Consider the following 115343-nt stretch of genomic DNA (forward strand, 5'->3'; position numbering starts at 1 on the left):
GAGCGGGTCAACGGCATCTTGAAAACGGAACTCTTGCTCCACCGGCCGACCGACCTGAAGCAAGCGGAGCAGATGGTGCGGGAAGCGGTCTTGATCTACAACCAAGAGCGCCCGCACCTGTCCTTAACATACAAAACGCCCGATGCAGTGCATCGGGCGTTAGGGTGAGATAGGTGTAAACCTATTTCAGGACTAGACATGTGATTTGGCCTTACGAGACGCACGCGGCCCCTAGGCAGAGTTTCCGCAGGCTGCGATCTTTTGATCTTCAATAACAGCCGCCACTGCACCGATCACCAGAATGGCAGGGCTCTTGAGTTCAAACCTGCAAGCATCGTCACTCATTGACGTCAGATTGCTCCGGCATTCGCGCTGCTCCGGCAACGACGCATTTTCGATCATTGCCACCGGCGTATCCGCCGCCATCCCGCCTGCCAACAGTTGATCGCGGATCTCGACTAGCTTGGCCACCCCCATGTAGATCACCAGGGTTGTGCCGCCCTGCGCCAGCGCCTGCCAGTTCAATTGGCTGTCGTCCTGAGTGTGTGCGGTCACCAGCGTCACACCGCGAGCGACACCCCGCAATGTGAGAGGAATATCACACTGCGTCGCTCCGGCCAGCCCGGCAGTGATGCCGTTGACCCACTCGACTTCGACGCCACGCTCGCGCAACCACAGCGCTTCTTCGCCGCCACGCCCGAAAATGCACGGATCACCGCCCTTGAGCCGCACGACGCATTTACCGTGGCGGGCATAGCGCAGCATCAACCGATGGATGAACGCCTGCGGTGTCGAGCGGCACCCACCGCGTTTTCCCACCGCAATAATCCGCGCGGTGGGGCAGTGTTCCAGCACTGCGTCGTTGACCAGATCATCGATCAGCACCACATCGGCTTCGCGCAAGGCGCGTACCGCTTTGAGGGTCAGCAGTTCCGGGTCGCCGGGGCCCGCGCCCACCAGCCAGACTTTTGCATTCATGGTGTTTTCCTCATCCGATGGTCGCGACTGGCTGCACATCGGCGGCCAGCAAGCGTTTTATTTCCGCAACGCAGGAGCCGCATTGCGTGCCGCAGCCCAGTTGGTTTTTCAGCCCTTGCAGATCCAGACCCTGACGAATGCCGGCGCAGACTGCGTTGAGGCTGACGTTTTCGCAGTTGCACAAGGTTTTATCCGGGGCGATTTGCGCTTCGGCGCTACCGGGTGGTGCGCTCATTGGCGCCAGTAGCCAGCGACGCAGTTGTTCGTCCGCGCGGCCTTCCAGCCATAGGCCCTGCAGCCAATGCTGCGCGAGGGTCTCACCGGCCAGCCGAATCGCAGTGATTCGGCCGTTTTCGATTCGCACGCGTTTGCCGATGGCGCGACGTGGGTCGTCGTAGGCCAGTACGGGCCCGTCGATAAGCGACAGGCATTGGTCAATCTCACGCAGTAATTGCGGATCTGGCGCCTCGCTGCTGGCGGCGCGTATCAGCAATGCCGATCGTTCACGTCCGACAAGGCTGAGACTTACGTAGGAAAATGCCTCGCAGAGTGGTCTTAGGGTCTCGAAATGCCGTTGTACATCGCCCTCAATGAGGGCGAATAGCCGCCATGGCAAGTTCACCGATTCCACGCGCACTCCGCTGTGTTTGAGTTCCGGCTGCCTGGACAGGGGGTCGAAGGCGCTCAGTGTCAGCGTGTTCACGCCACCCTTGAGAAAGCGATCGCCCCAATGCATCGGCAAAAATGCCTGACCTGGACGCACACTGTCATCGCTGCTTAGCGCGACGATCACAGCCCCTCGACGACTCTTCAGGTTGACCAGATCCCCGGGCTGCAAGCGATGCCGGCGCAACTCGTCGGGGTGCAGACTCAATACCGCTTCGCTGACATGGCCGAACAATTGCGCCGCGGTGCCGGTGCGGCTCATGCCGTGCCATTGATCGCGCAGGCGACCGGTGATCAGCGTCAGTGGAAAACGTGCATCGCGCGGTTCCTTGGCGGCGCGATAGGGGTCGGCAATGAACTGCGCACGCCCGTTTGCCGTAGGAAAAATACCGTCGCCGTACAAGCGTGGGGTGCCTTGCCTGGCTCCGGAGGGGAAGGGCCACTGCTGGGGGCCTATCTCGTCGATCAAGGCATGGCTGATCCCCGACAAATCCAGGTCACGCCCGCGCGTCAGCAGTTTGTATTCATCGAACAACTGCGCGGGTTGATCGAAGGCAAACAGACTTGGCTGATCAAGACGCAGACGTTTCTCCAGACGCTGTGCGAAGTCCACCGTGATCGCCCAGTCTGGACGCGCTTCGCCCGGTGCGACTACCGCTTGGCGAACGTGGGAAATTCGCCGCTCGGAATTGGTGACCGACCCTTCCTTTTCGCCCCAACTGGCGGCGGGCAACAGCAAGTCAGCAAACGCAGCGGTTTCGGTGGTGCGAAAGGCTTCCTGCAACACCACGAACGGACAGGCTTGCAGTGCTGCACGCACGGCACTTTGATCCGGCATCGATTGCGCAGGGTTGGTGCAGGCAATCCACAACGCCTTGATCTTGCCGCTGCGTACTTGCTCGAACAGTTCGATGGCGCTCAGTCCAGTGGTTTCGGGCAACCGTTCCACCCCCCAATAAGCCGCTACCTCGGCGCGATGCTCCGGATTGCCCGCGTCACGATGGCCGGGCAATAGGTTGGACAGACTGCCGGTTTCCCGCCCACCCATGGCATTCGGCTGACCGGTAAGGGAGAAAGGTCCTGCGCCGGGACGGCCGATTTGTCCGGTAGCCAGATGCAGATTAATCAGTGCACTGTTCTTGGCGCTGCCGGCGGTGGACTGGTTCAAACCCATGCACCACAACGACAGGAAGCTCGGCGAAGTGCCCACCCATTCAGCACATTGCTGCAACTGCTCGACACTGATCCCGCACAACTGCGACACCATCGGCGGGGTGTAATCGCGCACCAGGCTTTTCAGCGCCGTCAGGCCCTCGGTGTGGGCGTTGATGAAGTCACGGTCGATCCAGTCTTCCCACAACAACAGATGCAAAATCCCATGGAACAAAGCGACATCGGTGCCGGGCAAAATTGCCAGATGCAGATCTGCCAGATCGCAGGTATCGGTGCGGCGAGGATCAATCACGATGACTTTCATCGATGGGCGGCGGGATTTGGCTTCTTCCAGTCGCCGGAAAAGTACCGGATGGGCGTAGGCCATGTTACTGCCGACGATCATCACGCAATCGCTGAGTTCCAGATCCTCGTAGCTGCACGGCGGTGCATCGGCACCGAGACTGCGTTTGTAGCCGACCACTGCCGACGACATGCACAGTCGAGAATTGCTGTCGATGTTGTTGGTGCCGACCAGCGCCCGCGCCAGTTTGTTGAAGGCGTAATAATCCTCGGTCAGCAGTTGCCCGGAAATATAGAACGCCACGCTGTCCGGGCCATGCTCGGTGATGGTATCGGCGAACACGTTGGCGGCGTGTTCCAGCGCCGTATCCCAATCAGTGCGGCTGCGGGCCAAACCTTTGGCCAGGCGCAGTTCCGGGTACAGGGCTCGGGCTGCGAGGTCGCCGGTCAGGTGCAAGGTCGAGCCTTTGCTGCACAGTTTGCCGAAGTTGGCTGGGTGCGCCGGATCGCCGCTGACGCCGAGAATGCGCTCGCCGTCATGCTCGATCAGCACGCCGCAGCCGACTCCGCAATAACAGCAGGTCGAGGCGCTCGTCTGGCGATTCATCAGACGGCGTCCCGCAGGGCCAGTTGCACGCGACCATTTTCGATCCGCGCCGGGTGATGGTGGGCGCAGCCGACGTCCGGGGCTTGTGCCTCGCCCGTTTGCAAGTCGATTTGCCAGTTGTGCAGCGGGCAGGCCACGCGTTTGCCGTAGATCAAACCCTGGGACAACGGCCCGCCCTTGTGCGGGCAGCGGTCGTCGAGGGCGAAAACCTCATCGTCACTTGTACGAAAAATCGCAATGTCGCCTTTAGGCCCGGTAATGATCCGTGAACCGAGGGCGTTGATCTCATCGAGGGCGCAGATATCGAGCCAGTTCATGCCGGCACCTCCAGGTTTTTCACGGGGATCACATCGAATTCTTTTTTCAGTTGCGGCTGCGCCAGGCGCTCTTTCCACGGGTCCTGTTCGAATGACAGGGAGAATTGCAGGCGTTCGTTCAGCGCTTTACGACGCTCGGGATCTTCCAGTACGGCTTTCTTGATGTGCTCCATGCCGACCCGTTGCAGGTAGTGCACGGTGCGTTCCAGATAGAACGCTTCTTCGCGATAGAGCTGCAGGAATGCGCCGTTGTATTCGCGGACTTCTTCAGCGGTTTTGAGCTTGACGAAGAACTCGGCGACTTCGGTTTTGATCCCGCCGTTGCCACCGATGTACATCTCCCAGCCGGAATCGACGCCGATGATTCCTACGTCCTTGATCCCCGCTTCCGAGCAGTTGCGTGGGCATCCGGAGACGGCCAGTTTCACTTTGTGCGGTGACCACATGTTGAACAGGTCGTGTTCCAGCTCAATGCCCAGTTGTGTCGAGTTTTGCGTGCCGAACCGACAGAACTCGCTACCGACGCAAGTTTTTACCGTGCGGATGGATTTGCCGTAGGCGTGGCCGGACGGCATGTCGAGGTCTTTCCAGACGCCCGGCAGATCCTGCTTTTTGATGCCCAGCAAGTCGATGCGCTGGCCGCCGGTCACTTTGACCATCGGCACGTTGTACTTGTCGGCGACATCGGCAATTCGTCGCAACTCCGACGGGTTGGTCACGCCGCCCCACATCCGTGGCACCACCGAATAGGTGCCGTCCTTTTGAATGTTGGCGTGGGCGCGTTCGTTGATCAGGCGCGATTGCGGGTCGTCCTTGGCTTCGCCGGGCCAGGTGGAAATCAGGTAATAGTTCAGCGCCGGACGGCAGGTGGCGCAGCCATTCGGGGTGCGCCAGTTGAGGTAGCTCATGGTGCCGGCGATGGTCAGCAGATGTTGTTCGCGGATCGCCTGACGAATCTGCCCGTGGTTGAGGTCGCTGCAACCGCAGATGGCTTTCTCGCTTTTCGGTTTGACGTCCGCCGCGCCGCCGACGGTGTTGATCAGGATCTGCTCGACCAGCCCGGCGCAGGAGCCGCAGGAACTCGCGGCTTTGGTGTGCTTCTTCACTTCATCGACGCTGAACAGGCCGTGTTCCTGAATCGCCTTGACGATGGTGCCTTTGCATACGCCGTTGCAGCCGCAGACTTCGGCGGTGTCGGCCATGGACATGGCTTTGTCCTGGCCCTGATGTCCTACATCGCCCAAGGCGTTTTCACCGAACATCAGGTGATCGCGGATCTCGCCGATGGCGTGATTCTCACGAATCTGTCGGAAATACCAACCGCCATCTGCCGTGTCGCCGTACAGACAGGCGCCGACCAGCACGTCATCCTTGATCACCAGTTTCTTGTACACCCCGCCGATCGGGTCGGAGAGGGTGATGGTTTCGGTGCCTTCGCCGCCCATGAAGTCGCCGGCGGAAAACAGGTCGATGCCGGTGACTTTGAGTTTGGTCGACGTCACCGACCCTTGATAGCGCGCGAAGCCCAGTTGCGCGAGGTGGTTGGCGCAAACCTTGGCTTGCTCGAAAAGCGGCGCGACCAGGCCATAAGCAATGCCGCGATGGCTGGCGCACTCGCCGATGGCGTAGATGCGCGGGTCATAGGTTTGCAGGGTGTCGTTGACCACAATTCCGCGGTTGCATGGGATGCCGGCCTTTTCCGCCAGTTCTGTATTGGGGCGGATGCCGGCGGCCATGACCACCAGATCGGCGGGGATGATGTCGCCGTTCTTGAACTGCACCGAGCCGACGCGGCCATTGCCGGCGTCGTGCAGGGCCTGGGTCTGTTCGCACAGGCGGAAATGCAGGCCACGGGATTCGAGGGCGGTTTGCAGCAGTTGGCCGCTGGTTTTGTCCAGTTGCCGCTCCAGCAGCCATTCGCCGATGTGCACCACGGTGACGTGCATGCCACGCAGCATCAGGCCGTTGGCGGCTTCGAGGCCCAGCAGGCCACCGCCGATGACGACGGCGTGTTTGTGGGTTTTCGCGGTGTCGATCATCGCCTGGGTGTCGGCGATGTCGCGGTAACCGATCACACCCTGCAAGTTGTTGCCGGGAATCGGCAGGATGAACGGCGTCGAGCCGGTGGCAATCAGCAGGCGATCGTATTCGGCTTCGGTGCCGTCCTCGGCGATCACCCGGCGTTTGACCCGGTCGATCTCCACCACTTTGCGGTTGAGCAATAACTTGATGTTGTTTTCCAGGTACCAGTCGAGGTCATTGAGCACGATCTCTTCGAACGTTTGCTCGCCGGCCAGCACCGGGGACAGCAGGATGCGGTTGTAGTTGGTGTGCGGCTCGGCGCCGAAGACCGTGATGTCGTACAGCTCGTTGCTCAGTTTGAGCAGTTCTTCCAGGGTGCGGACGCCGGCCATGCCATTGCCGATCATCACCAGTTTGAGTTTTTTCATCAGGTTCTCCGGGGAGCTTCGGCTGGCCTCTTGTGGGCAGTCAGGCGTTGCTCGACAAATTTTGCGCAAACAAAAAAAGGCGTCCCGCTAGTTGCCTAGCGAGGACGCCTTTGTCCTGGTCCCGTTCTCTCGGGAAGCCGGGCCTTCGTCGTTGAAGGTTGGGCTTTATGTGTGGTGAACGGAGCAATGCAGTGGTTGTGCCAAGTGATGCATTGCCGGGTTTATTGGGGGAAACCGTATGTTACTGCCGGTTTTTTGCACCGAATCGAGGCGGGTTGCTCGTTCGTGGAGCGTTTGGCTGATGAATTTGCGCTGGCCTGGCCGACGCTTTCGCGGTCTCAACTGTGAAACAACAAAACCAGCAGCACCAGATTCCCCAACAAGGCCAGCAACGCCATCGTCCGCCAGACCTTCAAAGGCTCACGCTCCAATAAAGGCCTGGGCCGCACGCTGAGGCTGCGTCGTTCCCCTTGTTCCAACACCAATAACCATTCTTGCGCTGTTTCAAATCGTTGTTGCGGGTCGCCAGCCACACCGCGCTCCAGGCTTTGTGCGACCCATTCCGGTACGTCCGGGCGGTAGCGACCGGCACTCACCGGCACGCCGAATCGTGGCCGCTGGAAGGCTTCGACCTCGCCATAGGGAAAGTGCCCCGTCAGCAGAAAATAGAGCGTCACGCCTACCGCGTACAGATCCTGTTGCGCACTCGGTGGGTCGCCGCGAAAGGCTTCCGGGGCGAGGTAGCTCGGTGTGCCGGGCAATGTGGCAGGCGTGTCCTGCGAAAGCCCCGGACAATACGCCAGACCGAAATCCAGCAGCCGCAACTCCCCGTCGTCGCCCAGATGCAGATTCTCCGGCTTGATGTCGCGGTGCAGGATCTGCCGCCGATGCAGCAGCCCCACCGTCCGCAACAAGCGCTCGGCAATGTCTTGCCATTGCGCCAGGGGCAGTGGAGCGTTTTGTTGAAACAACTGCGCCAGCGTCGTCCCGGCATATTCCCGCATCACGTAGTACAAATGCTGACGCTGATGGCCAGCATGGATTTCGGGAAAATGTCTGCCGGCGACACGTTTGAGGAACCATTCTTCCGAGAGCAAGGCCTGCCCGGCCTGGGGATCATCGGCCAGACGCGTCGGCAGGGTTTTCAGCAACCAGCGCCGACCTTGCCCATCAATGACTCGATAGAGCAGCGATTGCTGGCTCTTGCCGACAACGCCTTGCACCTGCCAGCCTTCGAACATCTGCCCGTTTTTCAACGGCGGCGGCAGTGGCCATTGCTGCAAATGAATCAATGCGTCACCGATGCTCGCTTCACCGACGGCATCGACCCGCACCAGCAAAGCACTGGCGTTGTCCTGACTGCCCGCCAGGTGCGCGGCGTTGACCAGCGTCTGTACGGCGCTGTCGAGATCCGGCTGGTCGCGCAGAATGGCCGCAATCGCGGTATCGCTCAGGGTCGACCACACGCCATCGCTGAGCAGCACGAAACACTCGCCCGCGCGCAGCTCACCATCAAGGAAATCCAGCACCAGATGCTGATCCAGCCCCAGCGCACGCTTGAGTACGTGTTGCATGCCCGGCTGCTCCCAGACGTGATCCTGGGAGATGCGCTGCAAGCGGTCGGCCTGCCAGCGATAGACCCGGCAATCGCCGACATGGGCGAGGGTAAAGCGCTGGCCACGCATGACCAAAGCGCTGACTGTGGTGAGCAGCGGTTGCCCACCGCCGTTGGCTTGCAACCAACGATTCTGCGCAATCAGCAAGCGCTCAAGTGCCTGCGCCACGCCCCAGGTTTGCGGTGTGGCGTAATAGTCGAGCGCCAGGGCCTGCAAGGTCGAGCGTGCAGCGAGTCCGCCATCGGCGCATTGGCTGACACCGTCGGCGATGGCGAACAGATAACCTTTGCTCGCTGCCAGCGCCGGAGCGGGCGTGACCAGACGCAAGGCGTCCTGATTCTCCGCGCGCGGGCCGGTGGCACTGGCCTGGGCAAAACTCAGTTGCAGGGCCATGGACTCTTCAGACCCGCGCCGCCGTCACCGCCGCCGACCCCCAGGTGGTTCTCCAGCGACGCTTGACCCCGTGCAGACCAAACCACGCCAGCACGCCAAGACTGGCGAACAACCACAGCGCCAATTGATAGCTGCCGGTGCTCTGTTTGATCGCACCCATGCCCGCCGCCAACGCAAAACCGCCGATACCGCCGGCCATGCCGATCAGCCCGGTCATGACGCCGATTTCCAGACGAAAACGCTGGGGGACCAGTTGGAAAACCGCACCATTGCCTGCCCCTAAACCGAGCATGGTGCAGACGAAAAGCGCCAGCGCCGCGTAGGAACTTGGCAGGTTGAAACCAACAACCGCGATGCAAATAGCCGCGACGGTGTACATCGCCAGCAAGGTGCGGATGCCGCCGAAACGATCAGCCAGGGCGCCGCCCAGTGGCCGCATCAAACTGCCACCGAACACACAGGCCGCGGTGTAGTAACCGGCGGTCACCGGGCTCAAACCGTACTGATCGTTGAAGTAGCCGGGCAGGGCGCTCGCCAGGCCGATGAAACCACCGAAGGTGACGCTGTAGAAAAACATGAACCACCAACTGTCACGGTCGCCAAGGGCTTTGAAGTAGTCAGCCATGGCTTTGGGTTTTGGCCGCTGGGGGGCGTTTTTCGCCAGCAAGGTGAACAGCACCAGTGTCAGGATCAACGGAATAAGGGCGAAACCGAAGACGTTGCTCCAGCCGAAGGATGCAGCCAGTACCGGGGCGATCAGTGCCGCGAACACGGTGCCGGAGTTACCCGCACCGGCAATGCCCATGGCTTTGCCCTGATGCTGCGGCGGATACCACTGCGACGCCAATGGCAGGGCCACGGCAAACGACGCGCCGGCCATACCGAGGAACAGGCCCAGTATCAACGCCTGTTCGTAGCTATGAATGCCAAGTTTCCAGGCGCCGAACAGTGCACAGATCACGATGACCTGGCCGATCATTCCGGCAGTTTTTGGTGACAGGCGATCGGCGAGCATGCCCATCACAAAGCGCAGTACGGCGCCAGCGAGGATCGGTGTGGCGACGACGAGGCCGCGTTGTTGAGTGGTCAGGTGCAGGTCGCCGGCGATCTGCACCGCCAACGGGCCGAGCAGGTACCAGACCATGAAGCTCAGGTCGAAATAGAGGAAGGCTGCGAACAGGGTCGGGGTATGGCCGGATTTCCAGAAGCTTGAATTCATCGCGCACCTCAGCTGAAAAGAGTCTCGAAAGGAGTCATGCACAGCAGGTGGGGCGCCGCCACGGCCGCACCACCGACCCCGGTCTGTGGGGCCAAAACGAAAAAACGCCGCTACCTGACTCGCCGGGAGGGGCGAACGGGTGAGCGACGTCTTTGTCGAGGGTGGGGCAACCGCCGTTGGTTACCTGTGTTGAATGCCTAGCCAGATTTGTGCCAACAGGTTGAGATCAAGGTACGCACGCTCGCGATATCGGTTTCAGCCCAGCAACTCACTCATGGCAATGATCTGCTCCGCCACCTGAATCAGCTTCTGCTGGCGGCTCATGGCCTGGCGGCGCATCAGGGTGTAGGCCTCTTCCTCGTTGCAGTCCTTCATCTTCATCAACAAACCCTTGGCCAGTTCGATGCGCTTGCGTTCTGCCAGTTGCTGGTCGCGGGCCTGAAGTTGCGCGCGCAAGGCCTGATCGCTCTCGAAGCGGGCCATGGCCACATCAAGAATCGGCTGCAACCGTTGTGCGTGAATACCTTCGACGATGTAGGCACTGACCCCGGACTTGATCGCCTGACGCATCACGCTGGGGTCATGTTCGTCGGTGAACATCACAATCGGCCTTGGCTGGTCGCGGCTGACCAGTACCACTTGCTCCATGACATCGCGACTGGGTGACTCGGTATCGATCAGAATCACGTCCGGGCGCACTGTTTCGACGCGCGCGGGCAGATCGATGGTCAGGCCGGACTCGTCGATTACCTCGAAACCCGCCTCGGTCAGCGCGGTCTTCAGACGTCCGACTTTTTTCGCCGTGTCGTTGATCAGCAGAATACGCAACATGTTCACGGTCTCCTGTCAGCGTCGGGCGAGAAGGGGAGCGTCGTCGCCCAGGGCGTGCAGCTTGAAACTGCGGGCGTAACCGGCCGGGTCGCTGCCGTCCCAGACTTTGCCGTCGAGCAACTCGCTGCTGCGCATGTCCGTAGCCCACGCGGCAACGCCCACGGCGGTCGCGGCTTCACGGTAGATGTCGAGTTGTTGAACCTGGCGGGCGACGGCGAGGTAATCCGGATCTTCGCGCAGCAACCCCCAGCGGCGGAACTGAGTCATGAACCACATGCCGTCGGACAGGTACGGCAAATTGACTTCGCCCTTGCCGTGAAAGCGCAAGCCGTGAGGATCTTGCCAGCGATTGCCCAAGCCGTCGGCATAGTCACCGAGAAAGCGCGGTTCGATACACGACGTCGGCGCGTCCAGGTATTGCGGCGCGCTGAGCAACTGCGCAGTGCTGCGGCGATTCTGCGGGCTTTGTTCGATAAAACGACTGGCTTCAAGGATCGCCATCACCAACGCCCGCGCGGTGTTGGGGTATTGCTCGACAAAGGCACGGGTGCAGCCGAGAACCTTCTCCGGGTGATCGGGCCAGATGGTCTGGCTGGTGGCCAATGTAAAACCAAGATCCTGCTGTACCGCGCTGGCTGCCCACGGCTCCCCGACGCAAAAACCATCGATGCGCCCGGCTTGCAGGTGCGCGACCATTTGCGGTGGCGGCACCACCACGCTCTCAACATCCTGCAACGGATGAATGCCCTGGCTCGCCAGCCAGTAATAAAGCCACATCGCGTGAGTGCCGGTGGGGAACGTCTGGGCGAAGGTCAGTTTTGCGCGGCTTTGGTGCGCATGACGATCCAGTGCTTCAGGACTGGTCACGCCGAGGTTTTGCAGACCGTGGGACAGGTTGAGACTTTGGCCGTTCTGATTCAGGCCCATCAGCACTGCCATGTCGGTCGAAGCAACACCGCCGATGCCCAGGTGCACCGCGTAAATCAGCCCGTAGAGGCTGTGGGCGGCGTCGAGTTCGCCGCTGACCAGTTTGTCGCGCAAATTGGCCCACGACGTCTGGCGTTTCAGGTTCAGGGTCAGCCCATAAGGTTGGGCAAAGCCCTGAGTGGCGGCGACGACCACGGAGGCGCAATCGCTCAGGGCCATGAAACCCAGGTTGATTGCGCTTTTTTCCGGGGCATCACTGCCGTTGACCCAGGCCAGCGGCCCGACGGAGGGTTCATTCATCGAGTGCACCTGCAAAAGCCGCCTTCAAAAAAAACGCCGTCCCAGGCTTTGCGCAGGCAAAACCCGAGGACGACGCCATTGTCATTGCCCGCACGCCGCCGTTGGCCTGTGAGCTGATGACGATGAAAGTGCAAGGCATATGCCAGTCGCCACGATTTGCGTGTGCGCCTCGCACGGCAGGTCGATGCACGGCTATAATCGCCGCCTCTTTTCGCCGCCCGAGTCATCGCCGCCCATGTATTCCCTGGCCCGTCAGCTGTTGTTCAAACTTTCCCCGGAAACCTCCCACGATCTGTCGCTGGATCTGATCGGCGCGGGTGGGCGTTTGGGCCTCAATGGCTTGCTGTGCAAGGCACCGGCGAAGATGCCGGTGACGGTCATGGGGCTGGAGTTCCCGAACCCGGTGGGTCTGGCGGCCGGTCTGGACAAGAACGGCGCGGCCATCGACGGCTTCGCGCAACTGGGTTTCGGTTTTGTCGAAATCGGCACCGTGACTCCACGCCCACAGCCAGGCAACCCGAAACCACGGATTTTCCGCCTGCCGGAAGCCGAGGCGATCATCAATCGCATGGGTTTCAACAACCTCGGTGTCGATAACCTGCTGGCGCGCGTCGCAGCGGCCAAATACAAAGGCGTGCTGGGCATCAACATTGGCAAGAACTTCGACACCCCGGTCGAGCGTGCCGTGGACGATTATCTGATCTGCCTGGACAAAGTCTACGCCCACGCCAGTTACATCACGGTCAACGTCAGCTCGCCGAACACCCCGGGTCTGCGCAGTTTGCAGTTCGGTGATTCGCTCAAACAGTTGCTGGCTGACCTGGCCACGCGCCGCGCCGAACTGGCGTTGCGTCATGGCAAACATGTGCCGCTGGCGATCAAGATCGCTCCGGACATGACTGACGAAGAAACTGCGCAGGTCGCGCAAGCGTTGATCGAAACCGGGATGGACGCGGTGATTGCGACCAATACCACCCTGAGCCGTGTGGGTGTTGAAGGCATGGAGCATGGTGATGAGGCGGGTGGTCTGTCGGGCGCGCCGGTGCGAGACAAGAGCACGCACACGGTGAAGGTGCTGGCGGGTGAGTTGGGTGGTCGTTTGCCGATCATTGCCGCTGGCGGTATCACGCAAGGCAAACATGCGGCTGAGAAGATCACGGCCGGTGCGAGCCTGGTGCAGATTTATTCTGGCTTCATCTATAAAGGCCCGGCGTTGATTCGTGAGTCGGTCGACGCCATCGCTGCCCTGCGCTGATTTCGCAGGTTATGTGATCCAGCACAAAAAATGATCATTCAGGCATAAAAAAGGGCTCCTCGAAGGAGCCCCTGGGCCGCAGCCCGCCGTCCGGGAAGGACGTGCGTGGTTAATGCGTTAAACATTCAGATTGTCGTGTCGGAGTAAATGCCCTGTGTCAGCCGACGGCGTGAAGTTCGTTGAGTCTGTGGATTCCCGCAGTGCCGGTCATACCGTCCCAGTTGTCGCCGCGTCCTTCTCGCCAGCCGTTGATCCAGGCTTGGCGTACCGACGGTAGAGTAAATGGGCAAAGCTCACGGGATTTTCCACCAACGCCATATTGATATCCGCGCAAAAATGCTCTTTCCAACGGATCACGCTTAAGTCTTCTCATAGGGTGTTTCCCTCACTTGTTGACTGTTCTTGACGCGTTGACCTCAATCGAGGTCTGGCAGAAATCTCCTGCCGTTGGCGGCTCGCTGCCGGCGTGGCGAGCCAAGGTGTTGACGCCGTTTCAACGTCAACCTGTGCTCAGTTCTAACCAATGAGTCACACCGATGGAATGATCGTTTTGTCATAAGCACGTAACAAAAATAGTGCTATTGCCATAAGTACCGACGGGTTTCATGGGTGTTCTTTAGGCAAACCCCGGTATGATCGGCTCCGCGCTGGATGATGGGGTTAATTCTTTAGTGAGAATGACCCACGTTTAGCGTCAGGTACTATTCGACGAAGGGTCGTTTTACGGCAATTTGTTTCACCACGTTTTTATCTGTCCTTGCATCTAAGCTCTTTTAACCCGAGCAGCGGGGATGGAATGGCACACCTTCGTGCCACGCGGGCGTTCTTTTAGAAAAGCGCCTGATTGAAAACCGGATCGGCAATGCGTTGCCGATTCACTAGCCAAAGGCTCTGGAAAAACCATGTCCGATCGTTTCGAACTCTTCCTCACTTGCCCCAAAGGCCTTGAAGGCCTGCTCATCGAGGAAGCCGTCGGGCTTGGCCTTGAAGACGCCCGCGAGCACACGTCCGCCGTGCGTGGCATGGCGACCATGGAAACCGCTTATCGCCTGTGCCTCTGGTCGCGTCTGGCTAACCGTGTGCTGCTGGTGCTCAAGCGTTTTCCGATGAAAGACGCTGAAGACCTGTACCACGGCGTGCTCGACGTCGAGTGGCAGGACCACATGCTCAGCGACGGCACCCTGGCCGTTGAATTCAGTGGACACGGCTCGGGTATCGACAACACCCACTTCGGCGCCTTGAAAGTCAAAGACGCCATTGTCGACAAACTGCGTACCCCGCAGGGCGATCGCCCGAGCATCGACAAGCTGAACCCGGATCTGCGCATTCACCTGCGTCTGGATCGCGGCGAAGCCATTCTGTCCCTCGACCTTTCCGGCCACAGCCTGCACCAGCGCGGCTATCGCTTGCAGCAGGGCGCGGCACCGTTGAAGGAAAACCTCGCGGCGGCGATTCTGATCCGTTCCGGTTGGCCGCGCATTGCGGCTGAAGGCGGCGCGCTGGCTGACCCGATGTGCGGTGTCGGTACGTTCCTCGTCGAAGCCGGCATGATCGCCGCCGATATGGCGCCGAACCTGCGTCGTGAACAGTGGGGCTTCACCGCTTGGCTCGGTCACGTCCCGGCGCTGTGGAAGAAACTCCACGAAGAAGCTTCCCAGCGTGCCGCTGCCGGTCTGGCCAAGACGCCGCTGTGGATTCGCGGTTACGAAGCGGACCCGCGCCTGATTCAACCGGGCCGCAACAACGTTGAACGTGCGGGTTTAAGCGAGTGGATCAAGATCTACCAGGGCGAAGTCGCGACGTTCGAGCCGCGTCCGGATCAGAACCAGAAAGGTCTGGTGATCTGCAACCCGCCGTACGGCGAGCGTCTGGGTGACGAAGCCAGCCTGCTTTACCTCTACCAGAACCTCGGCGAGCGCCTGCGTCAGGCCTGCCTGAACTGGGAAGCGGCGGTGTTCACCGGCGCGCCGGATCTGGGCAAGCGCATGGGCATTCGCAGCCACAAGCAGTATTCGTTCTGGAACGGTGCGCTGCCGTGCAAGCTGCTGTTGATCAAAGTGCTGCCGGATCAGTTTGTCACCGGTGAGCGTCGCACACCGGAACAGCGTCAGGCCGAGCGTGAGCAAGCCGCTTACGATCAAACCCCGGACGAGCCACAAGAGCGCAAATTCAACAAGAACGGCAATCCGATCAAACCGACGCCAGCCCCTGCGCCAGTGATCGAGCAGCCGCGCTTGAGCGAAGGCGGGCAGATGTTTGCCAACCGTCTGCAAAAAAACCTCAAGGCCATGAGCAAGTGGGTCAAGCGCGAAGGCATTGATTGCTACCGCGTCTACGATGCCGACATGCCTGAGTATTCGATGGCCATCGACCTGTACCACGATTGGGTGCATGTCCAGGAATACGCGGCGCCGAAGTCCATCGACCCGGAAAAGGCCTCGGCCCGCATGTTCGATGCCCTGGCGGCGATTCCGCAGGCGCTGAACGTCGACAAGAACCGCGTGGTGGTCAAGCGCCGCGAACGCCAGAGCGGCACCAAGCAGTACGAGCGCCAGAGCGCACAGGGCAAGTTCAACGAAGTCAGCGAGGGCGGCGTGAAGTTGCTGGTCAACCTCACCGACTACCTCGACACCGGCCTGTTCCTCGACCACCGGCCGATCCGCATGCGCATTCAGAAAGAGGCTGCCGGCAAGCGCTTCCTCAATCTGTTCTGCTACACCGCGACGGCCAGCGTCCACGCGGCCAAGGGCGGTGCTCGCAGCACCACCAGCGTTGACCTGTCGAAGACTTACCTCGATTGGGCGCGCCGTAACCTGTCGCTGAACGGCTACTCGGACAAGAACCGTCTGGAGCAGGGCGATGTGATGGCGTGGCTGGAGAACTGCCGGGACGAGTACGACCTGATCTTCATCGATCCACCGACTTTCTCCAACTCCAAGCGCATGGAAGGGATTTTCGACGTGCAGCGTGATCAGGTGCAGTTGATCGACCTGGCCATGGCTCGCCTGGCGCCGGGGGGCGTGCTGTACTTCTCCAACAACTTCCGCAAGTTCGAGTTGGAGGAGAATTTGACCGAGCGTTATGCGGTCGAGGAAATCAGCGCGCAGACCCTTGATCCGGATTTCGCCCGTAACACCAAGATTCACCGCGCCTGGAAAATCACGGCTCGTTGACGCTTGGAAAGATTGGATCCACAGAGCCTTGATTTTTAAAGGCTCTTGGATTCTCTCAGTGCTAGCCAAATTAGTGGCTAATAGCTATAACTCACTCATGGCCAATGGCGTTTTCCGCAATAGTGGCGTAGTGAGTGGCCCTTATGTCGTTGCACCCCGTGCGCCCGAAGATTCTGGGTTTTATCAGCGAAGACGTCTCGGCCTGGCTGGTCGCGATGCTGGTATTGCTCGCCGGCGGGATTCTCACGGGGCTGCTCGCCTGGGCGACCCTCAATCAGTTGCAGCAACAATTGCATCAGCGTTTTCAACTGCTGGCCAATGAACGCTACAGCCGCATCGAAGAGCGCTTTCAGGATCAGGAACAGCGCCTGGACGGCTTGCGCCGCTTCTTCGTCAACTCCCAATCGGTGTCCCGCGCCGAGTTCGATGGTTATGCCAAACCCCTGCTGTTGCGTACTCAAGCCTATTCCTACGCCCCTCGCGTGCCGCGTGCACAGCGACTTGCGCTGGAGCAGGCGGTCCGTGACGAGGGCTTGAGCACCTTTACCTTTCGCGAACTGAGCGCCGACGGCCAGTTGCAAGTGGCGGGGGATCGCGCCGAGTACGTGCCGGTGCTCTACACCCAGACCCAGAGTCGCTTGCCGGCCCCGTTGGGTTATGACCTGCTGGCGCAGCCGCTGCGCCGTGCAACGCTGGAGCGCGCCGATCACACCGGCCGTATGGCCGTCTCGCAACCGTTGCATCTGGTCAGCATCGAGCCGGCCTATGCGCGGGGAGTATTGCTGCTGGCGCCGGTCAACCGCGCAGGCGCGCCGGGCGCAATGCCGCAAGGCTACGTCATGGCGGTGATCAGCATGCGTCAGTTGCTCGCGGACGGGTTGCCTGAAGAAAACCATGATTTCCTGACGGTGCGCATTCTCGACCTCTCCACCGCCGAGCAACACGAGGTGCTGTACGAATCGGCGAACAAACCCGGGGCGAGCGATCTGGAATCGACCCGGCTGTTGCGCCTGGCTGACCACGACTATCAGGTTGAAATGCAGCCCAGCGAAGCGTTCCTGCAGGCCAATCTCTCCTCCATCAGCAGCCTGGTGGTACTGGGGGCGATGCTCAGTCTTTTGCTCAGTGCCTTGCTCTACGTACTGGTCAGTCAGCGTCAACGAGCCCTGCGCCTGGTCGAGCAACGCACCCGGGAACTGCATGCCCGCGAGCAGGAGCTGCGCGGCGCCCACGGCCAGTTGCGTGGCGTGCTGAATGCCGCCACGCAAGTAGCGATTATCGCCACTGATTTGCGCGGCGTGATCAACACTTTCAACCCGGGTGCGGAACAGATGCTGGGCTACAGCAGCGCCGATGTCGTCGGCCACATGACCCTGGAAAACCTGCACCTTACGCGTGAGTTGACGGCGCGCTCTGCCGAGTTGAGCGCGCGCTATGGCAAGACCATTCCGACCTGTCAGGCGATGTTGGTCGAGGGGGGAGAAGTGGGCGGTCACGAAGCGCGTGAATGGACGCTGGTACGCCACGACGGCAGTCATTTGCCGGTGAACATGCTCGCAACACCGGTTCTCGATGAGCAAGGCCTTTGGGTCGGGCATCTGGCGATCTGCATCGACATCACCGAACGCAAGCGGGTGCACGAGGCACTGGCGGCGCGGGACGTGTTGTTAAAGAAGCTCAGTGCCCATGTCCCGGGCGGCATCTATCAATTCAAAATGGAGTTCGGTGGGCGTTTCAGCGTGATCTACGCCAGCGACGGCATCCGGGAAATCTACGAACTTGAGCCGGACGTGCTGTTGCTCGACGCCGAGGTGGTCTTTTCTCGCATTCACCCGCAGGACATCACCCGCGTGCGCAAATCGATTCGTGCGTCGGCTGAAAACCTCAGCCCATGGCGCGAGGAGTACCGCGTGCAGTTACCCGAGCGCGGCGTGCGCTGGGTTCGCGGTGAAGCGACGCCCGAAGAGCTGCCGGGCGGGGGCGTGCTGTGGCACGGCTACATTTCAGACATTTCCGACCTCAAGCGAGTGCAGGAGGAACTGCGAGCACTGTCGGTGACAGATTCGTTGACCGGCATTCACAACCGTCGCTACTTCCAGGAACGACTGACCAGCGAAATGGCTCGGGTTGAGCGGGGTGGTGGCGAGCTGTCGGTGATCATGCTCGACATCGATCATTTCAAGCGCATCAACGACCAGTATGGTCACGCGGTGGGTGATCGGGTGCTTCAAGCCGTGTGCGAGCGTATTGGCCACCGGTTGCGGCGTACGGATGTGTTTTGCCGCTTGGGTGGTGAGGAGTTCATGGTGCTGTGTCCGGACATCGACGGTGAACACGCGTACAGGTTGGCCGTGAAGTTGTGGCAGGGCCTTCGCAGCGCGCCGGTGGATGTGGTTGGCGTGGTCACCGCGAGTTTCGGTATCGCCAGTTGGCGACCGGGAGAGGGGGCTGATTCGCTATTGCTGCGCGCGGATTCAGGGGTTTACGCGGCGAAGCAGGGCGGACGGGATCGTGTCGAGCGGCAGATGAATTAAACCTGTGGGCGCTAATCCCCAGCGGGAGCGGGCTTGCTCGTGAAGGCGCAATGTCAGCCAATAGCGTTCTGGCTGAACTGACGTCTTCGCGGGCAAGCCTGCGCCCACAGGTTCGGCAGTGTGCTTACAGCACGGAAGCGGTCTGCGCCGTTTTCGGCTGGCGATACAGATCCAGCAGCACCTGATCCAGCACCGACGACGCACCAAACGGCGCTTTGTCGTTGAGGATCGCCACCACCGCCCAGGTGTTGCCGTTGACGTCGCGGCTGAAGCCGGCAATCGCCCGCACAGTGTTCAGAGTGCCGGTCTTGATGTGGGCTTCGCCGCGCATGGCGGTGGTCTTCAGACGTTTACGCATGGTGCCGTCGGTACCGGCGATCGGCAGCGAGCTGATGTACTCGGCGGCGTACGGGCTATGCCAGGCCGCTTGTAGCATGTTCGCCATTTCACGGGCGCTGACCCGTTCGGCACGGGACAGACCAGAGCCGTTCTCCATCACCAGGTGCGGCGCGGTAATGCCTTTCTTTGCCAGCCACTGACGCACCACGCGCTGAGCTGCTTTGGCATCGTCACCGTCGGCGTCGTTACGGTACTTCTGGCCCAAGCTTAGGAACAGTTGCTGGGCCATGGTGTTGTTACTGTATTTATTGATGTCGCGGATGATTTCCGCCAGGTCCGGCGAATAAGCGCGGGCCAGCAGTTTGGCGTTGCTTGGGGTGGACGCCAGGCGATTCTTGCCCTGAATGCTGCCACCCAGTTCTTTCCAGATCGCCCGAACGGCGCCGGCGGTGTAAGTCGCATGGTCGAGCAGCGACAGGTAAGTCTGCGAGCTGCAACCGTCACCCAATTGGCCGGCGACGGTCACGGTCACGCTGCCATCAGCCTGCGGCACCGGGTTGTAACGCACACCGCCGGTGCATTGCTTGGAATTGAGGGCTTTGACGGTGTTTTCGATGTGGATGCTGGCAATCGGCGGTTCCACCGAGATCAGCACCCGGCCACCGTCATTGCGCGCCACGAAGCGCAAGGCCTTGAGGTTGACCAGCAGCGAATCGGGCTTGACCAGAAACGGCTTGTTCTGATCGTTGCCGTCATCGTTGAATTCCGGCAGTTGCGGCTGCACGAAGAAGTTGCGGTCCAGCACCAGATCACCAGTGATCTGGGTCACGCCGTTGGCGCGCAAGTCGCGCATCAGCAGCCAGAGTTTTTCCATGTTCAGCTTGGGATCGCCGCCGCCCTTGAGGTACAGGTTGCCATTGAGGATGCCGCCGCTCAGGTCGCCGTCGGTGTAGAACTCGGTTTTCCATTGATGGTTGGGGCCGAGCATTTCCAGCGCCGCGTAAGTCGTGACCAGCTTCATGGTCGAGGCCGGGTTGACCGATACGTCAGCGTTGAACACGGTCGGGGTACCCGGGCCGTCGAGCGGCACCATCACCAGCGACAAAGCGCTGGGCTGCAACTTGCTGGCCTTGAGCGCTTTTTCGACGTTGGGGGTGAGGGCGGTATTGATCGTGGCAGCAGAAACAGGCAGGGCCAATGGCAGAAGAAGGCCGGCGAGAAATAGAGGACGCAACGATTTGATCATATGAAATAAAACCCTGCAGAAGAGGGGAAAAAAGGCGAGGACATGGATGAAAAAGCCCTCAGTGGTCATGAAAGTGTCGGCATTATGCCCCAAGGTGTTACCGCTTGTGCCGTGCTGGAGGCGGCCAACGGCTTATTTTTTTACAGGCGGTCGGGCGCTGTGTCCACAGAGGCGGGCAATTGACGTTTTAAACTGGTAAAGTGCCGGCCGTTATTACTTAAGAGGATTGTTCCAATGGCGACTAACCGTTCCCAGCGTCTGCGCAAAAAACTGTGCGTTGATGAATTTCAAGAGCTGGGTTTCGAACTGAACCTGGACTTCAAAGAAGACTTGTCCGAAGAAGCCATTGACGCGTTCCTAGAAGCCTTCATCAAAGAAGCCATGGAAGCCAACGGTCTGGGTTATGTTGGCGGCGACGACTTCGGTCTGGTATGCCTGCAGAAGCGTGGCTCGGTCAACGAAGAGCAGCGCGCTGCTGTTGAAGCCTGGCTGAAAAACCGTAGCGAACTGACCGGTATGACCGTCAGCCCGCTGCTGGACGTTTGGTATCCGGAAAAGCCGATCAACGCGGCTAAGTGATACTGAAAAAAACGGCGACCTTCGGGTCGCCGTTTTTTTATGCCTGGGTTTTGCGCCCGTTGAGGATCAGCAAGGTCACCACCCCCGCCACAATCCCCCAAAACGCCGAACCGATGGAAAACAGCGTCAGCCCCGACGCCGTGACCATAAAGGTGATCAGCGCCGCTTCACGTTCCTTCACTTCGCTCATGGCGATGCTCAGCCCGTTGATGATCGAGCCAAACAGTGCCAGCGCAGCAATCGACAGCACCAATTCTTTGGGTAGTGCCGCAAACAACGCCGCCAATGTGGCGCCGAATACGCCGGCAATCCCGTAGAAAATTCCGCACCAGACTGCGGCGGTATAACGCTTGTTGCGATCCTCATGGGCGTGCGGCCCGGTGCAGATCGCCGCGCTGATGGCCGCGAGGTTGATGCCGTGGGAACCGAACGGCGCCAGCAGCAGCGAGGCGATGCCGGTGGTGGTGATCAGTGGCGAGGCCGGGACGGTGTAGCCGTCGGCGCGTAGCACGGCGATGCCGGGCATGTTCTGCGAGGTCATCGCCACCACGAACAGCGGGATGCCGATGCTGATGGTCGCCGCGAGCGAGAAGTGCGGCGTGGTCCACACCGGCGTCGCCACTTCCAGATGGAAACCGCTGAAATCCAGCAGGCCCATGAAGCCCGACAGCGCGGTGCCGATCAGCAGCGCGGCGAGCACCGCGTAACGTGGCGACAGGCGCTTGACCACTAGATAGGTGAAGAACATCCCCAGCACCAGCCCGGTGCGGTGTTGCGCGGCGACGAAGATTTCGCTGCCGATCTTGAACAGAATCCCCGCCAGCAACGCCGCCGCCAGTGATGCCGGGATCTTTTTCACCAGGCGTTCGAAGCTGCCGGTCAGGCCGCAAATCGTCACCAGCACCGCGCAGGTGATGTAGGCGCCAATGGCCTCGCCATAGGTGACACCGCCAAGGCTGGTGATCAGCAGCGCCGCACCGGGCGTCGACCAGGCGATGGTGATGGGCGTGCGATAGCGCAGCGACAGACCGATCGAGCACACCGCCATGCCGATCGAAATCGCCCAGATCCACGAGGAAATCTGCCCGCTGCTCAAACCCGCCGCTTGCCCGGCCTGGAACATCAGCACCAGTGAACTGGTGTAGCCGGTCATCATCGCGATAAAACCGGCGACGATAGCCGATGGCGAAGTATCGGCGAGAGGGCGCAGCCGGGTGTAGGTGGCGTCGTTCATGACGGCGGTGTTCCTTATACAGATGAAGATGTGCGCAATTACCCTGAACCCCTGTGGGAGTTGTGTTCTGGCTGCGGATTCTGCGAACAAGCCTAAACTCAAACGTAACGGATCGTTGCAATACAGCCGAGGTCACAAACAGCCATACAGTCGTGTTGCCACCATCCATTGTGTACAATCGCGCTGTTTTTTACGCGATACTTGCCAGCGACCTACTGTGCCGTATTACAGTCACGGTCTATTCGCCGCAGTTCTCCCGACTCGAGTGCCCATGAACGAACAGTTGCAACCCCTCAAGAAACAACCGCGAGCAGGCAAAGCCGGCCGCAGCGGCACCCAGGACGATATTGTCTACGCGCATATCTTCGAGGCCATCCTCGAACAGCGTCTGGCGCCCGGCACCAAGTTGAGCGAAGAAGCGCTGGGGGAGATCTTCGGGGTCAGCCGCACCATCATTCGCCGCGCGCTGTCGCGTCTGGCCCATGAAGGCGTGGTGCTGTTGCGACCCAACCGTGGCGCCGTGGTTGCCAGCCCGAGCGTTGAAGAAGCCCGCCAGGTGTTCATGGCACGGCGTCTGGTCGAGCGTGCGATCACTGAACTGGCGGTGCAACACGCCACCGCCGAGCAGATCGCAGAACTTCGTCAGATGGTCAATGACGAGCGCGACAGCTTCTCCCGTGGTGATCGCGGCGCCGGTATTCGTCTTTCGGGTGAATTCCACCTGAAGCTCGCCGAAGCGGCAAAGAATGCTCCGCTGATCAGTTTTCAGCGCAGCCTGGTTTCGCAGACTTCGCTGATCATTGCCCAGTACGAAAGCGGCAACCGCTCGCATTGCTCCTACGACGAGCACACCCAGTTGATCGACGCCATCGAAGCGCGCAACGTTGAGCTGGCGGTGGACTTGATGATGCACCACATGGACCACATCGACAGCAAGCTCAACCTCGATGAGGAGAGTGCGTCGGATGACCTGCATGCGGTGTTCTCGCATTTGTTGCAGACCAAGAAGCCGGGGCGTCCTGCGGCCAAGCTCTAAAGTAGACCGAGTCACTCCCTTCGCGAGCAGGCTCCCACAGGGGAATGCATTTCAAATGTGGGAGCGGGCTTGCTCGCGAAGGTGTACTGACAGGCAATAAAAATCCCCCGGGGTGAGCACCTCCGGGGGATTTTTTATGCCTGAAAGACTTAGCGCTGATGCACCAAAGCACCCGCCGCATACGTCTGCTGCACCGTCCGGTCGTCGCCCAGCGTCATCAACACAAACAACGTCTCGGCAATGTTGTTGGCCTGCTTCAAGCGATAGCTGAGCAACGGCGTGGCGTTGTAGTCCAGTACCAGGAAGTCGGCATCACTGCCCGGTTTCAGATTGCCGATCTTGTCTTCCAGGCGCAGTGCCCGCGCGCCGCCCAGGGTCGCCAGGTACAGCGACTTGAACGGACTCAAGCGCGCACCTTGCAGTTGCATCACTTTGTAGGCTTCGTTCAGGGTTTGCAGCAGCGAGAAACTGGTGCCGCCGCCGACGTCAGTACCGAGGCCGACGTTCAGCTTGTGCTTCTCGGCCATCGGCAGGTTGAACAAGCCGCTGCCGAGGAAGAAGTTCGAGGTCGGGCAGAACGAGATCGCCGACCCGGTTTGCGCCAGCCGTGCGCATTCGTCGTCACACAGGTGCACGCCATGAGCGAATACCGAGCGCTCGCCGAGCAAGTTGTAGTGATCGTAAACGTCCAGGTAGCCCTTGCGCTCCGGGAACAGTTCCTTGACCCACTCGATTTCCTTGAGGTTCTCGCTGATGTGGGTCTGCATGTACAGCTCGGGGTATTCGGTCAGCAGTTGCCCCGCCAGCCCAAGCTGTTCCGGGGTACTGGTCGGGGCGAAACGCGGCGTGACCGCATAGTGCAGACGACCCTTGCCGTGCCAGCGCTCGATCAGTGCCTTGCTTTCGACGTAGCTCGATTCGGCGGTGTCGGTCAGGTAGTCCGGCGCATTGCGATCCATCATCACTTTGCCGGCGATCATGCGCAGGTCAAGCTTCTCGGCCGCCTCGAAGAAAGAGTTCACTGACTGCGGGTGCACGCTGCCGAACACCAGCGCGGTGGTGGTGCCGTTGCGCAGCAGTTCCTTGATGAAGATATCGGCCACATCATCGGCGTGAGCTTTGTCACCGAACTGGCTTTCGCACGGGAAGGTGTAAGTGTTGAGCCAGTCCAGCAGTTGCTCGCCGTAGGCACCGACCATGCCGGTCTGCGGCAGGTGGATGTGAGTGTCGATGAAGCCCGAAGTGATCAGCGCGTCCTGATACTGGGTGATCTCGATGTCTGCCGGCAGGGTCGGCAGCAGTTCGCTGGCGTGGCCGAGGGCGCTGATCTTGCCGCCATCGACCACCAGCAGGCCGTCCTCGAAATATTCGTAGGAGGCTTCGATCCCGACTTCGGCGGGGTCGGCGATGCTGTGCAGGATGGCGGCGCGGTAGGCTTTGCGAGTCAGAGGCATGAGGGTTCTCTAATCAGTTTGAGGCTTTGAGTTTGGTGGCCTGACTGCGGCGCGATACGGGCAGCAGTTTGGCAATCGGCTCGGCGCTGGCGCTGTGCTGGCCGAAATTGGCGTTATAGGTGGCGATGATTTCGCCGGCGATGGAGATGGCGATTTCCACAGGCAGTTTGCCTTTGACTTCGCCGATGCCCATCGGGCAGCGCATGCGTTGCACGACGCTGGGGTCGAAACCGCGATCACGCAGGCGATGTTCGAACTTGACCCGTTTGGTCTTCGAACCGATCAGGCCGAACCAGGTGAAGTCGTTGCGCTTGAGGATTGCGGCGGTCAGCTCCAGATCAAGCTGATGGTTGTGGGTCATGACGATGCAGTAGCTGCCGGCGGGCAGGTCATCGATTTCATCCACGGGCTCTTCGGCGACGATTTTACGCACGCCGTGGGGAATCTGTTCGGGGAACTCCGCCTCCCGCGAGTCGATCCAGCGCACCCGGCACGGCAGGCTGGCGAGCAACGGCACCAAAGCACGGCCAACGTGGCCGGCGCCGAACACCGCGATCTGCGCCTGTACCTGGCCCATCGGTTCGAACAGCAACACGGTGGCGCCGCCGCAGCACTGGCCGAGGCTAGCGCCGAGGCTGAAGCGCTCCAGATGAGTGTCTTGCTTGCCGCTGGCGAGCATGTCGCGGGCGATCTGCATGGCTTTGTATTCCAGATGCCCGCCACCGATGGTGTCGAAGCTCTGGTTCGCGCTGATCACCATCTTCGAGCCGGCATTGCGTGGCGTCGAGCCGAGTTCTTCGATGATCGTCACCAGAACGCAGGGTTCGCCCTGGTTCTGCAGGTCGGCGAGGGCGTCGATCCAGTTGTACATAGTCACCTCGACATCTGTGTTGTCTGTTCAGTCGTCTTCGCGAGCAAGCCCGCTCTCACATTTGGAATGCATTTTCCTGTGGGAGCGGGCTTGCTCGCGAATGGCGCGCCTCGGTCTAGAGCGAAGCCAGCTCGGTCTCTGTTTCTACCGCTTTCACAGTCTTGAGCTGGCGCATCTGCTCGCACCCCCACAGCACCCGCTCAGGGGTCGCCGGTGCATCGACTTTCGGTTGATGCTTGTAGTCACCGAGGCTCGCCACGGCGTCCTTGATCGCGCACCACGCGGCAATCCCGAGCATGAACGGCGGCTCGCCCACAGCCTTGGAGTGGAACACGGTGTCTTCCGGGTTCTTGCGGTTTTCCACCAGTTTCACCCGCAGGTCCAGCGGCATGTCCGCCACGGCCGGGATCTTGTAGCTGGCGGGGCCGTTGGTCATCAGCTTGCCTTTGTTGTTCCAGACCAGTTCTTCCATGGTCAGCCAGCCCATGCCCTGGACGAAACCGCCTTCCACCTGACCTATGTCGATGGACGGGTTCAGCGAGGCGCCGACGTCGTGGAGGATGTCGGTGCGCAGCATCTTGTACTCGCCGGTCAGGGTGTCAACGATCACTTCGCAGCACGCCGCGCCGAAGGCGAAGTAGTAGAACGGGCGGCCACGGGCCTGGCTGCGGTCATAATAGATTTTCGGGGTCTTGTAGAACCCGGTGCTCGACAGCGAGACCTGATTGAAATACGCCTGCTGGATCAGCGCTTCGAAGGTCAGGATGTGGTCGCGCACACGCACATGGCCATTGTGGAATTCGACGTCTTCTTCGCTGACCTTGTATTGGCGTGCGGCGAATTCGATCAGGCGTCGCTTGATGATCTCGGCGGCGTTCTGCGCGGCCTTGCCGTTGAGGTCGGCACCGCTGGAGGCAGCGGTCGGCGAGGTGTTCGGCACCTTGTCGGTGTTGGTTGCGGTGATCTGCACGCGATCGATTTCGACCTGGAATACTTCGGCCACGACCTGCGCGACTTTGGTGTTCAAACCCTGACCCATTTCCGTGCCGCCGTGGTTCAGGTGGATGCTGCCGTCGGTGTAGATGTGGATCAGCGCACCGGCCTGGTTCAGGAAGCTGGCGGTGAAGGAAATACCGAATTTCACCGGGGTCAGCGCCAGGCCTTTTTTCAGGATCGGGCTGTTGGCGTTGTAGCGACGGATCGCTTCGCGGCGCTCGTGATACTGGCTGCTTTCTTCCAGTTCAGCGGTCATTTCTTCGAGCATGTTGTGCTCGACGGTCTGGTAGTAGTGCGTGACGTTGCGTTCGGTCTTGCCGTAGTAGTTGGCCTTGCGCACGGCCAGCGGATCGAGGTTCAAGTGACGGGCAATCGCATCCATCACTTCTTCGATGGCAACCATGCCTTGCGGGCCACCGAAACCCCGGTACGCGGTGTTCGACGCGGTGTTGGTCTTGCAGCGATGACCGTTGATGGTCGCGTCGCCCAGGTAGTAGGAGTTGTCCGAGTGGAACATCGCCCGGTCAACAATCGAGGCAGACAGGTCCGGTGAGCAGCCGCAGTTGCCGGCCAGGTCCATGTTGATCCCGTGCAGGCGCCCGGTGCTGTCGAAGCCGACGTCGTACTCGACGTAGAACGGGTGACGCTTGCCGGTCATCAGCATGTCTTCAACGCGCGGCAGACGCATCTTTGTCGGCTGGCCGGTGAGGTGCGCGACCACCGCGCACAGGCATGCCGGGCTCGCGGCTTGCGTTTCCTTGCCACCGAAACCTCCGCCCATGCGACGCATGTCGACGACGATTTTGTTCATCGACACGTCGAGCACTTCGGCGACCAGTTTCTGCACTTCGGTGGGGTTCTGCGTCGAGCAGTAGACGATCATGCCGCCGTCTTCGGTCGGCATTACCGAGGAGATCTGCGTCTCCAGGTAAAAGTGTTCCTGGCCGCCGATGTGCAGCGTGCCTTGAATGCGGTGTTCGGCAGTGGCCAAAGCACCGGCCGAATCGCCGCGCTGGTGGGTGTGGCTGTCGAGCACGAAGTGGCGTTTGCGCAGGGCTTCGACCACATCCAGCACCGGCTCCAGGTCTTCGTATTCGATGATCGCGGCCATTGCCGCTTTGCGCGCGGTTTCCAGATCTTTCGCGGCGACGGCCAGCACCGGTTGACCGACGAACTGCACATCATCGATGGCCAACAACGGATCGCCCGGCATCAGCGGGCCGATGTCTTTCAGGCCCGGCACGTCCTGGTGGGTGATGGCGATGCGTACGCCTTCGAATTCATAGCAAGGCTTGGTGTCGATGCTGATGATTTTCGCGTGGGCGCGGTCCGACAGGCGTGCGTACAGGTGCAACTGGTTGGGGAATTCCAGGCGATCATCGATGTACTGCGCTTCACCGGACACATGCTTGGCGGCGCTGTCGTGTTTCACGCTACGGCCGACACCGGTGGTCAGGTCTTTGGCGAACAGTTCAGCCAGTTCAGCTTGGGTCTTCTCTACGGCGTGATGGTTAGACATAAGCGGTCACCCGAGTCTCGATGTGCGGTGTTTGCAGTTCGATGAAGTATTTGCGCAGCAGGTTCTGCGCGCTGAGCAGGCGATATTCCTTGCTGGCGCGGAAATCCGAGAGCGGTGTGAAGTCCTCGGCCAGCGCGGCGCAGGCGCGTTCGACCACGGCGTTGTTGAACGGCTGGCCGAGCAACACGGCTTCGCAATGGGCGGCGCGTTTCGGGATCGCCGCCATGCCGCCGAAGGCGACGCGGGCGTCAGTGATCACGCCGTTTTCGACGCGCAGGTTGAACGCGGCGCAGACGGCAGAGATGTCGTCGTCCAGACGTTTCGACACTTTGTAGGCGCGGAACAGCTGCTCGGCGCTGGCACGCGGGACGATGATCTTCTCGATGAACTCGCTTTCCTGACGCGCCGTGACGCGGTAATCGATGAAGTAGTCCTCAAGATTCAACGTGCGCCGGGTGTCACCTTTGCACAGCACGATCTGCGCACCGAGGGCGATCAGCAGGGGCGGTGAGTCACCGATGGGCGAGGCGTTGCCGATGTTGCCGCCGAGGGTGCCCTGATTGCGGATTTGCAGAGAGGCGAAGCGGTGCAGCAGTTCGCCGAAGTCCGGGTACTCGGCGTTCAGTGCTTCATAGCAGTCGGAGAGGGCGGTGGCGGCGCCGATTTCGATGCGGTCGTCGAAGGTTTCGATGCGCTTCATTTCTGCGACATTGCCGACATAAATCATCACCGGCAGGGTGCGGTGGAACTGCGTGACTTCCAGCGCCAGATCGGTGCCGCCGGCCAGCAGTCGGGCTTGCGGGTAGGCGTCGTAGAGGTCGGCCAGATCGGACACGGTCAGCGGCACCAGGCAGCGCTTGTCGCCGCTGTTGAGTTCGCCGATATCGGTGGGGGCAATGGCTTTGAGGCGGGCGATGGTTTCGGCTTCGCGGGCGTCGAACTGGTCCGGTTGCTTGCCACAGCACGATTGTTCGGCAGCGGCGAGGATCGGCCGGTAGCCGGTGCAACGGCAGAGGTTGCCGGCCAGTGCTTCGTGGGCTTTGGCATGATCCGGTGCATTGCTGTTCTTTTGCAGGGCGAACAACGACATGACGAAACCGGGGGTGCAGAAACCGCACTGCGAGCCGTGGCACTCGACCATGGCTTTCTGCACGCTGTGCAGTTCGCCTTGGTGCTTGAGGTCTTCGACGCTGATCAGTTGCTTGCCGTGCAGCGACGACACGAACGTCAGGCACGAGTTGAGGCTGCGATAACGAATGTGTTCGCGGCCAGCGTCATCCGTTTGCAACTCGCCGACCACCACGGTGCAAGCGCCGCAATCACCGCTGGCGCATCCTTCTTTGGTGCCGGATTTGCCGACGTGCTCACGCAGGTAATTGAGCACGGTCAGATTCGGGTCCAGGGCGTGCTCGCTACGGAGTTCCTGGTTAAGTAAAAACTGGATCACGGAAGGCCTCGCAGACTCATTATTGTTGTTAACCGACGTGAACCGAATTTAGCAGGTCTGACTTTTCGGTCAATGGTTTTCTGACTTAAAGGTCAGGAAAATGCGTTTCGTCGATCAGCAACGTGTCTATTCAGTATTGACCCTCATTGGATCCCCTGCTTTTTTGCGGGATTCGTGCCAAAAACCGCTGAGTGGGCACTCCGCCATGACCGTGCATTTGCGCTACACTGCGCCGCTTGTGCAGATCGATAGAGTTTGAAGGACAACCATGACGTTCAAGGCGCCGGACAGCCTCGCCGAGCAAATTGCTCACCACCTCGCCGAACGCATCATTCGTGGCGAAATGAAGCCGGGAGAGCGCATCCAGGAACAGAAGGTCACGCTGGCACTCAATGTCAGCCGCGGATCCGTTCGCGAAGCCTTGTTGATCCTCGAACGCCGCCACCTGATCGCGATCCTGCCGCGCCGTGGCGCGCACGTCACCGAGTTGACGGCGCACAAGGTGCAGAGCCTGTGCACGCTGATGAGCGAACTGTACATCCTGCTCGGCAACTCGGTGGCCAACGGCTGGCAAGACCAGGCCGACATGGCGCCGTTCGTGCAGATCCAGCAGCGCCTGACCGCCAGCTACGAGCGTCAGGACATCCGAACCTTCGTCGATGACAGTTTCGCCGTGATGCGCGCGGCCTATCCGTTTGCCAACAACCCGTACCTGCAAGAGACCGTCGAGAACCTGCAACCGGCGATGAGCCGCGCGTACTTCCTCGCCCTCGAGCAGCGCAAGGCTGAGATGAGCGAGTTCCTCGAACTGTTCGAGCGCTTGCTGGCCGCCGTGCTTGCCCGTGATCTGCCGCAGATCCGCATCGTGCTGACGGCTTACGCCCAGCGCAGTTGCGATCTGGTGGTGTCCGCCCTGACGGTCGCCTAAGCGTGCGGCTCAAGTGCATCAAACTGGCGGGATTCAAATCCTTCGTCGACCCGACCACGGTGAACTTCCCCAGTAACATGGCGGCGGTCGTCGGGCCGAACGGTTGCGGCAAGTCGAACATCATCGACGCCGTACGCTGGGTGATGGGCGAAAGTTCGGCGAAGAACCTGCGTGGCGAGTCGATGACCGACGTCATCTTCAACGGCTCGACCAGCCGTAAACCGGTGAGTCAGGCGAGCATCGAGTTGGTGTTCGACAACTCCGACGGCACGCTGCTGGGCGAATACGCCGCTTACGCGGAGATTTCCATTCGTCGCAAAGTGACCCGCGACAGCCAGACGACTTATTACCTCAACGGCACCAAATGCCGTCGTCGCGACATCACCGACATCTTCCTCGGCACCGGCCTCGGCCCGCGCAGCTACTCGATCATCGAGCAGGGGATGATCTCCAAGCTGATCGAGTCCAAGCCTGAAGATCTGCGCAACTTCATCGAAGAAGCGGCCGGCATTTCCAAGTACAAGGAGCGTCGGCGCGAGACCGAAAACCGCATCCGCCGCACCCACGAAAACCTTGCCCGCCTGACCGACCTGCGCGAAGAACTCGAGCGTCAGCTCGAGCGCTTGCACCGCCAGGCCGAGGCCGCCAAGAAGTATCAGGAATTCAAAGCCGAGGAGCGTCAGCTCAAGGCGCAACTGTCGGCCCTGCGCTGGCAGGATCTGAACGATCAGGTTGGCCAGCGCGAGTCGATCATCGGCACCCAGGAAATCAGTTTCGAAGCGCTGGTCGCCGAGCAACGTAACGCCGACGCCGCTATCGAGCGCCTGCGCGACGGGCATCATGACCTGTCCGAACGCTTCAATCTGGTGCAGGGACGCTTCTATTCGGTCGGCGGCGACATCGCCCGGGTCGAGCAGAGCATCCAGCACGGCCAGCAACGTTTGCGTCAATTGCAGGACGACTTGAAAGAAGCCGAGCGCGCGCGTCTGGAAACCGAATCGCACCTGGGCCACGACCGCACGTTGCTGCTGACCCTCGGTGAAGAGCTGGACATGCTCACCCCCGAGCAGGAAGTCACCAGCGCCGCCGCCGAAGAGGCTGCCGCCGCGCTGGAAGATTCCGAAACCGTCATGCACGGCTGGCAGGAGCAGTGGGACACCTTCAACCTGACCGCCGCCGAACCGCGCCGTCAGGCTGAAGTCCAGCAGTCGCGCATCCAGCAGCTGGAAACCAGCATGGAGCGTCTGGCCGATCGGCAAAAGCGCCTCGGCGAAGAGCGTGCATTGCTGTCGGCCGATCCGGAAGACGCGGCGATCATTGCGCTCAACGAACAACTCGCCGAGTCCGAAGCGACGCTTGAAGATTTGCAGACCAGCGAAGAGGCTCAGGTCGAAAAGCTTGAGCAACTGCGCCAGGAGTTGCAGCAAGCGTTGACCGCGCAGCAACAGGCGCAGGGCGATTTGCAGCGTTTGAATGGCCGGTTGGCCTCGCTGGAAGCCTTGCAGCAAGCCGCGCTCGATCCGGGCACCGGCACGGCTGAATGGCTGAAGGAGCACAACCTGGCCGAACGACCGCGTCTGGCCGAAGGCCTGAAGGTCGAGGCCGGTTGGGAGTTGGCGGTGGAAACCGTGCTCGGCGCCGACCTGCAAGCGGTGCTGGTGGATGATTTCAACGGTTTTGATTTGTCCGGCTTCACTCAGGGCGATTTGCGCCTGCTCAGCCCCGGCACCGATGGCGTGCGAGTGGCGGGCAGCTTGCTGGACAAGGTCGAGGCGCAGATTGACCTGTCGCCATGGCTCAGTCAGGTCAAACCGGTCGATAGTCTGGAGCAGGCCTTGGCCTTGCGCGGTCAGCTGAGCGCCGGGCAGAGCCTGATCAGTCGTGATGGATACTGGGTCGGTCGGCATTTCCTGCGCGTGCGCCGTGCCAGCGAAGCCGAAAGCGGCATGCTTGCCCGTGGCCAGGAAATCGAGACGCTGCATCTCGAACGTGAAGAGCGTGAAGCCACGGTCGAGGCGATGGAAACCCGTTTGCAAACCCTGCGCGCGCAACAGCGTCAGCAGGAAAACGGTCGCGAACATTTACGTCGCTTGCTGCAAGACGAAGCCCGTCAGCAAGGTGAATTGAAAGCCCAGTTGTCCGCCGGCAAAGCCAAGGCCGAACAACTCACGCTGCGCCGTACCCGTCTCGATGAAGAGCTGATCGAGCTCGGCGAACAGCGTGAGCTCGAGCATGAGCAAATAGGCGAAGCGCGCATGCAATTGCAGGACGCCCTCGACGCCATGGCGCTGGACACCGAGCAACGCGAGTTGCTGCTGGCCCAGCGCGACAGCTTGCGCGAGCGCCTCGACCGCGTGCGTCAGGAAGCGCGGCAGCACAAGGACCATGCGCATCAATTGGCCGTGCGGCTCGGCTCGTTGCGCGCGCAGCATGACTCCACGCGCCAGGCGCTGGAGCGTCTGGAAATGCAGGCCGAGCGTCTGACCGAAAAGCGCGAACAGTTGAGTCTGAATCTGGAGGAGGGCGAGGCCCCTCTGGAAGAACTGCGCCTGAAGCTTGAAGAGTTGCTCGACAAGCGCATGACCGTCGACGAAGAACTCAAGACTGCGCAAATCGCCCTGGAAGATGCCGACCGTGAATTGCGCGAAGCGGAAAAACGCCGGACGCAAGCCGAGCAGCAATCGCAGTTGATCCGTGGCCAGCTCGAACAGCAGCGCATGGAATGGCAAGCCCTGACCGTGCGCCGCAAGGCTCTGCAGGATCAACTGCTCGAAGATGGCTACGATCTCAATGGCGTGCTCGCGACATTAACGGCACAAGCCAGTGAACGCGAAGCCGAAGAGGAACTCGAACGGATCAATGCCCGGATTCAGCGTCTGGGTGCCATCAACCTCGCGGCCATCGACGAATACACGCAACAATCCGAGCGTAAACGTTATCTGGATGCTCAGGATGCCGATCTGGTCGAGGCACTGGAGACGCTGGAAAACGTTATTCGCAAGATCGACAAGGAAACCCGCAACCGTTTCAAAGATACCTTTGATCAGATCAATGGCGGTTTACAGGCGCTTTTTCCAAAAGTTTTCGGTGGCGGGCGCGCGTATTTGGAACTGACGGGCGAAGATCTACTCGATACAGGGGTAACGATCATGGCGCAGCCGCCTGGAAAGAAGAACAGCACCATCCATTTGCTCTCCGGCGGGGAAAAAGCCCTGACCGCGCTGGCACTGGTTTTTGCGATCTTCAAGTTGAACCCGGCGCCGTTCTGCATGCTCGATGAAGTTGACGCGCCACTGGATGACGCTAACGTTGGACGCTACGCACGATTGGTTAAGGAGATGTCTCAGACGGTGCAGTTCATCTATATCACTCACAACAAGATCGCCATGGAAATGGCCGAGCAGTTGATGGGTGTGACGATGCATGAACCGGGTTGTTCGCGACTGGTAGCTGTAGATGTCGAGGAGGCGATGGCGATGGTGGACGCCTAGCGGCGCAGCGGCGAGTTGCAAGCTTCAAGCGGCAAGTGAAGCGGCTTGCAGCCTGGAGCTTAAAGCTTGTAGCTGCGAAGCCTTTGATCGTGCTAGTTTAATGTCAATTTTTCGTATACGTGGGCAAAACACCTGTCAGAACATAGAGTTGGCGCCACGTTTTAAAGCGGTTTGCACAGTGTAAACCCCTTATTTTTCAGCATTTTTTATAGAGGCACGGGATTACATGGAAATCGGTCTGCGCGAGTGGCTGATCGTCATCGGCATCATTGTGATAGCCGGTATTCTTTTCGATGGCTGGCGCCGGATGCGCGGCGGCAAGGGAAAACTGAAATTCCGTCTTGATCGAAGTCTGTCGAATCTGCCGGACGAGGACACCAGCGCCGAGCTGTTGGGCCCGGCCCGCGTTCTGGACACCCATAAAGAGCCACAACTGGACGAGCACGATCTGCCGTCGGTGAGCATGCCGGCCCGCGAAGCACGCGAGCCTCGCGAATCCGGCTCCAAGCGTGGCAAGCGTGGCAGCAACGGTCCGGCCCAGGGCGACCTGAACCTTGACCTGGATCTGGACGGCGGCCCGAGCTTCAGCAGTCGTGAAGACTTCGCCAATGATGCCAAGGCTGCACCGGTGGTCAGTGACAAGGATCAACCGCAAGCCGAAGAGGTTCTGGTGATCAGCGTGATCTGCCGCGACGCTGCCGGTTTCAGAGGCCCAGCGCTGTTGCAGAATATTCTGGAAAGCGGTCTGCGTTTTGGTGAGATGGATATTTTCCACCGTCACGAAAGCATGGCTGGCAACGGTGAGGTGCTGTTCTCCATGGCCAATGCGGTCAAGCCGGGCATCTTTGATCTGGACGACATCGATCATTTCAGCACCCCGGCGGTGAGCTTTTTCCTCGGTCTGCCTGGCCCGCGTCATCCGAAGCAGGCCTTCGACGTGATGGTGGCCGCTGCCCGCAAGCTGTCCCAGGAACTGAACGGTGAACTCAAGGATGACCAACGCAGCGTCCTGACCGCGCAGACCATCGAGCATTACCGTCAGCGCATCGTCGAGTTCGAGCGCCGCGCCCTGACCCATAAGCGTTGATTGAAAAGATTGCCTCGTTATAAAGAGGCAATCGGCAAAATAGATTGAGCAGCCTCGGCTGCTCTTTTGCTTTATGAGAGAACACCCATGACCGCCGCCCAAAACCGCATTCTAGCGCTGCGCGCTGAGCTGGATCAGCACAACTACCGTTACCACGTCCTCGACGAGCCGAGCATTCCGGATGCCGAGTACGACCGGTTGTTCCACGAGCTCAAGGCTCTGGAAGCAGCCAACCCGCAGTTGATCACCCGTGACTCGCCGACCCAGCGTGTCGGCAGTGTGGCGCTGACGGCGTTCACTCAGGTGCGCCACGAAGTACCGATGCTCAGCCTCGGCAACGCCTTCGAAGAAACCGATATGCGCGAGTTTGATCGCCGCGTCACTGAAGGTCTGGATCTGCCGGCTGGCGATCTGTTCGGCGGTGGCTCGGCGGTGGAGTACAGCTGCGAGCCGAAGCTCGATGGCCTGGCGGTCAGTCTGCTGTATCAGGACGGCCTGCTGGTTCGTGGCGCCACACGCGGTGACGGCACCACCGGCGAAGACATCAGCGTCAACGTGCGCACCGTGCGCAACATTCCCCTGAAGCTGCACGGCGAAGGCTGGCCGGCGACCCTGGAAGTGCGCGGTGAGGTGTTCATGTCCAAGGCCGGTTTCGAGCGCCTCAACGCCTCGCAACTGGACATCGGTGGCAAGACCTTCGCCAACCCGCGCAACGCCGCTGCCGGCAGCCTGCGTCAGCTGGATTCGAAGATCACCGCCAACCGTCCGTTGGAGTTCTGCTGCTACGGCATCGGTCAGGTCTCCCACGATATTTCCGACACCCACATCGGCAACCTCAAGCAATTGCAAAAGTGGGGCATGCCGATCAGCCACGAGCTGAAACTGGCCAAAGGCATCGGTGAGTGCCTGGATTACTACCGCGACATCGGTGAGCGACGCAGCTCGCTGACTTACGAAATCGACGGTGTGGTGTTCAAGGTCAACAGCATTGCCGATCAGCGTGAACTGGGCTTCCGCGCCCGCGAACCGCGTTGGGCGATCGCGCATAAATTCCCGGCGATGGAAGAGCTCACCGAGTTGCTCGATGTGGAATTCCAGGTTGGCCGTACCGGCGCCGTCACTCCGGTGGCGCGCCTGAAACCGGTCAAGGTCGCGGGCGTCACCGTGGCCAATGCCACGCTGCACAACATGGACGAAGTCGCGCGGCTGGGCCTGATGATCGGCGACACCGTGATCATCCGTCGTGCCGGTGATGTGATTCCACAAGTGGTGCAAGTGGTCACCGAACGCCGTCCGGACAATGCACGACCTGTGGCGATTCCGGAGAGCTGTCCGGTGTGCGGCTCCCACGTTGAGCGCACGCAACTGATCAAGCGCAGCAAGGGCAAGGAAACCGTCAGCGAAGGCGCGGTGTATCGCTGCGTGGGGCGCCTGGCCTGTGGCGCGCAATTGAAGCAGGCGATCATTCACTTCGTCTCGCGTCGTGCGATGGACATTGAAGGCCTCGGCGACAAGAGCGTCGAGCAATTGGTCGATGAAGGCCTGGTCAGTTCGCCGGCCGATTTATACGCGCTGAAGTTTGATGACATCGTCGATCTGGAAGGCTTTGCCGAGGTGTCCGGCAACAAACTGCTCGCGGCCATTGAAGACAGCAAGAAGCCGGGGCTGGCGCGTTTCATCTATGCCCTGGGCATTCCCGATGTTGGTGAAGAAACGGCCAAGGTACTGGCGCGTTCGCTGGGTTCGCTGGAGCGCGTACAACAGGCGTTGCCGCAGGTGCTGACCTATCTGCCGGATGTCGGCCTGGAAGTGGCACACGAGATTCACAGCTTCTTTGAAGATGCGCACAACCAGCAGGTGATCGGCGAATTGCTCGGGCATGGTTTGCAGATTCAGGATCAGGGCGAACTGGGGGCCGAGTTTGCCGCCAGCACTACGCTGGGCGGCTTCCTCGACAAGCTGTACATTCCTTCGGTCGGCCCAGGCGGGGCGCAGAAGCTGGCAGACAGGTTTGGCTCGCTCGACGCGGTAATGAGCGCCGACTGGCTGGACATGCGTCAGGCATTGCCGGAGAAACAGGCCAATTCGGTACGTGAGTTTTTTGCGCTGCCGCAGCATCGCCAACTGGCCGAAGAGGCCGAGAAGCAACTGCGTGATTTCGGCATGCACTGGCACAGCGAGAAGAAGGTCGTCGAAGGTTTGCCGCTGTCCGGGCAGACTTGGGTGCTGACGGGCAAGGTCGAGTTGATGAGCCGCGATGTCGCCAAGGAACATCTGGAAAGCCTTGGGGCGAAGGTGGCCGGTTCGGTGTCGGCGAAGACGCATTGCGTGGTGGCCGGCCCAGGCGCTGGCTCCAAGCTGACCAAGGCCAATGAGCTTGGGGTGAAGGTGATGGATGAGGAGGCATTTATCGCGTTCCTGAAGGGCTGTGGCCTCTCCGTCTGACCTCTCGTTCCCACGCATTGCGTCACTAGTGTCCGGTAAAAACTGAAGGGGGAGCTTGCTCCCCCTTGCTGTGCCTGCTTCCTGAGCAATAATCAGGTTTTTCAGGCTCGATTTTCGCCTATGTTCAGCAGCACCCGATTTGCACAGATGCTTCAAGTTCTCCGAAAATGCCGTTCGTCTTCAGATATACAGCGCTTTGATCACGTACCTCTTGCTGCACCTTTAGCAGCGCCGGTCAGGTGGCTCTGGGCTATTTCCAGCTTCGTCATTCGGCTAGCCCACACGTTGTTCGAACGGCCATCAAGCATCGAACATCTTGAACATCGAAGGCAGAAGCGAACGGAGCAGAAGGCAGCTCAAGGCTGCCTTCTGCTATGAAACAGGTTTTACCGGACACTAGTGACGCTCTGCGTGGGAACGATCTTTGGGCGGGAATGATCTAGTCTTGGCAAGCCCCAAGGAGAGATCGCCATGTACCGCTTTTTCGAGCAACTCAGTTCTCGCATCGTCGCGCCGTTCATGGGCGAATCTTCACGCAACAGCAAAGTCTGGCCGTGTCGCTGCGGTCAGTCACTGTTCTTTCGCAACAGTCAGTGCCTGGCTTGCAGCGCATTGCTCGGTTATCAGTCTGAACAAAGTCGCCTGACCTCGCTGCAACCGGGGCCGCAGGAAGGCTCCTGGACGCTGGATGCCGATCCCGAGGCGGGACTGTTCCGTCGTTGCGCCAATCTCGATACGCCTGCGGCGTGCAACTGGTTGCTGCCGGACAACGGTCGCGACGTCCTGTGTGTTGCCTGCAGCCTCAATCGCACGATTCCCGATCTTTCGGTTTCTGAAAACCCCGAACTGTGGCGCAAGGTGGAAACGGCCAAGCGCCGCCTGGTGGCACAACTGATCACCCTCGGCTTGCAGGTCATCCCGAAAACGGTGAGTGAAGAAACCGGACTGGCCTTCGATTTCATCGGCGTCGACCTCGAAGGCAATTCACCAATGACCGGCCACGCGAGCGGCCTGATCACCCTCGACATCAAAGAAGCCGACGACGCCCATCGCGAGCGGGTGAGGGCGCAAATGCATGAGCCCTATCGCACGCTGCTGGGGCATTTTCGCCACGAGGTTGGACACTACTACTGGGATCGGCTGATCGCTAACGGTCCATGGCTCCAATCATTCCGCAACCTGTTTGGCGACGAGCGCGCCAGCTATGCCGAGGCACTTGACCACCACTATCAACAAGGCGCCCCACTGGACTGGCCGCAGCATTACGTCAGTGCCTACGCGACCATGCACCCTTGGGAAGACTGGGCGGAAACCTGGGCGCATTACCTGCACATGATGGACGCAGTGGACACTGCGCTGGGTTTTGGCATGAGTGCGCGGGAAATGGACTTCGACTACCAGCCATTTGCGCCAAGCACTCTGTTCGAGCCTGAGCATCCTGGCGGCGGGGCGTTTCTGTCGTTCGTCAACGCCTGGATCGAACTGGCCGGCATGCTCAACGAATTGTCACGCAGCATGGGTCAGCCGGACTTCTACCCGTTCGTGTTGCCGGCGGCGGCGATTGCCAAGCTGCACTTCATTCACCTGGTGATCCAGCAAGAGGGCGGCAGGGCGGATGAGGTGTTGCAAGCGCAATAGCAAGTGCTTGAACCTCTTCATGTTTTTTATCTGAAACCAACGGTTGTAACTTCGTCTCAGATAGGTACAATGGCGCGGCTCGCCGACAGGTGAGTGTCGTTATGGTGACCCCATCGGTCCCCCCGCAACGATTACCCGTGAACCTGGTCAGATCCGGAAGGAAGCAGCCACAGCGGGAACATTGTGTGCCGGGGTGTGGCTGGTGGGGTTACCACCTTAACGAACATCGAACGATTCAACAGAACTGCATGGGTATCGCCCAATGCGGTTTTTTTTTGCCTGTGATTTATGCATTCGTCATGCATCACCCCTGTGCGCGGGCAAGCCCGTCCCTACAGGGATTTCAGTGTTCTTCATGGATAACTCGCCGCGATAGATGCAGCCACGGGTGCAGGTTTCGTGGATGCGGATCCAGCCCGTGTGCGGATCGAGGTCGCCGCTTAGGTGAATCGCCACTTTGGGGACTTCGCTGAGGGGGGGGGGATCGTTGCCGGCATCGCTCTGCGCCATAGGGCGTTCCTTGCTGGAATGAGAGAGAGGCGGGGAAGGTTGCAGAGTTCGAACCAAGTTTGAATAGCTATTTCCAATGCTTGAGAACTATATGAATTGATAGTTGTTGGATTAACAACTATTGGGGTGAGCTGTCATCTTGACGTTTTGTTCTGTCAATTTCTTGTATGAAAGAACTTAATATTTTGAATTGAGTCTGGATTGTTCCTATGGCCCCACTGGAATAGTCCTACAGGATATTAGTCCTGTTCCTGCTTCGAATTTATTGACCGTAAAGGTTTGATCCAATATATCTATAGCTCCAAATGATTCTCAATTTTTCAAAGCATTCTAATGGCAATACAAGGACGTAAGATGAGTAATCGTAGTGTCGATATTGAATCTATTAAAAATGTTATTCGGGCGGATGGCGTCATGATGAGTGCTGCCTTCGTAAAAATGTATGTAGATCCACTTCTTTTGCAAATTGAAAATACTCCCCCTGGAATGGAGCTTACAAGACCTGTACACACGGGGCCGGCGACAAGTAACTGTACTCAATGCTTCAGCAGGTGTTGCTATGCTTCCTACTCGCCAAAATCAATAAAAAGCGGGACGTGTTATGGGCTGGTGCCAAGTGCCAATGTAGTTGTCTTTAACTAGTCGCAAACCGCCGAAAGGCGGTATTTTATTTGACATAAGGAAATGTTGATGAGTGGTTTTTCAAAAGTTGAATCCATGTCGACTTATTTCGGAGCGCATAGAGTTTTAGTAAATGATTATCTGAATGAACTGTATAAGAGTAAGGAGTTCGATCTTGCTTCTTTGTTCGATAAAAAACTGGCTAATGCGTTTGCTATACATGTTGCGAACAAGGTGGAAAGTTATGTTCGGCAAACCATTGAGGCAGAAGTTTCGCATGTCAATGAAGATCTCGGCGTCAGTATGACGTACGAGGATTTTTTAGAGAAGGATGAGTTGTATCTAGAATTTTTGAGTAAATATGAATCACTGCAGTACTTGCTGGATAAACTTTTTGCGGATGAGTTGGAAAACTTTTCCTTAGTAAAGGGGGCTTTTGTTCAGTCGCTTCCGGAATTGCTACGGACTGGTTTTCTGGCGGACGCTCATGAAGTGAGTGATGTGTTTTTGCTCGGGGATGAAAGTCACGATGGAAATAAAAATGTCGCTCTATTTTACGTACGGGGATGCCCCGCCTTTGCCTTGAAATTGCGCGACCTGGAACTGGAAAGGAAAACAAGCGAGTTTCTTGGGGATTTCTTTAAGGATCAATGTGATATCCAAGGCTGGGAGTTTCCTGAATATATATCGGGGCAGGATTTCGGATGGGTGAAGTGGTGTGATCAGGTTCCTTTGAAGAGCCAAGCGGAGGTAGAGAACTATTATAAGTTAGCAGGCTATTTGATTGCCGCAGTTGCTTCGTTAGGGGTTACCGATCTTCATTATGAAAATATAGTAACTCATCATGGAAATCCTGTGCCGGTTGACTTGGAAGCAGTATTTCATCATGTCTATGTTGACGCGTCTCGTTCGGCAATAGCTAGAACTGGGCTTGTGCCGAATGTTATTAAATACACAGATGGACTTGCCGACACCGAGCACGCGGGGATAGGAAATATATTTCGGAAAGAAATCATTAGAAAAGCATCTTTGAACAAAAATCCGAACGCAGTAGTGTTTGATGGTTGTGTACAGAATCCGATGGACTATATTGATTGTATGGTTGCTGGCTGTGTGGAGTGCTATAAAATTATAACTGCTGAGTATCAGCGGTTTGTGAGGTTTTTTAATCAAGCTTCTAATCTTAAAAATAGAATGATATTGAGAGACACGGCTAATTATTGCTTGGTGATTGAGGCGTCTTTTCATCCGCTACTTCTAAAGAGTAATGAAGGGCGAAAAAACTATATCGAGTCCTGCCTCGGATCAATCGAAGATTATCGGGCTGAGCCCGCTCTCTTAAAGGCTGAGGTTGAAGCCTGTTTTCTTGGGGATGTCCCAAGGTTTACGTCTAGTGCAAAGGCTCTTTTCGTTTGTTCAGTTCATGCTGTGAAAAGTATTAAACTGATTAACTATGTGAGTGGGTACGATAGTGTAAGGAGTGATTTGCATCGTATAGTAAGTGATGGGTATGGTCACGAGATTGAATTTTTAAAGTGCGTGTATAAAGAGGCTGGAAAAGTAGTCGATATGAACTTTAGGTTTAATAGGGTTGGCTTCTTTGATGATGGAGAAGTCTCTAATTGTTTTTCTTTAGACACGACTTCCGCTTCAGTAAAGAGAACTGCTAAGCACATGCTTTATAAAAAATCTCCCCCGTTACTGTTTACCAGTAGAAGTGAGAGCTATCTTGAGCTAACTTCGGTAGGGTTCGATTTGTTTTCGGGTTCGGGAGGGCTTGGGTATCTCGCCTCTACTGGGGGGTTATTCGAGTCAGAGTCTGAGAATAAGGAGTTTCTCTCCGCGTATTATGAAATGGTGGTGGGTAGTGAGTTTCTCTCCTCGTCCCCAATAGGTGGAGCATATGTCGGTGGGTTGAGTTCGATAGCTCCGATTTTTATAGATGGAAACCTGACCTCTATTTCCGCTGCAACCGATAAAATTGTCACGTCTATTTATGCATGTGAATATAAGAAAATGGGTTCGGGATTGGTTTATGGTCTTGCCGGGGCTCTAGTGATTGCAAGTTGTTACTTTGAACTATCACGGATGGAGGTTTGGCGAGATGTTGCTAGGTCGCTATTCGATGTTTTAGTAGCGCGATCCGAACTCGATGGTGAGCAGATAATATTTTCTGCCAATATCTCAAGGCACGCAAAGAAGATATTATCTGGGCTTTCGCATGGTCAAGCAGGAGTCGCTTATTCGATCGCGGTATATGCACTTGTTTTTGATATTCCTGATGGGGCGATCCTGCCATTGATAAAAGGCGTGATCATGTCGGAAATCAATTGCTTCGACCCTCAGCGTGGTAATTGGCCTGATTTGAGAAGTAAACCTCGAAATATAGAACTTCAAGATGAGTTTGGGTGGGCTTATGGGGGGGCAGGGATTATTTATGTATTAGATTTTTTAAAAAGACATTTTAATATCTGCATGATCAATGAGTTCCTACAGAAATACAATGTTCGTGCATTATTTGAGGCGAGTGTTTTAGAACCTGGCAAAAAAGAAAGTTTCTCAGTTTCCAACGGAGCCTTGGGCGTAGAGTTGATTTATCGGCGACTATTCAAGAAAGCTTTGAATAGTGATTTGGAAAGTAAGTATTGGTCGATTCATGGTTCGGCCACTTTAGGTTGTGGTCTGATGAAAGGAAGTGCCGGAGAATGCCTAGCCCTGAAATCCCTGATGACAGGTGATCGATCCTTTCCCCTGTTACCTCATGAATTGTTCAAGCTTAACTTTCAGGAAGTATTCGAATGAAGGCGAAAGGGTTTGTCGATGCTTATAAGCTATTAAAGTTGTCCATGAAATCAAAGGATGCAGGTCGTTTGGCCTTTTTGGTGACGCTGGTTTTTCTTACCTCGATAGGGTTTGGGTTGTTGCCCATGTTTTTTCAACGGATGCTTGCGGTCGCTTCAAGTGATCATGAACAGTTCTTGAACTTTCTGGTTTTGGTGATTGGTGTTGTTTTTATATCTCAGGTGTTATCTCATTCGTCTGATGTGTTGACAATGATGTTTATTCAGAGGGTTAATATAAATCTTGGTGAGATGTTTATTAAGAAATCAATTGGTTTATCTGCGAATGAGAGTCTTGTACAAGGGCCGGCACACCTTGCGCAGTGTTGCAATGTGCTTCTGCGAGTATGGATAATACTGTGCGCTCTTTATTGGTTGGTGTGCTGCCGTCCTTGGTTCAGATATTAGTATCGTTTGTAGTGTTGCTGTTTTTTGAAGATTTTTTCGTAATGTTTATGATTTTTTTATATGTTTTTGTATATGCCATTCTTAGCGCTTCAGTGATAGGTCGTTTGTCAGAGCTATTCAAAGCTGTGATATTGAAGGAAATGGGATGTTCTAAAACTGTCCATGGCATTGTTTCGAATATTGAGACGATACGTATTTATTTAGCTGAGGAGTTTCTACTGCGGTTTTTTCGCGAAGATCAAGAAGGGGTTTACCAGTCTTGGTTGGATTTCTATAGGAAAAGTACTTCTCTGGAGGTGGTCAGGATAGTTATTTTTTCATTGGTTTTTTTTGTGGTTATTTATGAGTCCTCGTTAAGGTTGCTTTCCGGTGAGATAGGTGTTGGTCATTTAGTAATGGTTGCAGCCTATATGTTTCAGGTTTGTCAGCCGTACGACGCTCTTTTAAAGAGTGTTGGAAGCATGATCGAGTCACTAGGTGGGTTTGCACCATTACTAAAGCATTTTGACGCTTGCGAAATTCGGCGTGTTGATAAAAATAATAAACTTCCGAACGTTGGTCATGGTCTGGAGTTTTGTAATGTTGGGTTCTCTTACCCTAACCGACCTGTAGAAAAGGTGCTGTGTGATTTGTCAATTCGATTTGCTCCGGGTGAAGTCGTCGCGATCACTGGCCCGTCTGGCGTGGGTAAGTCAACTATTGTCAAATTGCTGATGCGACTCTACGTGCCATCGTCAGGTTTAATTAAATATGGTGGTGTTGCGATAGGCGATTTGTCTGATCACGATTTTTATTCCAGGTTTTCTTTCGTGTCCCAAGAGGTTGGTTTGTTCAACGGTACGCTGAGATTTAATCTAAAAGTTGCCGATCAGAATGCACCGGATGAGAAACTGGAAGCTGTTCTAAAGCTCGCTAATCTTGAGGTATTCCTGAAAGGATTACCGTCCGGACTGGACACGGAAATTGGAGACAGAGGTCTAATGTTGTCGGGAGGAGAGCGCCAACGTCTTGCGCTGGCAAGAAGTTTTTTGCGGGATCATAAGGTGGTTGTTTTTGATGAGAGTACCGCGTTTCTTGATGAGGCGGCAGAGCGTACAGTCATATCAAATATAAAGAAATATAATGCGTCTAACATTGTGATCATTGTTGCTCATCGCGAGTCAATATTAAAGCTGGCTGATCGAGTAGTCTCGTTTAATGGCGAATATTGTGTGGAGCTTTAGTAGTGAGAATTTTGTCTGTTTCAGTTAAAGGGTATCGCTCTATTGATGATGTGTTTATTAATCTTGACGGATTGAACATTTTTCATGGCGCTAATGGAGTTGGGAAGACCAATTTGTATAATGCACTAAAGCTCGTGCAGGCCGCCGCGACGGGGGAGTTCTCAAAGTTTATCGTTAGGGAAGGTGGCATGCAGTCGATCCTTTCGGAAAGTTCAAAGCGCAGTGCCGAACGCTCAAAAATTATTCTTGAAGTGCGTTTTTCAACTTTTCCAGATGATGGCTATTACAGTTATAGAATTACAGCAGGCTTGGTGCCGCAAAAAAATGTTTTTGGAGAGAAAATTGTATTGGGCGATGGCTTTGAGTTTGAACCGCAAATTAAAAATGAAAAGTTATCGTTTTATGATGGGCGAAAAACTCATATTCTGATGGTCAGAGAGAATAGTTTCTTGAAAGTCATGGGTCGAGAAATGGCCATGCTGGACATGACTAATTCTATTCGACTATTTCCCTCGGCAACGGCATTAAACTCTCTCACAGATGCGGAGCGTTTTCCCGAGGTGTTGCGTATCAAACATGAAATAATGGGGTGGCGTTTTTATCATGGTTTCAGGACTGATATTGAGTCACCCATCCGTAAGCCTTGCTACGCTGTTAGTGGTACCGTGCTTGATTCCTGTGGAACAAATCTCGCTGCTGTTTTGGCGACGCAAAAATATATAGTTCAGGATCTTGATGTTATTGAAAAACTGATTGCGGATACATTCGGTGGAGCAACTTTGGATATTTCAAAGCCCGAGCGTACCGTTTCGTTTGGTTTGCGTTTCGCTCACAGTAATCGGACAAGTAATGCGTGGGAGTTGTCTGACGGTACGTTGCAGTATATTTGCCTGGTCGTTGCGCTGACATCCGGTTCTTTGCCTCCTTTTATTGTTTTGAACGAGCCTGATAACAGCCTTCATCCTGATATGCTCAGATCGTTGGCTGGTTTGATTAGCTCTGCCAGTAAGCGATCGCAGATTTGGGTTGTTACGCATTCACCGATATTGAAAGATATTCTAGAGGAGTCAGGGGCGTTCAAATCACGGCATGTTATCAAGCGGGGGCTTCATACATGGATTGAAGGACTGACTCTTAATGGTGATGTCGATGCTTTGTGAGTCAACCGCACGCTATGCCCGTTGAAGTCGAAGACTTGATCCAGCAGCCAGTCCGTCATGGTCCTGTCCTCTTGGCAGGGTGGGAGCCAAAAAAGCATAGGCATAAAAAAACAGCCGCGAAGGCTGTTCTCTATATCCTTGATGAACACCGATCCCCTGAAGCGGCTTCTGGCAACGCCTACAAGGGGATGTGTATTGAATTACTCGCCGCGATAGATGCAGCCACTGGTGCAGGTTTCGTGGATGCGGATCGCGCTCAGTTCCGGCAGCAGTGGTTTCAATTCATTCCAGATGAATTTGGCCAGGACTTCGCTGGTCGGGTTTTCCAGGCCGGGAATGTCGTTCAGGTAGTTGTGATCCAGGCGCTCGTAGAGCGGCTTGAAAATCGCTTTGATCTCGGAGAAGTCGCGGATCCAGCCTGTGTGCGGATCGAGGTCGCCGCTCAGGTGAATCGCCACTTTGAACGAGTGGCCGTGAAGGCGCCCGCACTTGTGGCCGTCCGGTACGTGCGGCAGGCGATGGGCGGATTCGAATGTAAATTCCTTGAAGATTTCCACAGTAGTTTCGGCTCTGTTCAGATGGCGTTCGCCGCAGCGATTCGGGCAGGCGGCGAGTTTATCAGCTTGTGTTTGGCCTTGCTGACTAAAGGGTCAGCAAGCGCTCGGCGAGGCGACCATTGGCAGCCAGTTCGAGGAATTCGTCCCCCAGGCGCCGGCTCTCGTCCATCGCCGCGTGCCAGTATTTTTGCCGGCTCGGCGCATCGCCCATGAAGCGCTTGAAGTCGTTGCGGTCGGGCAGTTTGCCGTAGGGCAGGCGTGCCAGATATTCCTTTGACGGCGCGAGCAACAACACGTCTTGCAAGCGCTCCACCGAGGCCCGGCGCCATGGCAGGGTCTTGTCGAACCAGCCCGGAATCACACGGTCGGTGAAGTGCGGATAGAGCACGATGCCGTCGCCGCTGTAGGGCAGGTCAAGGTGATAGTCGAGCAGACCGCCGTCGCGGAAAGTCCCTGCACCGGCGCCGGGCAGGTCGCGCACGCCTTCCATGATCATCGGAATCGAACCCGAGGCCAGCAGCGCCTGACGCAGATTGGCAGCATTGAGCGCGACGAAGCGCGACGGGAAATCGTTGAGCGCATGCACCGGCGGTGCCAGGCGCGGATCGTGGATGATCAGCCGTTCAAAATGTCGCGACAGCCGCGCGCGACCGCGCAGGTTGTCGGCAATCACCGAGCCCAGTGCCAGCCCGAGTCGAGCGCGATGGTCGTCCGCCAGACGGCCCTGGCTTTTGACCACCATGATGTTCAAGCGGTAATCGGCGTTATTGAGAATGCTGTCGTCGCGGCCATCGAGCAGGTCATTGAGCATGCGCTGCGAGCTCTGACTGATCTGGGCCATGGTCACGCCTTTGTTGAAATTCTGCTCGGCGTACAGGTGGCCGAGGCGACGAATGCCTGCGGCGGCGTCCGGCAGGCAGGCGCTGGCGAAGCGCCAGGAACCCACTGACGCACCGATCAGCGAACGTTCGCGCGGCGCACTCGGCAGCCACTCACCGAACAAGGCCAGATCCAGCCCCTGAATCCCCAAGGCCTTTGGCCCACCGGCCGCGCCGGGCAGGGTGCCGACATCAGCAGCGTTGAGGCCTTGGGCGCGGATGCGCGCCATGGCCCGGGGGCCGGCCTTGAGGGTGAGGGACGGAAACTTGATGTGGATGGCTGTCATACCGGTCTCGATCGTTAGCAAGCGAAGGATTATAGAACCACGGCGGCCCTCTGTGGGAGCGAGGAAACAATGATGGCAATTCAGTTTCAGTTAAGTTCATCCCGCTAAGGTGCCCTGCGTTGCAACACATAAAAATATGGAGTCACCCATGAAAACCCTGACTGCCCTGTCCATCGCCTCGCTTTTCGGCTTGACCGCCAGCATCGCCCACGCCCGCGACCTTGGCCCCGATGAAGCCCTGCGTCTGCACGACGCTGGTACTATCGTCTCCTTCGAGAAGCTCAATACCACGGCGCTGGCCAGACATCCGGGTTCCGAGATCACCGACACCGAGCTGGAAGAGCAGTACGGCAAGTACATCTACCAGATTGAAATGCGTGATCCGCAGGGGCAGGAATGGGATCTGGAATTGAACGCGGTGACGGGGCAGGTTCTCAGGGATCATCAGGATAAGTAATGAAGGTTAATGTTCGCGCCACCCGTTGCACGGCGTTGGCGCTCGTGATTTTTTGTTCGACGGCGATGGCTCGCGACCTCGATCAGGACGAAGCGCTGCGCCTGGTTCGCGCGGGTGTGATTTTGCCGCTGGAGCAAGTGCTGCATCAGGCAATGGCGCGTTACCCCGGCGCGAAGCTTTTGGAGGTCGAGCTGGAAGAGAAGCACGACGTCTACATGTATGAAGTCGAGTTGCTGACCGTCGAGGGTGTGGCGCGTGAGCTGCACCTGAAGGCTGATACCGGTGAACTTGTGAAAGACGAGGAAGATTGATCGATGCGTTTGCTTTTGGTGGAAGACCACGTACCGCTGGCCGACGAGTTGCTCGCCGGCCTGCAACGCCAAGGTTACGCAGTGGATTGGCTGGCAGATGGTCGTGATGCGGTGTATCAGGGCCGCAGCGAACCCTATGACCTGATCATCCTCGACCTCGGCTTGCCTGGCGTGCCGGGGCTAGAGGTGCTGGCGCAATGGCGTGCCGGGGGCCTGGCGGTGCCGGTGCTGATCCTCACGGCACGCGATTCCTGGGCCGAGCGCATCGAAGGCCTGAAGGCCGGTGCCGACGATTACCTGACCAAACCGTTTCATCCCGAAGAGCTTTATTTGCGCATTCAGTCGTTGTTGCGCCGCTCCAAAGGCCAGGCCAACCAGCCGACGCTAAAGGCAGCCGGCCTGCATCTGGATGAGGGCCGCCAATGTGTCGTTCGCGACGGCGCCGACATTCAACTGACCGCCGCCGAATTTCGCTTGCTGCGCTATTTCATGCTGCACCCCGAGCAAATCCTCTCCAAAAGCCACCTCGCCGAACACCTCTACGACGGTGAGACCGAGCGTGATTCCAACGTTCTTGAAGTCCACGTCAATCACCTGCGCCGCAAGCTCGGCAAAAGCGTGATCGAAACCCGTCGCGGCCAGGGTTACCTGTTCGGCGGGCAAGCGTCGTGAGGTCAATCCAGCGCCGCTTGAGCCTGGGGTTGATCAGCGTGCTGGTGGTGGTCGGCGTGGTGCTGGCGCAAACCAGTCTGTGGCTGTTCGAGGTGGGATTGCAGCGCTATCTCGAGGCCGGTTTGCGCAACGACAGCGAAAGCCTGCTGGTGGCGCTGGTGCGTGGCCCGCAAGGCTTGCAGCTGGATGAGCGGCACCTGTCGCCGGCCTATCAGCGACCGTTCTCCGGGCACTATTTCCGCATTGATTTTGCCGACAGTCACTGGCGTTCCCGTTCGTTGTGGGATCAGGACCTGCCGCAGCTCGAACACCAAGGCCTGCACAGCAATCTGCAGTTGGGCCCGGACGGGCAGCAGTTGCTGGTGTTGCGTTCGGACTATCGACGGCTGGGCCAGTCGATCTCGATCAGCGTCGCCCAGGATTACACCCCGGTGCGCGAAAGCTTTCAGCGCATGCGCCAGATCGGACTGGGTTTGGGCGTGCTCGGGCTGTTGCTGATTCTGTTTTTGCAACGGCTCACCGTGCGCCGTGCCTTGCGACCGCTGGAAAAGGCGCGTGAACAGATCGCCCAATTGCAGCAGGGCCAGCGTTCGCAACTCGATGATCAGGTGCCGGTTGAACTCGAACCGTTGGTGGCGCAGATCAACCATTTGCTCGCCCATACCGAAGACAGCCTGAAACGCTCGCGCAATGCACTGGGCAACTTGGGGCATGCCCTGAAAACGCCATTGGCGGTGCTGTTGAGTCTGGCGGCGAGCGAAAAATTCGATGGCCATCCCGAATTACGCAAGATCCTCAAGGAACAACTGGAGCAAGTGCAGCAGCGGCTCAATCGCGAGCTCAACCGTGCGCGATTGTCCGGTGATGCGCTGCCGGGGTCGTTGTTTGACTGTGACGCAGAACTGCCGGGACTGTTGGCGACCCTGAACATGATCCACGGCGAGCATCTGGCGTTGAGTTACGTAGCGCCACCGGGGCTGCAATTACCGTGGGATCGGGAAGACCTGCTGGAGCTGCTCGGCAACCTCTTGGACAACGCTTGTAAATGGGCGGATGCCGAGGTTCGTCTCCATGTTATCAAGCGTACTGATGGCTTTGCCCTGAGCGTGGAGGATGACGGGCCGGGCATACCCCAAGCGCAACGGGGTCAAGTGTTCAGCCGTGGGACGCGGCTTGATGAGCAGACGCAGGGGCATGGTCTGGGGCTGGGCATCGTGCGGGATATCGTCGATACGTGGGGTGGGTTGTTGGTGCTGGGCGAAAGCGAGTGGGGCGGGTTGAAGGTGGTGATCGAGTTGCCCCGGCGCTGAACCGCAGGTCGCTATAAAACCACTGTGGGAGCGGGCTTGCTCGCGAAGGCGGCGGATCAGTCAATCAAGATGTCGACTGAACTACCGCTTTCGCGAGCGAGCCCGCTTCCACATTGCGTTGTGCAGTGAGCCTTAGACCCGGAACTGATCCATCAAACCCTGCTGCTGATTGGCCAGGCTATTGAGTGACTGGCTCACCCGCGCCGATTCATTCGCCTGCCCGGACAGCGACTCGGTCACATCACGAATCGTCGCCACGTTGTTGTTGATTTCCTCAGCCACGGCGCTCTGTTCTTCCGCCGCACTGGCGATCTGCAGGTTCATGTCGCTGATCACCGTCACCGCATCGCCAATCTGGCGCAACGCTGTCACCGCTTGCCCCACCTGCTCGACACTGCCCTGTGCCTGACGATGGCTGTTGCCCATCGAACCCACCACATCCTGTGTGCCGTTCTGCAACTGCTCGATGACCTGACGGGTTTCCTCGACCGACTCTTGCGTGCGGCGGGCGAGGTTGCGTACTTCGTCAGCGACCACGGCGAAACCGCGTCCGGCTTCACCGGCGCGGGCGGCTTCGATGGCCGCGTTGAGTGCCAACAGGTTGGTCTGTTCGGCGATGGCGCGGATGGTTTCCAGTACCGTGCCGATTTTCTCGCTGTTGGCGGCCAGGCCTTCGACCTGGACCATCGCAGCGCTCATGTCACTGGCGAGTGTGTCGATGCTCGCCGTGGTGCGGTCGATCACCGTCAGGCCCTCACGGGTCGCGCGATCGGCATCCTTGGCGGCTTCAGCGGCCTGGGCGGCGCTGCGGGCGACGTCCTGGGCGGTGGCGCTCATTTCATGGGACGCGGTGGCGACCTGATCGACCTGGCGGTACTGCTGCTCCATACCCGCACTGGTCTGGGAGGCGATGGCCGAGGACTGGTCGGCGGTGTTGCGCGCGTCCTGAACCGAGCGTTTCACTTCGGCGATGATCGGCTGCAACTTGTCGAGGAAGCGGTTGAACCAACCGGCCAGTTGACCGAGTTCGTCCTTCTTGTCGTAGGCCAGGCGCCGGGTCAGATCACCTTCGCCGCTGGCGATGTCTTCCAGCATGTGCGCCACGCCGAGGATCGGTTTGGTCACGCTGCGCGCCATCAGCCACACCAACAACAGGCCGACCAGCGCGGCCAGCACGCCGAGGCTCAGTTCGATCAGCGTGCCCGAGGTGTTGCTCGCATCCAGTTGTTGTTTGAGTGCTTCGGCGCGGCTGACCAGGACTTTCTCCGGCACATCGAGCAATACACCCCACGACGGCCCGCCCGGGATCGGCTGGAACGGCGACAGCACTTTCAACAGGCCCTTGCTGTGCAGGCTGCTGACGCTGCTGCTGGAGGCGAGCAGGCGCAGCAGTTCGGCGCCGCTGGTGGTATCGACGGCGTCCAGGCGCTGGCTGAGTTTGCCGGCGTCCGGACTGTAACCGGCGAGGAGGCCGGCGGGGCTGATGATGCTCACGGCGGTCTGGCCGTCATAGAGCTTTTTGCTCGCGCCCTGACTGATCGCTTGCAGGCTGTTGAGGTTGATGTCCACCGACAGCGAAGCGATGACCTTGCCGTTGACCATCAGCGGGAAGACGATGCTGGTCATCAGCACCTTCTGGCCGTCGATCACGTAGAAGTACGGTTCGATCACGCAGGGCTTGAGGGTCGTGCGCGGGCAGGTGAACCACGCGTTGGCCGCTTGGCCACTGGGGCCGGTGCTGGTATCGGCCATGTCGCTTTCCGGCAACGCCATCGACGTGACTTTGCCAGGTACGGGCTGCGACCAGTACAGGGCGAAGCGGCCCTTGTCGTTGCTGCCCAGTTCCGCTTGCCCGGCGAACAGTTCGTCCTTGCCGTCCAGCCCATTGGCTTCGAACACCAGCGACAGGCCAAGCAGATCCGGATTGGCTTGCAGCGCGGACTTGACCTGACGGGTCATGTCTTCGCGCAGGTCGAAGGCATCGAGAAAGCGCTTTTCTGCCTGTTCACGCAGGAACAACACCTGTCGCGAGAAACCGTGGCCGTATTGATAGGCGTCCATGAACTGCTGGCGAATGCCCGCCGCCTGCACTTCTCCCTGGGATTCGATGCGCGCCTGAGCCGACTCGGTGAGCATCTCCATACTTGAAGCCTTCACCAGTTCGGAACTGTGCTCCATGCGGTACAGCGAAAGACCGACCAACAGGGTCACGATACCGGCCAGGCAAAGCCCGGCGAGCAGGGTGATTTTCCATTGGATGGAAAGTTGTCTGAGCGACATGGAGACGTCCTTATTCGATAAATATCTGAGACTTTGCACTGTAGCGGCCGCGAATCGGCTTTCTTTATCCTTAAAACACAATAGGGCGGATTGTCACAGCCATTGGCGGGTTTGGAGGCTTTGACACCGCTGCCACTCTGCGGCAAAGTGCGCGCCCTTCTAATAAGACCCTCTTTGCAAATCCGCCGGTGCTCCGTGGGCGGGCTCATCCTGTCTGGCGGTGGCTGTTGCACCGCAGTGATTTTGAGGTAGTGAAATGAATGCAGTGATTGCAGCAGTCGGCGTGATGCTGATCCTGAGTCTGTCCCGCGTGCACGTAGTGATCGCTCTGATCGTCGGTGCGCTGGTCGGCGGTCTGACCGGCGGTCTGGGCATTGATGCCACGCTCAAGGCGTTCAATAGCGGTCTGGGCGGCGGGGCGACGGTGGCGTTGTCCTACGCGTTGCTCGGCGCTTTCGCGGTGGCGATTGCCAAGTCCGGCTTGGCCCACGCGCTGGCCGACAAGGTTCTGGTAATGGTTGACCGCCAGCATTCGACCGACGGCGGCAACGTCAAATGGCTGCTGATCGGCATGCTGTGGATGGTCGCGATAGCCTCGCAGAACATCCTGCCCATCCATATCGCGTTTATTCCGCTGCTGGTACCGCCACTGCTCTATGTACTGAGCAAGTTGCAACTGGATCGCCGATTGATTGCCTGCGTGATGACGTTCGGTCTGATCACCCCGTACATGTTTCTGCCGGTGGGCTTCGGCAACATCTTCCTTAATGAAATCCTGCTGGCCAACGTTGCCCGCAGCGGTGTCGACATCAGCGGCATCAATGTCACCCACGCCATGGGTATTCCGGCATTGGGCATGGTGTTCGGCCTGGCGATGGCTTTCGTCAGCTACCGCAAGAAGCGCGTTTACAACCTGGCGAAAATCGAGCAGGTCGAGCAAGTGGCGGTGCAGTACAACCCGCTGAGTCTGATGATGGCCGGTGTGGCGATTGCGGCGGCATTCGTCGTTCAGTTGTTGCTGGACTCGATGATTATCGGGGCGCTGGCCGGTTTTCTGATTTTCTCGGCCTCGGGTATCGTCAAGTGGCGCGAGACCGATGACCTGTTCACTCAAGGCATGAAGATGATGGCGATGATCGGGTTCATCATGATCGCCGCCTCCGGGTTTGCCGAAGTGATGAAGGCCACCGGGCAGGTGCAGACACTGGTCGAATCGTCGGCGACATGGATCAACCACAGCAAGGGCGTGGGTGTGTTGCTGATGCTGCTGGTGGGTTTGTTGGTGACCATGGGCATCGGCTCGTCGTTCTCCACCGTGCCGATTCTGGCGGCGATTTTCGTGCCGCTGTGTGTGCAATTGGGTTTCAGCCCTCTGGCGACCGTGTGCATTGTCGGCACCGCCGGTGCACTGGGCGACGCAGGTTCACCGGCCTCGGACTCGACGCTGGGCCCGACCTCCGGCCTGAACATCGACGGCCAGCATCACCATATCTGGGACACCGTGGTGCCAACGTTCCTGCACTACAACCTGCCACTGCTGACGTTCGGTTGGGTCGGGGCGATGGTTCTGTAACACCACAAATCCCCCTGTGGGAGCGAGCAGACCCGCTCCCACAGGGGGGATTGAATCGTTTGCTCAACTTTTGATCTGGCGTGCCGTTAAAGCCTTTAACCACGCCAATAAAACCAAGAGAGTGAGCCCCCCATGCGCCTGAGTCTCAAGGCTAAAGTCCTTTCCCTTGCCGTTCTTCCGGTGTTGCTATTTGCGCTGGTGATCAGCCTGACCACGCTGTTCATCCTTCAGGATCAGGCCAGCAAGGAAGTCGAAGAAACCCGCCAGCGTCTGCTCAGCGACGCCAAAGCCACGCTGCAAAGTTACGTCGCCGTGGCCATGACCGCGATCAAGCCTTTATACGACACCTCCGCTCCCGGCGATGAAGCGGCGCGTGCGCAAGCGATCAAACTGTTGTCGGGTATTCGCTACGGCAAGGATGGCTACTTCTTCGGTTACGACTCCCAGACCGTGCGCCTGTTCAAGGCCAATGATCCCGAAGGCGTAGGCAAAAGCTTCAAGGACAACCGCGATCCAAACGGCGTCTACGTCAACCGCGGTCTGGTGAGTGTGGCGAAGGACGGCACCCACTATCTGCAATACAGCTCACCGCTGCCAGGCAATGCCAAGGTGCTGGTGCCGAAACTCGGCTACACCGAATACCTGGCGAAGTGGGACATGGCCGTCGGTTCTTCGGTCAACCTTGACGGCATCGAGGCGCAGGTGGAGGTGGTCGAAGCCAAGGTGCAGGAACGTATGCAAGGCGTGGTGCTGAGCATCGTGGGTGTGGCTGTGGTGATGCTGTTGCTCATCGCCGTGGCGGGGATGTTGCTGGCCAACACCATTCTGCGTCCCCTGAACTTGATGAAAGCCAACCTCGATGACATCGCGGCGGGCGAGGGCGACCTGACTCGCCGACTGACCATCACCAGCCAGGATGAACTCGGCGAACTGGCCGGCTCGTTCAACCGTTTCGTCGACAAGATTCATGGTCTGGTGCGCCAGATCACCGAGATGACCACGCAACTGACCGGGTTGGTGACGCAGGTGTCCGATCAGGCGCAGCGCTCGGATCAAGCGATGGAGCGTCAGCGCCACGAGACCGATCAGGTCGCCACGGCGATCAACGAAATGTCCGCTGCCGCGCAGGAAGTCGCCAAGAGTGCGCAAAACGCTGCCGTCGCTGCCCAGCAGACCGACGAGGAAGGCCAGAGCGCCAAGCGCGTGGTGGCCGGCAGCATCAAGCAGATTCATGCGCTGGTGGACGACATTCGCAGCAGTGGCGTGTCGCTGGACAGCCTGCAACAGGACGTGTCGTCGATTGTCGGCGTGCTGGGGGTGATCCGCTCGATTGCCGAACAAACCAACCTGCTGGCACTGAACGCGGCGATTGAAGCGGCGCGGGCCGGTGAGGCCGGACGCGGTTTTGCGGTGGTGGCCGATGAAGTGCGGGCGCTGGCCAGTCGTACGCAGATCAGTACGCAGGAAATCCAGGGGATGATCGATCGCCTGCAGGCCGGGACGCAGTCGGCGGTCGAGGCCATGCGCCGTTCCAGTGAGGCAGGTGATGGCACCTCGGTGCAGGCCAATCAGGCCGGGGCTTCGCTGGATGCGATGGCTGAGTTGATTGCGACAATCAACTCGATGAACGCGCAGATTGCCAGCGCTGCCGAAGAGCAAACGGCGGTGGCCGAAGAGATCAACCGCAGCGTGCATCAGATTGCGGTGGCGGTGGATAACGTGGCGGATGAAACGCAGTTGGGGGCGCAGACTTCACGCAGCCTGGCGGATCTGGGCCAGCGACTGGGCAAACTGGTCGGGCAGTTCCGTATCTAGAACGCTACACATAACCTGTGGGAGCGGGCTTGCTCGCGAAGGCGTCGTGACATTCAGTATTTGTGTCTCTGACACACCGTCTTCGCGAGCAAGCCCGCTCCCACATTGGGTTTTGTGCAGGGCTTAAGGTCTGTCCCAATAGGGGATTTCGCCGAAGCATTCGATGAAGAAGTCGATGACTGTGCGCACCTTCACCGACAGCCGACGGCTCCCCGGCCACAGCACTGCAATCTGCTGCGGCTCTAGGCTGTTGGAGACCTGATATTGCCTCAGTACCGGTACCAGCGTGCCTTCGCGCACCGCCTCACCAATCAGCCATGACGGAAACATCACCAGCCCCAACCCTTGCTCGGCGGCTTGCGTGAGGGTGTCGGCGTGGTTGCCGGTGATCGGGCCTTTGACCGAATACGGCGTCCAGTCTTGCCCCTCACGGCGAAAAAACCAGCGCTGTTGGCCGGTCGCGCCTTTGTAGGCCAGGCACTGATGCTGCGCCAGATCATCCGGATGTTGCGGGATGCCGTGGCGTTTGAGGTAAGCGGGGCTGGCGGCGACCTGGAATCGATGCGGCGCCAGAATCCGCGCTTGCATGCTGGAATCGTGCAAAGGGCCGATGCGAAACAGCAAATCGGCGCCTTCCTGCAGCGGATCGACGTAATGGTCAGTCTGTTGAATATCCAGTTGCAGCTTCGGATAGCGCGCGCATAACTGACCGAGCCACGGCGTCAGATGGCGTTGGCCGAACACCACGGGGGCATTGATTCGCACCAGGCCCGTGGGTTCGCTTTGCTGTTCCTGCAACGCCTGCTCGGCTTCTTCCAGTTGCACCAGCACCAGCCGCGCATGATGGCCGAGCATGCGTCCGGCTTCGGTTGGCGTAACCGCCCGGGTGTGGCGGTAGAGCAATTGCTGGTTGAGCGCCTGCTCCATCAACTGGACCTGCCGAGAGATCGATGAGGGCGCCACGCCTTCGCGGCGGGCGACTTCGGAAAAACTGCCTTGGTCGAGTACGGCCACAAATAGCCTTAGCGCTTTGAATCCCAGTTCGTTAAGCCCGTGCATGCGGTGCCCTGCTGTGCGTATTGCGCAAAAGTGTTGTCCGGATGCTCCCATTTATCGCACAGCGGCGCCAGCCGATAATCCGCGCCATCGTTTATTGGCCTGGATGTTTGTGATGCAGACGTTGGATGAAGTGAGTGTTGCGCCGCCGGCGGTCAGACCGGGGTTGCGCTTGTTGTTGCTGCCGCTGGTGATTTTGGCGGGGATGGGGTTGTCGGTAGAGGCCGGGTTGCTCGGGCCGTTGGGTGTGCAGGTGGGGCATTTGTGGGCGACGTTGAGCATTTTCGGCGTGGGCTCGGCGATTCTGTTTTTGCTCCTGTTGTTCAGCGGCCAGCAACAAGGGCCGGCGTTGAACACATTGCCGCGCTGGCAGTTGATCGGAGGTGTTCTCGGACCGGTCTATGTGGTGGTGCTGACGCTGGCGACCCCGCACATCGGCATCGCCATGACCATGATCGCGATTCTCTCCGGGCAGGTTGGCAAGAGTGTGTTGATCGACCACTTTGGCTGGTTCGGCGCGGTTCGTAAAAAGGTCAACGGTGAACGTTGGCTGGCGCTGCTGCTGATTGTCGCGGCACTTGTCTTGATTGCTCGGGGTTGATGATGAATCTGATTATTTTGTTGGCCGTGGTGGTTGCAGCGGGCGCGGTGTTGAGTGTTCAGGCTGCGATCAATGGGCGTCTGGGTGAAACCGTTGGGGTGTTGCGCAGTAGTTTGCTGACGTTTGCCGTGGGTGCGCTGGTTACCGGGTTGCTGATTGTGTTCTTCGAACCGGCCCACGCGGTGAGTTTGCTCGACGTGCCGAAATGGCAGCTCAGCGGTGCGTTGTTTGGCGTGGTGTACATGATCGTGATGGTCGGTGCAGTGCCTCGGGTGGGTACCGCGGTGGCGACCGTGGCGGTAATTGTCGGGCAGCTCGGAATGGGGATGTTGATCGATAACTTTGGCTGGCTTGGTAACCCGGCTATCGATTTGTCCGCTAACCGGATGTTGGCGATGGTTTGTTTGGGGTTGGCTTTGGTGTTTATGTATCGCAGCAGTGTTCGGGGTTCTGACTGATTGGGAGTGTCTACTGCCTCAAGCCCGCAGACCTGGCGACCCTGCCAAGCTCGCCCAGGTTTCGCCCCGTCTATCTCGTCGCCCCCACGCTGGATGACGAACCCCCGCGCGTCGAGGCCTGCGAGTCGCTTTCAAACGCCCATGCCATGGCCGGTAATATCGCCAGCTCGGTGGGCGGCCCGGAGCGCAAACCGCTACTGGCGCTGCAACAGGTGATCATGCTGAACGAACTGTCGGTCAATCGGCTATTGGATAAACTCCGTTTGCCGTCATAGCGGCGAAGATGATGAGTGGGGCGCTTGCCCCGCTCATCGGGCATAAACCGTAATGTCTGATGCTGATTTATTGATCGGTTCTTGTCAGTTTGAAAGTGCCGTCCGGCTTTAAGCGATACCCAGCGGATTTGAATGTTGCGGTGAAATTGCCGGTGACCGTGCCTGTTTTCCGATCCAGTCTGATCGTGAGCTCCGCATCATCGGCATCGACAGTTGCGAATCCGGTGAAACCCGGTGGGGCCGGTATCGAATGGATATGGGAAACATGCAACCCTTGGCCGTCATTCAGTTTGTAGGTGTACTCCATCAAGTCTTCGTCCAGGTAAGGCACGCTCAAAAGCAAGGCGAAATAGTTTTCCTCCTCCCCCGTCCCGGTCGAACCGCTAAACACCCAACTTTCTTTGCCGGTCGGCGGGAAGACGCTGTAGTGAAACGAGCTGTCTTGAGCGTAGATTGGGCCCGCGTTGAAACTCCAGTGAAAATCATGGGTGGCGGGCTGAACACTGTTTTGCTTCGGGATGAAAATGCACTTGGCGCTCATGATGAAATCCTTCTTGGGGAATGAACAAAGACCGGCGAAAACACCTGAGTGCCCATTGATGGTGATTTTATGGACGCGTGTCTACTGTAAAACCTGACAGCTGGACGACCTCGCGTAAGTGTGGGCGCTGAGTACAAATGTCCAGGTCGCGAGATACACGGTCCAGGATCGTTTGACCAGACCCCCTTGGGGGAGAGGGTTGGGGTAGGTCTCACCACAATAAAAAACCCGGAAGCTTTCGCTGTCCGGGTTTTTTAATGAAGCAAGATCAAAAATCCGCAGCCTTCGGCAGCTCCAGAGATCGGTGTAGAGGCTGCTGCGATCTTTTGATTGTCAGCGGTTAAACCGCTCCACCAACGAATACTGCGTATTGGCAGTCTTGGTCAGCTCTTCACTCAGCAGCGCCGAGTTATGCGCCTGTTCCGAGGTCTGATCCGCCAGTTCCGAGATATTGCTGATGTTGCGGCTGATTTCTTCAGCCACCGCACTTTGCTCTTCGGTCGCGGCGGCGATCTGCGTGGTCATGTCGGTGATGTTGGCCACCGCCTCGCTGATGCCCACCAGAGCCTGATCCGCTTCCAGCACCCGTGCCACGCCTTCTTCGGCCTGGCGATGCCCGGCTTCCATGGTCTGCACGGCGCTGCTGGCGGTCTGTTGCAATTTGGCGATCAGGGTGTGGATCTGCCCGGTGGATTCGCTGGTGCGTTGCGCCAGTTGGCGCACTTCGTCAGCCACGACGGCAAAACCACGGCCCATTTCGCCGGCACGGGCCGCTTCGATGGCGGCGTTGAGCGCCAGCAGGTTGGTCTGGTCGGCGATGCCTTTGATCACGTCGACCACGCCGCCGATTTCGTCGCTGTCCTTGGCCAGTTGGGTCACGGTCAGACCGGTTTCCCCGACGACAACGGACAGGCGCTGAATGGCTTCGCGGGTTTCACCGGCGATGTCACGACCGCGACCGGTCAGGCGATTGGCTTCCTGGGTAGCGTCGGCGGTGCGCTGCACATGGCTGGCCACTTCCTGCGTGGTCGCGGCCATCTGGTTGACGGCGGTGGCGACCTGTTCGGTTTCCACGCGCTGACGTTCCAGGCCGCTGGAGCTGTTGTGCGCCAAAGCGTCGGACTGCTTGGCCTGATCGGTCAGGTGTTCGGCGGTGTCCTGCAGTCGGGTCAGGCAGGTTTTCAGGCGTGCTTCCTGGCTGAGGATCGACATTTCCAGACGCGCTTGGGCGCCACGGCTGTCGGTGTACATCTGTGCGATCAATGGGTCGGAGGTGGTCTGCTCGGCCAGGCGCAACAGGCGTTTGAGCCCGCGTTGCTGCCATTGCAGGCCCATCAGGCCCAACGGCACCGACAAACCGGCCGCCAGGGCAAAGCCCCAGTGCGAGTTCAGGGTCGCGCCGATCACGAAGCTCAGTTGGCTGACCAGAATGAACGGCAGCCAGTCTTGCAGCACGGGTAGCCATTTATCGCTGGAAGGGATCGCCGACTTGCCCTGGTTGATGCGTTGGTAGAGCGCTTCGGCACGGCGGATCTGTTCGGCAGTGGGTTTGATCCGCACCGACTCGTAACCGATCACTTGACTGCCATCGAACACCGGCGTCACGTAGGCGTTAACCCAGTAGTGGTCGCCCGTCTTGCAGCGATTCTTGACAATGCCCATCCATGGCAAGCCTTGTTTCAGTGTGCCCCACATGTGCGAAAACACCGCCGCCGGCACGTCGGGGTGACGGACCAGGTTATGCGGCGCACGGATCAATTCTTCACGCGAAAACCCGCTGATCTCGACGAAAGCGTCGTTGCAGTAGGTGATCATGCCTTTGGCGTCGGTTGTGGAAATCAACCGTTGCTGAGCCGGAAAGGTCCGTTCGCGTTGTGTAATGGGCTGGTTGTTACGCATGTTTTTCAATCCGCAAGGCTTTGAAAGGTTGTCGGCGCTGTCAGCTTTTTATTGAAGTTTTTTTTCAGTTTTAAGTACGGCGTCGCAAAACGGCTCTTGCTTCAGCCAGCGAGCATCGGATAAGTGAACAAGCCGAAATGGAGCAGGTTCAGTCCGAAGTGTGTGGCGATCGCCGCACCGAGTCCGCCAAATCGGTAGGCCAGACCATAGCCGACACCTGCCAAACCCGCCAGCAACACCCATGTCCAGCCTGCGCCGATATGCGCCAGTGCAAACAGTGATGAAGCCACTAGCAGGGCAAGGTTTTCGCCATAAGGCAGGTGTTTGAAGTGTCGGCTCAGACCGCCCTGTATATAGCCACGAAACAACGCTTCCTCGACCAGTGTCACCAACAGAAGATTGTTCAACACCCACAGCCACGCCGGATCCGGCCATTTCGGCGCCCAGGCGATCACGCCGAGCAACATCGCGCCGCCCAAAGCCAGAATGACGCTCAAGGTCAGGGCCAAAACAGTGGCGTAGACCGTCAGGCGCAACGACCGCCGCGCGACAATCCACGGGCACACCAGCAACAGCCAGAAACCGATCAGCGGTTTGTCGAGATTGAGGTACATCGAAAACGGCACGGCGTTGTCGGTGAAGCGTTGCGGGGCGATGGCCCGGCCGTTATAGAAGCCGGGCAGCCAGTGCAGGGCCAGCGCCACGGCCAAAACAATGAACAGACCATGCCCCAGATAACGTCCGACCGGCACCTGCTGCTGGCGTACGGCGAAGCCTGCGAATAACAGAAGCGCGATCGAGATCAATGCCAGCCAGCCGAGTTGGCCGAGGCTCAGCGCCAATCCGTAGCCGAGGCCGAGCAGTGCCAGATAGAACCATGGCAGAGACTTCATGGAGGGTCCTTGTGCAGAGGGTGTGGAGGGGCTTTCTACACGGACGGGCGGCGGGGGACAAGTGAAGGTGAAGTGAGAAACCGGGACAGCACCAAAGCCATTGGCCAAACACAAATCCCAATGTGGGAGCGGGCTTGCTCGCGAAGGCGGTGGGTCAGGCAATGAATGTGTCGACTGATACACCGTTTCCGCGAGCAAGCCCGCTCCCACCGGGGATTTGTATTCCACCGGGGGGCAGAGGGATTAGCGCAGGTTGAGTTTTGCCGCTGCGCGTTCGGTAATTTCTGTGCGCAGCTTCAACGATGGCGCGGCGAGCAGACGGGCCTGGTCGACAATTGCGCTCGGTGCGGTGTCAGGAGAGCCGGAGCTGAACGGCGGTGCGGGGGCGTATTCGAGTTGCAGTTGCACCCGTTGTGCCGTTTCGGCATCGACCAGTTCAGCCGCCAGCACCAGCGCAAAGTCGATCCCGGCCGTAATTCCGCCCCCGGTGATCAGATTGCCGTCACGCACCACCCGTTCCTTCACCGCAATCGCGCCCAAGGTTGGCAGCAACTCGTGGTACGCCCAGTGCGTGGTGGCGCGCTTGCCTTGCAGCAGACCGGCGGCGCCGAGTACCAGCGAGCCGGTGCACACCGAGGTCACGTAACGCGCTTGGGCGGCCTGGCGTTGAATGAACGCGAGGGTCTGCTCGTCTTCCATCAATGGCCCGACGCCGCCACCGCCCGGCACACAGATCACATCCAGATCCGGGCAGTCTTCGAACGTCGTGGTCGGTTTGAGCAGCAGACCGGTGCTGGCGGTGATGGGCATCAGATCCTTCCAGATCAGGTGCACCTGCACATCCGGCAGCGAAGCGAGCACGTCATACGGGCCCGTCAGGTCGAGTTGCTGAACCTGCGGGAACAATAGAAAACCGATCTGCAACGTCATGGTGTTTTTCTCCATTGAAGGGGTGGACGGCTTTACTGTAGGCGCGTAGGTTCTGGCGTATACGCCAATTACCCCACGAATTACGCCAAATGCCCAAAGCCATTCACGTACTCGCGTTTGCCAACATGCAGATCCTCGACGTCACAGGGCCTTTGCAGGTATTCGCCTCGGCCAACGACATTGCCCGCCAGCGCGGTTTGCCGATTCCGTATGCGCCGACGGTGATTGCCCGCGAGGGCGGGGCGGTGATGTCGTCGGCAGGCTTGGCGATATTGGCCGAACCGCTACCGCAAGAGCCCAGCGACACGCTGATCATTGCGGGCGGCTGGGGCATTTATCCGGCGGCTGAAGATGTGCCGCTGGTGGATTGGGTGCGCGAACACGCGGCGAAATGTCGGCGCGTGGCTTCGGTGTGCACCGGGGCTTTCTTGCTCGCAGCCAGTGGCTGGCTCGACGGTCGTCGCGTCGTCACCCACTGGACCCGTTGCGAACAACTGGCGCAGCAGCACCCGAAACTGCAGGTCGAGGCCAATCCGATTTTCATCAACGACGGCCCGGTCTGGACCTCGGCGGGCGTCACCGCCGGCATCGATCTGGCACTGGCAATGGTCGAGCAAGACCTCGGTCGCGAGATTGCGCTGGACGTCGCCCGGCATCTGGTGGTGTTCCTCAAACGCCCGGGCGGGCAGTCACAGTTCAGCGTGACGCTTGCGTTGCAAAATCAGGGCAATCGCTTTGATGACTTGCATGCCTGGATCGCCGAGAACCTGACCTGCGATTTAGGCGTGCCGACCCTGGCCGAGCAGGCGGGCATGAGCGAGCGCAGCTTCGTGCGCCACTACCGCGCCGACACCGGCCAGACCCCGGCGCGGGCGATTGAGCTGATTCGCGTCGAAACGGCGAGGCGGTTACTCAGTGATACGGGCTTGCCGGTCAAACGCATCGCCGCCCACTGCGGGTTTGGCAGTGAAGAGACGCTGCGCCGCAGTTTTCTGCGGGCGATTGGCGTGACGCCGCAGGCTTATCGGGAGCGCTTTTCGGTCAGTGCTGCAAAAGATCCAGCACTGCCCTGAGCGTTGGCCCGGTCAGGCTTCAGCTTCCGCCACCTGATTGAAATACTTGCTCCGATCCGGGGTAAACGTGACCCGCATCTTTGTCCGCGAACAGGTCAGCGAGCGTTCTTCACTCAAGTGAATATCCAGGTCTTCCCCGCGCAACCCCTGCCACTGGGCGAGGTATTTGAGCGAGCCGTACTTCTCGCTTTTCTTCAAGCTACGGCTGACGCCGCCTTTCCAGCCGAGTACCGGCAATTCGTCGGCGAGGCACTGTTGGGCGAGTTCGGGGAAACGGATGGCGCGCTGGCGGCCGATTTCCCAGCATTTGATCAGGCCTTTGTCGTCGGCCTCCCACAGTTGAGTGCGGGTCAGGCCGGTGCGCAGGGGCGAGTCGATGGTGCGCTGGACGTGGTGGGTCATTCTGGTTCCTTGAATCGGGTTTTGTTGGACAGCTCCGCTGTGCCCGTTGCGGTGGATGGTAGGGGCGGATTAAACAGCTGGCAACAAGGTATTTCGGGGTGTAAGTGCAAGTTGCAGGGGGAGGATGGATCAAGTGCTGTTGAGTATTTGTAGTCCCTCGCCGCAGGGACAGGACTTTCCTGCATCAGTGGCGGGTTTTAGTCCTACAGCGAGGGTTATTTGAGTGAAATTTCCGACAGCCTCTGACGACATTACGGCTGCCAAGCATTCTTTTCTCCGCTCAAACGACGATCCAGAAAACTTGCCGCGCTGATCAACGCCAGGTGTGTCAGCGCCTGTGGCGTGTTGCCCAAGTGGCGTCCATGGGTGTCGAACTCCTCGGCATACAGCCCCAGCGGGTTGGCGTAGCGCAGCAATTGTTCGAATTGCAGGTGCGCTTTGTCCACTTGCCCGGCGCGCGCCAGGCATTCGACGTACCAGAATGAGCAGGCGGCGAACGCGCCTTCGGTGCCGGGCAGGCCATCAATGCCGTTGTCGTCGTTGCGATAGCGATAGACCATGCCTTCGCGCACCAGGCTTTTCTCGATGGCTTGCAGCGTTGCCAGCCAGCGCGGGTCCTTGGCACTGACGAAGCGCATCAACGGCATCAGCAGCATCGAGCCGTCCAGCGCGGTGCCGCCCTGGTACTGAACAAAATGCCCATGTTCTTCGTTCCAGAAGTTTTCCCAAATGTCGCTATAAACGGCCTGTCGGGTTTGATCCCATCGCGCAAATGGCGCGGGCAGCGAGCGTTTGTAAGCCAGGCGAATCGCGCGATCCAGCGCTACCCAGCACATCAGCCGTGAGTGCAGAAAATGATGCTGCTCACCGCGCATTTCCCAAATTCCTACATCTTTGTTCTGCCAAGTCTCACAGACGCGGTCGACTATTTGCCGGACATGATTCCAGCCCTCGTGAGAAATCGCATCGCCGTACTTGTTGACCAGGTACACCGCGTCCATTAACTCGCCAAAAATGTCGAGCTGGATTTGGTCGTAGGCTTCGTTGCCGATCCGCACGGGTTGGGCGCCGCCGTGACCTGACAGGTGAGTCAGCTCGGTTTCCGGCAACCGCTGGCGCCCGTCGATACCGTAAAGAATATTCAGTTTCATCGATTTGCCGTGGCCATCGCTGACCCGGCCACGCAGCCAGCGCATGTAGTCGTTGGCTTCCCCGACAAAGCCAAGACGCATGAACGCATATACCGTGAATGAGGCGTCGCGGATCCAGGTGTAGCGATAGTCCCAATTGCGCGACCCCCCCGGCGTTTCCGGCAGGCCGAACGTGGCGGCGGCGAGGATGGCGCCGTGTCTGCGTGAGGTCAGCAGCTTGAGTGCCAGCGCCGAGCGGTTGACCATCTCGCGCCAGCGTCCGCGATAGCTGGACTGGCTGATCCAGTCGCGCCAGTACTTCAGGGTGCGCGCCATGCACAGGTTGCCGGCCCCTTCGGCAAAGCGAGGATCCTGGCTTTCACCGAGCATGAATGAGGCTTGCTGATCCTGCTGCAAGGTGAACGTTGCGACAGCCGCGCCTGCGTCAATGTTCAGCGCCTGGTCGGCAGCCAGCCGCAGGGTTGGATAACCGCTGGCACTGAATAACACGTCTTGCCTGTCCATCCGGGCGCTCGTTTCGGCGCGGGCGTAGTCATGCTTGACGGCGCAGCGCATATGAAACGTCGCCTGACCGCTGGCCACCCGAACCCGCCGCATGAGTACCGGCATGTCATCTTCGTTGTCGCCGATGGGAAGCAGGTCGGTGACTTCGACCACCGCGTGCTCACTGAGCCAACGGGTCTGCAAGACGTTGGTGCCCGGCAGGTAAATCTGTTCGCGCCGTGCATCGGGCAAGTCCGGTGCCAGTTGAAAAATCCCTGCTTCAGGGGTATCCAGCAGCGAACAGAAAATCGACGGGCTGTCGAACTCCGGCCAGCAGAAAAAATCCACGCTGCCCTTGTCGTTGACCAGTGCCGCACTGCGCATGTCGCCGATGATGCCGTGGGCGTCGATCGGGCTTTGTCGTTCTTGATGATGTTCAGCCATTGCCGCGAAACTCCGGATAGAGGCTCATGCCGCCGTCGATGAACAGGGTCGTACCGACGATGTAGTCGGACGCGTCAGAGGCGAGGAAGACCAGGGCGTTGGCGACGTCTTCAGCTTCGCCGATACGTCCGTAGGGAATCAGCTCGAGCAGTTTTTCGCCGGCATCCCCTTCAGTGGCCGCGGTATTGATCGCCGTGCGAATCGCTCCCGGCGCAATGCCGTTGATGCGAATGCGCTGATGGCTGACTTCCTGAGCGAGGGTCTGCATCAACTGATCGACGCCTCCCTTGGAGGCCGCGTAGTTGACGTGCCCGGCCCATGGGATGCGCTGGTGCACCGAACTCATGTGAATGATCTTGCCAGCGGCCCGGGAGACGCCTTCGCGAATACCTTGGCGCTGGAAAATCCGCAGCGCGGCGCGAGCGCAGAGGAACTGGCCGGTGAGGTTGACGCCGATCACCGTGTTCCAGTCGTCCAGCGACATGTCCACGGCGGCGGCGTCTTTTTGCAGGCCGGAATTGGCCACCAGAATATCCAGTGAGCCAAAGGCTTCCAGGGTGTCAGTGAACATCCGATCGACCTCATCCTCTTTTGACACATCGGCGCCAATGGCGAGGGCTTGACCACCGTCGGCGATGATCTGCCGGACCAGCGCGTGGGCGGGTTCGGCATGACGATTGTAGTTGATGACGACCGCAGCGCCGGCAGCGGCGAGGGCTTTGGCAGCCGCATGACCGATGCCGGAACTGGCACCGGTGATGAGTGCCACTTGATGGGCGAGGGAAATCTGCATGCGAAGTCGCGCCTGGATTGAGGGCTTATTTAGCTGACTGATGGCCGGCGGCCAGAGTTCATCGACGAACATGAAATAAACGATAGGAAGGCCTTCACACTCCACCAACAATTCCCCGCTTCCACGCTCATCAGCCTTTATGGCAACTTGGCCGCCCCTGATGAGGCTGCAACCGATGGCAAACCCTTACCGCGAATTGTTCAATGCCCCCGGCGCCCGAAATTTTGTGCTGGCGGGGATGATTGCGCGTATGCCGATTTCCATGACGGGCATCGGCGTGATCACCATGCTGTCGCAGTTGAAGGGCGGGTATGCGCTGGCGGGTGCGGTGGCGGCGACGTTTGCCTTGGCCACCGCGTTTTGTGCGCCGCAGGTGTCGCGGCTGGTCGATCGGTTTGGTCAGGGGCGCGTTTTGCCGCTGTCGGCATTGATCGGTGGCGGGGCGTTGTTGATGTTGTTGCTGTGTACGCGGTTGCAGGCGCCGACCTGGACGCTGTTCATCTTCGCCGCGTTGGCCGGTTGCATGCCGAGCATGTCGGCGATGGTGCGGGCGCGCTGGACGCAAATCTATCGCGGCCAGCCACAACTGCAGACCGCGTATGCGCTGGAGTCTGTGCTCGATGAAGTCTGCTTTATCGTCGGCCCGCCGCTGTCGGTGGGATTGTGCGTGGCGGTGTTTCCCGAAGCCGGGCCGCTGGCGGCGTTGTTGATGTTGGCGATCGGCGTAACGGCGTTCGTGGCCCAGCGCAGCACCGAGCCGGCGGTGCATCCCCACGCATCCCATCACCAAGGCTCGATCATTCGCTCGACGGACGTTCAATGGTTGCTGCTGTTGATGACCGCCATGGGCATCATCGTCGGCGTGATCGATGTGGTCAGCGTCGCGTTCGCCCAGCATCAAGGGCAGCCGGCCGCGGCGAGCATTGTGCTGTCGGTGTACGCCATCGGCTCGTGCCTGGCCGGGATCGCGTTTGGTGCGATGCGTTCGAAACTGCCGTTGCCGCGATTGTTTTTGTATGGCGGTATGGCGACGGCGGTGACAACCTTGCCGTTGCTGCTGGCGAGCAATATTTTCGGGTTGTCGGTGGCGGTGTTTATCGCCGGGCTATTCTTCTCGCCGACGCTGATTGTGGCGATGGCGTTGATTGAGCGTATTGTGCCGCCGGCCAAACTGACTGAAGGGCTGACCTGGCTGGTGACCGGTCTGAGCATCGGCGTCGCTATCGGTGCTGCCGGGTCCGGGGCGCTGGTGGATGCCTTTGGCGCGCGTAGCGGTTTCTGGCTGGCGATTGCGGCCGGAGCGGTGGTGCTGGTTTCGGCGGTGCAGAGCTTCCGACATTTGAAATGAGCTCGTCCTTGTGGGCGCGGTCACCAACCGCGCCCCGAGTTGACCCAGAAGTTCACCGACAGCGACGTCGACACCGACACCACTTGATGGAACCAGCCCTCCGGCAAGAACAGCAGGTCCCCTGCCTCCAGCGTCACCCGCAGGAATGTCACATCCCGCGCCGCCGGGAAGCGTTCGTAGTCCGGCGCATCCGGGTTGAAGTCACAGCCATCCAGACCGCCCTTGGGCGCCGTCGACCAGGTGCCCAGCGCTTCACGGTGATGAGGCGCGGCGAGGGTGAACGTCTTCTGCCCCCAGACCTGAGCAAACAGATTGTCGGTGTCGTCGCGATGCAACGGCGTCAGCGTGCCTTTGGGGCCGATCCAGATTCGTGGCGGGATGAACAGCGTGGCATCGAAGTAGGGCGGGTATTGGATCTGCTGCATCAATTGCGTCGGCAGAATGTTGTTGCCCATGTACGCCGGCGGTTCACCGTCTGCACTTTTGGCCGCTGGCGTGTCCAGCGAGGCGATGAAGTCGGCCATCGATGTCGAACGGAAATCACGTTCGGTAGAGAAGGTTTTCTTCACGTAATCGCCATGGCGAGTGATGCCTTGCAGTTCGGCGAAATGCACCAGCGATTCTTCGCGGCTGAGTTTGAACAACGGCCAGTCGTGCAGCGCGTTGCTGATCACCACGGGAATACCGTTAGGCAAGTACTTGCTTTTGAATTCGCTGACCGACAACTCGTTGCGCGCGCGTCGCTCGATGCTGATCTGTGTCGGCAGGCTGGCGGTGAGTTTTTCACTGAAGCGCGGCGGGGTCGGATAGCGCTTGTTCATGTCGACCTTTTCCGTCACGGGGCCACCGTGCATCGCATGCTCGATGATCTGCGGCAGCAGCGTCGCCAGGCCCATGTTGCCGCCGATCCTCAGGCGACCGCTGGCGAACAGTTCTTCGACGTTGGCCATGCCGCCCATGATCCCGAGAAAATCACACTCGGCGACTTCGATGGTCACATCGGGGCTGGCATGTCGGCCCGGCACAGTGCGGCTGCTGGCCTTGACCTCGGACCAGTAGGCCTGCTGCGGGCCAAACACGAATTGGAAAACGCCTTCGATGCCGACGGCACCGGCATTGGCGAACAACTTGCCCAGAATGCGCTGCAGGTCCACGGTGAATCCTCATTATTGGTTTTGGTCTGAACAGTTAACGAGCGCCTGTATGCAGGATTTACTGGCTGGCGACTAATTTGTTCAGGGCGCAATCCGTTTCTCACTACGGATAGTTTTTTTGAGGAGCGCATGGTGACCAAGCTGACCCTGCTGTGCCTGCCGTACTCTGGCGCCAGTGCCATGGTGTACAGCCGCTGGCGGCCGAAGATGCCGCAATGGCTGCACTTGCAACCTGTAGAGCTGCCGGGGCGCGGCGCACGTTTCGGTGAGCCATTGCACACCGACATGCGTGCACTGGCGAGGCAACTGGCTAAAGAGTTGTGCCCGACACTCAAGACGCCTTACGCGTTGTTCGGCCATAGCCTTGGCGCGTTGCTGGCCTGCGAAATGGCGCACGCCTTGCGTGCCCTCGGTTGCCCGGAACCGGTTGCACTGTTCGCCTCGGGCACGGCAGCGCCGACGATGCGCGCCGATTACGATCGCGGGTTTGCCGAGCCGAAAACCGACGCCGAGCTGATCGATCAATTGCGCACACTCAATGGCACCAGCGAAGAAGTGTTGGCCAACGCGGAGTTGATGAGCCTGACGCTGCCGATCCTGCGCGCGGACTTCCAGCTCTGCGGCAGATTCGAGCCGTTACGGCGACCACTGCTCAATTGCCCGGTGCATGTGTTCGGCGGCAAGGCTGACCGCGCCACCGCCGAGCAGTTGATCGGCTGGAGCAAGGAAACCCGTGGCAGCTTCTCGGTGGACATGCTCGCCGGTGGGCACTTTTTCATTCATGAACATGAGGCCAAGGTGCTGAAGGTGATCAAGGATCAACTCGACCTGCATCATCGCCGGCATGCCAGCGCCGCAACCGCATGATCACGGCAATACCTGCGGGGGCGGGCTTGCTCGCGAATGCGGTGTTTCGGTTGATGTATTGCTGACTGATAAGCGCATTCGCGAGCAAGCCCCTCCCACATTTGATTTGTATTAACTGAAAAATCCCCGTTCTGCTTCCCGCCTGACAGTTGTTCTCATTCGCTAATTTTTCCGGTCTGCATTCGTTTTATAGGGACGACGTGCCTTTGTGCTGCCTGCCTACTGATCCGGATGCTGAGAAATGAATGCTGAAGACTCCTTGAAACTTGCTCGCCGGTTTATCGGACTGCCGCTGGAAAAGCGCCAGATGTTCCTTGCGGCTTTGCAAAAGGAGGGCGTGGATTTCGCCCGGTTTCCGATCCCCGCCGGCATCGAGGCCGAGGATCGTCAGGCGTTGTCCTACGCGCAGCGGCGCATGTGGTTTCTCTGGCAACTCGATCCGCAAAGTGGCGCCTACAACTTGCCGGGCGCAGTGCGTCTGAGTGGGCGCTTGAATGTGGCGGCGCTGGAGCAAGCCTTCGCCTGTCTGGTGGAGCGTCACGAAACCCTGCGCACGGTGTTCCAGCGCCAGGCCGATGACCGCCTGCTGCAAGTGCCGGCCAGCGCACCGCTGGTGATTGCCCGTGAAGATTTCAGCGCTCTGCCGCAGGCCGAACGCGAGCAGGCTGTGGTTCACGCCGCCGAGCAACAATCGGTGCTGCCGTTCGATCTGGCAGTCGGCCCGCTGCTGCGGGTCAATGTGCTCAAACTCGCGGAGCAGGAACACGTCCTGTTGCTGACCTTGCACCACATCGTCTCCGATGGCTGGTCGATGAACGTGCTGATTGATGAATTCATCCGCTGCTACGACGCGTTCGATGGCGATCAGCCGCCGCTACTGGCGCCGCTGCCGATTCAGTACAGCGACTATGCCCTGTGGCAACGGCGCTGGCTGGAGGCGGGCGAGCAGGCACGCCAACTCGACTACTGGCAGGCGCAACTGGGCGACGAACATCCGGTACTGGAATTGCCGCTGGATCATTCGCGCCCGACGGTGCCGAGCTATCGCGGTACCCGCTACGAATTTGCCGTCGACGCTCAGTTGGCCGAGCAACTGCGCAACACCGCGCAGCAGCATCAGGTCACCTTGTTCATGTTTTTGCTCGGCGCCTTTAACGCGCTGCTGCACCGGTATACCGGTCAGACGGATATCCGTGTCGGCGTACCGATTGCCAACCGCAACCGTGGGGACATCGAAGGGCTGATCGGCTTCTTCGTCAACACCCAGGTGCTGCGCACGCAACTGGACGGCCAGACCCGCGTCGATGATCTGCTGCGCGCGATCAAGGAAACCGCGCTCGGCGCCCAGGCTCATCAGGATCTGCCGTTCGAGCAACTGGTCGAAGCGCTGAAACTGGAACGCAGCCTCAGCCACACGCCACTGTTCCAGGTGATGTACAACCACCAGCCGCAAGTGGCCGACGTCGCCGCGCTGAGCACCGCGTCGGGTCTGGCGCTGAGCAGTCTCGACTGGCAGAGTCGTACCACGCAGTTCGACCTGACCCTGGATACCTGCGAGAAGGGTGGCAAGCTGCACGCCGCATTGACCTACGCCAGCGACCTGTTCGACGCCGCGACCATCGCACGCATGGCACGTCACTGGCTGCGCTTGCTGGCAGCGATGGTCGCTGATCCGTCGCAGCGGGTTGGCGAGTTGCCACTGCTGGAGGTCGATGAACATCACGCGCTGGTGCACGCCTGGAACGATACGCCGGCGCTTTACCCGACCGAGCAGTCGATTCATCAACTGATCGAAGCGCAGGTTGCCCGTACGCCGAATGCGCCAGCGCTGGTGTTTGGTGAGCAGACCTTGAGCTACGTCGAGCTGGATGCCCGGGCCAATCAACTGGCGCAGCTGCTGCGTGAGCAAGGCGTACAGGCCGACAGTCTGGTCGGCATCTGCGCCCAGCGCTCTCTGGAGATGGTCGTCGGCCTGCTGGCCATCCTCAAGGCGGGTGGCGCCTATGTGCCGCTGGACCCGGAGTATCCGCAGGAACGTCTGGCCTACATGATCGAGGACAGCGCCATCACCTTGCTGTTGACCCAAGCGGCGCTGCTGACATCCCTGCCGACTGACGGCGTCAAGGTCATTGCGCTGGATCAGCCGGGCCTGCTCGACGGCTACAGTGAAAGCCGTGCGGATGTACCGGTTGATCCGTTGAATCTTGCGTACGTGATTTACACCTCCGGTTCCACCGGCAAGCCCAAGGGGGCCGGCAACAGTCACGCCGCGCTGGTCAACCGCTTGTGCTGGATGCAGGACGCTTACGCTCTGGACGCCAGTGATTCGGTGCTGCAGAAAACCCCTTTCAGCTTCGACGTATCGGTCTGGGAGTTCTTCTGGCCGCTGCTCAGCGGTGCGCGTCTGGTCGTCGCTGCGCCTGGGGCGCACCGTGATCCGCGGCAGATGATCGACACCATTAACCGCCACCGCATTACTACGCTGCATTTTGTGCCATCGATGTTGCAGGCGTTTATTCACGAGCCGGGCGTCGAAACGTGCGCCGGCCTCAAACGCATCGTGTGCAGCGGTGAAGCATTACCACTGGATGCGCAACTGCAAGTCTTCGCCAAACTGCCGAATGCCGGCCTCTACAACCTCTACGGCCCGACTGAAGCGGCCATCGACGTCACCCACTGGACTTGCGTCGACGAAGGCGCCGACAGCGTGCCGATCGGTCGTCCGATCGCCAACCTGCGCACCCATGTGCTCGACGCCGAACTGTTGCCGGTGCCAACTGGCGTGGCCGGCGAACTGTACCTGGGCGGAGCGGGGCTGGCGCGCAGTTATCACCAGCGTCCGGCACTGACCGCCGAACGTTTTGTGCCGTGCCCGTTCCATGAGGGCGCGCGCCTGTACCGTACCGGTGACCGTGTGCGTCAGCGAACTGACGGCGTGATCGAGTACCTGGGCCGTCTCGACCATCAGGTGAAACTGCGCGGTTTGCGCATTGAACTCGGTGAAATCGAAACCCGCCTGATGCAGCACTCGCGGGTGCGTGAGGCCGTGGTGCTGGTGCAGGGCGGCAAGCATCTGGTGGCTTATCTGGTGCTGGAAAATACTCAGCCGCACGAGCAATGGCAGCAGGACGTCAAGGCCTGGCTGCTCGGCAGTCTGCCGGAATTCATGGTGCCGACCTACCTGATGACCCTGGCCACACTGCCGGTCACCGCCAACGGCAAACTGGATCGCAAGGCTCTGCCGCAACCTGACGCCGCGCCGCAGCAAGCCTTCGTTGCGCCGCAGGACACGATGCAAAAAGCCCTGGCGGCGATCTGGGCCGACGTGCTCGGTCTTGAGCGCGTCGGCCTCGAAGACAACTTCTTCGAGCTGGGCGGCGACTCGATCATCTCCATTCAAGTGGTCAGCCGGGCGCGACAGGTCGGGATTCGCGTCAGTGCGCGTGATCTGTTCCAGTACCAGACCGTGCGCAGCCTCGCACGGGTCGCCACGCTGGACAGCCAGACGTCGGTGGATCAAGGGCCAGTGACCGGCGACGCCGTACTCGGGCCGATCCAGCAACACTTCTTCAGCCATGCGATGCCGGTGCGTGAGCACTGGAACCAGTCGCTGCTGCTGACCCCGCGCGCCACTTTGAACGCTCAGTGGCTCGATACCGCGCTGGCGCACGTCATCAACCACCACGATGCCCTGCGCCTGCGCTTCGTCGAAAACGCCGAAGGCTGGCAGCAAAGCCACGGCCCACGGGTTGAAAACGCTGGGCTGTGGCAGCGCGACGCCGACTCTGTCGAGCAGTTGAACGCCTTATGCAACGAGGCCCAGCGCAGTCTTGATCTGCGCAACGGCCCGCTGGTGCGCGCGTTGCTGGTCACGCTGGCCGATGGCAGCCAGCGTCTGGCGCTGATCATTCATCACTTGGTGGTGGATGGGGTTTCCTGGCGAGTGCTGCTGGAAGATGTGCAGCAGGCCTATGAGCAACTGGCAGCGGGCGGCGGCATTCAATTGCCGGCAAAAACCACAGCCTTCCAGAGCTGGACAGCACGCCTCGAAAGCGCAGCGTCGCGTTTCGACGACCAACTGAGCTATTGGAAAGCCCAGCATCAGGATGCCCGGGATCTGCCGTGCGAGCGTCCGGATGGCAGCCTGCAGAACCGGCATGGCGAGAAAATCCAATGGCGCCTCGACGCCGAGCGCACCCGTCAACTGTTGCAACAGGCGCCGGCAGCGTATCGCACGCAGGTCAACGATCTGCTGCTCACGGCACTGGCGCGCACCATCAGCCGCTGGAGCGAGCAACCGGGCACGCTGATCGAGATGGAGGGGCATGGTCGCGAAGATCTGTTCGATGACATCGACCTGAGTCGCACTGTGGGCTGGTTCACCAGCCTGTTCGCGGTAAATCTGATTGCCGACGACGATCTCGACGGCTCGATCAAGTCGATCAAGGAGCAACTGCGCGCGGTACCGGACAAAGGTCTGGGCTATGGCGTGCTGCGTTATCTCGCGGCGCCGTCGGTATGCGCCGAATTTGAGTCGCTGGCGCCGCCGCGCATTACCTTCAACTATCTCGGCCAGTTCGACCGCCAGTTCGACGAGGCGGCGCTGTTCGTACCGTGCGCTGAAAACAGCGGTGTCGCGCAGGATCCAGAGGCGCCGCTGGCCAACTGGCTGACCGTGGAAAGTCAGGTGTATGGCGGCGAACTGTCGATGAGTTGGGGTTTCAGCCGCGAGATGTTCGACGGCGCAACCGTACAGAAACTGGTGGATCAATACGCCGTCGAGTTGCACGCGCTGATCGAACATTGCTGCACCCTGCAAGCCGCGCAAGCGACGCCGTCGGACTTCCCGCTGGCGCAGGTCACGCAGGCGCAACTCGATGCACTGCCGGTGCCGGCCGGTCAGGTCGATGACCTTTATCCACTGTCGCCGATGCAGCAGGGTTTGCTGTTCCACACCCTCTACGAGCAAGCGGCGGGTGAGTACATCAACCAGTTGCGCGTCGATGTGCAAGGCGTTGATCCCGAGCGTTTCCGCGCTGCATGGCAAGCCACCGTCGACGCGCAGGACATTCTGCGCAGCGGTTTCGTCTGGCAGGGCGAACTGACGCAGCCGCTGCAGATCGTGCACAAGCAGGTGCAGTTGCCGTTTACCACGCTGGACTGGCGCAACCGCGACAATCAGCCAGCCGCTCTAGCAGCGTTGGCCGATGCCGAACGTCAGCAAGGCTTTGATCTGAGTTGCGCACCGTTGCTGCGACTGGTGCTGGTGCAGACCGGCGCCGAGCAATGGCACCTGATTTACACCCACCACCACATCCTGATGGACGGCTGGAGCAACTCGCAGTTGCTTGGCGAAGTCTTGCTGCGTTACGGCGGCCGGACGCCGGTAAGCGGCGGTGGACGTTTTCGCGATTACATCGCCTGGCTGCAACGGCAGGACGGTCAACTCAGTCAGGACTTCTGGAGCGAACAACTCGCTGCGCTGCAAGAGCCGACCCGACTGGCCCGCGCCGCCACCGGTGGGGGAAACCTCAGCGGTCACGGCGACCACTACCTGACGCTGGACGTGCCACGCACAAAGGCACTGGAAGCGTTTGCCCGTCAGCAGAAAGTCACCGTCAACACCTTGGTGCAATCGGCTTGGCTGCTGTTGCTGCAACGCTACACCGGTCACGAAGCGGTGGCGTTCGGCGCGACCGTGGCCGGGCGTCCGGCGGATCTGCCGGGCATCGAGCAGCAGGTCGGTCTGTTCATCAACACCTTGCCGGTGATCGGTGCGCCGCGTCCGGACCAAACCGTCGGCCAATGGCTGCAAGCGGTGCAGGCGCAGAACCTCAGCCTGCGCGACTTCGAACACACGCCGCTGGCGGACATCCAGCGCTGGGCCGGGCAGGGTGGCGAAGCGCTGTTCGACAACATCCTGGTGTTCGAAAACTACCCGATTGCCCAGGCCCTGAGTCAGGCCGGGCAAGGGCTGGTGTTCGGTGGCGTGGGCAATCTGGAGCAAACGCACTATGCGCTCAGCGTAGCGGTCACGCTCGGCGAGCAACTGGCGTTGCATTACAGCTTCGACCGTGGCCAGTTCGCCGGCGATGTCATCGCCGGCATCAGTGCGCACCTGCTGCAACTGCTTGAGCAGTTTGCCGTGTCGGCTGAACGCAACCTCGGCGAAATCGGCCTGGCCAGCGCTGAAGAGCAGGCGCGCCAGCAAGCCGAAAACCATCCGCAACCGTACCCGGTGGACATCGGCGTGCATCAGCGTATTGCCGCGCTGGCCGGCGAAAGTCCGCAACGCACGGCGGTGATCTTCAACGGTCAGCGCTTCAGCTATGGCGAAATCGATCAGCGCGCCAACCAATTGGCCTACGCGTTGATCGCCCGTGGCGTCGGTGCGGAAACCCGCGTCGGTGTGGCCCTGCCGCGCAGTGAGGCGGTGATCGTCGCGTTGCTGGCGGTGCTCAAGGCTGGCGGCGCATACGTGCCGCTGGACACCAGCTATCCGCGCGAACGTCTGGCCTACCTGATCGAGGATTCGGGGCTCGCGCTGTTGATCAGCGACTCGTCGGTGTCGGCGCAATTGCCTGTGGCCGAATCGGTGCCGCTGCTTGAACTCGATCGCCTCGACTTGCGCGAATGGCCGATCACCGCGCCGCCCGTGCAACTCGATCCGCATAACCTCGCGTATGTGATTTACACCTCCGGCTCCACGGGTAACCCCAAAGGCGTCAGCGTCGCTCACGGCCCCTTGGCGATGCATTGCCAGGCCATCGGTCAGCGTTATGAAATGCGCGACAGCGATTGCGAATTCCACTTCATGTCGTTCGCCTTCGACGGCGCCCATGAGCGCTGGCTGACCAGCCTCACCCACGGCGCCTCGTTGCTGATCCGCGACGACAGCCTGTGGACACCGGAGCAGACCTACAACGCCATGATTGAGCATGGCGTGACGGTGGTCGCGTTCCCGCCGGTGTACCTGCAACAACTGGCCGAACACGCCGAGCGTGTGGGCAATCCGCCCAACGTGCGCATCTATTGCTTTGGCGGCGACGCGGTACCCAACGCCAGTTTCGAGCGGGTCAAACGGGCGCTCGATCCGGACTTCATCATCAACGGCTACGGCCCGACCGAAACCGTGGTCACGCCGCTGATCTGGAAGGCCGGCCGCGATGTGCCGTGCGGCGCCGCTTACGCGCCAATCGGCAGCCGCATCGGTGACCGTAGTGCCTACGTGCTCGACGCCGATCTGAACCTGTTGCCGCAAGGTATGGCTGGTGAGCTGTATCTGGGTGGCACGGGGCTGGCCCGGGGGTATCTGAATCGTCCGGGGCTGACCGCCGAGCGTTTTGTCGCTGATCCGTTCAGCCGCACTGGCGGCTTGCTTTATCGCACCGGCGACCTCGTTCGCCAGCGCGCCGATGGCACATTCGACTATCTGGATCGCATCGACAATCAAGTGAAGATCCGCGGTTTTCGCATTGAACTCGGCGAAGTCGAAGCCGCCCTGCAAGCGCTCGACGGCGTGCGTGAAGCCGTGGTCGTGGCCCAGGAAGGCAGTGCCGGCAGCGGCAAGCGTCTGGTCGCCTATGTGGTGGGTGATTCTGCCCGCGCCGACTTCACCGAAGAGCTGCGTGCGCAGCTCAAGGCAACCCTGCCGGGCCATATGGTGCCGGCGTATGTGTTGCGTCTGGAACGCATGCCGCTGACGCCGAACGGCAAACTCGACCGCAAGAACCTGCCGAAACCGGATGTCAGCCAACTGCAACAGACCTATGTCGCTGCGCAGAACGCGCTGGAGCAACAATTGGCGACGATCTGGCAAGACGTGCTCAAGCTTGAGCAGGCCGGTATCAGCGACAACTTCTTTGAGCTGGGCGGCGACTCGATCATTTCCATTCAAGTGGTCAGCCGTGCGCGGCAGGCGGGTATCCGCTTCACGCCCAAAGACCTGTTCGAGCACCAGACCATTCAGGCGTTGGCCGTTGTCGCGCAGACGGGCGAAGCGCTGCAAATGATCGATCAGCAACCGGTCACCGGCAGCACGGCACTGTTGCCGATTCATCAGGAGTTCTTCGCTCAGGCGATTCCTGATCGTCATCACTGGAACCAGTCGGTGATGCTCAAACCGAGTCAGGCGCTCGATGGCAACTTGCTTGAGCAAGCGCTGGATGCGTTGGTGCTGCACCACGACAGCCTGCGCCTGGAATTTGTCGAGCAGGCGGATGGCTGGTCGGCGCAATATCGCGACGTCGTGACCCAGGCGGGTGAAACGATCCTCTGGCAAGTCGCGGTCGCCGACCTCGCAGCCCTTGAGGCATTGGGCGACAAGGCCCAGCGCAGCCTGCAACTGAGCGGTGGCTCGCTGATTCGCGCGGTGCTGGCGAACCTGGCCGATGGCAGTCAACGCCTGCTGCTGATCGTCCATCATCTGGTGGTCGATGGCGTGTCGTGGCGGATTCTGTTTGAAGATCTGCAAAACGCTTACCGGCAGATCGCTACGGGCAATGCCGTGCAGTTGCCGGCCAAGACCCATGCGGTCAACGCCTGGGCGCAGGCCTTGCAGGAATACGCCGCCACGCCTGCGTTGCAGTCTGAACTGGGCTTCTGGCAGCAACAGTTGCAAGGTGCATCGGCGACGTTGCCTTTCGACCGTCCCGACGGTGGGCAGCAACACGATCAGGCGCTGACCATTCGCAGCAAACTGGACCAGACCCTGACCCGTCAGCTGTTGCAGGATGCGCCGGCGGCTTATCGCACGCAGGTCAACGATCTGCTGCTGACGGCTCTGGCGCGGGTGATGGTGCGCTGGACCGGTGCCGACCATGCGCTGGTATTGCTCGAAGGTCACGGTCGCGAAGACCTGTTCGACAGCGTCGACCTGACGCGCACTGTCGGCTGGTTCACCAGTGTGTTCCCGGCGCGCCTTTCGCCGGTTGCCGAACCGGGCGCATCGCTCAAGCAGGTCAAGGAACAACTGCGGGCGATTCCGCACAAAGGCATCGGCTTCGGCGCGCTCGCGCATCTGGGCGATGAGCTGGCTCGCCAAGCCCTGCAAGCCTTGCCGACACCACGCCTGACCTTCAACTATCTGGGCCAGTTCGACGGCAGTTTCGATGCCGCCGACCACGCCCTGTTTGCACCGACTGGCGAATCCGGCGGCGCCGAAGTCAATCTGCAGGGCCCGCTGGGCAACCCGCTGGCGCTGAACGGCAAAGTCTTCGGCGGCGAACTGGACCTGAGCTGGACCTACAGCGGCGCGATGTTCGACGCGGCGACCATCCAGCGTCTGGCCGATGATTACGTGCAGGAATTGACGGCGCTGATCGGCCATTGCTGCGACAACGCCAACCGTGGCGTGACACCGTCGGACTTCCCGCTGGCGCAACTGTCGCAGGCGCAACTCGATGCGCTGGTGCTCGAACCGCAAAGCATCGATGACATCTACCCGCTGTCGCCGATGCAGCAGGGCATGCTGTTCCATACGTTGCTCGAACATGGCAACGGCGACTACATCAACCAGATGCGCCTGGACGTCGACGGCGTCGATCCACAACGCTTCCAGGCGGCGTGGCAAGCGGTGGTGGATGCCCATGACATTCTGCGCACCGGGTTTTTCTGGCAGGGCGATCTGCCGCAACCGGTGCAAGTGGTGCAGCGCCAGGTTGAAGTGCCGTTCAGCGTGCTCGACTGGCACGACAAAGCCGGGCTGGACGCGGCGCTGCAAACCCTCGCCGACGAAGAGCGCGCACAGGGGCTGGATTTGACCTGTGCGCCGCTGCTGCGCCTGGTGCTGGTGCGCACCGCGACGGATCGTCATCACCTGATTTACACCAACCACCACATCCTGATGGACGGCTGGAGCAGCGCGCAGTTGCTCGGCGAAGTGTTGCAGCACTACAGCGGCGAAACGGTCGCACGTCCGGCAGGGCGCTATCGCGATTACATCGGCTGGCTGCAACGCCAGGATGCGGCGGCGGCCGAGGCCTACTGGCTGGCGACGCTGCACAACCTGCAAGAGCCAACGCGTCTGGCCAATGCCATCGCGCGGCCGCATGACGGTTTGCCGAGCGTCGGCTATGGCGATCATTACCAAGTGCTGGACGCGGATCTGACTCGGCGTCTGGGGGAATTTGCCCGGGCTACGAAAGTCACGGTCAACACCGTGGTGCAAGGCGCCTGGCTGTTGCTGTTGCAGCGCTATACCGGCAAAGACTGTGTTGCGTTCGGCGCCACCGTCGCCGGGCGTCCGGCGGATTTGCCGGGTGCCGAAGCGCAGATCGGTCTGTTCATCAATACCTTGCCGGTGGTTGCTGCGCCGCAGGCGCAGCAGAGTCTGGTCCGTTGGCTGCAAGGCGTGCAGGCGCAGAACCTGGCGTCGCGCGAGTTCGAACACACGCCACTGGCCGATATTCAGCGTTGGGCCGGGCAGGGCGGTGATGCGCTGTTCGACAGCCTGATGGTGTTCGAGAACTACCCGATTGCCGACGCGCTGGAACGTGGCGCGCCGCAAGGTTTGCGTTTCGGCGCGGTGGCCAATCAGGAGCAGACCAACTATCCGCTGACCCTGCTGGTAAACATGAGCACGCAACTGACGGTGCATTTGAGCTATCAGCGCGACAGCTTTGCGGCGGCCAACGTGGCGCAGTTGGGCGCGCATTTGCAGCGTCTGCTGAGCCAGATGACTGAGTCGGGCGAGCAGTCGCTCAGTGAGTTGAACCTGATCGAACGCGTCCCGAGCGTCGCTGCCGATTTCGTCACCGAGCTGTGCATTCATCAGGGCATCGCTCGTCAAGTCGTAGCGACGCCGGATGCGCTGGCGGTGACCTTTGGCAGCACGCAACTGACGTACGCCGAACTCGACGCGCAAGCCAACCGCTTGGCGCACAAATTGATCGAGCTCGGTGTTGGCCCGGAAGTGCGCGTGGGCGTGGCGATGCCGCGTTCCGAGCAGTTGCTCATTGCCTTGCTGGCGGTGCTGAAGGCCGGTGGCGCGTATGTGCCGCTGGACCCGGATTACCCGGCGGATCGTGTCGCGTACATGCTGGAGGACAGCCGCGCGCGGGTGCTGCTGACCGAGCAAGCCGTCGCCGCGACCCTGACGGTGCCTGGCGAAACGCAAGTGTTGCTGCTGGATCAGGTGTCGCTGAATAGCTATTCAGATGTCGCGCCTCAAACATCGGTCGCGCCGGATAACCTTGCCTACGTGATCTACACCTCGGGCTCCACTGGCAAACCCAAAGGCGTGGCGATTGCCCATCGCAACGTCATGGCGTTGATCGACTGGTCGGCCAAGGTCTACAGCCGCGACGATATCCAAGGCGTACTGGCCTCGACCTCGGTGTGCTTCGACCTGTCGGTGTGGGAGCTGTTCGTCACACTGGCCAACGGCGGCTCGCTGATCATCGCGCGCAATGCCCTGGAGCTGCCGCACTTGCCGGCTCGCGATCAGGTTCGTTTGATCAACACCGTGCCGTCGGCCATCGCCGCGCTGCAACGCGCCGGGCAGATTCCGCCGAGCGTGCGGATCATCAATCTGGCCGGTGAACCGCTCAAGCAAGGGCTGGTTGACGCGTTGTATCAACAGTCGACGGTCGAGCACGTCTACGACCTCTACGGCCCGTCGGAAGACACCACCTATTCGACCTGGACTCGGCGCAGTGCCGGTGGTCAGGCGCGTATCGGCCGTGCCCTCGACCACAGCGCCAGTCACGTGCTCGACGCTGATTTGCACGCTGTCCCGCAAGGGGTTTCGGCTGAGCTGTACCTGTCGGGGGCCGGCATCACGCGCGGCTATCTGGGCCGCGCGGCGATGACCGCTGAACGGTTCGTACCCAACCCGCTCGCCGACAATGGCGAGCGGATGTACCGCACCGGCGACCTGATCCGCGAGCGTGAAGCGGGCGAACTGGAGTACATGGGCCGCATCGACCATCAGGTGAAGATTCGTGGATTGCGCATCGAGTTGGGGGAGATCGAGGCGCGATTGCTCGCCCAACCGGCCGTCACCGAAGCGGCGGTGCTGGCCGTCGAAGGTGAGGCTGGCGCGCAACTGGTGGCCTATGTGGTCGCCCCGCCACTGGATCTGTGCGACGGCCAAGCGCAGCGGCTCCTGCGCGACGGACTAAAGACTGGCCTCAAGTCTTCGTTACCTGACTACATGATTCCCGCGCACCTGCTGTTCCTTGAGCAGTTGCCACTGACCCCCAACGGCAAACTCGACCGCAAGGCCTTGCCAGCGGTCGATGCCAGCCAGATGCAGGCCGCGTATGTCGCGCCGCACAGTGAGCTTGAGCAGCGGGTCGCGGCGATCTGGCAGCAAGTGCTCGACGTGCAACGCATCGGCCTGAACGATCACTTCTTCGAACTGGGCGGGCACTCGCTGCTGGCGGTCAACGTGGTGTCGCGCATGGCCCTCGAACTGGGCCTGACGCTGACCCCGCAACTGTTATTCCAGCACCCCGTCCTGAGCGACTTTGTCGCTCACCTCGATACAGGAGGCGGGGCAATCAACGAACAGAAACTGAGCAAGCTGGAAGCCCTGCTTGACGATATGGAGGAAGTCTGATGGACAAGAGTGTTGCTTTGAGGGTAGCCAAGCGCTTTATCACTCTGCCGCTGGACAAACGTAAGCTGTACCTGGAAAAGATGCTCGAAGAGGGCGTCTCTGCGGCCAACCTGCCGATCCCGGAGACACGTTCCGGGTTTGCGGCGATTCCTCTGTCGTATGCCCAGGAACGTCAATTGTTCCTCTGGCAAATGGACCCGCACAGCACCGCGTATCACATCCCCAGCGCCCTGCGCCTCAAGGGGCGGCTGGAGGTGGCGGCGCTGGAACGCAGTTTCAATGCCGTGGCCGCGCGTCACGAAAGTTTGCGCACGACCTTCGCCGAGCAGGGCGAAACCTTCTGCCAGGTGATTCATCCGCAACTGCCGCTGAACATCAGTCTGGTTCCGCTGCCCGAAGGTCTTGATGCCGCCGGTGAAGAGGCTGCGATCAAGGCGTTCGTCGAAAGCGAAACCGCACGCCCGTTCAACCTGCAACAGGGCCCGCTCCTGCGCGTGGCGCTGCTGAAAGTGGCGCAGGACGATCATGTGCTGGTGCTGATCCAGCACCACATCATCTCCGATGGCTGGTCGATCAAAGTGCTGGTCAATGAGCTGATCCAGCATTACGCCGCCGACACCCGCGGGCAGCCCTTGACGCTGCCGGCGCTGGACGTGCAATACGCCGACTACGCGATCTGGCAGCGTCACTGGCTGGAAGCGGGCGAGCGTGAGCGGCAACTGGCTTATTGGATCAAGACGCTGGACGGCGAGCAGCCGGTGTTGGAGTTGCCCATCGATTTCCCCCGCCCGGCGGTGCAAAGCCTGCGCGGTGCGCGCCTTGAGCTGGACTTGCCGGCGGATCTCGGCGACGCCCTGAAACAACTGGCCCAGCGCGAAGGTGCGAGCCTGTTCATGGTGTTGCTGGCGTCGTTCCAGGCCTTGCTGCATCGCTACAGCGGCCAGGCGCAGATTCGCGTCGGTGTGCCTGCGGCCAACCGTAACCGCGTCGAGACGGAGGGCCTGATCGGCTTTTTCGTCAACACTCAGGTATTGAATGCCGAGGTGAACGGGCAACTACCGTTCAACCGCTTGCTGGTGCAGGTCAAGCAAGCGGCGATGGATGCTCAGGCGCATCAGGATCTGCCGTTCGAGCAATTGATCGAAGCGCTGCAACCGGAGCGCAGCCTGAGCCACAGCCCGGTGTTCCAGGTGATGTTCAACCACCAGACCCGCCGTGATCAGCAGCGTGGCGCGGTGCAACTGCCGCAGTTGAGTGTCGAGGATGTGCAGTGGGAAGGGCGCACCGCGCAGTTCGACCTGACCCTCAATACTTATGAATCCAGCGACGGTTTCGCCGCTGAGCTGACCTACGCCACTGACCTGTTCAAGCCTGAGACCGTCGAGCGCATTGCTCGTCACTGGCAGAACCTGCTGCGTGGCATCGTGGCCGCTCCGACCTGCCGCGTCGGCGAATTGCCGTTGTTGGACAGTACCGAACGCGATGTGCTGTTGCAGGACTGGGTACGCGTGGCCGATCACACCACGCAGGGCGGTTGCGTGCAGCAGGTGTTCGCGTTGCAGGCGCAACAAACCCCGCAAGCGACCGCGCTGATCATCGGCGCAGACGTGCTGAGCTATGGCGAACTGGATGCCCGGGCCAATCAACTGGCACACAAACTGATCGAGGCCGGGGTTGGCCCGGATCAACGGGTCGGCATCGCGGTCGAGCGCAGCGTCGAAATGATCGTCGGCCTGCTGGCGATCCTCAAGGCTGGCGGCGCTTATGTGCCGCTGGACCCGGCGTACCCGCAAGATCGTCTGGCCTACATGATCGAGGACAGTGGTTTGCAGTTGCTGCTGACCCAGTCGCACTTGCAGGCGCAGTTGCCGATCCCGGCGAACGTGCAGATGCTGTTGCTGGATCAGCCACACGGCTGGCTGGCGGCGTATCCTCAGACCGCGCCGGATGTTGCGGTCAACGGCGAACACCTGGCCTATACGATTTACACCTCTGGTTCCACCGGCAACCCCAAAGGCGTGATGGTGCGTCACGCGGCGCTGAGCAACTTTGTCGCGAGCATGATCAAGCAACCAGGGATCGCAGCCACTGATCGCATGCTGTCGCTGACCACGTTCTCGTTCGACATTTTCGGCTTGGAAATCTACGGCCCATTGCTGGCCGGCGCCGGCGTGGTGCTGACCGGCAAGGACGTGCATCAAGACCCGCAAGCGGTGCTCGAACTGATCGAGCGTCACGCCGTCAGTGTGCTGCAAGCCACGCCGTCGACCTGGCGCATGCTGCTGGACAACGAACACGCCGCGATCCTCAACGGCCGCACGTTCCTTTGTGGCGGTGAAGCGCTGCCGCAGGAACTGGCGCAGCGCATGCTGGCGCTGACGCCACGCGTGTGGAACCTCTATGGCCCGACCGAAACGACGATCTGGTCAGCACAACATGCACTGAGTGCGGACAACAGCCGTCCGTTCCTCGGCACGCCCATCGACAACACCGCGTTGTACATCCTCGGCAGTGACCTTGAGCTCAATCCGCTCGGCGCGCCGGGTGAATTGCTGATTGGCGGTGACGGTTTGGCCCGTGGTTATTTCCAGCGCCCAAGCCTCACCGCCGAACGTTTTGTGCCGGATCCTTTCGCGAAAAACGGTGCGCGTCTGTACCGCACCGGTGACCTGACGCGCTATCGCGCCGAGGGTGTGATCGAGTACATCGGGCGGATCGACCATCAGGTGAAAATCCGGGGTTTGCGTATCGAACTCGGTGAAATCGAAGCGCGTTTACTCGCGCTCGACAGCGTGCGCGAAACCGTCGTGGTCGCGCAGGACGGCCCGACCGGCCCACAACTGGTGGCCTACGTGGTGCCATCGGTCAATGATGTTTCGCAAACCGATTTGCGTGCCGCGCTCAAGGCCAGCCTCAAGGCCAGCCTCAAGGCTGAACTGCCGGAGTACATGGTACCGGCGCACCTGTTGTTCCTGGCGCAACTGCCGCTGACCCCCAACGGCAAAGTGGATCGCAAAGCCTTGCCGGCGCCCGACGCCAGCCAGTTGCAATCGACCTACAGCGCACCGCAAACCGCCACCCAGCACACCGTCGCCGAGATCTGGCAAGCGGTGCTGAAGCTGGATCGCGTGGGCCTTGGCGATAATTTCTTCGAACTGGGCGGCCACTCCTTGTTGGTAACTCAAGTGATCTCGCGGGTGCGTCAGGTACTGAACGTTCAGGTGCCGCTGCGAACGCTGTTCGAACACAGCACGCTGCAAGATTTTGTCGCCGCGCTCGGTATTGATCAGGCGACTTGGGAACCGCCGATTGTCGCGCTGCCGCGTCTGCAACCGTTGGCGCTTTCGTATGCTCAGGAGCGCCAGTGGTTCCTCTGGCAACTGGAGCCGACCAGCACCGCTTATCACGTCCCGGCCGCGCTGCGTCTGCGCGGTGAACTGGATCTGGTGGCGTTGCAGCGCAGCTTCGATTCTCTGATCGCCCGCCACGAAGCCCTGCGCACCTGCTTCGTCGAAGAGCAGGGCCAGACCCTGCAAGTGATTCAGGCCCACGGCACGCTGGATCTGCACGTTCAGGACGTTGCCGCCGATCTGGACGAGGCCGCGCTGCAAGCGCTGGTCGCCGAAGAAACCCTGCACCTGTTCAATCTTCAGCAAGGCCCGCTGCTGCGAGTCAAATTGCTGCGTCTTGCAGATGACGACCACGCACTGGTCATCACCTTGCACCACATCGTTTCCGATGGCTGGTCGATGACGGTCATGGTCGATGAACTGGTGGCGTTGTACGCCGCTTATAGCCAGGGGCAGGCGGTGCAATTGCCAGCGTTGGCGGTGCAATACGCCGACTACGCGGTGTGGCAAAAGCAGTGGATGGACGCCGGTGAACGCGAGCGTCAGTTGAACTACTGGACGGCGCAACTGGGCGATGGCGATCAGCCGCTGCTGGAGCTGCCGACCGACCGCCCACGTCCGCCTGAGCAAAGCTATCGCGGCGCCCGTCGTGATATTCCGCTGAGCCTGGAACTGGCGTCTGCGCTCAAGCAGGTTGCCCAGCGTGAAAACGTCACGCTGTTCACACTGTTGCTGGCCTCGTTCCAGACCTTGCTGCATCGCTACAGCGGTCAGGCCGACATCCGCGTCGGTGTGCCGGTGGCGAACCGCAACCGGGTCGAGACGGAAGGGCTGATCGGCTTCTTCGTCAACACCCAGGTGCTGAAAGCCGAATTCGACAGCCAGCAGACGTTCCGCAGCCTGCTGCAGCAAGTGAAAAGCACCGTGCTCGGCGCCCAGGCTCATCAGGATCTGCCGTTCGAGCAACTGGTCGATGCGCTGCAACCGGAGCGCAGCCTCAGCCACAGTCCGTTGTTCCAGGTGCTGCACAATCACCAGAGCCAGGCCCGTCAGGCACAGGGCGCCACGCGCTTGCCGAACATCGAGATCGAAGGCCTGAACTGGGCGTCGAACACTGCACAGTTCGACCTGACCCTGAACACCTTCGAATCCACCGATAACGTCTGGGCCGAGCTGACGTACGCCACCGATTTGTTCGACGCCGCGACCATCGTGCGTCTGGCGCAACACTGGACGAATCTGCTGCAAGGCATCGTCGCCGACAGCGGTCAGCGCATTGCCGAACTGCCGCTGCACGACGCAGCCGAACGCGCGGCGACCGTGCTGCAATGGAACCCGGCCGTGGCCGATTTCCCCAGCGAGCGGTGCCTGCATCAATTGATCGAAGTCCAGGCTGCGCGCGCCCCGCAAGCGATTGCCGTGACCTGCGGCGAACAGACGCTGACCTACGAGAAGCTCAACAGCCACGCCAATCAGATGGCCCGCCAATTGATCGCCAACGGTGTCGGCCCGGACGTGCGTGTCGGTCTGGCGGTTGAGCGCAGCCTCGACATGCTGGTCGGGCTGTTGGCGATCCTCAAGGCCGGGGGCGCTTACGTGCCGCTGGACCCCAGCTACCCGCAAGAACGCCTGAGTTACATGATCGGCGACAGCGGCATCGGCCTGCTGCTGACCCAAAGCCATCTGCTTGATCGTCTGCCGGTGCCGGACTCGGTCCGCAGTTTGATGCTCGATCAGGACCGCGACGCTCTCCAAGGCTACAGCGACAGCAACCCGCAGGTCAGCATGAGCCCGGACAACCTGGCGTACGTGATCTACACCTCCGGTTCGACCGGCCAGCCGAAGGGCACCTTGCTGGCGCATCGCAACGTGCTGCGCCTGTTCGAAGCCACCGATGCGTGGTTCGGTTTTGGTCCGACCGATGTCTGGAGCCTGTTCCATTCCTGCGCCTTCGATTTCTCGGTGTGGGAGATTTTCGGTGCGCTGCTGTACGGTGGCAAACTGGTGGTGGTGCCTTACGAGGTCAGCCGTGCGCCGGAAGATTTCTACGCTTTGCTCTGCCGCGAAGGCATCACCGTACTGAACCAGACGCCCTCGGCGTTCAAGCAATTGATGCAAGTGGCGTGCGCCCCGCAACACGCCGCGCTTCAGCCGTCGCTGCGTTACGTGGTGTTTGGCGGCGAGGCGCTGGAGGTCAAGAGCCTGCGCCCGTGGTTCGAACGCTTCGGCGATCAGGCGCCGCAAATGATCAACATGTACGGCATCACCGAAACCACCGTGCATGTGACTTACCGCCCATTGTCGATGGCCGATCTGCAAGGCGATGTCGGCAGCCCGATCGGCGAGCCGATTCCGGATTTGTCGTGGTATTTGCTCGACGGAGACCTGAACCCGGTCGCCAAAGGCTGTATCGGCGAGCTGTACATCGGGCGCGCCGGCCTGGCGCGGGGTTATCTGAACCGTGCCGATCTGACCAGCCTGCGTTTTATTCCCGATCCGTTTGCCGCTGACGGCGGGCGTCTGTACCGCACTGGTGACCTGGCGCGTTACCGCGCTGACGGCGTCGTCGAATACGTCGGTCGAATCGACCATCAGGTGAAGATTCGCGGGTTCCGTATCGAGCTGGGTGAAATCGAAGCGCAGTTGCTCGAACAAGCCGTCGTGCGCCAAGCCGTGGTGCTCGCGCAGCCGGGCCTCAGTGGTCAGCAACTGGTCGCCTGGCTGGTGCCGGACGATGTCGCGCTACTTGATGCCAGCCCGGCCGAGCAAGGCCTGTGGCGCGACCGTGTGCGTGCCGGGCTCAAGGCAAACCTGCCGGATCACATGATCCCGGCGCACCTGTTGCTGCTGGCGCAACTGCCATTGACCGCCAACGGCAAACTCAATCGCAGCGCCTTGCCGGCCCCGGACGCGAGTCAGGCGCAGCAGGCTTATCAGGCGCCCCAAAGCGAACTGGAGCAGCGCCTGGCGGCGATCTGGCAAGACGTGCTGAAGCTGCCGCGAGTGGGTCTCAACGACAACTTCTTTGAACTGGGCGGCGACTCGATCATCTCGATTCAGGTGGTCAGCCGTGCCCGTCAGGCCGGTATTCGTCTCAATCCCAAAGACCTGTTCCAGCACCAGACCGTGCAGCGTCTGGCGCTGGTCGCACAGTTGGGCGATGACTCGTCGACGATTGATCAACAGGCGGTGACCGGCGCGGCGGTACTGCTGCCGATCCAGCAGCAGTTTTTCGAAGACGAGATCCCTGAACGTCACCACTGGAATCAGTCGGTGCTGCTCCAACCGCGTCAGGCGCTGGACGCCGCCAAGGTCGAGCAAGTGCTGCGCGCGCTGGTGGCCCATCACGATGCCCTGCGCCTGAGTTTTTCGCAGCAGGATGGCGTGTGGCAGGCCGAACACCGAGCGGTGGAAGACTCATCGCAGAACCTGCTCTGGCAGGAGGACGTCGCCGATGCTGCTGCGCTGGAAGCCTTGGGCAACCGCGCCCAGCGCAGTCTCGACCTGCAAAACGGGCCGTTACTGCGCGCTGTGTTGGCAAATCTGGCCGACGGCACTCAGCGTTTGCAGTTGGTGATTCATCACTTGGCGGTGGACGGTGTGTCGTGGCGGATTGTGCTTGAAGACCTGCAAAACGCTTATCAGCAATTGCTCGATGATCAGCCGCTGAGCCTGCCATCGAAGACCAGCGCCTTCAAGGACTGGAGCGAGCACTTGCAGCGCTACGCCAACGGCCCGGTGTTGCAGGCAGAGCTGGCTTACTGGCGGGCCTGTCTGAGCGATGTCAGCACCGACCTGCCGTGCAAACGCGTGGACGCCGGTCAGCACAATCGACTGGCGCAGACTGTGCAGACCCGACTCGGCGCCGAGCTGACCCGGCAATTGCTGCAAGAAGCGCCGGCGGCGTATCGCACTCAGGTCAATGACCTGTTGCTGACGGCACTGGCGCGGGTCATCGGCCGTTGGAGCGGACAGGCGTCGACGCTGATTCAGCTCGAAGGCCATGGTCGCGAAGCGCTGTTTGACGACGTCGATCTGACCCGCACCGTCGGCTGGTTCACCAGCCTGTTCCCGGTGTGCCTGACCCCGGCCGCGACAGCGGGTGAGTCAATCAAACAGATCAAGGAACAACTGCGCTCGATCCCCGACAGGGGCATTGGTTTCGGTGTGCTGCGCCACGTCGGTGACGCTCAGGCGCAGCAGAGCCTGCGTGCCTTGCCGAGCCCGCGTATCACCTTCAACTACCTTGGCCAGTTCGACGGCAGTTTCGAGGGCGATGACAGCGCATTGTTCGTGCCATCGCCGGACAACGCCGGCCTCGATCAAAGCCCGGACGCGCCGCTGGGCAACTGGCTGACCCTCAATGGTCAGGTGTATGGCGGCGAGTTGCGCGTGGGCTGGACCTTCAGCAGCGAACGCTTCGACAGTGCGGTGATCGAAGCACTGGCCGCCGATTACGCCGAAGAACTGGCCGCGTTGATCGGCCATTGCCTGACCCCGGGCGTCGAAGGTCTGACCCCGTCGGACTTCCCGTTGGCCGGCCTGACCCAGACGCAACTCGACGGCTTGCCATTGCCGGCGCAACAGATTGCCGATGTCTATCCGCTGTCGGCAATGCAGCAGGGCATGTTGTTTCACAGCCTTTACGAACAGGCCGCTGGTAATTACATCAATCAGGTTCGCCTCGACGTCGAAGGCCTTGATCCGCAACGCTTCCAGCAGGCCTGGCAAGCGGCGGTGGACAACCACGATATCCTGCGCACCTGTTTTGTCTGGCAGGGTGAGCTGGCGCGACCGGTGCAAGTGGTACACAAGCAACTGGACATGCCGTTCAGCGTGCTCGACTGGCGCGAGCATGGCGATGGCCAGGGCGAATTGAATGCACTGGCTGCTGCCGAGCAGGCGCAAGGTTTCGACCTGAGCCAAGGGCCGCTGCTGCGCATGGTCGTGGTGCGTCTGGATGACCAGCGCTGCCATTTGATCTACACCAACCATCACATCCTGATGGATGGCTGGAGCAACTCGCAGTTACTCGGCGAAGTGCTGCAACGCTACAGCGGCATTGCTCAGCCAGCGCTTGCCGGGCGTTATCGCGATTACATCGAGTGGTTACAGCGTCAGGACGTGCAGGCCAGCGAACATTACTGGACCGCGCAACTGGCTGACCTGGAAGCGCCAACACTGTTGGCGCAAGCACTTCAGGCGCAGCGTGGCGACGCTCCACGGGACGGTCATGGCGAGCACTTCTGTGTTGTCGATGCCCGGCAGACCCTACGACTGGGCGATTTCGCTCGCCAGCAAAAGGTCACGCTCAACACGCTGATTCAGGCGGCCTGGCTGCTGCTGTTGCAGCGCTTGACCGGCCAACAAAGCGTGGCGTTCGGTGCCACGGTGGCGGGGCGTCCGACTGAACTCAAAGGTGTCGAGCAGCAGATCGGCCTGTTCATCAACACCTTGCCGGTGATCGCCAGCCCCCACGCGCAATCGAGCGTGGGTGAGTGGTTGCAGAGCGTACAGGCGCAGAACCTTGCCCTGCGCGAGCATGAACACACGCCGTTGTTCGACATTCAACGTTGGGCCGCGCGCAACGGTGAAGCATTGTTTGACAACATTCTGGTGTTCGAGAACTACCCGGTGTCCGAGGCGCTGGAGCAGGGCGCGCCGCAGGAGTTGCGCTTTGGCGAGATCAACAATCACGAACAGACCAACTACCCGCTGACGCTGCTGGTGCATTTAAGCGACGAGTTGTCGATGCACTTCAGCTACCAGTGCGAGCGTTTCGCGGCGCACAGCGTGACGCAGTTGGGCGAGTACTTGCAGCGCCTGCTCGGGCAGATGAGCGAGTCGGGCGAGCGGTCGCTCAGTGAGTTGAACCTGATCGAAAGCGTCCCGAGCGTCGCTGCCGATTTCGTCACCGAGCTGTGCATTCATCAGGGCATCGCTCGTCAAGTCGTAGCGACGCCGGATGCGCTGGCGGTGACCTTTGGCAGCACGCAACTGACGTACGCCGAACTCGACGCTCAAGCCAACCGCTTGGCGCACAGACTGATCGAGCTCGGTGTTGGCCCGGAAGTGCGCGTGGGCGTGGCGATGCCGCGTTCCGAGCAGTTGCTCATTGCCTTGCTGGCGGTGCTGAAGGCCGGTGGCGCCTATGTGCCGCTGGACCCGGATTACCCGGCGGATCGTGTCGCGTACATGATCGAGGACAGCCGTGCGCGGGTGTTGCTGACCGAACAAGCGGTCGCCGCGACCCTGACGGTGCCTGGCGAAACGCAAGTGTTGCTGCTGGATCAGGTGTCGCTGAATAGCTATTCAGATGTCGCGCCTCAAACATCGGTCGTTCCAGACAACCTTGCCTACGTGATCTACACCTCCGGCTCGACCGGCAAACCCAAAGGCGTGGCGATTGCCCATCGCAACGTCATGGCGTTGATCGACTGGTCGGCCAAGGTCTACAGCCGCGACGATATTCAAGGCGTACTGGCCTCGACCTCGGTGTGCTTCGACCTGTCGGTGTGGGAGCTGTTCGTCACACTGGCCAACGGCGGTTCGCTGATCATCGCGCGCAATGCCCTGGAGCTGCCGCACTTGCCGGCTCGCGATCAGGTTCGTTTGATCAACACCGTGCCGTCGGCGATTGCTGCGCTGCAACGCGCCGGGCAGATTCCGCCAAGCGTGCGGATCATCAATCTGGCCGGTGAACCGCTCAAGCAAGGGCTGGTTGACGCGTTGTATCAACAGTCGACGGTCGAGCATGTCTACGACCTCTACGGCCCGTCGGAAGACACCACCTATTCGACCTGGACTCGGCGCAGTGCCGGTGGTCAGGCGCGTATCGGCCGTGCCCTCGACCACAGCGCCAGTCACGTGCTCGACGCCGATTTGCACGCGGTGCCACAGGGCGTTTCGGCTGAGCTGTACCTGTCGGGGGCCGGCATCACGCGCGGCTATCTGGGCCGCGCGGCGATGACCGCTGAACGCTTCGTACCCAACCCGCTCGCCGACAATGGCGAGCGGATGTACCGCACCGGCGACCTGATCCGCGAGCGTGAAGCGGGCGAACTGGAGTACATGGGCCGGATCGACCATCAGGTGAAGATTCGCGGCCTGCGGATCGAACTCGGCGAAATCGAAGCGCGTCTGATGGCCCACGCCGCCGTGCGCGAAGGGGTGGTCGTGGCCAGTGAAGTACTGGGCAGCCAACAATTGATCGCCTACCTGGTGCCGACCGATCCGACAACGCTGGATGCCAGCACTGAGCTGCAACGTGAACTGCACGACGACATCAGCACCTGGCTGGGCGCGACCCTGCCGGAATACATGGTGCCGACTCACCGTCTGTGGCTGGCGCAGCTACCGCTGACCCCCAACGGCAAGATCGATCGCAAGTGCTTGCCGGCGCTGGTGCTCACGGCCGCGCAACAACATGTCGAACCGGCCAATGCTACCGAGCAGACGCTGGTGGACATCTGGAAAGACGTGCTGGGTCTGGCGCAGGTCAGCACCACCGACAGCTTCTTCGCCTTGGGCGGCGACTCGATCATCTCGATTCAAGTGGTCAGCCGCGCCCGTCAGCAAGGCCTGGAACTGAGCCCGAAAGACCTGTTTCAGCACCCGACCATCGAGCAACTGGCGCCACGCGTCGCCAACACCTCGCACGTACCGGTGGCAGCGCTGGTCGACATGCCTCTGCACGGTCTGACCGACGCGCAAATCGCGCAGTTGCCGCTGCCGCAGGATCAGTTGGCGGGGCTTTATCGCTTGTCGCCGATGCAGCAGGGCATGCTGTTCCTCGGCCTGAACTCGCCGGAGTCGGACCTCTACATCAACCAGTTGTGCATTCCGGTGCAAGGCCTTGAGCCTTCGCGCTTGAAAGACGCCTGGGAAACCGTCAGCCGTCGTCACGACATCCTGCGCACCGGTTTCCTCTGGCAGGACATGGCCGAACCGCTGCAATTCGTCCTCGCCGATCCGCCGTTGCCGATCCGCCTGCTCGACTGGCGCGAGCAGGATCATTCGGCCCAAGCCTTGCAGGCCTTGGCGGACGGCGAGCGGGCCCAGGGCTTCGACCTCGATCAGCCACCGCTGCAACGTCTGACGCTGGTGCAAGTGGGCGAGGACAGCTATCAACTGATCTGGACCTATCATCACATCCTGATCGACGGCTGGAGCAGTTCGCAGTTGATCGGCGAAGTGCTGAGCCAGTATTCCGGCAAGCCGCTGGCCGACGCGGTGCCGTATCGTCGTTACATCAACTGGCTGCAACAACAGGACGGCAATGCCAGCGAAGGGTTCTGGCGTCAGCACCTGAGCCAGCTCGAGGAGCCGACTTACCTTGCCGACACCGTGGCGCGTACTGGCAGCGGTCGTGGTCACGAGGCACTGTATAGCCGCTTGGGCGAGCCGCGCACCGAACAGCTCAAGGCCTTTGCGCAAGCTCAGCAAGTGACCCTCAATACCTTGGTGCAGGGCGCCTGGCTGATGCTGCTCAGCCGCTACAGCGGTCAGCGTTGTGTGGCGTTCGGCGCGACAGTGGCGGGGCGCCCGGCGAGCCTGCCGGCGTCGGAATCGATCCTCGGCCTGTTCATCAATACCTTGCCGGTGATCAAGGATGTGCCGGCCGAGCAGTCGGTCGGCGAGTGGCTGCGTGATTTGCAGGCCTTCAACCTGGAAATGCGTGAGCGCGAGTACACCCCGCTCACCGATGTGCAGCGCTGGGCCGGACGTGCCGGGCAATCGCTGTTCGACAGCATCATCGTTTTCGAGAACCACCCGATCGATCAGGCGCTGCGCGAATGGCGCGATGACTCGCTGAAATTCGGCGAAATCAGCAACGCCGGCCTGACCAACTTCCCGATGGACCTGATGGTCACGCTCGAAGAAGGTCTGGTGATTGAGTACATGTTCCTGCGTGAGCATTTCGACCGGGTGACTGTGGAAGGCATCCGCAGCAACATGGAAGGTCTGCTCGCCGCGTTGGCGCAAGACGCCGCGCAGCCGCTGGGCCGCATCGGTCTGCCGACCGGCCAGCGTTTGTTGGCGCCAGTCGTTCGGATGCCAACGCACTTGCCATGGGTGCATCAGCGTATTGGCCAATGGGCTGCCCGGCACCGCGAACAAACGGCGCTGATCTTCAACGACGAAGCGTTCAGCTACGGGCAGATAGACGCCCGGGCCAATCGTCTGGCCCATGCACTGATCGCCGAAGGTGTCGGCCCGGAAGTCCGCGTCGGTGTGGCCCTGCCGCGCAGCGAAAACATGATTGTCGCGCTGTTGGCGGTGCTCAAGGCCGGAGGCGCTTATGTACCGCTGGACGCGACGTATCCACGCGAACGCCTGAGTTATCTGATGCGCGATTCGGGCATCGCCTTGTTGCTCAGCGATTCGAGTCTGCGTCAGGTGATGCCGACCGGGGACAATCTGCATGTGCTGGAACTCGATCACCTGGACCTGAGCGCTCAGCCAGAGGTGGCGCCGCAGGTCGCGGTGCAAGCGGACAATCTGGCCTACGTGATTTATACCTCCGGCTCTACCGGCCAGCCGAAAGGCGTCGGTGTCGCTCACGGGCCATTGGCGATGCACTGCCAGGCCATCGGTCAGCGTTATGAGATGAGCGAAGCCGATTGCGAACTGCACTTCATGTCGTTCGCCTTCGACGGTGCCCATGAGCGCTGGTTGACGACACTGACCCACGGTGCGCGCCTGCTGATCCGTGATGACAGCCTGTGGACCGCCGAGCAAACCTACAACGCCCTGCATGAGCATGGCGTGACCGTGGCCGCGTTCCCGCCGGTGTACTTGCAGCAACTGGCCGAGCACGCTCAACAGCACGGCAACCCGCCGGCGGTGCGCATCTATTGCTTCGGTGGTGATGCGGTGCCGGTGGCGAGTTTCGAGCTGGCGAAACGGGCACTGAAACCGCAATACATCATCAATGGCTATGGCCCGACCGAAACCGTGGTTACGCCCCTGATCTGGAAGGCCGGCGCTGACGATCAGTGCGGTGCGGCCTATGCGCCAATCGGCAATGTGGTCGGTGAGCGCTGCGGTCATGTGCTCGACGCCGACCTCAATCCGCTGCCGGTGGGCCTTGCCGGTGAGCTGTACCTGGGCGGCGCGTTGGCCCGTGGGTATCTGGGACGTGCCGGCGGCACTGCGGAGCGTTTCGTGGCCAACCCGTTCAGCGCTGATGGCAGTCGCCTGTACCGTACCGGCGACCTGGTTCGCCAGCGTGAGGACGGCACTGTCGACTATCTGGGTCGGATCGACCATCAAGTGAAGATCCGTGGTTTCCGCATCGAGTTGGGCGAAGTCGAAGCGCGCCTCAAGCAACAACCGGGGGTGCGTGACGCCGCCGTGGTGGCCCGCGAGGGTGTCAGCGGCAAGCAGTTGCTCGGTTTTGTACTGGCCACAGCCGAAACGGCAACGGACGGCTTGTGCGAACGCTTGCGCGAGCAGCTCAAGGCCAGCCTGCCGGACTACATGGTGCCTGCGCACCTGATGTTGCTAGAGCGCATGCCGCTGACCCCAAATGGCAAACTCGACCGCAAAGCCCTGCCCAGCCCCGACGCCGAACAACGTCAGGATTACGTGGCGCCGCGCACCGAGCTTGAGCGGGCCATGGCGAAGATCTGGCAAGAGGTGCTGAAAATCGAACGCGTCGGCCTCACCGATAACTTCTTCGAACTGGGCGGTGATTCGATTCTCAGCCTGCAAGTGGTGGCGCGCAGTCGCGTGCTGAAAGCTCAAGGGCTGAGCCTGAAACTGCGCGACCTGATGCAGAAACCGAGCATCGCCGAACTGGTTGCCAGTGTGCAGGGATCCGCTGAAAAAGCCTCCGGGTTGCTGGCGATGAACGCTGAGGTCAAGGGCGTTGCGCCGTTGTTCTGCATTCACGCCGGCTTCGGTACGGTGTTCGACTACGAACCATTGGCGCGCCGCTTGAGCGGGCGCCGGCAGGTGTTGGCGATTCAGTCGCGCATGCTGCTGGATCCGGCGTTCAACGATGTGTCGTTGCAGGACATGGCCAGCGATTATGTGGCGCAGATCCGTGAGAAACAGCCAGACGGGCCGTATTACCTGTTGGGCTGGTCGCTGGGTGGGACGTTGGCGATGTTGATGGCCGCGCAACTCGAACAGGTCGGCCAGACAGTCAAGTTCGTTGGTCTGGTGGACAGCTTCGTACCGTCGGCCAAGGTCAACGAAGGCACGGTGGATGATTGGCAGGCTGATCTGCGTGACTTCCTGCGGGTGACCCTGCCGGGCGCTGCGCCGGGCTTGAGCATCGATGGTGAAGAAACGCCGCAGAACCTGCGCGCTTTGTTCGCCGGGGCCATGAGTGCCGACCGTGGGGCTTCGACCTACGTGGCACTGGGCGCCGATGAACTGGCCCATGTGTTCAGCGTGGCGCGTCGACTCAAGCAACTGTCGTTGCAACTGGATCGCTGTGCACCGTTGGCGCTCAACCCCATCTGCTGGTGGACACTGGGGCGCGAAGAGGAGGCCGTGGAACTGGCGGCGCAACTCGGACAGCCGGGCATGGGCGGCGAATGGCTCGATTGCGGGCACTTCCAGATCCCGCGCGATGAAACTTTCCTGTCCGAGGCTGAAGAAATGCTCGGCGAGATCGTTGAACCAGTAGCCATGTCCTGAAATTTGCTCTGAAACCGGAAAGAAAGCATTCGGGCGCTCATCGCGTGCGAATGCTTTTGGAGAATTAAATGCCTTTGAACCCTGATATCGCCGCATTCCTGCAACTGGTCGGTAACGGCCGTGCCAGTGGCAAACGTGTTGGCATGCATGAGCTGAGCCCGGCAGAAGCCCGCGAGCAATTTGATCGGTCGTCACTGTTGATGGATGCCGGCGGCGAAGACTTGCAAGTGGTGGATGAACTGCAATTACCCGTGCGCGATGGTACGCGCCTGAACGCACGGATCTACAGCAATCAGCCCTTGTATGCAGGTGCCGGACGTCCGGCGCTGTTGTATTTCCACGGCGGGGGTTATGTGGTCGGCAGCCTCGATTCCCATGATTCGCTTTGCCGGGCATTGGCGTCGATGGCCGATTGTGTGGTGCTGTCGGTGGCTTATCGGTTGGCGCCGCAGTTTCGCTTTCCAACGGCGGCCGATGATGCCCGGGATGCCTGGGATTGGCTGGTGGTCAGTGCCGAGGATATGGGCATCGACGCCTCGCGCCTGGCGATAGCCGGTGACAGTGTCGGCGGCAGCCTGGCCACGGTACTCGCCGCGCAACTGGCGGGCGCCGCCGTGCAGCCGCGCTTGCAGGTGCTGATTTATCCGGTCACGGATGCCAGTCGCAGCACGCCGTCGATCGAGCGTTTTGGCGAAGGGCATTTGCTGGAGAAAGATTCGCTGCATTGGTTCTACGAGCACTATCAGCGTGATGTCAGCGATCGTCTCGATCCTCGGTTTTCGCCGTTGCTGGCGCAGGTCAACGCCAATGTCGCGCCGGTGCTGTTGGTGCTGGCCGAGTGTGATCCGTTGCACGACGAGGGCGTGGCGTATGCGCGTCATTTGCAGGCGGCGGGGGTTGAGGTGCAATTGAAGGTTTATGAGGGCATGACCCACGACTTCATGCGCATGGGCGCGATTATCGATGAGGCTCAAGAGGCGCAGCAGCATATTGCTGAGCGTTTGGTCGAGGTGTTTGCTGTGGCATGACGGGATGGGTGAATATCCGTTGCTTTGGGCAACCCTGAGCAGGCGTTGCCGCGGCAACGGATATGCTCACAAACCTCAAGCTCAAATCCGCGGAAAAACCAAATCAAAAGATCGCAGCCCTCGACAGCTCCTACACTGATTGCTATGGCCTGCCCTTCAAGCCTCAGACAACCACCACTGAAGGAGTCTGTCCCATGCCTGTTACTTCTGAAAGCACCTGTGACTGTCCTAAATGCAACTGCAAGCTCGGTGAACATCCGATTGCTTGCCACGGCAAGCACTACTGCTGCGAAGGCTGTGCCAAGCACCACGAACATGGTGAGGCGTGTTCAAGCAAGGGCTGTAAATGCGCACACGGCTAACGACCGCTCACAAAAAGTGGAGCCTAATCAGGCTCCACTTGCAGTTTCAGGCTGTCGTCATCCTGCCGTTCGGTATGCCGCACTGTGCCTTGCAATCGTCGGCCTTCAACCCTGACCACCACGGTTTTCGCTTGGTCAAGGCTGTCGGGGAGCGGCGCTGACACGCGCAGGGCGAAGCTGAACGGGTCGTCTTCGACAGCTTCCAGCCCTACCTGACAATCGACACTTTTGGTGATACGACCGAACAGTGTGTCCAGGCCGTAATCCAGATGCGCCGGACTGCTGATGGTGCTCATGGTGCATTCCCCCCCGATTTTTTCCAATCGCCAGGCAAAGCCTAGCTCGCCGGTCGCCACATGACGTTTTCCACGCCGAATTTTTCCGCCATAGGTTTGCTGGTCTTCTGCACCTTTTCGCGACCGAAGCGCGGAATTCGACCCACTCCCGCGTCGCAGCTCGCCCAGTGCCACGCCTCGGCGTTGTCCATTTTGTCCGAGCGGATAATGAACGACTTGGGCGTGCCGTGAAGGGTGTAATCGATGACAAACAGTTTTGCGTTGTTCATAAAGCCCGTAATCCTCCCTGTGGTAATAGAAGGATCGCGGCGCGAGCGGAAAATTCACTCGGATTGTCGGACGGTATCTATCCATGGCGACGCGGTGGCGCACTGGTTACCATGACGCCTTCGCCAACCCCAATGAATGCTCGCCATGGCCCTCGCCGCGCCCCCCGATCTCAGTGACACCGATGTACCCGTGCAGCCGCTGGCGCGCACGTATCCGCGTGGTTTGTATATCGAGCCGCATGAGCATGTCTGGGGGCAGCTGTTGTATGCGATGAGCGGGGTGATGTGGGTTGAAACCCCGCACGAGGCGCTGGTGGTGCCGCCGCAGCGGGCGGTGTGGTTGCCGCCCGGGGTACCGCACGGGATTCGCGTGGTGTCGGATTTGCAGATGCGCAATATCTACTGGCGTCCGGCGCTCGCGGCGACACTGGATGAGACGGTGCAGGTGATCGAGGTCGGCGGGTTGCTGCGTGAGTTGATCGTCGGGCTGGTGGAGCAAGGCGACAGTGGTGAGCCGGCCTACTACGAGGCGATGGTCGGTCTGGCCTTGCTGGAGCTCAAACGCGCCAGGCGTTCGCCGTTGAAGATCCCCTTGCCGGACGATTCCGACCGGCGCTTGATGAATGTGTGTCAGGCGGTGATGGCCGCACCGTCGCTGGAGATTTCTTTCGAACAGCACGCGGAACACGCCGGGGCCAGCGTGCGGACATTGGCGCGGTTGTTCAAGGACAGCCTGGGCATGGGCTTCGCCGAATGGCGGCGGCAAGTGCAACTGGCGACGGCGGTGGCGCAGTTGATCCAAGGCGTTGCCGTGAGCGCCATCGCCCGTGAGCTGGGCTATTCGCCGAGCAGTTTCAGCGACATGTTCCGCCGGGAGCTGGGTGTTCCCCCTTCACAATTCACGGCAGACTGAACGCAGATCCTGTGGGAGCGGGCAAGCCCGCCACAGGGACTGTCGGCGTACTTCAGGCATTTGGCCGATAATCAGAAGTCCTTGGCCGGTAGCGATCAAGTCCTTTCCCTAGACTCTGCCCATTCCCTTTACGCGGCGGAGTTTTCTCCATGAACTACCTGATTTCGCTGGGCATCGGCCTTGGTGTCGGCCTGCTCTACGGTGCGATGGATTTCCGTTCTCCAGCCCCACCGGCCATTGCGCTGGTTGGCTTGCTGGGCATGCTCGCGGGTGAGCAGTTGTGGCCGATGGGCCGGCAACTGGTGGCCGGTTGGTTGTCCTGAAATCCCTCTTTCTTATTCGCTGGATGTGTCCATGAAAGCACTGCAATTCGATCAAACCGGCGACTTGTCTTCCCTGCGCTACGTTGAAGTGCCGACCCCGGTGCCCGGCGATGATGAAGTATTGGTCGAGATCAAGGCCGCCGGCCTGAACCCCAGCGACGTGAAAAACGTCCTCGGGCGTTTTCCCTACACCACGCTGCCACGCATTCCCGGGCGGGATTTTGCCGGGGTTGTGGTCCAAGGCCCGCAGGCGTTGATCGGTCAGGAAGTCTGGGGCACCGGGCGTGAGCTGGGGTTTTTCGCCGATGGCTCCCATGCGCAATTCGTCAAACTCCCGATCAAGGGCGTTGCGCATAAACCGTCGCACCTGAGTTTCGCCCAGGCTGCCAGCCTCGGCGTGCCGTACACCACGGCGTGGGATGCGCTGGAGCGCAGTCTGGTTACCGCCGAAACCCGTTTGCTGGTGATCGGCGGCGGTGCGGTGGCCACGGCAGCGTTGGCGTTGGCCAACGTTCGCGGCGCGCAGTTGTTGGCAGCGGCGCGGCGGCCGGAGCAGGTCAAGGACTTGCAAGCGCAGGGCTACCAGACGCTGCAATTGGATAAACCTGAAGACCTCGGCTCGCAGGTCAACGCGGTGTATGCCGGCGGTGCCGATGTGATCTTTGACACCACGGGTTTCTGGTTGCCGGCCTCCGTTGCGGCACTCGCGCCGTTCGGCCGCATCGCCATCATCGCCGCGCCGACCGACGGCCATGTGCAGTTGCCAGCATTGGCGCTGTATCGCAAGGGCGGTTCGGTGGTCGGCATCAACTCGCTGCTGTACGGCGTTGAAGCGTGCGCGGCCATGTTGGAACAATTCGGGCGCCTCTTCGATGAAGACTTGCTGCCGTTGCCCCAAGGGCTGGTGGAAGCGCCGCTGGCCGAAGGCCTGGCGCGGTATACCGAGGTCAATCAGGGCCGTGGTGACAAGGTCATCCTGATTCCCTGATTCCCTGATTCCCTGATTCCCTGATACACCACAACGCAAAACGGTGGGCGGGCTTGCTCGCGAATACGGTGTGTCAGGCAATAGAAATATCGACTGATACGACGCTTTCGCGAGCAAGCCCGCTCCCACCGTTTGTATTGCGTGGGGTTCAGGATTGCGGGACGCCGTTTTCCCAGGCAGACCAGTGCTTGAGGATGTCTTGCACCAGCGGATTGCCGGCGCGGTAGAGGTTTTCGAGTGCCGGGACAAAACCGCCCTGATCGGCGTATTTGAGCAAATTGTCCACTTCACTGCCGCCCGGGGCCGGGCGGTCGAAGTCGGAGCCGGCGCGCACCACGGCCAGGCGCTGCACGTCGACCAGACCTTCGCGGCTGGCACGCAGCAGCGCTTCATAGGTCGAGTTGTCTTCCTGTTGCGTCGTGCAGTATTCGCCTTTGTTGTCGGTCAACAGTTTGGTCCAGACCTCGGCCCGTTCGCTCAGGCGCGTGCCGGAGAACCAGGTGTTGCCTGCCAGTGTGTCGCAGCGAGTGACGACTGGCGGCTGATTGGCCGGGGCGGTGGGGTATTTCAGGCGCCACGCGGCGGATTCCTTGCTCTCGCTCAGTGCCACGTCGTGGCTCAGCGCGAAGGCTTTGGCCTGCAATGTCGGGTTGAGTTCGAAGACTTCGGTCTTGTAGTCCAGCGGCGGTTTTTCGTTCGGGCCCCGGGTGTTGATGCCCAGATAACCGGTCGGCCAGCTCGACGGTGCGTCGCGTGAATCCAGCTCCCACTGCGTGCCGAACTCCACCAGGTAATGCGCCCACGCGGCGGTGCCGAGGGTGCCGTGTTTGGGGCTGATCCCGGCAATGCCGGCGATCAGGAAATAGCTTTTGCGCAGGTCGAATTTCGGCGACAAGGCCAGTGCCAGGGTCGACGCGGCAGCGTTGGTCTGGCCCATGCCGGTGGTCAACAGGCACACCTGCTGCGTGTTGCAGCGGATGGTCGGGTATTCGGCGGACAGGCCCGGCACGCGGATTTGCTGCTTGAGCTCCAAGCGATCAATCCAGTGCTGTGCCTCGGGGGCGAACATGGTGATCAGGACAACCTTGGGCTGGATCGGCGCTTCGACAGCCCACGCCGTGGAAGAGAGCAGGGTGGCTGCGGCCAGTGAAACTCGCATCATTGTTTGCATGAACATCTCCTGGATTCAGAACTGATAACCGATGCCGGCGTAGTAACCCCAGCCGTTGGAACGGGCGCGGAAATTACCGTCGCCGAAGTTCAACTCACTGCCGTCCTCCCAGTTGCCGCCGTTGTGGAAATAACGCCCCACCAGCGTGAAGCGCAAATGTGTGAACGAGTACAACAAGACATTGGTCGCCACCGTGGCGTTGGCAGTGCGTGCCGGATTGTCCTTGTGCATGTCGGAGCCGAAGTCGAAGTTGGTAAAGCCGATATAGGTCAGCGAGGCGCCGTTGCTGTAGCTGTCGATGGGGATGATGTACTTGAGTTGGGCGCGGTAGCCGTCCCAGGAATACTCATTGCTCGCACCGTAGTTTTCCCACTGGTAACGCCCATACAGGTTGGCCGACAGATTGACCCGCGAATGGGTGTCGATGTCGGTGCCGAAGCCGCTGTAGAGGGTGTTGGCGCGGTTCTCTTTGCGGCTGCCGTGGTCGTATATCCAGTCGAACGCTACGTACCATTCCTTGAATGGGCCGATGGCCAGGCTGCGGCCGGCGAGGTAGTCGATGGAGATGCGCGGTTCGTGCTCCATGAACACCGGCGAACCGTGGTCCCACACGCCTTTGTCATGGCTGTTGCCGATGTTGAAAATCTTTGGCACATCAATGTAGCCGTACAGCTCGAACGGGCCTTTGCGTCCGAAATACTCGTATTCCAGGTAGATATCGTCGGCCGGTTGAGGGCCGAAGCTGATGTCCTTGCTGCCGATCAGGGTCAGGTCCTGGTTATACCAATCCGACAGGTACGCCCCTTTTTTCGGCGGGCTGGCTTCGGGGCTGAGGGTTTCGCCTTGGGCGGACTCTTCGGCTGGCGTCGATTGTGCCAGAGCACTTTGGCTGAGAAGTCCGGTAACGCCGGCCAGTAGCAAGGAAACAGCAAACGTGCGCGAAAATGGGGCGCGAAGAAGGGATGCGCTGTGCATTCAAAGTCCTTTTTTACGGATCAAGGCCCGGGTCTGCGGGCCTGTAAGGTTTTGTGACGAAAATGCCGGGATTGACGGCTCGCAAACGTTTGCATAAGCCGTACCAATTCTTTCTTGAACGTTGAAAATCCCCAGTGGGAGCGCGCTCGCTCTGCCTGCAGACTGGCTTGCGCAGGCGCACGCATTCCAAATATAGGGGCGGGCTCGCTCGCGATGGGCTCCTGCGATTCACCGCACAAATCCGTCATCCCACGCTCTGCTAGAATCCGCCCCATTCCCTGCCAGAGACTTCCCCATGAGCGAGCCGATTCGTTTGACCCAATACAGCCATGGCGCCGGTTGCGGCTGCAAGATTTCCCCGCAGGTGCTGGAGGTGATCCTGGCCGGCAGCGGCGCGCAGAACCTCGACCCGAAACTGTGGGTCGGCAACGCCTCGCGTGATGACGCGGCGGTGTATGAGATCGATGCCGAGCGCGGTGTGGTGTCGACCACTGACTTTTTCATGCCGATTGTCGATGACCCGTTCGACTTCGGCCGCATTGCCGCCACCAACGCGATCAGCGACATCTATGCGATGGGCGGTGATCCGCTGATGGCGATTGCGATCCTCGGCTGGCCGGTCAATGTGCTGGCGCCGGAAGTGGCGCGGGAAGTGATTCGTGGCGGCCGTGCAGTGTGCGACGAGGCGGGGATTACGCTGGCGGGCGGGCATTCGATCGATGCGCCGGAGCCGATCTTCGGTCTGGCGGTCACCGGTCTTGTCGAAAAGCGCCACATGAAACGCAATGACACCGCCACGGCCGGCTGCCTGCTGTACCTGACCAAACCGCTGGGCATCGGCATCCTCACCACCGCTGAAAAGAAGGGCAAGTTGCGCGCCGCCGATGTCGGTGTGGCCCGCGACTGGATGTGCACTTTGAACAAACCCGGCAGCCGTTTCGGCAAACTCGCCGGTGTCACCGCGATGACCGACGTCACGGGGTTCGGCCTGCTCGGGCATCTGGTGGAAATGGCCGATGGCAGCCAGCTCACGGCGCGCATCGCCTATGACCGTGTGCCACGCCTGGACAGCGTCGAGTATTACCTTGATCAGGGTTGTGTGCCCGGCGGCACGTTGCGCAACTTCGACAGCTATTCGAGCAAGGTCGGCCGCGTGCAGGAACTGCACAAGCGTGTGCTGTGCGACCCGCAAACCAGCGGGGGCCTGCTGATTGCCGTAACGCCTGAAGGCAATGACGAGTTCCTCGCCGTCGCCGCCGAACTGGGCCTGAACCTTGCGCCAATCGGCGAACTGGTTGAGCGACAGACCACCGCAGTCGAGGTGATTTGATGCTCCGCGACTGCACCGATTACCGCGACATTTTCCTCAACGACCGACCGCTGATGGACGCCCGCGCGCCGATTGAATTTGCCCACGGCGCGTTCCCCGGTGTGGTCAATCTGCCGCTGATGAACGACATCGAGCGGCAGAGAATCGGCACCTGCTACAAACAGCAGGGTCAGCAAGCGGCCATCGAACTGGGCCATCAACTGGTGTCCGGTGCGGTGAAGGCCGAGCGCATTCAGGCCTGGGCCGACTTCGCCCGGGCCCATCCTGATGGTTATCTCTATTGTTTTCGAGGAGGCTTGCGTTCGCAGATCACCCAGCAGTGGTTGCGTGACGAGGCCGGCATCGACTATCCACGCGTCGGTGGTGGCTACAAGGCGATGCGCGGTTTTCTGATCAACACCCTTGAGCAAGCCATCGCGCAATGTGATTTCGTCTTGCTGGGCGGCATGACCGGCACGGGTAAAACCGAAGTGCTGGTGCAGTTGCGCAATGGGCTGGACCTGGAAGGATACGCCAACCATCGCGGCTCCAGTTTTGGTAAACGTGCCACCGGGCAGCCGTCGAATATCGATTTTGAAAACCGTCTGTCAATCGACATCCTCAAGAAGCGTGAGACTGGCATCGAGCAGTTTGTGCTGGAGGACGAAAGCCGGGTGGTCGGCAGTTGTGCGTTGCCGCTGCCGCTGTATCAAGGCATGCAGCAGTACCCGATGGTCTGGCTGGAAGACAGTTTTGAGGATCGTGTCGAGCGGATTCTGCGTGACTATGTGGTGGACCTGTCAGCTGAATTTTCGGCGGTGCATGGCGAAGATGGATTCGTGCTGTTTTCGCAGCGGCTGCTGGAAAGCCTGAACAACGTGCAGAAGCGTTTGGGGGGCGAACGTCATCAACGCATGTTGACGTTGATGGAAGAGGCGCTGGCCGAGCAGGCCCGCAGTGGCGCGGTGGATCTGCATCGCGGCTGGATCGAGGGGCTGCTGCGTGAGTATTACGACCCGATGTATGTGTTTCAGCGGGAGAAGAAGGGCGGGCGGATCGAGTTTGCCGGGGAGCGGGCGGCGGTTCTTGAGTATCTGCGTGAGCGGGTGAGTCAGAAAAATTGATGTTGGTTTGAATGGCCTCTTCGCGAGCAAGCGCCGGATCAGACGACATCGCCATCAGGTGGGACAGGTTTGCTTGCCATGATCCAGCCCCTGCTTGTAGCTGTGGCTCTGCAAACTGGCCTTGCCGTTGTGCCAGGTCAGTGTCAGCACGTACAGCGAATCGAAATCACTGGAGGCCCAATCATCGGTGATGGTCTGTTTCTCGCCCAGCGCTTTGCCGGCCACCTTGTTGATCAGCTCCGGCAGATAGCCATGGGACCAGGCGGTGTAGATCGTCGAGTTGTGATACTTGTCTTCGAGCAGTTCGCGGGCCAGGTCGCTGGTGTCATTGGCCGAAAACTCGATGTTCACGGGCAGGCCGAGTTTGATCGCAGCGGGGCTGATGGTCATCAGCGGACGAATGTAGCTGTAGGCGTTGTCCAGCTCACCTTCCTCGACATTGCGCGTCGGATTGGCGGCGAACACATAATTGGCCTTGCCGAACTTTTCCGGCAGCAGCGTCGATAGATCGATGGCGCGATTGAGGCCCTGGCAGTTGAGCTGACCGAGACCGCCCTCGGGTTTTTCCGCGTGGCGCAAAAACACCAGCGTCTGGGTACCGTCGACCGGTTGTGCGCGGCTCTCACTGGACTCAAGTGACAGAATCAATGCACTGACTGCCAGCAGCGAGGGCAGGGCCACATAAGCGCGTTGTTTGAAGCGCTTGGCGAAACTCAGCAGGTTCGTCATGAAATAAAAGGTTCTTCAGCATATTCGGTTAAGGCTGACAAACCTCTGCACCTCGGGCTCCCAGCACCGGGTGTTTTCCATGTCGTGAACGGCGTCCCTTTCAATAAAGGCATAGCTCAGAGTCCCCTGAGGCCGGTTTGGTTCGATCCTGGCTTTTGCACGCTAGCCGCAGGATGTGACGATTGATGCATTATGATCGGGTCTCTTTTGTGACTGGATGCTTCCCATGACCGATCTGTCCGCGTTCCCGATCACCCAGAAATGGCCGGCGCAGTACCCCGACTGGATTCAGCTCTATTCCTTGCCTACCCCCAACGGCGTCAAAGTCTCGATCATGCTTGAAGAGATCGGCCTGCCGTATGAGCCGCACCGCGTCGGTTTCGACAGCAACGATCAGTTGTCCGCCGAGTTCCTGTCGCTGAACCCGAACAACAAGATCCCGGCGATTCTCGATCCCCACGGCCCGCAGGACCAACCGCTGCCGCTGTTCGAGTCCGGCGCGATCCTGATTTATCTGGCTGACAAGAGCGGTCAGCTCCTGGCCCAGGAAGGCGCCCTGCGCTACGAAACCATCCAGTGGCTGATGTTCCAGATGGGCGGCATTGGCCCGATGTTTGGCCAGCTCGGTTTCTTCAATAAATTCGCCGGCAGGGATTACGAGGACAAACGTCCGCGTGATCGCTACGTGGATGAAAGCAAACGCCTGCTCAACGTGCTCGACAAGCGCCTGGAAGGCCGCGACTGGATCATGGGCGAGCGCTACACCATCGCTGATATCGCCACGTTCCCGTGGGTGCGTAATTTGATTGGTTTCTACGAGGCGGGTGATTTGGTTGGTATTCAGAATTTCCCGAATGTCACCCGTGTGCTGGAGCGATTTGTGGCGCGGCCGGCGGTGGTGCGTGGCTTGAGCATTCCTCAATAAGGACGGTGTATGCGTTCATTCGATTTCAAGCAAGTCGATGTTTTCAGCCAGAGAGCGCTTAAAGGCAATCCGCTGGCGGTGGTTTTTGGCGCCGACGCTCTGAGCGATCAGTGCATGGCCGCATTTGCCTCCTGGACCAATTTGAGTGAAACCACCTTCATTCTTGAACCGCAAGATCCGCGCGCCGATTATCGGGTGCGGATCTTCACGACCCTGAGCGAATTGCCGTTTGCCGGTCATCCGACACTCGGCACCTGCCATGCCTGGCTGGAAGCAGGTGGGGTGCCCAAAGGCAATGACATCATTCAGGAGTGCGGCGTCGGGCTGGTACGGATACGCCGCGAGGGCGCAGAACTCGCGTTTCTCGCCCCGCCATTGCTAAGGTCGGGCCCCGTCGAGGCCGAAGTCATGGCGCGGGTGCAGCGGGGGCTGGGGCTTAGCGGCGACGCCATTGTCCACGCGCAATGGGTGGACAACGGCGCTGGGTGGTTGGCGGTGATGCTCAAGGACCGGCAGCAGGTGCTGACTCTGCAACCGGACCATTCACAGATGCAAGGGTTGGCGGTAGGCGTCATAGCGCCGTGGAATCCTGAGCGTGACGGCGATGAGGCCCAGTTCGAGGTCCGTGCGTTTATTTGCGGTGATGGGATGCCGGAGGACCCGGCCACCGGCAGCTTGAATGCCGGGATTGCCCAATGGTTACTGGGCGAGGGCATGGCGCCAGACGCTTATACGGTCAGTCAGGGCTTGAGCATGGGCCGGGCAGGGCGGATTCGGATCAGCCGACTTGGCGATGAAATCTGGGTTGGCGGGTCTGTGGTGACGTGCATTGCAGGACAGCTGACGCTCTGACCGCAAAATGCATCGGGGGGGAAGCCAGCGATTATTGCGTACGCGGTAATGCACTCTTGATTGATCCAGGTTTGTACCGCGCCCCCCGCAAGGCATAAGCTTCGCCCCCTACGACTTTCGTCTCATCTGCAGGTTTCAGGAAAGCCCCATGTCCAGTCAGTTCCCCGAAGCACGTCCCCGCCGTCTGCGCCGCAATGCGAGCCTGCGCAGTCTGTTCCAGGAAACCGAGTTCAGCCTGAACGATCTGGTGCTGCCGATTTTCGTCGAGGAAGAAATCGACGACTTCGTGCCGATCAAGAGCATGCCGGGGGTGATGCGTATCCCCGAACGCAAACTGGCCGGCGAGATCGAGCGTTATGCCCGCGCCGGCATCAAGTCGGTGATGACCTTCGGTGTGTCCCATCATCTGGATGGCAACGGCAGCGACACCTGGCGCGAAAACGGTCTGGTCTCGCGCATGTCGCGCATCGCCAAGGATGCCGTGCCGGAAATGATCGTGATGTCCGACACCTGCTTCTGCGAATACACCGATCACGGCCACTGCGGCGTGATGCACAACCATGAAGTGGATAACGACCAGACCTTGGTCAACCTCGGCAAACAGGCCGTGGCGGCGGCCCGTGCCGGCGCTGATGTGATTGCGCCGTCGGCGGCAATGGACGGCCAGGTGCGGGCGATTCGTCAGGCGCTCGACGCGGCCGGTTTCACGCAGATTCCGATCATGGCCTATTCGACCAAGTTCGCTTCGGCGCTTTACGGCCCGTTCCGCGAGGCCGGTGGCAGCGCGCTCAAGGGCGACCGCAAAAGCTATCAAATGAACCCGATGAACCGCCGCGAAGCCCTGCGCGAATCGCTGCTGGACGAACAGGAAGGCGCCGATGCGCTGATGGTCAAACCGGCCGGTGCGTATCTGGACATCATCCGCGACATCCGTGAAGCCTCGAACCTGCCGCTGTCGGCGTATCAGGTCAGCGGTGAGTACGCGATGATCAAGTTCGGCGCTCAGGCGGGCGCGATTGATGAAGATCGCGTGGTGCGCGAAAGCCTCGGCGCGATCAAACGTGCCGGTGCGGATCTGATCTTCACTTACTTTGCGATGGACCTGGCCCTGGCCGGCATCTGACAAACACCATCAATCCAGACGGTGGGAGCGGGCTTGCTCGCGAAGGCGTCGTACCAGGCAACTATTGGTTGCTGATACACCGCTTTCGCGAGCAAGCCCGCTCCCACATTGATGTCAGGTGCAGGCGAAAAATGGTCTGATCCCGTGATCGTGGAAATAGCGTTCGATCACTTTCGGATCAGCGCTGTTATCGGCAATCGCCACGTAGGTGTCCGGGCGCAGCAGATAGAAGCCGTTACGCGCCAACCCCGCCGTTTCAAACGCCGGGCGCCAGTCGAGCACATGCAGCGGCAGATGATGTTCGTGGCACCAGGCAATCATTTCGTCGCTGGTGTCGCCGTACACATGCACCTGCCAGCACGGCTGCCTCAGCGGCTCGTAATTATCCCCCTCACCGTCATGGGCCCACGGCAAGCGATCACCGCCGTGAACGTGGCCGGCCACGCCTTGGCTGAGCGGCATGCCACGGTAGTTGAGGGTGACTTGCGACACAGTGCGAAAGAGGAACTCGCGGCTCGTTTCGAATGAGGCCAGTTTCGGGATCAGAAACGGTGCCAGCCGTGTGCGCAGCAGGTCGGCCATGCGCCCCTCGGCGGTGACGAAGCTGAAGACTTTGTCGGTGGTCGATACCAACCGCCGGGCGAAGGCGATGCGTTCCGTTTCGTAAGTATCGAGCAGTCTGGCCTCGGCAGCGCCGCTGAGCACGGCGGCGAGTTTCCACGCCAGATTGATCGCATCGCCAATACCGGTGTTCATGCCCTGACCGCCCGCCGGGCTGTGGACGTGCGCGGCATCGCCGAGCAGAAAGGCGCGGCCGCTGCGAAAGTGCTCCGCCACGCGGTGATGCACGCGGTAGGTGGAGAACCAGTGGACATCTTCGATTTGGACTTTCAAATGTTCGATGGCGCGGCGGCTGACGTCGGAAAACGCCAGGGTTTCGGCGCGCTGCGCACGTTCGTCGCGCACCGTCCCGATCAACCGCGCCCGCCCTTCGCCCGCCAACGGGAAGACCGCGAGAAAATCCGCTTCATCCAGATCCAGGTGCAGCTCGCCATTCATCGCCGGGCCGCTGGCCTTGACGTCCGCGACGTAGAAAATCTGCTGATAGGTGCCACCGGGAAAGCCCGTGTCGAGGGTGTTGCGCACCACGGAACGGGCGCCATCACATCCCGCCAGATAACAGGCCTGGCAGATTTCCTGCTCGCCATCGGGCAGGCGCAAATGCGCGGTGAGGCCGTCACCCGTTTCCTCGAAGCGCTCAAGTTCGGTATGACGCTCGACCACGACGCCGTAGTCTTCGAGACGCTCGATCAACAGCCGTTCGTGTTCGTCCTGCGGGAAGATTTCGACGAAGGCGTAGGGCGTCAGACCTTCGCCGATGCGGTTGAGCGGTAGCTGCGCAACGGGTTTGCCATTGACCCAGAAATTTGCCGCCGCCACTCGGTGGCCGTTGCGTACGAGGGTGTCGGCCAGGTCCAGTTGCCGGTACAGCTCCAGGGTTCGCGCCTGTACCGCCAGTGCGCGGGAGGTGGTGCCCGGGGCTGAAGTCTTGTCGATGATGCGCACGCGCACGCCCAGTTTGCTCAGCCACAGGGCCAGCACCAGGCCGGTGGGGCCGGCGCCGATGATCAGGATGTCGCTGCGGTTCATGGGCCTGTCCTCCGTTTGCTGTGGAGCAAGTATGGATCAGAAGGAGAGGGTGGCCAGTTGATCAGCCAGACGGAAAAAAGCCCCGCAACCGTGACGTTGCGAGGCCTCTTTCGGGCTACGACGTTGCTTAGAAGTCGATCGTGCCCGACAACTTCGCCACTCGCGGTTCACCTTGCGTCAGATAACCGCCCTGAGCTGATGCCCAGTATTTCTTGTTCGCCAGATTCTCCACGCCCAGACGCAAGGTCACGTCTTTTTCCGAGACCTTGAAGGCGTAACGCGCGCCGGCGTCGAAGCGGTTCCAGGTCGGCAGGCTGAGGTTGTTCGCCGCGTCGGCGTATTGGCCGCCGGTGCGCAGCATCCGCGCATTCAGCGCAACGCCTTGCAGGCCGGGTACATCCCAGTCCACGCCCGCGTTGAACTGGAAGGTCGGCACGCCGATGGCACGGTTGCCGTCGTTGGCGCCGTTGAGGGTGTTCTTCAGTTCGGTGTCCATCAAGGTCAGGCCGCTGATCAGGCGCAGGCCGTTGATCGGCTCGCCGAACACGTTGATTTCCACACCTTTGTTGATCTGCTCGCCTTCACGCACGTAAGTGCAGGTGCTGGCGCTGTCGATTTCACAGTAGCCGTCGCTCGGTTGCTCGATGCGGTATACACCCAGGCTCGCGCCGTAGGTGCCCATGTCGACTTTCACCCCGGCCTCGGTCTGCTTGGAACGGGCCGGTGCGTAGACTTCGTTGCCATTGGTCACGCGAAAGCCGCCGGAGCTGGTCGGCGAGGTCGGGCCCTGGGCCAGACCTTCGATGTGGTTGGCGTAAAACGACACATGCTCCCACGGCTTGAACACGATGCCGTACACCGGCGTGGTGATCGATTCGTCGTAGCTCGACGAGCGCGGGCCGCTGCCATAGCTGGCGTAACCGTAACCCTGCACGACCAGTTGCTGACGACGCAGGCCCGCGGTGATCAACAGGCGATCATCGAAGAAACCGAGGGTGTCGGAGATCGCGAGGCTGCGGTTGAAGGTCTTGCCGACGATGCCCGGGTCGTTCACGTCGCCACCGGCAAAGTTGCCCACCGGCGATGGGGTTTGCACCGGGTGATAGATATTGTTGCTGTAGCGGGTCAGGTCGAAATCATAGGCACTGCGCTGCTCGGCCCAGATCCCGGTCAGGCCGAAGTTGAGCTTATGGCTGACCGGACCCGTATTGAATTTACCGTTGAGGCCGGCCATGACGCTGGTGTTGTCTTCATCGTGGGGAATGAACGAGCCGGTGGTGAACGAGGCGCCGCTGTTGCCGACCAGGGTGGTCGAGTTGTAGCGCCCGACTTCACGGGTGTGCTTGGCGCCGCCGGCCGCGTAGGCGGTCCAGTTGTCGTTCAGGTCGTACTCGGCGCGGAGCATGCCGAAGGTGTCTTCGATGTCGGTGTAGCCCCACTTCGGCGCGTAGTTGGTGTCGGCCGAGGGTGCGTCCGGAATGTGCGTGGCAGTGCCGAGGTTGACCGAGCTGCGGCCACCGTTGACGCGCTCTTTCTGGTAAGCGAAATCACCGGAAATCCGCAGGGCATCACCACGGTAATCCAGGCCAATGGCGAACAGTTTGGAGCGCTGGTTCTGGTGATCGATAGCGGTATCGCCTTCGCGCTGGGACAGATTGATCCTTGCGCCGAAACGGTTGTCTTCACCAAAACGCTGGCCAATATCGAAGTGATGACCGATGCGCCCTTCGCTATTGATGTCGGTGGTGTAGCGACGCAACGGCACGTCACCGGCGCGCTTGGGTTGCAGGTTGACACCACCGCCGATGCCCGAGCCGGTCGGGGTTACGCCATTGATAAAGGCGTTCGGGCCCTTGAACACTTCCACGCGCTCCAGAGCATCGGTGGAAATGATCTGCCGTGGCAGCACGCCGTACAGGCCGTTATAGGAAATATCGTCACTGTTGAGCGGTAGGCCGCGGATCATGAAAACCTGCGCCTGGTTGCCGTAGCCCGAGGCCTGGCGCACGGAGGAATCGTTGAGCAGCACATCGGCGACGTTTTCGGCCTGCTGATCCTGGATCAGTTGCTCGGTGTAGGACGCGGCGCTGAAGGGTACGTCCATCATGTCCTGATTGCCCAACACGCCCAATTGGCCGCCGCGAGCGACCTGACCACCGGCGTAGGCGGGGGGCAGGGCATCTGGCGCTGGGGCCTGAGCGTTGATGTTGACGTTGTCGAGCACCAGTTGTTTGTTATCGCCTTCGGCGGCGTGAGCGGTGACAGTCAGGGAGCACAGCAGGGCGAGAAGCGTCGGACGAAAGGGAGCAGCGAGTCGAGCTGAAGCGGGCATGTTTCGTACCTGGAGGCGCACGGCCAGTGAGAAAAATAAGGGCTGCGCGCAACTCCTTGCGCAAATGCGACTCCAGGTGCAAATGATAGGTTTTCTCAGTAACGTATTGCAATCAGTTTGTCATCACCTTGAGCTGCCGAAGGGATTGTGTATGGTTAACCCGCCTCAACGGACTGGATGATGGAGCCGCATGCACACCCCTCGATTACTGATCACCCTCGCCGCCCTGTTCGTACTTGGCGGTTGCGCCAGTCAGCGCAGCGGCGAGCCCGCCCCGCGTCCTCCCGCCGAAGTGAAGGCCGAGATCGTGCGGCTGATGCCGGTCAAAATCGCCGATCGCCAAGGCTGGGCCACCGATATCTACGCCGCGTTCGCCGCGCAACACATCAGCCCGACCACGCAGCATCTGTGCTCGGTGCTGGCCGTTGCCGAACAGGAGTCAACCTTTCAGGCTGACCCTACTGTGCCGGGCCTGGGCAAAATCGCCCGCGACGAAATCGACCGTCGTGCCGGCAACATTCATATCCCCGGCTTGTTGGTCAGCGGCGCCCTGCAAGTGCGCTCTCCCAATGGCAAAAGCTACAGCGAGCGCTTGAATGCGGCGCGTAGCGAGAAGGAGTTGAGCGCGATTTTCGACGACTTCATCGGCATGGTGCCCATGGGCAGCACGCTGTTTGGCGGCTTCAACCCGGTGCACACCGGCGGGCCGATGCAGGTCAGCATCGAATTCGCCGAGCAGCATGCCAAGGATTACCCGTACCCGGTGGCCGGCACGATCCGCCATGAAGTGTTCAGTCGTCGCGGCGGTATGTATTTCGGTATCGCCCATTTGCTCGGCTACCCCGTCAGTTATCGCGAACCGCTGTACCGCTTCGCCGACTTCAACGCCGGTTGGTACGCCAGCCGCAATGCCGCGTTTCAGAACGCCGTCAGCCGCGCTTCGGGCATCCCGTTGGCACTGGATGGCGACCTGATTCGCTATGACTCGATCATGCCCGGCAGCACCGAACTGGCCGTGCGCACCCTGGGCAAGTCGTTGGGCATGCGTAATCCGACCATTCGCGATCAATTGGAAAAGGGCAAAACCCTGGCATTCGAAGAGACCAGGC

General features: G+C 60.1%; 76 protein-coding genes, 1 other RNA gene and 1 pseudogene (1 of these 78 running past the window's edge). 42 read left to right on the forward strand and 36 right to left on the reverse strand.

The genetic code is table 11. The features are described from left to right. Positions 1-168: integrase core domain-containing protein (locus AACY50_RS10885; protein WP_445261480.1), on the forward strand; the 168-nt coding region annotated here is incomplete at its 5' end. Positions 169-231: 63 nt separating this feature from the next. Here AACY50_RS10885 and cobA read toward each other — a convergent pair. The 8 genes from cobA to AACY50_RS10925 all read right to left on the reverse strand — a co-directional run bounded on the left by cobA (position 232) and on the right by AACY50_RS10925 (position 11759). After that, entirely contained in the window at positions 232-978 is a 747-nt protein-coding gene (gene cobA, locus AACY50_RS10890) for a uroporphyrinogen-III C-methyltransferase (protein WP_339432474.1), read from the reverse strand. A 10-nt stretch (positions 979-988) separates the two neighbouring features. Beyond that, positions 989-3706 carry a nitrate reductase gene (locus AACY50_RS10895; RefSeq protein WP_339538546.1) on the reverse strand — a complete coding sequence of 906 codons (2718 nt, stop codon included), beginning with the start codon at positions 3704-3706 and terminating at the stop codon, positions 989-991. After that, on the reverse strand, positions 3706-4023 hold the full coding sequence (nirD, locus tag AACY50_RS10900; RefSeq protein ID WP_339432472.1) for a nitrite reductase small subunit NirD: 318 nt from the start codon (positions 4021-4023) through the stop codon (positions 3706-3708). Before nirD ends, AACY50_RS10895 begins: the two co-directional genes overlap by 1 nt. Continuing rightward, complete coding sequence (gene nirB / locus AACY50_RS10905; protein WP_339432471.1) at positions 4020-6473, reverse strand: nitrite reductase large subunit NirB; 2454 nt, start codon at positions 6471-6473, stop codon at positions 4020-4022. The genes nirD and nirB overlap by 4 nt, the downstream gene beginning before the upstream one ends. A gap of 338 nt (positions 6474-6811) precedes the next feature. Further along, positions 6812-8482, reverse strand: coding sequence for a bifunctional protein-serine/threonine kinase/phosphatase (locus AACY50_RS10910; RefSeq protein WP_339432470.1), 1671 nt, complete (start codon positions 8480-8482; stop codon positions 6812-6814). Between the two features lie 7 nt (positions 8483-8489). Beyond that, positions 8490-9701, reverse strand: coding sequence for a nitrate/nitrite transporter (locus AACY50_RS10915; RefSeq protein WP_339432469.1), 1212 nt, complete (start codon positions 9699-9701; stop codon positions 8490-8492). 255 nt (positions 9702-9956) lie between these two features. Next, positions 9957-10532: an ANTAR domain-containing response regulator gene (locus tag AACY50_RS10920; RefSeq protein ID WP_339432468.1), complete on the reverse strand. Its 576-nt coding sequence runs from the start codon at positions 10530-10532 to the stop codon at positions 9957-9959. A gap of 15 nt (positions 10533-10547) precedes the next feature. After that, a complete protein-coding gene (locus tag AACY50_RS10925; RefSeq protein ID WP_339464968.1) occupies positions 10548-11759 on the reverse strand; it encodes a CmpA/NrtA family ABC transporter substrate-binding protein in 1212 nt (403 codons plus the stop codon). Positions 11760-11994: 235 nt separating this feature from the next. Between AACY50_RS10925 and AACY50_RS10930 the strand changes: the two genes are divergently transcribed. Beyond that, on the forward strand, positions 11995-13014 hold the full coding sequence (locus tag AACY50_RS10930) for a quinone-dependent dihydroorotate dehydrogenase (RefSeq protein WP_339432466.1): 1020 nt from the start codon (positions 11995-11997) through the stop codon (positions 13012-13014). Positions 13015-13171: 157 nt separating this feature from the next. On the opposite strand, the gene rmf is transcribed toward AACY50_RS10930, so the two are convergent. Then, positions 13172-13387, reverse strand: coding sequence for a ribosome modulation factor (rmf, locus tag AACY50_RS10935; RefSeq protein WP_003223300.1), 216 nt, complete (start codon positions 13385-13387; stop codon positions 13172-13174). Between the two features lie 529 nt (positions 13388-13916). On the opposite strand from rmf, the gene rlmKL reads away from it, so the two are divergent. Beyond that, entirely contained in the window at positions 13917-16187 is a 2271-nt protein-coding gene (rlmKL, locus tag AACY50_RS10940) for a bifunctional 23S rRNA (guanine(2069)-N(7))-methyltransferase RlmK/23S rRNA (guanine(2445)-N(2))-methyltransferase RlmL (RefSeq protein WP_339432465.1), read from the forward strand. A 143-nt stretch (positions 16188-16330) separates the two neighbouring features. After that, entirely contained in the window at positions 16331-18721 is a 2391-nt protein-coding gene (locus AACY50_RS10945; protein WP_339538547.1) for a sensor domain-containing diguanylate cyclase, read from the forward strand. 124 nt (positions 18722-18845) lie between these two features. On the opposite strand, the gene dacB is transcribed toward AACY50_RS10945, so the two are convergent. Continuing rightward, the gene (dacB, locus tag AACY50_RS10950; RefSeq protein ID WP_339432463.1) at positions 18846-20306 is read right to left on the reverse strand and encodes a D-alanyl-D-alanine carboxypeptidase/D-alanyl-D-alanine endopeptidase; all 1461 of its coding nucleotides are present in this window, start codon (positions 20304-20306) and stop codon (positions 18846-18848) included. A 42-nt stretch (positions 20307-20348) separates the two neighbouring features. Between dacB and AACY50_RS10955 the strand changes: the two genes are divergently transcribed. Further along, positions 20349-20489, forward strand: a complete 141-nt coding sequence (locus AACY50_RS10955; RefSeq protein ID WP_339432462.1) for a hypothetical protein — start codon at positions 20349-20351, stop codon at positions 20487-20489. Positions 20490-20540: 51 nt separating this feature from the next. Further along, entirely contained in the window at positions 20541-20885 is a 345-nt protein-coding gene (locus AACY50_RS10960; RefSeq protein WP_003223308.1) for a YggL family protein, read from the forward strand. A 37-nt stretch (positions 20886-20922) separates the two neighbouring features. On the opposite strand, the gene AACY50_RS10965 is transcribed toward AACY50_RS10960, so the two are convergent. After that, complete coding sequence (locus AACY50_RS10965) at positions 20923-22119, reverse strand: benzoate/H(+) symporter BenE family transporter (RefSeq protein ID WP_339432461.1); 1197 nt, start codon at positions 22117-22119, stop codon at positions 20923-20925. A 271-nt stretch (positions 22120-22390) separates the two neighbouring features. On the opposite strand from AACY50_RS10965, the gene AACY50_RS10970 reads away from it, so the two are divergent. Further along, complete coding sequence (locus AACY50_RS10970) at positions 22391-23155, forward strand: GntR family transcriptional regulator (RefSeq protein ID WP_339538548.1); 765 nt, start codon at positions 22391-22393, stop codon at positions 23153-23155. Between the two features lie 149 nt (positions 23156-23304). On the opposite strand, the gene guaD is transcribed toward AACY50_RS10970, so the two are convergent. The 4 genes from guaD to xdhA all read right to left on the reverse strand — a co-directional run bounded on the left by guaD (position 23305) and on the right by xdhA (position 29442). Further along, the gene (gene guaD, locus AACY50_RS10975; RefSeq protein WP_339432460.1) at positions 23305-24609 is read right to left on the reverse strand and encodes a guanine deaminase; all 1305 of its coding nucleotides are present in this window, start codon (positions 24607-24609) and stop codon (positions 23305-23307) included. Positions 24610-24622: 13 nt separating this feature from the next. Continuing rightward, complete coding sequence (gene xdhC, locus AACY50_RS10980; protein ID WP_339432459.1) at positions 24623-25480, reverse strand: xanthine dehydrogenase accessory protein XdhC; 858 nt, start codon at positions 25478-25480, stop codon at positions 24623-24625. Between the two features lie 115 nt (positions 25481-25595). After that, the gene (gene xdhB / locus AACY50_RS10985; protein ID WP_339432458.1) at positions 25596-27995 is read right to left on the reverse strand and encodes a xanthine dehydrogenase molybdopterin binding subunit; all 2400 of its coding nucleotides are present in this window, start codon (positions 27993-27995) and stop codon (positions 25596-25598) included. Next, positions 27988-29442, reverse strand: a complete 1455-nt coding sequence (xdhA, locus tag AACY50_RS10990; protein ID WP_339432457.1) for a xanthine dehydrogenase small subunit — start codon at positions 29440-29442, stop codon at positions 27988-27990. Before xdhA ends, xdhB begins: the two co-directional genes overlap by 8 nt. 268 nt (positions 29443-29710) lie before the next feature. Here xdhA and AACY50_RS10995 point away from each other — a divergent pair, with 268 nt between their 5' ends. The 6 genes from AACY50_RS10995 to ffs all read left to right on the forward strand — a co-directional run bounded on the left by AACY50_RS10995 (position 29711) and on the right by ffs (position 39239). Then, entirely contained in the window at positions 29711-30370 is a 660-nt protein-coding gene (locus AACY50_RS10995) for a GntR family transcriptional regulator (protein ID WP_339432456.1), read from the forward strand. 2 nt (positions 30371-30372) lie between these two features. Beyond that, positions 30373-33861: a chromosome segregation protein SMC gene (gene smc / locus AACY50_RS11000; RefSeq protein WP_339538549.1), complete on the forward strand. Its 3489-nt coding sequence runs from the start codon at positions 30373-30375 to the stop codon at positions 33859-33861. Between the two features lie 226 nt (positions 33862-34087). Further along, positions 34088-34948 (forward strand): cell division protein ZipA, encoded by an 861-nt coding sequence (gene zipA, locus AACY50_RS11005; RefSeq protein ID WP_339464965.1) that lies wholly within the window; start codon positions 34088-34090, stop codon positions 34946-34948. Positions 34949-35035: 87 nt separating this feature from the next. Further along, positions 35036-37393 carry an NAD-dependent DNA ligase LigA gene (ligA, locus tag AACY50_RS11010; RefSeq protein ID WP_339538550.1) on the forward strand — a complete coding sequence of 786 codons (2358 nt, stop codon included), beginning with the start codon at positions 35036-35038 and terminating at the stop codon, positions 37391-37393. Between the two features lie 471 nt (positions 37394-37864). Beyond that, a complete protein-coding gene (locus AACY50_RS11015; protein ID WP_339538551.1) occupies positions 37865-39031 on the forward strand; it encodes a zinc-binding metallopeptidase family protein in 1167 nt (388 codons plus the stop codon). Positions 39032-39142: 111 nt separating this feature from the next. Next, an RNA gene (gene ffs / locus AACY50_RS11020) (signal recognition particle sRNA small type) lies at positions 39143-39239 on the forward strand. Between the two features lie 89 nt (positions 39240-39328). Here ffs and AACY50_RS11025 read toward each other — a convergent pair. Next, complete coding sequence (locus tag AACY50_RS11025) at positions 39329-39541, reverse strand: hypothetical protein (protein WP_339538576.1); 213 nt, start codon at positions 39539-39541, stop codon at positions 39329-39331. 690 nt (positions 39542-40231) lie between these two features. Here AACY50_RS11025 and AACY50_RS11030 point away from each other — a divergent pair. From AACY50_RS11030 to AACY50_RS11045, 4 genes are read left to right on the forward strand one after another with little or no spacing between them, the layout of a single operon-like run. Next, positions 40232-42964, forward strand: coding sequence for a DUF4135 domain-containing protein (locus AACY50_RS11030; RefSeq protein WP_339538552.1), 2733 nt, complete (start codon positions 40232-40234; stop codon positions 42962-42964). After that, a complete protein-coding gene (locus AACY50_RS11035) occupies positions 42961-43410 on the forward strand; it encodes a hypothetical protein (protein ID WP_339538553.1) in 450 nt (149 codons plus the stop codon). The genes AACY50_RS11030 and AACY50_RS11035 overlap by 4 nt, the downstream gene beginning before the upstream one ends. Then, complete coding sequence (locus AACY50_RS11040) at positions 43362-44633, forward strand: ABC transporter ATP-binding protein (RefSeq protein WP_339538554.1); 1272 nt, start codon at positions 43362-43364, stop codon at positions 44631-44633. Before AACY50_RS11035 ends, AACY50_RS11040 begins: the two co-directional genes overlap by 49 nt. Positions 44634-44635: 2 nt before the next feature. Next, entirely contained in the window at positions 44636-45793 is a 1158-nt protein-coding gene (locus tag AACY50_RS11045) for an AAA family ATPase (protein WP_339538555.1), read from the forward strand. Between the two features lie 200 nt (positions 45794-45993). Here the strand turns inward: AACY50_RS11045 and queD are convergent, their stop codons facing one another. Both queD and AACY50_RS11055 read right to left on the reverse strand, forming a co-directional pair. After that, positions 45994-46350: a 6-carboxytetrahydropterin synthase QueD gene (gene queD, locus AACY50_RS11050; RefSeq protein ID WP_007955941.1), complete on the reverse strand. Its 357-nt coding sequence runs from the start codon at positions 46348-46350 to the stop codon at positions 45994-45996. A gap of 85 nt (positions 46351-46435) precedes the next feature. Next, on the reverse strand, positions 46436-47515 hold the full coding sequence (locus AACY50_RS11055) for a patatin-like phospholipase family protein (protein ID WP_339432448.1): 1080 nt from the start codon (positions 47513-47515) through the stop codon (positions 46436-46438). 148 nt (positions 47516-47663) lie between these two features. On the opposite strand from AACY50_RS11055, the gene AACY50_RS11060 reads away from it, so the two are divergent. From AACY50_RS11060 to AACY50_RS11075, 4 genes are read left to right on the forward strand one after another with little or no spacing between them, the layout of a single operon-like run. Next, positions 47664-47972 carry a PepSY domain-containing protein gene (locus AACY50_RS11060; RefSeq protein ID WP_339464958.1) on the forward strand — a complete coding sequence of 103 codons (309 nt, stop codon included), beginning with the start codon at positions 47664-47666 and terminating at the stop codon, positions 47970-47972. Next, positions 47972-48283 (forward strand): PepSY domain-containing protein, encoded by a 312-nt coding sequence (locus tag AACY50_RS11065; RefSeq protein WP_339432446.1) that lies wholly within the window; start codon positions 47972-47974, stop codon positions 48281-48283. The genes AACY50_RS11060 and AACY50_RS11065 overlap by 1 nt, the downstream gene beginning before the upstream one ends. 3 nt (positions 48284-48286) lie before the next feature. Continuing rightward, a complete protein-coding gene (locus tag AACY50_RS11070) occupies positions 48287-48955 on the forward strand; it encodes a response regulator transcription factor (RefSeq protein ID WP_221732956.1) in 669 nt (222 codons plus the stop codon). After that, complete coding sequence (locus AACY50_RS11075) at positions 48952-50265, forward strand: sensor histidine kinase (protein WP_339538556.1); 1314 nt, start codon at positions 48952-48954, stop codon at positions 50263-50265. The genes AACY50_RS11070 and AACY50_RS11075 overlap by 4 nt, the downstream gene beginning before the upstream one ends. 132 nt (positions 50266-50397) lie before the next feature. Here AACY50_RS11075 and AACY50_RS28745 read toward each other — a convergent pair whose 3' ends face one another. Together AACY50_RS28745 and AACY50_RS28750 are read right to left on the reverse strand one after the other, a co-directional pair. Then, positions 50398-51153: a methyl-accepting chemotaxis protein gene (locus AACY50_RS28745; RefSeq protein WP_401160353.1), complete on the reverse strand. Its 756-nt coding sequence runs from the start codon at positions 51151-51153 to the stop codon at positions 50398-50400. Positions 51154-51255: 102 nt separating this feature from the next. Then, positions 51256-52545 (reverse strand): annotated as a pseudogene (locus AACY50_RS28750) (HAMP domain-containing protein); the annotation flags it as partial. A gap of 256 nt (positions 52546-52801) precedes the next feature. Here AACY50_RS28750 and AACY50_RS11085 point away from each other — a divergent pair. Both AACY50_RS11085 and AACY50_RS11090 read left to right on the forward strand, forming a co-directional pair. After that, the gene (locus tag AACY50_RS11085; RefSeq protein WP_339538557.1) at positions 52802-54118 is read left to right on the forward strand and encodes a Na+/H+ antiporter family protein; all 1317 of its coding nucleotides are present in this window, start codon (positions 52802-52804) and stop codon (positions 54116-54118) included. Positions 54119-54250: 132 nt separating this feature from the next. Next, positions 54251-55933, forward strand: a complete 1683-nt coding sequence (locus tag AACY50_RS11090) for a methyl-accepting chemotaxis protein (protein WP_339538558.1) — start codon at positions 54251-54253, stop codon at positions 55931-55933. Between the two features lie 123 nt (positions 55934-56056). Here AACY50_RS11090 and AACY50_RS11095 read toward each other — a convergent pair whose 3' ends face one another. Continuing rightward, complete coding sequence (locus AACY50_RS11095; RefSeq protein WP_339432441.1) at positions 56057-56992, reverse strand: LysR family transcriptional regulator; 936 nt, start codon at positions 56990-56992, stop codon at positions 56057-56059. A gap of 112 nt (positions 56993-57104) precedes the next feature. Between AACY50_RS11095 and AACY50_RS11100 the strand changes: the two genes are divergently transcribed. From AACY50_RS11100 to AACY50_RS28755, 3 genes are read left to right on the forward strand one after another with little or no spacing between them, the layout of a single operon-like run. Continuing rightward, complete coding sequence (locus AACY50_RS11100; RefSeq protein WP_339432440.1) at positions 57105-57590, forward strand: DMT family transporter; 486 nt, start codon at positions 57105-57107, stop codon at positions 57588-57590. A gap of 2 nt (positions 57591-57592) precedes the next feature. Next, on the forward strand, positions 57593-58048 hold the full coding sequence (locus AACY50_RS11105; protein ID WP_339432439.1) for a DMT family transporter: 456 nt from the start codon (positions 57593-57595) through the stop codon (positions 58046-58048). A 41-nt stretch (positions 58049-58089) separates the two neighbouring features. Beyond that, positions 58090-58323 carry a DUF6124 family protein gene (locus AACY50_RS28755; RefSeq protein ID WP_445261481.1) on the forward strand — a complete coding sequence of 78 codons (234 nt, stop codon included), beginning with the start codon at positions 58090-58092 and terminating at the stop codon, positions 58321-58323. Between the two features lie 67 nt (positions 58324-58390). On the opposite strand, the gene AACY50_RS11115 is transcribed toward AACY50_RS28755, so the two are convergent. The 4 genes from AACY50_RS11115 to inhA all read right to left on the reverse strand — a co-directional run bounded on the left by AACY50_RS11115 (position 58391) and on the right by inhA (position 62586). Further along, positions 58391-58864 carry a hypothetical protein gene (locus tag AACY50_RS11115; RefSeq protein WP_339432437.1) on the reverse strand — a complete coding sequence of 158 codons (474 nt, stop codon included), beginning with the start codon at positions 58862-58864 and terminating at the stop codon, positions 58391-58393. Between the two features lie 333 nt (positions 58865-59197). Continuing rightward, positions 59198-60763 (reverse strand): methyl-accepting chemotaxis protein, encoded by a 1566-nt coding sequence (locus AACY50_RS11120; protein WP_339432436.1) that lies wholly within the window; start codon positions 60761-60763, stop codon positions 59198-59200. Between the two features lie 101 nt (positions 60764-60864). Next, positions 60865-61656, reverse strand: a complete 792-nt coding sequence (locus AACY50_RS11125) for a CPBP family intramembrane glutamic endopeptidase (RefSeq protein WP_339432435.1) — start codon at positions 61654-61656, stop codon at positions 60865-60867. Positions 61657-61899: 243 nt separating this feature from the next. After that, on the reverse strand, positions 61900-62586 hold the full coding sequence (gene inhA, locus AACY50_RS11130; protein WP_339538559.1) for an isonitrile hydratase: 687 nt from the start codon (positions 62584-62586) through the stop codon (positions 61900-61902). Positions 62587-62675: 89 nt separating this feature from the next. Here inhA and AACY50_RS11135 point away from each other — a divergent pair, with 89 nt between their 5' ends. Further along, positions 62676-63659 (forward strand): GlxA family transcriptional regulator, encoded by a 984-nt coding sequence (locus AACY50_RS11135; RefSeq protein ID WP_339464953.1) that lies wholly within the window; start codon positions 62676-62678, stop codon positions 63657-63659. A 12-nt stretch (positions 63660-63671) separates the two neighbouring features. Here AACY50_RS11135 and AACY50_RS11140 read toward each other — a convergent pair whose 3' ends face one another. The 3 genes from AACY50_RS11140 to AACY50_RS11150 all read right to left on the reverse strand — a co-directional run bounded on the left by AACY50_RS11140 (position 63672) and on the right by AACY50_RS11150 (position 66932). Next, positions 63672-64061, reverse strand: a complete 390-nt coding sequence (locus AACY50_RS11140; protein ID WP_339432432.1) for a hypothetical protein — start codon at positions 64059-64061, stop codon at positions 63672-63674. A 251-nt stretch (positions 64062-64312) separates the two neighbouring features. Then, positions 64313-66139 carry a glycoside hydrolase family 15 protein gene (locus AACY50_RS11145; protein WP_339464952.1) on the reverse strand — a complete coding sequence of 609 codons (1827 nt, stop codon included), beginning with the start codon at positions 66137-66139 and terminating at the stop codon, positions 64313-64315. Then, entirely contained in the window at positions 66132-66932 is an 801-nt protein-coding gene (locus AACY50_RS11150) for a glucose 1-dehydrogenase (protein WP_339464951.1), read from the reverse strand. Before AACY50_RS11150 ends, AACY50_RS11145 begins: the two co-directional genes overlap by 8 nt. A gap of 175 nt (positions 66933-67107) precedes the next feature. Between AACY50_RS11150 and AACY50_RS11155 the strand changes: the two genes are divergently transcribed. Beyond that, positions 67108-68280 (forward strand): MFS transporter, encoded by a 1173-nt coding sequence (locus tag AACY50_RS11155; RefSeq protein ID WP_339538561.1) that lies wholly within the window; start codon positions 67108-67110, stop codon positions 68278-68280. Between the two features lie 20 nt (positions 68281-68300). On the opposite strand, the gene AACY50_RS11160 is transcribed toward AACY50_RS11155, so the two are convergent. Then, entirely contained in the window at positions 68301-69434 is a 1134-nt protein-coding gene (locus AACY50_RS11160; protein WP_339432428.1) for a cupin-like domain-containing protein, read from the reverse strand. Between the two features lie 129 nt (positions 69435-69563). Here AACY50_RS11160 and AACY50_RS11165 point away from each other — a divergent pair, with 129 nt between their 5' ends. The 5 genes from AACY50_RS11165 (at position 69564) to AACY50_RS11185 (ending at position 99255) form a co-directional block, all read left to right on the forward strand. Continuing rightward, entirely contained in the window at positions 69564-70301 is a 738-nt protein-coding gene (locus AACY50_RS11165) for a thioesterase II family protein (RefSeq protein WP_339464950.1), read from the forward strand. 241 nt (positions 70302-70542) lie between these two features. Further along, the gene (locus AACY50_RS11170) at positions 70543-82863 is read left to right on the forward strand and encodes a non-ribosomal peptide synthetase (protein WP_339538562.1); all 12321 of its coding nucleotides are present in this window, start codon (positions 70543-70545) and stop codon (positions 82861-82863) included. After that, on the forward strand, positions 82863-97865 hold the full coding sequence (locus AACY50_RS11175) for a non-ribosomal peptide synthase/polyketide synthase (RefSeq protein WP_339538563.1): 15003 nt from the start codon (positions 82863-82865) through the stop codon (positions 97863-97865). Before AACY50_RS11170 ends, AACY50_RS11175 begins: the two co-directional genes overlap by 1 nt. 68 nt (positions 97866-97933) lie before the next feature. Further along, on the forward strand, positions 97934-98893 hold the full coding sequence (locus AACY50_RS11180) for an alpha/beta hydrolase (RefSeq protein ID WP_339431908.1): 960 nt from the start codon (positions 97934-97936) through the stop codon (positions 98891-98893). A gap of 194 nt (positions 98894-99087) precedes the next feature. Beyond that, positions 99088-99255 carry a metallothionein gene (locus AACY50_RS11185; protein ID WP_339431909.1) on the forward strand — a complete coding sequence of 56 codons (168 nt, stop codon included), beginning with the start codon at positions 99088-99090 and terminating at the stop codon, positions 99253-99255. Positions 99256-99278: 23 nt separating this feature from the next. Here the strand turns inward: AACY50_RS11185 and AACY50_RS11190 are convergent, their stop codons facing one another. Together AACY50_RS11190 and AACY50_RS11195 are read right to left on the reverse strand one after the other, a co-directional pair. Beyond that, positions 99279-99551 carry a hypothetical protein gene (locus AACY50_RS11190; RefSeq protein ID WP_339431910.1) on the reverse strand — a complete coding sequence of 91 codons (273 nt, stop codon included), beginning with the start codon at positions 99549-99551 and terminating at the stop codon, positions 99279-99281. 41 nt (positions 99552-99592) lie between these two features. Continuing rightward, entirely contained in the window at positions 99593-99820 is a 228-nt protein-coding gene (locus tag AACY50_RS11195) for a DUF6555 family protein (protein ID WP_221734424.1), read from the reverse strand. 136 nt (positions 99821-99956) lie between these two features. Between AACY50_RS11195 and AACY50_RS11200 the strand changes: the two genes are divergently transcribed. The 3 genes from AACY50_RS11200 to AACY50_RS11210 all read left to right on the forward strand — a co-directional run bounded on the left by AACY50_RS11200 (position 99957) and on the right by AACY50_RS11210 (position 102044). Then, positions 99957-100733, forward strand: a complete 777-nt coding sequence (locus AACY50_RS11200; RefSeq protein WP_339493801.1) for an AraC family transcriptional regulator — start codon at positions 99957-99959, stop codon at positions 100731-100733. 149 nt (positions 100734-100882) lie between these two features. Further along, positions 100883-101056, forward strand: a complete 174-nt coding sequence (locus tag AACY50_RS11205; protein ID WP_339538564.1) for a DUF1427 family protein — start codon at positions 100883-100885, stop codon at positions 101054-101056. A 31-nt stretch (positions 101057-101087) separates the two neighbouring features. Beyond that, positions 101088-102044 (forward strand): quinone oxidoreductase family protein, encoded by a 957-nt coding sequence (locus tag AACY50_RS11210; RefSeq protein ID WP_339538565.1) that lies wholly within the window; start codon positions 101088-101090, stop codon positions 102042-102044. A gap of 148 nt (positions 102045-102192) precedes the next feature. Here the strand turns inward: AACY50_RS11210 and AACY50_RS11215 are convergent, their stop codons facing one another. Continuing rightward, positions 102193-103215, reverse strand: coding sequence for a purine-nucleoside phosphorylase (locus AACY50_RS11215; RefSeq protein ID WP_339538566.1), 1023 nt, complete (start codon positions 103213-103215; stop codon positions 102193-102195). Positions 103216-103230: 15 nt separating this feature from the next. Continuing rightward, positions 103231-104190, reverse strand: coding sequence for a nucleoside-specific channel-forming protein Tsx (locus AACY50_RS11220; protein ID WP_339431914.1), 960 nt, complete (start codon positions 104188-104190; stop codon positions 103231-103233). Positions 104191-104485: 295 nt separating this feature from the next. On the opposite strand from AACY50_RS11220, the gene selD reads away from it, so the two are divergent. Both selD and mnmH read left to right on the forward strand, forming a co-directional pair. Beyond that, a complete protein-coding gene (gene selD, locus AACY50_RS11225) occupies positions 104486-105520 on the forward strand; it encodes a selenide, water dikinase SelD (protein WP_339431915.1) in 1035 nt (344 codons plus the stop codon). Beyond that, the gene (gene mnmH, locus AACY50_RS11230; RefSeq protein ID WP_339493797.1) at positions 105520-106623 is read left to right on the forward strand and encodes a tRNA 2-selenouridine(34) synthase MnmH; all 1104 of its coding nucleotides are present in this window, start codon (positions 105520-105522) and stop codon (positions 106621-106623) included. The genes selD and mnmH overlap by 1 nt, the downstream gene beginning before the upstream one ends. A 54-nt stretch (positions 106624-106677) precedes the next feature. On the opposite strand, the gene AACY50_RS11235 is transcribed toward mnmH, so the two are convergent. Beyond that, positions 106678-107352, reverse strand: a complete 675-nt coding sequence (locus tag AACY50_RS11235; protein ID WP_339431917.1) for a histidine phosphatase family protein — start codon at positions 107350-107352, stop codon at positions 106678-106680. 226 nt (positions 107353-107578) lie between these two features. Between AACY50_RS11235 and AACY50_RS11240 the strand changes: the two genes are divergently transcribed. The 3 genes from AACY50_RS11240 (at position 107579) to hemB (ending at position 110252) form a co-directional block, all read left to right on the forward strand. Further along, positions 107579-108277: a glutathione binding-like protein gene (locus AACY50_RS11240; protein ID WP_339464941.1), complete on the forward strand. Its 699-nt coding sequence runs from the start codon at positions 107579-107581 to the stop codon at positions 108275-108277. Between the two features lie 9 nt (positions 108278-108286). Further along, positions 108287-109129 (forward strand): PhzF family phenazine biosynthesis protein, encoded by an 843-nt coding sequence (locus AACY50_RS11245; protein ID WP_339538568.1) that lies wholly within the window; start codon positions 108287-108289, stop codon positions 109127-109129. Between the two features lie 148 nt (positions 109130-109277). Then, positions 109278-110252 carry a porphobilinogen synthase gene (gene hemB, locus AACY50_RS11250; RefSeq protein ID WP_221734359.1) on the forward strand — a complete coding sequence of 325 codons (975 nt, stop codon included), beginning with the start codon at positions 109278-109280 and terminating at the stop codon, positions 110250-110252. Between the two features lie 114 nt (positions 110253-110366). Here the strand turns inward: hemB and AACY50_RS11255 are convergent, their stop codons facing one another. Both AACY50_RS11255 and AACY50_RS11260 read right to left on the reverse strand, forming a co-directional pair. After that, positions 110367-111902 (reverse strand): FAD-dependent oxidoreductase, encoded by a 1536-nt coding sequence (locus AACY50_RS11255; protein ID WP_339538569.1) that lies wholly within the window; start codon positions 111900-111902, stop codon positions 110367-110369. A 127-nt stretch (positions 111903-112029) separates the two neighbouring features. Continuing rightward, entirely contained in the window at positions 112030-114234 is a 2205-nt protein-coding gene (locus AACY50_RS11260) for a TonB-dependent receptor (RefSeq protein WP_339464936.1), read from the reverse strand. Between the two features lie 190 nt (positions 114235-114424). Here AACY50_RS11260 and AACY50_RS11265 point away from each other — a divergent pair, with 190 nt between their 5' ends. Continuing rightward, on the forward strand, positions 114425-115343 hold the 5' portion of the coding sequence (locus AACY50_RS11265; protein WP_339431922.1) for a DUF1615 domain-containing protein. The gene runs 173 nt beyond the window's last position; only the first 919 of its 1092 coding nucleotides appear in the window; its start codon is at positions 114425-114427; the stop codon falls past the right edge of the window.

Source organism: Pseudomonas sp. RA_15y_Pfl2_54 (assembly GCF_963971015.1).
Classification (GTDB): Bacteria; Pseudomonadota; Gammaproteobacteria; order Pseudomonadales; family Pseudomonadaceae; genus Aquipseudomonas; species Aquipseudomonas baetica_A.

What these genes read in the sequence shown, in the direction of transcription:
- AACY50_RS11120 (WP_339432436.1), bottom strand. Translation starts at nt 60,763, where the DNA reads ATGCGTAACAACCAGCCCATTACACAACGCGAACGGACCTTTCCGGCT.
- xdhB (WP_339432458.1), bottom strand. Translation starts at nt 27,995, where the DNA reads ATGTCTAACCATCACGCCGTAGAGAAGACCCAAGCTGAACTGGCTGAA.
- AACY50_RS10930 (WP_339432466.1), top strand. Translation starts at nt 11,995, where the DNA reads ATGTATTCCCTGGCCCGTCAGCTGTTGTTCAAACTTTCCCCGGAAACC.
- AACY50_RS11100 (WP_339432440.1), top strand. Translation starts at nt 57,105, where the DNA reads ATGCAGACGTTGGATGAAGTGAGTGTTGCGCCGCCGGCGGTCAGACCG.
- nirD (WP_339432472.1), bottom strand. Translation starts at nt 4,023, where the DNA reads ATGAACTGGCTCGATATCTGCGCCCTCGATGAGATCAACGCCCTCGGT.
- AACY50_RS11185 (WP_339431909.1), top strand. Translation starts at nt 99,088, where the DNA reads ATGCCTGTTACTTCTGAAAGCACCTGTGACTGTCCTAAATGCAACTGC.
- AACY50_RS11065 (WP_339432446.1), top strand. Translation starts at nt 47,972, where the DNA reads ATGAAGGTTAATGTTCGCGCCACCCGTTGCACGGCGTTGGCGCTCGTG.
- AACY50_RS11145 (WP_339464952.1), bottom strand. Translation starts at nt 66,139, where the DNA reads ATGGCTGAACATCATCAAGAACGACAAAGCCCGATCGACGCCCACGGC.
- AACY50_RS11180 (WP_339431908.1), top strand. Translation starts at nt 97,934, where the DNA reads ATGCCTTTGAACCCTGATATCGCCGCATTCCTGCAACTGGTCGGTAAC.
- AACY50_RS11070 (WP_221732956.1), top strand. Translation starts at nt 48,287, where the DNA reads ATGCGTTTGCTTTTGGTGGAAGACCACGTACCGCTGGCCGACGAGTTG.
- AACY50_RS10965 (WP_339432461.1), bottom strand. Translation starts at nt 22,119, where the DNA reads ATGAACGACGCCACCTACACCCGGCTGCGCCCTCTCGCCGATACTTCG.
- AACY50_RS11210 (WP_339538565.1), top strand. Translation starts at nt 101,088, where the DNA reads ATGAAAGCACTGCAATTCGATCAAACCGGCGACTTGTCTTCCCTGCGC.
- xdhC (WP_339432459.1), bottom strand. Translation starts at nt 25,480, where the DNA reads ATGTACAACTGGATCGACGCCCTCGCCGACCTGCAGAACCAGGGCGAA.
- AACY50_RS11150 (WP_339464951.1), bottom strand. Translation starts at nt 66,932, where the DNA reads ATGCAGATTTCCCTCGCCCATCAAGTGGCACTCATCACCGGTGCCAGT.
- AACY50_RS10995 (WP_339432456.1), top strand. Translation starts at nt 29,711, where the DNA reads ATGACGTTCAAGGCGCCGGACAGCCTCGCCGAGCAAATTGCTCACCAC.
- AACY50_RS11055 (WP_339432448.1), bottom strand. Translation starts at nt 47,515, where the DNA reads ATGACAGCCATCCACATCAAGTTTCCGTCCCTCACCCTCAAGGCCGGC.
- AACY50_RS11235 (WP_339431917.1), bottom strand. Translation starts at nt 107,352, where the DNA reads ATGACGAACCTGCTGAGTTTCGCCAAGCGCTTCAAACAACGCGCTTAT.
- AACY50_RS11190 (WP_339431910.1), bottom strand. Translation starts at nt 99,551, where the DNA reads ATGAGCACCATCAGCAGTCCGGCGCATCTGGATTACGGCCTGGACACA.
- AACY50_RS10925 (WP_339464968.1), bottom strand. Translation starts at nt 11,759, where the DNA reads ATGAATGAACCCTCCGTCGGGCCGCTGGCCTGGGTCAACGGCAGTGAT.
- AACY50_RS10970 (WP_339538548.1), top strand. Translation starts at nt 22,391, where the DNA reads ATGAACGAACAGTTGCAACCCCTCAAGAAACAACCGCGAGCAGGCAAA.
- AACY50_RS11085 (WP_339538557.1), top strand. Translation starts at nt 52,802, where the DNA reads ATGAATGCAGTGATTGCAGCAGTCGGCGTGATGCTGATCCTGAGTCTG.
- AACY50_RS28745 (WP_401160353.1), bottom strand. Translation starts at nt 51,153, where the DNA reads ATGGAGCAGCAGTACCGCCAGGTCGATCAGGTCGCCACCGCGTCCCAT.
- AACY50_RS11165 (WP_339464950.1), top strand. Translation starts at nt 69,564, where the DNA reads ATGGTGACCAAGCTGACCCTGCTGTGCCTGCCGTACTCTGGCGCCAGT.
- AACY50_RS11125 (WP_339432435.1), bottom strand. Translation starts at nt 61,656, where the DNA reads ATGAAGTCTCTGCCATGGTTCTATCTGGCACTGCTCGGCCTCGGCTAC.
- ligA (WP_339538550.1), top strand. Translation starts at nt 35,036, where the DNA reads ATGACCGCCGCCCAAAACCGCATTCTAGCGCTGCGCGCTGAGCTGGAT.
- zipA (WP_339464965.1), top strand. Translation starts at nt 34,088, where the DNA reads ATGGAAATCGGTCTGCGCGAGTGGCTGATCGTCATCGGCATCATTGTG.
- AACY50_RS10960 (WP_003223308.1), top strand. Translation starts at nt 20,541, where the DNA reads ATGGCGACTAACCGTTCCCAGCGTCTGCGCAAAAAACTGTGCGTTGAT.
- AACY50_RS11030 (WP_339538552.1), top strand. Translation starts at nt 40,232, where the DNA reads ATGAGTGGTTTTTCAAAAGTTGAATCCATGTCGACTTATTTCGGAGCG.
- rmf (WP_003223300.1), bottom strand. Translation starts at nt 13,387, where the DNA reads ATGAGAAGACTTAAGCGTGATCCGTTGGAAAGAGCATTTTTGCGCGGA.
- AACY50_RS11195 (WP_221734424.1), bottom strand. Translation starts at nt 99,820, where the DNA reads ATGAACAACGCAAAACTGTTTGTCATCGATTACACCCTTCACGGCACG.
- dacB (WP_339432463.1), bottom strand. Translation starts at nt 20,306, where the DNA reads ATGATCAAATCGTTGCGTCCTCTATTTCTCGCCGGCCTTCTTCTGCCA.
- selD (WP_339431915.1), top strand. Translation starts at nt 104,486, where the DNA reads ATGAGCGAGCCGATTCGTTTGACCCAATACAGCCATGGCGCCGGTTGC.
- nirB (WP_339432471.1), bottom strand. Translation starts at nt 6,473, where the DNA reads ATGAAAAAACTCAAACTGGTGATGATCGGCAATGGCATGGCCGGCGTC.
- AACY50_RS11205 (WP_339538564.1), top strand. Translation starts at nt 100,883, where the DNA reads ATGAACTACCTGATTTCGCTGGGCATCGGCCTTGGTGTCGGCCTGCTC.
- AACY50_RS11015 (WP_339538551.1), top strand. Translation starts at nt 37,865, where the DNA reads ATGTACCGCTTTTTCGAGCAACTCAGTTCTCGCATCGTCGCGCCGTTC.
- AACY50_RS10955 (WP_339432462.1), top strand. Translation starts at nt 20,349, where the DNA reads ATGGATGAAAAAGCCCTCAGTGGTCATGAAAGTGTCGGCATTATGCCC.
- inhA (WP_339538559.1), bottom strand. Translation starts at nt 62,586, where the DNA reads ATGACGTTGCAGATCGGTTTTCTATTGTTCCCGCAGGTTCAGCAACTC.
- AACY50_RS11035 (WP_339538553.1), top strand. Translation starts at nt 42,961, where the DNA reads ATGAAGGCGAAAGGGTTTGTCGATGCTTATAAGCTATTAAAGTTGTCC.
- hemB (WP_221734359.1), top strand. Translation starts at nt 109,278, where the DNA reads ATGTCCAGTCAGTTCCCCGAAGCACGTCCCCGCCGTCTGCGCCGCAAT.
- AACY50_RS11245 (WP_339538568.1), top strand. Translation starts at nt 108,287, where the DNA reads ATGCGTTCATTCGATTTCAAGCAAGTCGATGTTTTCAGCCAGAGAGCG.
- AACY50_RS11135 (WP_339464953.1), top strand. Translation starts at nt 62,676, where the DNA reads ATGCCCAAAGCCATTCACGTACTCGCGTTTGCCAACATGCAGATCCTC.
- AACY50_RS11215 (WP_339538566.1), bottom strand. Translation starts at nt 103,215, where the DNA reads ATGCAAACAATGATGCGAGTTTCACTGGCCGCAGCCACCCTGCTCTCT.
- AACY50_RS11175 (WP_339538563.1), top strand. Translation starts at nt 82,863, where the DNA reads ATGGACAAGAGTGTTGCTTTGAGGGTAGCCAAGCGCTTTATCACTCTG.
- rlmKL (WP_339432465.1), top strand. Translation starts at nt 13,917, where the DNA reads ATGTCCGATCGTTTCGAACTCTTCCTCACTTGCCCCAAAGGCCTTGAA.
- AACY50_RS10895 (WP_339538546.1), bottom strand. Translation starts at nt 3,706, where the DNA reads ATGAATCGCCAGACGAGCGCCTCGACCTGCTGTTATTGCGGAGTCGGC.
- AACY50_RS11140 (WP_339432432.1), bottom strand. Translation starts at nt 64,061, where the DNA reads ATGACCCACCACGTCCAGCGCACCATCGACTCGCCCCTGCGCACCGGC.
- AACY50_RS10915 (WP_339432469.1), bottom strand. Translation starts at nt 9,701, where the DNA reads ATGAATTCAAGCTTCTGGAAATCCGGCCATACCCCGACCCTGTTCGCA.
- AACY50_RS11200 (WP_339493801.1), top strand. Translation starts at nt 99,957, where the DNA reads ATGCTCGCCATGGCCCTCGCCGCGCCCCCCGATCTCAGTGACACCGAT.
- AACY50_RS11240 (WP_339464941.1), top strand. Translation starts at nt 107,579, where the DNA reads ATGACCGATCTGTCCGCGTTCCCGATCACCCAGAAATGGCCGGCGCAG.
- cobA (WP_339432474.1), bottom strand. Translation starts at nt 978, where the DNA reads ATGAATGCAAAAGTCTGGCTGGTGGGCGCGGGCCCCGGCGACCCGGAA.
- AACY50_RS11115 (WP_339432437.1), bottom strand. Translation starts at nt 58,864, where the DNA reads ATGAGCGCCAAGTGCATTTTCATCCCGAAGCAAAACAGTGTTCAGCCC.
- AACY50_RS11025 (WP_339538576.1), bottom strand. Translation starts at nt 39,541, where the DNA reads ATGGCGCAGAGCGATGCCGGCAACGATCCCCCCCCCCTCAGCGAAGTC.
- AACY50_RS11090 (WP_339538558.1), top strand. Translation starts at nt 54,251, where the DNA reads ATGCGCCTGAGTCTCAAGGCTAAAGTCCTTTCCCTTGCCGTTCTTCCG.
- AACY50_RS10920 (WP_339432468.1), bottom strand. Translation starts at nt 10,532, where the DNA reads ATGTTGCGTATTCTGCTGATCAACGACACGGCGAAAAAAGTCGGACGT.
- AACY50_RS10945 (WP_339538547.1), top strand. Translation starts at nt 16,331, where the DNA reads ATGTCGTTGCACCCCGTGCGCCCGAAGATTCTGGGTTTTATCAGCGAA.
- AACY50_RS11095 (WP_339432441.1), bottom strand. Translation starts at nt 56,992, where the DNA reads ATGCACGGGCTTAACGAACTGGGATTCAAAGCGCTAAGGCTATTTGTG.
- AACY50_RS11105 (WP_339432439.1), top strand. Translation starts at nt 57,593, where the DNA reads ATGAATCTGATTATTTTGTTGGCCGTGGTGGTTGCAGCGGGCGCGGTG.
- AACY50_RS11260 (WP_339464936.1), bottom strand. Translation starts at nt 114,234, where the DNA reads ATGCCCGCTTCAGCTCGACTCGCTGCTCCCTTTCGTCCGACGCTTCTC.
- guaD (WP_339432460.1), bottom strand. Translation starts at nt 24,609, where the DNA reads ATGCCTCTGACTCGCAAAGCCTACCGCGCCGCCATCCTGCACAGCATC.
- mnmH (WP_339493797.1), top strand. Translation starts at nt 105,520, where the DNA reads ATGCTCCGCGACTGCACCGATTACCGCGACATTTTCCTCAACGACCGA.
- AACY50_RS11170 (WP_339538562.1), top strand. Translation starts at nt 70,543, where the DNA reads ATGAATGCTGAAGACTCCTTGAAACTTGCTCGCCGGTTTATCGGACTG.
- AACY50_RS11220 (WP_339431914.1), bottom strand. Translation starts at nt 104,190, where the DNA reads ATGCACAGCGCATCCCTTCTTCGCGCCCCATTTTCGCGCACGTTTGCT.
- AACY50_RS11255 (WP_339538569.1), bottom strand. Translation starts at nt 111,902, where the DNA reads ATGAACCGCAGCGACATCCTGATCATCGGCGCCGGCCCCACCGGCCTG.
- AACY50_RS11155 (WP_339538561.1), top strand. Translation starts at nt 67,108, where the DNA reads ATGGCAAACCCTTACCGCGAATTGTTCAATGCCCCCGGCGCCCGAAAT.
- AACY50_RS11060 (WP_339464958.1), top strand. Translation starts at nt 47,664, where the DNA reads ATGAAAACCCTGACTGCCCTGTCCATCGCCTCGCTTTTCGGCTTGACC.
- AACY50_RS10910 (WP_339432470.1), bottom strand. Translation starts at nt 8,482, where the DNA reads ATGGCCCTGCAACTGAGTTTTGCCCAGGCCAGTGCCACCGGCCCGCGC.